General features: G+C 41.3%; 95 protein-coding genes (2 of these 95 cut by a window edge). 51 read left to right on the top strand and 44 right to left on the bottom strand.

Translation table 11 applies throughout. From position 1 onward, the window contains the following. Positions 1-870: the 5' portion of a sugar phosphate isomerase/epimerase gene (locus ACED20_RS07610; protein ID WP_294241722.1), read on the bottom strand. 9 nt of this gene lie to the left of the window's left edge; only the first 870 of its 879 coding nucleotides appear in the window; the start codon lies at positions 868-870; the stop codon falls past the left edge of the window. Between the two features lies 1 nt (position 871). Beyond that, positions 872-1,339 (bottom strand): acyl-CoA thioesterase, encoded by a 468-nt coding sequence (locus tag ACED20_RS07605; protein WP_294202375.1) that lies wholly within the window; start codon positions 1,337-1,339, stop codon positions 872-874. Between the two features lie 96 nt (positions 1,340-1,435). On the opposite strand from ACED20_RS07605, the gene ACED20_RS07600 reads away from it, so the two are divergent. Further along, positions 1,436-1,792, top strand: coding sequence for an arsenate reductase family protein (locus ACED20_RS07600; protein ID WP_294202374.1), 357 nt, complete (start codon positions 1,436-1,438; stop codon positions 1,790-1,792). A gap of 395 nt (positions 1,793-2,187) precedes the next feature. Here the strand turns inward: ACED20_RS07600 and ACED20_RS07595 are convergent, their stop codons facing one another. From ACED20_RS07595 to ACED20_RS07570, 6 genes are all read right to left on the bottom strand, one after another. Further along, entirely contained in the window at positions 2,188-2,556 is a 369-nt protein-coding gene (locus tag ACED20_RS07595) for a DUF3060 domain-containing protein (RefSeq protein ID WP_294241724.1), read from the bottom strand. A gap of 109 nt (positions 2,557-2,665) precedes the next feature. Continuing rightward, positions 2,666-3,742, bottom strand: a complete 1,077-nt coding sequence (gene gcvT / locus ACED20_RS07590; RefSeq protein ID WP_378104077.1) for a glycine cleavage system aminomethyltransferase GcvT — start codon at positions 3,740-3,742, stop codon at positions 2,666-2,668. 14 nt (positions 3,743-3,756) lie between these two features. After that, on the bottom strand, positions 3,757-4,233 hold the full coding sequence (locus ACED20_RS07585) for a hypothetical protein (RefSeq protein WP_294202369.1): 477 nt from the start codon (positions 4,231-4,233) through the stop codon (positions 3,757-3,759). Continuing rightward, positions 4,230-4,748 carry an isopentenyl-diphosphate Delta-isomerase gene (idi, locus tag ACED20_RS07580; RefSeq protein WP_294202367.1) on the bottom strand — a complete coding sequence of 173 codons (519 nt, stop codon included), beginning with the start codon at positions 4,746-4,748 and terminating at the stop codon, positions 4,230-4,232. The genes ACED20_RS07585 and idi overlap by 4 nt, the downstream gene beginning before the upstream one ends. Positions 4,749-4,910: 162 nt before the next feature. Then, positions 4,911-5,171, bottom strand: coding sequence for a hypothetical protein (locus tag ACED20_RS07575; protein ID WP_294241726.1), 261 nt, complete (start codon positions 5,169-5,171; stop codon positions 4,911-4,913). Then, complete coding sequence (locus ACED20_RS07570) at positions 5,168-5,518, bottom strand: hypothetical protein (RefSeq protein WP_294316629.1); 351 nt, start codon at positions 5,516-5,518, stop codon at positions 5,168-5,170. The genes ACED20_RS07575 and ACED20_RS07570 overlap by 4 nt, the downstream gene beginning before the upstream one ends. Positions 5,519-5,759: 241 nt before the next feature. Here ACED20_RS07570 and ACED20_RS07565 point away from each other — a divergent pair, with 241 nt between their 5' ends. Both ACED20_RS07565 and ACED20_RS07560 read left to right on the top strand, forming a co-directional pair. Further along, positions 5,760-6,170 (top strand): phosphoheptose isomerase, encoded by a 411-nt coding sequence (locus ACED20_RS07565; protein WP_294202384.1) that lies wholly within the window; start codon positions 5,760-5,762, stop codon positions 6,168-6,170. Positions 6,171-6,259: 89 nt separating this feature from the next. Next, complete coding sequence (locus ACED20_RS07560) at positions 6,260-7,219, top strand: D-2-hydroxyacid dehydrogenase (protein WP_294241732.1); 960 nt, start codon at positions 6,260-6,262, stop codon at positions 7,217-7,219. Between the two features lie 54 nt (positions 7,220-7,273). Here ACED20_RS07560 and mscL read toward each other — a convergent pair whose 3' ends face one another. Beyond that, positions 7,274-7,663 carry a large conductance mechanosensitive channel protein MscL gene (mscL, locus tag ACED20_RS07555; RefSeq protein ID WP_294202363.1) on the bottom strand — a complete coding sequence of 130 codons (390 nt, stop codon included), beginning with the start codon at positions 7,661-7,663 and terminating at the stop codon, positions 7,274-7,276. A gap of 190 nt (positions 7,664-7,853) precedes the next feature. Between mscL and ACED20_RS07550 the strand changes: the two genes are divergently transcribed. Then, a complete protein-coding gene (locus ACED20_RS07550; RefSeq protein WP_294294237.1) occupies positions 7,854-9,368 on the top strand; it encodes an NAD(P)H-hydrate dehydratase in 1,515 nt (504 codons plus the stop codon). A gap of 170 nt (positions 9,369-9,538) precedes the next feature. Here ACED20_RS07550 and lgt read toward each other — a convergent pair whose 3' ends face one another. Then, entirely contained in the window at positions 9,539-10,405 is an 867-nt protein-coding gene (gene lgt / locus ACED20_RS07545; RefSeq protein ID WP_345767813.1) for a prolipoprotein diacylglyceryl transferase, read from the bottom strand. Positions 10,406-10,841: 436 nt separating this feature from the next. Then, positions 10,842-11,084 (bottom strand): membrane protein insertion efficiency factor YidD, encoded by a 243-nt coding sequence (gene yidD / locus ACED20_RS07540; RefSeq protein WP_294202359.1) that lies wholly within the window; start codon positions 11,082-11,084, stop codon positions 10,842-10,844. A 191-nt stretch (positions 11,085-11,275) separates the two neighbouring features. Here yidD and ACED20_RS07535 point away from each other — a divergent pair, with 191 nt between their 5' ends. Next, on the top strand, positions 11,276-12,553 hold the full coding sequence (locus ACED20_RS07535) for a replication-associated recombination protein A (protein WP_294225743.1): 1,278 nt from the start codon (positions 11,276-11,278) through the stop codon (positions 12,551-12,553). A gap of 47 nt (positions 12,554-12,600) precedes the next feature. Here ACED20_RS07535 and ACED20_RS07530 read toward each other — a convergent pair whose 3' ends face one another. The 5 genes from ACED20_RS07530 to ACED20_RS07510 form a co-directional block, all read right to left on the bottom strand. Next, the gene (locus ACED20_RS07530) at positions 12,601-13,038 is read right to left on the bottom strand and encodes a hypothetical protein (protein ID WP_294202355.1); all 438 of its coding nucleotides are present in this window, start codon (positions 13,036-13,038) and stop codon (positions 12,601-12,603) included. Between the two features lie 109 nt (positions 13,039-13,147). After that, positions 13,148-15,364 carry a DUF2339 domain-containing protein gene (locus ACED20_RS07525; RefSeq protein ID WP_378104075.1) on the bottom strand — a complete coding sequence of 739 codons (2,217 nt, stop codon included), beginning with the start codon at positions 15,362-15,364 and terminating at the stop codon, positions 13,148-13,150. A 150-nt stretch (positions 15,365-15,514) separates the two neighbouring features. Next, complete coding sequence (locus tag ACED20_RS07520; RefSeq protein WP_294225749.1) at positions 15,515-16,258, bottom strand: hypothetical protein; 744 nt, start codon at positions 16,256-16,258, stop codon at positions 15,515-15,517. A gap of 341 nt (positions 16,259-16,599) precedes the next feature. Then, positions 16,600-17,448: a prephenate dehydratase gene (pheA, locus tag ACED20_RS07515; protein WP_378104074.1), complete on the bottom strand. Its 849-nt coding sequence runs from the start codon at positions 17,446-17,448 to the stop codon at positions 16,600-16,602. A 107-nt stretch (positions 17,449-17,555) separates the two neighbouring features. Further along, the gene (locus ACED20_RS07510; RefSeq protein ID WP_294202349.1) at positions 17,556-17,966 is read right to left on the bottom strand and encodes a thioesterase family protein; all 411 of its coding nucleotides are present in this window, start codon (positions 17,964-17,966) and stop codon (positions 17,556-17,558) included. Between the two features lie 137 nt (positions 17,967-18,103). Between ACED20_RS07510 and dnaA the strand changes: the two genes are divergently transcribed. The 3 genes from dnaA (at position 18,104) to ACED20_RS07495 (ending at position 20,827) form a co-directional block, all read left to right on the top strand. Next, on the top strand, positions 18,104-19,558 hold the full coding sequence (gene dnaA / locus ACED20_RS07505) for a chromosomal replication initiator protein DnaA (protein WP_294225752.1): 1,455 nt from the start codon (positions 18,104-18,106) through the stop codon (positions 19,556-19,558). Positions 19,559-19,641: 83 nt separating this feature from the next. Beyond that, complete coding sequence (locus ACED20_RS07500) at positions 19,642-20,091, top strand: low molecular weight protein-tyrosine-phosphatase (protein ID WP_294202346.1); 450 nt, start codon at positions 19,642-19,644, stop codon at positions 20,089-20,091. Between the two features lie 37 nt (positions 20,092-20,128). After that, positions 20,129-20,827: an SAM-dependent methyltransferase gene (locus ACED20_RS07495; RefSeq protein WP_294202345.1), complete on the top strand. Its 699-nt coding sequence runs from the start codon at positions 20,129-20,131 to the stop codon at positions 20,825-20,827. Between the two features lie 348 nt (positions 20,828-21,175). On the opposite strand, the gene ACED20_RS07490 is transcribed toward ACED20_RS07495, so the two are convergent. Further along, on the bottom strand, positions 21,176-22,072 hold the full coding sequence (locus ACED20_RS07490; protein ID WP_345767700.1) for a DUF4349 domain-containing protein: 897 nt from the start codon (positions 22,070-22,072) through the stop codon (positions 21,176-21,178). Positions 22,073-22,199: 127 nt separating this feature from the next. Between ACED20_RS07490 and ACED20_RS07485 the strand changes: the two genes are divergently transcribed. Further along, a complete protein-coding gene (locus ACED20_RS07485; RefSeq protein ID WP_378104072.1) occupies positions 22,200-23,267 on the top strand; it encodes a DUF2891 domain-containing protein in 1,068 nt (355 codons plus the stop codon). A 111-nt stretch (positions 23,268-23,378) separates the two neighbouring features. On the opposite strand, the gene ACED20_RS07480 is transcribed toward ACED20_RS07485, so the two are convergent. Continuing rightward, positions 23,379-23,852, bottom strand: a complete 474-nt coding sequence (locus tag ACED20_RS07480) for a DUF962 domain-containing protein (RefSeq protein WP_378104070.1) — start codon at positions 23,850-23,852, stop codon at positions 23,379-23,381. Positions 23,853-23,922: 70 nt separating this feature from the next. Here ACED20_RS07480 and ACED20_RS07475 point away from each other — a divergent pair, with 70 nt between their 5' ends. The 5 genes from ACED20_RS07475 (at position 23,923) to ACED20_RS07455 (ending at position 30,047) form a co-directional block, all read left to right on the top strand. Next, positions 23,923-24,768 (top strand): helix-turn-helix domain-containing protein, encoded by an 846-nt coding sequence (locus ACED20_RS07475; protein WP_378104069.1) that lies wholly within the window; start codon positions 23,923-23,925, stop codon positions 24,766-24,768. 89 nt (positions 24,769-24,857) lie between these two features. Beyond that, positions 24,858-26,168 (top strand): TolC family protein, encoded by a 1,311-nt coding sequence (locus ACED20_RS07470; RefSeq protein ID WP_378104068.1) that lies wholly within the window; start codon positions 24,858-24,860, stop codon positions 26,166-26,168. A 16-nt stretch (positions 26,169-26,184) separates the two neighbouring features. Continuing rightward, entirely contained in the window at positions 26,185-27,297 is a 1,113-nt protein-coding gene (locus ACED20_RS07465) for an HlyD family secretion protein (RefSeq protein ID WP_378104066.1), read from the top strand. A gap of 73 nt (positions 27,298-27,370) precedes the next feature. Beyond that, a complete protein-coding gene (locus ACED20_RS07460) occupies positions 27,371-28,963 on the top strand; it encodes an MFS transporter (RefSeq protein WP_345767705.1) in 1,593 nt (530 codons plus the stop codon). Positions 28,964-29,342: 379 nt separating this feature from the next. Further along, positions 29,343-30,047 (top strand): class I SAM-dependent methyltransferase, encoded by a 705-nt coding sequence (locus tag ACED20_RS07455; RefSeq protein ID WP_378104064.1) that lies wholly within the window; start codon positions 29,343-29,345, stop codon positions 30,045-30,047. Between the two features lie 31 nt (positions 30,048-30,078). On the opposite strand, the gene ACED20_RS07450 is transcribed toward ACED20_RS07455, so the two are convergent. Further along, complete coding sequence (locus ACED20_RS07450) at positions 30,079-30,705, bottom strand: hypothetical protein (RefSeq protein ID WP_378104062.1); 627 nt, start codon at positions 30,703-30,705, stop codon at positions 30,079-30,081. Positions 30,706-30,739: 34 nt separating this feature from the next. Next, complete coding sequence (metG, locus tag ACED20_RS07445; RefSeq protein WP_378104061.1) at positions 30,740-32,776, bottom strand: methionine--tRNA ligase; 2,037 nt, start codon at positions 32,774-32,776, stop codon at positions 30,740-30,742. Positions 32,777-33,109: 333 nt separating this feature from the next. Between metG and ACED20_RS07440 the strand changes: the two genes are divergently transcribed. The 20 genes from ACED20_RS07440 (at position 33,110) to ACED20_RS07345 (ending at position 60,958) form a co-directional block, all read left to right on the top strand. Continuing rightward, the gene (locus ACED20_RS07440; protein WP_378104060.1) at positions 33,110-35,968 is read left to right on the top strand and encodes a SusC/RagA family TonB-linked outer membrane protein; all 2,859 of its coding nucleotides are present in this window, start codon (positions 33,110-33,112) and stop codon (positions 35,966-35,968) included. Between the two features lie 11 nt (positions 35,969-35,979). Next, positions 35,980-37,539 carry a RagB/SusD family nutrient uptake outer membrane protein gene (locus ACED20_RS07435; RefSeq protein WP_378104059.1) on the top strand — a complete coding sequence of 520 codons (1,560 nt, stop codon included), beginning with the start codon at positions 35,980-35,982 and terminating at the stop codon, positions 37,537-37,539. Positions 37,540-37,559: 20 nt separating this feature from the next. Then, positions 37,560-38,669, top strand: coding sequence for a SusE domain-containing protein (locus ACED20_RS07430; RefSeq protein WP_378104057.1), 1,110 nt, complete (start codon positions 37,560-37,562; stop codon positions 38,667-38,669). Between the two features lie 78 nt (positions 38,670-38,747). Then, positions 38,748-40,904 carry a glycoside hydrolase family 97 protein gene (locus tag ACED20_RS07425; protein WP_378104056.1) on the top strand — a complete coding sequence of 719 codons (2,157 nt, stop codon included), beginning with the start codon at positions 38,748-38,750 and terminating at the stop codon, positions 40,902-40,904. A 233-nt stretch (positions 40,905-41,137) separates the two neighbouring features. Beyond that, positions 41,138-42,994: a glycoside hydrolase family 13 protein gene (locus ACED20_RS07420; protein ID WP_378104055.1), complete on the top strand. Its 1,857-nt coding sequence runs from the start codon at positions 41,138-41,140 to the stop codon at positions 42,992-42,994. Between the two features lie 62 nt (positions 42,995-43,056). Continuing rightward, positions 43,057-43,569, top strand: coding sequence for a nuclear transport factor 2 family protein (locus tag ACED20_RS07415; RefSeq protein ID WP_345767712.1), 513 nt, complete (start codon positions 43,057-43,059; stop codon positions 43,567-43,569). Continuing rightward, positions 43,569-44,984, top strand: a complete 1,416-nt coding sequence (locus ACED20_RS07410; protein ID WP_294223428.1) for an MFS transporter — start codon at positions 43,569-43,571, stop codon at positions 44,982-44,984. The genes ACED20_RS07415 and ACED20_RS07410 overlap by 1 nt, the downstream gene beginning before the upstream one ends. Positions 44,985-45,664: 680 nt before the next feature. Continuing rightward, positions 45,665-47,197, top strand: a complete 1,533-nt coding sequence (locus ACED20_RS07405; RefSeq protein WP_378104053.1) for a GMC oxidoreductase — start codon at positions 45,665-45,667, stop codon at positions 47,195-47,197. Next, positions 47,194-48,360 (top strand): MFS transporter, encoded by a 1,167-nt coding sequence (locus ACED20_RS07400; protein WP_378104052.1) that lies wholly within the window; start codon positions 47,194-47,196, stop codon positions 48,358-48,360. Before ACED20_RS07405 ends, ACED20_RS07400 begins: the two co-directional genes overlap by 4 nt. Positions 48,361-48,968: 608 nt before the next feature. Further along, the gene (locus tag ACED20_RS07395; RefSeq protein ID WP_295211442.1) at positions 48,969-49,697 is read left to right on the top strand and encodes a pirin family protein; all 729 of its coding nucleotides are present in this window, start codon (positions 48,969-48,971) and stop codon (positions 49,695-49,697) included. Positions 49,698-49,950: 253 nt separating this feature from the next. After that, positions 49,951-50,502, top strand: a complete 552-nt coding sequence (locus ACED20_RS07390; RefSeq protein ID WP_294200696.1) for an NADPH-dependent FMN reductase — start codon at positions 49,951-49,953, stop codon at positions 50,500-50,502. A gap of 279 nt (positions 50,503-50,781) precedes the next feature. After that, complete coding sequence (gene purM, locus ACED20_RS07385) at positions 50,782-51,774, top strand: phosphoribosylformylglycinamidine cyclo-ligase (protein WP_294240010.1); 993 nt, start codon at positions 50,782-50,784, stop codon at positions 51,772-51,774. An 82-nt stretch (positions 51,775-51,856) separates the two neighbouring features. After that, positions 51,857-52,423 carry a phosphoribosylglycinamide formyltransferase gene (gene purN, locus ACED20_RS07380; protein WP_294223414.1) on the top strand — a complete coding sequence of 189 codons (567 nt, stop codon included), beginning with the start codon at positions 51,857-51,859 and terminating at the stop codon, positions 52,421-52,423. A 198-nt stretch (positions 52,424-52,621) separates the two neighbouring features. Further along, positions 52,622-54,139 carry a bifunctional phosphoribosylaminoimidazolecarboxamide formyltransferase/IMP cyclohydrolase gene (gene purH / locus ACED20_RS07375; protein WP_295211439.1) on the top strand — a complete coding sequence of 506 codons (1,518 nt, stop codon included), beginning with the start codon at positions 52,622-52,624 and terminating at the stop codon, positions 54,137-54,139. 90 nt (positions 54,140-54,229) lie between these two features. Continuing rightward, positions 54,230-55,468, top strand: a complete 1,239-nt coding sequence (purD, locus tag ACED20_RS07370; protein WP_294200683.1) for a phosphoribosylamine--glycine ligase — start codon at positions 54,230-54,232, stop codon at positions 55,466-55,468. 218 nt (positions 55,469-55,686) lie between these two features. Then, the gene (guaA, locus tag ACED20_RS07365) at positions 55,687-57,216 is read left to right on the top strand and encodes a glutamine-hydrolyzing GMP synthase (protein ID WP_295211437.1); all 1,530 of its coding nucleotides are present in this window, start codon (positions 55,687-55,689) and stop codon (positions 57,214-57,216) included. Between the two features lie 576 nt (positions 57,217-57,792). After that, the gene (locus ACED20_RS07360; protein ID WP_294223344.1) at positions 57,793-58,437 is read left to right on the top strand and encodes an MgtC/SapB family protein; all 645 of its coding nucleotides are present in this window, start codon (positions 57,793-57,795) and stop codon (positions 58,435-58,437) included. An 11-nt stretch (positions 58,438-58,448) separates the two neighbouring features. Then, positions 58,449-58,832: a hypothetical protein gene (locus ACED20_RS07355; RefSeq protein WP_294266841.1), complete on the top strand. Its 384-nt coding sequence runs from the start codon at positions 58,449-58,451 to the stop codon at positions 58,830-58,832. A gap of 33 nt (positions 58,833-58,865) precedes the next feature. After that, a complete protein-coding gene (locus ACED20_RS07350) occupies positions 58,866-59,384 on the top strand; it encodes a hypothetical protein (RefSeq protein WP_378104050.1) in 519 nt (172 codons plus the stop codon). Positions 59,385-59,458: 74 nt separating this feature from the next. Continuing rightward, positions 59,459-60,958: a carbon-nitrogen hydrolase family protein gene (locus ACED20_RS07345; protein ID WP_295211430.1), complete on the top strand. Its 1,500-nt coding sequence runs from the start codon at positions 59,459-59,461 to the stop codon at positions 60,956-60,958. Positions 60,959-61,293: 335 nt separating this feature from the next. Here ACED20_RS07345 and ACED20_RS07340 read toward each other — a convergent pair whose 3' ends face one another. Continuing rightward, the gene (locus ACED20_RS07340) at positions 61,294-61,449 is read right to left on the bottom strand and encodes a hypothetical protein (RefSeq protein WP_294200674.1); all 156 of its coding nucleotides are present in this window, start codon (positions 61,447-61,449) and stop codon (positions 61,294-61,296) included. Between the two features lie 373 nt (positions 61,450-61,822). Here ACED20_RS07340 and ACED20_RS07335 point away from each other — a divergent pair, with 373 nt between their 5' ends. Together ACED20_RS07335 and ACED20_RS07330 are read left to right on the top strand one after the other, a co-directional pair. Then, positions 61,823-63,469, top strand: a complete 1,647-nt coding sequence (locus ACED20_RS07335) for an AarF/ABC1/UbiB kinase family protein (RefSeq protein WP_295211427.1) — start codon at positions 61,823-61,825, stop codon at positions 63,467-63,469. 588 nt (positions 63,470-64,057) lie between these two features. Continuing rightward, positions 64,058-65,410 carry a DEAD/DEAH box helicase gene (locus tag ACED20_RS07330; protein WP_294233155.1) on the top strand — a complete coding sequence of 451 codons (1,353 nt, stop codon included), beginning with the start codon at positions 64,058-64,060 and terminating at the stop codon, positions 65,408-65,410. Positions 65,411-65,444: 34 nt separating this feature from the next. On the opposite strand, the gene ACED20_RS07325 is transcribed toward ACED20_RS07330, so the two are convergent. The 8 genes from ACED20_RS07325 to ACED20_RS07290 form a co-directional block, all read right to left on the bottom strand. Continuing rightward, positions 65,445-65,879: a lipocalin family protein gene (locus ACED20_RS07325; protein WP_294239993.1), complete on the bottom strand. Its 435-nt coding sequence runs from the start codon at positions 65,877-65,879 to the stop codon at positions 65,445-65,447. 125 nt (positions 65,880-66,004) lie between these two features. Then, on the bottom strand, positions 66,005-66,481 hold the full coding sequence (locus tag ACED20_RS07320) for a hypothetical protein (RefSeq protein ID WP_294266830.1): 477 nt from the start codon (positions 66,479-66,481) through the stop codon (positions 66,005-66,007). Between the two features lies 1 nt (position 66,482). Further along, positions 66,483-67,136, bottom strand: coding sequence for a GDSL-type esterase/lipase family protein (locus ACED20_RS07315; protein ID WP_378104047.1), 654 nt, complete (start codon positions 67,134-67,136; stop codon positions 66,483-66,485). Between the two features lie 79 nt (positions 67,137-67,215). Next, the gene (locus ACED20_RS07310; RefSeq protein ID WP_294200662.1) at positions 67,216-67,677 is read right to left on the bottom strand and encodes a lipocalin family protein; all 462 of its coding nucleotides are present in this window, start codon (positions 67,675-67,677) and stop codon (positions 67,216-67,218) included. Between the two features lie 188 nt (positions 67,678-67,865). Next, entirely contained in the window at positions 67,866-69,029 is a 1,164-nt protein-coding gene (locus ACED20_RS07305; protein ID WP_294239987.1) for an iron-containing alcohol dehydrogenase, read from the bottom strand. A 308-nt stretch (positions 69,030-69,337) separates the two neighbouring features. After that, on the bottom strand, positions 69,338-69,913 hold the full coding sequence (locus tag ACED20_RS07300) for a hypothetical protein (protein WP_294200659.1): 576 nt from the start codon (positions 69,911-69,913) through the stop codon (positions 69,338-69,340). Positions 69,914-69,946: 33 nt separating this feature from the next. Then, the gene (locus ACED20_RS07295; protein ID WP_294239983.1) at positions 69,947-70,351 is read right to left on the bottom strand and encodes a hypothetical protein; all 405 of its coding nucleotides are present in this window, start codon (positions 70,349-70,351) and stop codon (positions 69,947-69,949) included. A 537-nt stretch (positions 70,352-70,888) separates the two neighbouring features. Further along, positions 70,889-71,557 (bottom strand): hypothetical protein, encoded by a 669-nt coding sequence (locus tag ACED20_RS07290; RefSeq protein WP_294239978.1) that lies wholly within the window; start codon positions 71,555-71,557, stop codon positions 70,889-70,891. A 159-nt stretch (positions 71,558-71,716) separates the two neighbouring features. Between ACED20_RS07290 and ACED20_RS07285 the strand changes: the two genes are divergently transcribed. The 3 genes from ACED20_RS07285 to ACED20_RS07275 all read left to right on the top strand — a co-directional run bounded on the left by ACED20_RS07285 (position 71,717) and on the right by ACED20_RS07275 (position 77,184). Continuing rightward, complete coding sequence (locus ACED20_RS07285) at positions 71,717-74,251, top strand: phosphoenolpyruvate carboxylase (RefSeq protein ID WP_378104045.1); 2,535 nt, start codon at positions 71,717-71,719, stop codon at positions 74,249-74,251. 83 nt (positions 74,252-74,334) lie between these two features. Next, positions 74,335-75,243 (top strand): hypothetical protein, encoded by a 909-nt coding sequence (locus ACED20_RS07280; protein ID WP_378104044.1) that lies wholly within the window; start codon positions 74,335-74,337, stop codon positions 75,241-75,243. Between the two features lie 294 nt (positions 75,244-75,537). Next, positions 75,538-77,184, top strand: a complete 1,647-nt coding sequence (locus ACED20_RS07275) for a T9SS type A sorting domain-containing protein (RefSeq protein WP_378104042.1) — start codon at positions 75,538-75,540, stop codon at positions 77,182-77,184. Positions 77,185-77,299: 115 nt separating this feature from the next. On the opposite strand, the gene ACED20_RS07270 is transcribed toward ACED20_RS07275, so the two are convergent. Next, positions 77,300-78,913, bottom strand: coding sequence for a S8 family peptidase (locus tag ACED20_RS07270; RefSeq protein ID WP_294220113.1), 1,614 nt, complete (start codon positions 78,911-78,913; stop codon positions 77,300-77,302). Between the two features lie 86 nt (positions 78,914-78,999). On the opposite strand from ACED20_RS07270, the gene ACED20_RS07265 reads away from it, so the two are divergent. The 3 genes from ACED20_RS07265 to ACED20_RS07255 all read left to right on the top strand — a co-directional run bounded on the left by ACED20_RS07265 (position 79,000) and on the right by ACED20_RS07255 (position 82,834). Then, entirely contained in the window at positions 79,000-80,124 is a 1,125-nt protein-coding gene (locus ACED20_RS07265; protein WP_294267062.1) for a DegT/DnrJ/EryC1/StrS aminotransferase family protein, read from the top strand. Between the two features lie 1,200 nt (positions 80,125-81,324). Continuing rightward, positions 81,325-82,347: a UDP-glucose 4-epimerase GalE gene (gene galE / locus ACED20_RS07260; RefSeq protein WP_378104040.1), complete on the top strand. Its 1,023-nt coding sequence runs from the start codon at positions 81,325-81,327 to the stop codon at positions 82,345-82,347. A gap of 25 nt (positions 82,348-82,372) precedes the next feature. Next, positions 82,373-82,834 carry an adenylyltransferase/cytidyltransferase family protein gene (locus tag ACED20_RS07255; protein ID WP_294198170.1) on the top strand — a complete coding sequence of 154 codons (462 nt, stop codon included), beginning with the start codon at positions 82,373-82,375 and terminating at the stop codon, positions 82,832-82,834. Positions 82,835-82,883: 49 nt separating this feature from the next. Here the strand turns inward: ACED20_RS07255 and ACED20_RS07250 are convergent, their stop codons facing one another. The 5 genes from ACED20_RS07250 to pnuC form a co-directional block, all read right to left on the bottom strand. After that, positions 82,884-85,403 (bottom strand): TonB-dependent receptor domain-containing protein, encoded by a 2,520-nt coding sequence (locus ACED20_RS07250; RefSeq protein ID WP_378104039.1) that lies wholly within the window; start codon positions 85,401-85,403, stop codon positions 82,884-82,886. A 166-nt stretch (positions 85,404-85,569) separates the two neighbouring features. Continuing rightward, a complete protein-coding gene (gene mltG / locus ACED20_RS07245) occupies positions 85,570-86,595 on the bottom strand; it encodes an endolytic transglycosylase MltG (protein ID WP_378104038.1) in 1,026 nt (341 codons plus the stop codon). Between the two features lie 28 nt (positions 86,596-86,623). Next, the gene (gene dapF / locus ACED20_RS07240) at positions 86,624-87,391 is read right to left on the bottom strand and encodes a diaminopimelate epimerase (protein ID WP_294198165.1); all 768 of its coding nucleotides are present in this window, start codon (positions 87,389-87,391) and stop codon (positions 86,624-86,626) included. Positions 87,392-87,554: 163 nt separating this feature from the next. Then, on the bottom strand, positions 87,555-88,160 hold the full coding sequence (locus ACED20_RS07235) for a hypothetical protein (protein WP_294322350.1): 606 nt from the start codon (positions 88,158-88,160) through the stop codon (positions 87,555-87,557). A 5-nt stretch (positions 88,161-88,165) separates the two neighbouring features. After that, positions 88,166-88,834 carry a nicotinamide riboside transporter PnuC gene (gene pnuC, locus ACED20_RS07230; RefSeq protein ID WP_294230938.1) on the bottom strand — a complete coding sequence of 223 codons (669 nt, stop codon included), beginning with the start codon at positions 88,832-88,834 and terminating at the stop codon, positions 88,166-88,168. Positions 88,835-89,000: 166 nt separating this feature from the next. On the opposite strand from pnuC, the gene ACED20_RS07225 reads away from it, so the two are divergent. The 4 genes from ACED20_RS07225 (at position 89,001) to ACED20_RS07210 (ending at position 94,442) form a co-directional block, all read left to right on the top strand. Beyond that, positions 89,001-90,521, top strand: coding sequence for an APC family permease (locus ACED20_RS07225; protein WP_378104037.1), 1,521 nt, complete (start codon positions 89,001-89,003; stop codon positions 90,519-90,521). Positions 90,522-90,579: 58 nt separating this feature from the next. Further along, a complete protein-coding gene (locus ACED20_RS07220; protein WP_378104035.1) occupies positions 90,580-91,620 on the top strand; it encodes a WD40/YVTN/BNR-like repeat-containing protein in 1,041 nt (346 codons plus the stop codon). Positions 91,621-91,868: 248 nt separating this feature from the next. After that, positions 91,869-93,227, top strand: a complete 1,359-nt coding sequence (gene hemN / locus ACED20_RS07215) for an oxygen-independent coproporphyrinogen III oxidase (protein WP_294322357.1) — start codon at positions 91,869-91,871, stop codon at positions 93,225-93,227. A gap of 3 nt (positions 93,228-93,230) precedes the next feature. Then, entirely contained in the window at positions 93,231-94,442 is a 1,212-nt protein-coding gene (locus tag ACED20_RS07210; RefSeq protein ID WP_294322359.1) for a hypothetical protein, read from the top strand. Between the two features lie 39 nt (positions 94,443-94,481). Here the strand turns inward: ACED20_RS07210 and ACED20_RS07205 are convergent, their stop codons facing one another. After that, complete coding sequence (locus tag ACED20_RS07205) at positions 94,482-95,849, bottom strand: PQQ-dependent sugar dehydrogenase (protein WP_294322362.1); 1,368 nt, start codon at positions 95,847-95,849, stop codon at positions 94,482-94,484. 214 nt (positions 95,850-96,063) lie between these two features. Here ACED20_RS07205 and secD point away from each other — a divergent pair, with 214 nt between their 5' ends. The 4 genes from secD (at position 96,064) to ACED20_RS07185 (ending at position 102,498) form a co-directional block, all read left to right on the top strand. Continuing rightward, positions 96,064-98,973, top strand: coding sequence for a protein translocase subunit SecD (gene secD, locus ACED20_RS07200; protein WP_294309807.1), 2,910 nt, complete (start codon positions 96,064-96,066; stop codon positions 98,971-98,973). A 1,229-nt stretch (positions 98,974-100,202) separates the two neighbouring features. Continuing rightward, entirely contained in the window at positions 100,203-101,438 is a 1,236-nt protein-coding gene (locus ACED20_RS07195) for a TCR/Tet family MFS transporter (protein WP_294233085.1), read from the top strand. Positions 101,439-101,590: 152 nt separating this feature from the next. Beyond that, the gene (locus tag ACED20_RS07190) at positions 101,591-101,926 is read left to right on the top strand and encodes a twin-arginine translocase TatA/TatE family subunit (RefSeq protein ID WP_294202546.1); all 336 of its coding nucleotides are present in this window, start codon (positions 101,591-101,593) and stop codon (positions 101,924-101,926) included. Positions 101,927-101,931: 5 nt separating this feature from the next. Further along, a complete protein-coding gene (locus ACED20_RS07185) occupies positions 101,932-102,498 on the top strand; it encodes a phosphatase PAP2 family protein (RefSeq protein WP_294224978.1) in 567 nt (188 codons plus the stop codon). Between the two features lie 73 nt (positions 102,499-102,571). Here ACED20_RS07185 and rlmH read toward each other — a convergent pair whose 3' ends face one another. Then, positions 102,572-103,045 (bottom strand): 23S rRNA (pseudouridine(1915)-N(3))-methyltransferase RlmH, encoded by a 474-nt coding sequence (rlmH, locus tag ACED20_RS07180; protein WP_294202543.1) that lies wholly within the window; start codon positions 103,043-103,045, stop codon positions 102,572-102,574. A 239-nt stretch (positions 103,046-103,284) separates the two neighbouring features. Between rlmH and ACED20_RS07175 the strand changes: the two genes are divergently transcribed. Next, the gene (locus ACED20_RS07175; protein ID WP_378104034.1) at positions 103,285-104,295 is read left to right on the top strand and encodes a YihY/virulence factor BrkB family protein; all 1,011 of its coding nucleotides are present in this window, start codon (positions 103,285-103,287) and stop codon (positions 104,293-104,295) included. Here the strand turns inward: ACED20_RS07175 and nhaA are convergent. The 7 genes from nhaA to ACED20_RS07140 form a co-directional block, all read right to left on the bottom strand. Then, complete coding sequence (gene nhaA, locus ACED20_RS07170) at positions 104,292-105,470, bottom strand: Na+/H+ antiporter NhaA (RefSeq protein WP_294239325.1); 1,179 nt, start codon at positions 105,468-105,470, stop codon at positions 104,292-104,294. The genes ACED20_RS07175 and nhaA overlap by 4 nt on opposite strands. 6 nt (positions 105,471-105,476) lie before the next feature. Then, entirely contained in the window at positions 105,477-107,681 is a 2,205-nt protein-coding gene (locus tag ACED20_RS07165) for a bifunctional (p)ppGpp synthetase/guanosine-3',5'-bis(diphosphate) 3'-pyrophosphohydrolase (RefSeq protein WP_294202539.1), read from the bottom strand. Positions 107,682-107,792: 111 nt separating this feature from the next. Further along, positions 107,793-108,158, bottom strand: a complete 366-nt coding sequence (locus ACED20_RS07160) for a hypothetical protein (RefSeq protein WP_378104032.1) — start codon at positions 108,156-108,158, stop codon at positions 107,793-107,795. A 388-nt stretch (positions 108,159-108,546) separates the two neighbouring features. Continuing rightward, the gene (gene acs / locus ACED20_RS07155) at positions 108,547-110,454 is read right to left on the bottom strand and encodes an acetate--CoA ligase (RefSeq protein WP_294202535.1); all 1,908 of its coding nucleotides are present in this window, start codon (positions 110,452-110,454) and stop codon (positions 108,547-108,549) included. Between the two features lie 45 nt (positions 110,455-110,499). Beyond that, a complete protein-coding gene (locus tag ACED20_RS07150) occupies positions 110,500-112,398 on the bottom strand; it encodes an AMP-binding protein (RefSeq protein ID WP_294239328.1) in 1,899 nt (632 codons plus the stop codon). A gap of 64 nt (positions 112,399-112,462) precedes the next feature. Continuing rightward, positions 112,463-112,831, bottom strand: coding sequence for a response regulator transcription factor (locus tag ACED20_RS07145; RefSeq protein WP_294222795.1), 369 nt, complete (start codon positions 112,829-112,831; stop codon positions 112,463-112,465). Positions 112,832-112,886: 55 nt separating this feature from the next. After that, a protein-coding gene (locus ACED20_RS07140; RefSeq protein WP_378104095.1) for an ATP-binding protein crosses the window boundary here: on the bottom strand, positions 112,887-115,343 show its 3' portion. It continues 207 nt past the right edge of the window; the window shows 2,457 of its 2,664 coding nt (coding positions 208-2,664); its start codon lies off the right edge, out of view; it ends in the stop codon at positions 112,887-112,889.

Genomic DNA, 115,343 nt, shown 5'->3' with positions numbered 1-115,343 from the left:
CCTCAGAAAAAAATCGTTTTTCAGAATATAATCCCGGCTTATCGTAATGCTTTCAAACATATCCTTATCACTGGTATCCTGTTCCAGAAACCAATATTTCAGCCCTGCTTTTTCTCGGGCTTTAAAAATGCGCTCAAAATCGATGCTTCCGTTTCCTATTTCTGCAAAATCCTTTGTCCCGGCTTTCATGTCTTTCACATGCCAGAGCGGAAAACGCTTCGGGTATTTTTCAAAATAGGTCAGCGGATCCATCCCTGCTTTTGCCATCCAGTAGAGGTCGAGCTCCATTTTAACAACATCCGGGGAAGAATTTTTTAAAATAAAATCATAAACCGTTTCCGTTTCATCAAGTTTTTCAAATTCAAAATCATGATTGTGGTAAGCGAACCGAATTCCTGCTTTACGGGCAGTTTCCCCCGACTTGTTCAGAAGTTCCGGAAGCTTCCGGTAGTTGTCCGCAGTACGTTCCTCCGGAAAAAGATAAGAGCAGACCATATATTCTGCACCGATGTCATAAAGGTCTTCCACCGATTTTTCCCATCCGTTCAGCAGGGTTCCGGGATCATGATGAAGGATTCCGGTAGTGTGGTGGGAGCTGATGACTTTCATTCCGGTATTTTTCAGGATCTCCTGAAATTCGTTTCGGGATTTCCCGAAAAAGGTTCTGTTATAACCGTAGATTTCCAGGCGGGTAAAACCTAATCCGGCGAGCTTTTCCAGTGTTTTTTCCAGGTCTTCGGAAAGAGCATCACGAACAGTGTATAATTGAATGGCCAATGTCTTTGTATTGCTTGAAAGGTTAGAAATTCCGCAGGCATATAAACCTAATAGTCCCAGCGACGAAAGTTGGATGAAATCTTTTCGCTGCATACTATAAAAACGGCTTCATTTCGTCTTCGATCTGTGTCCTGAGTTCCATCAGCCGGATGGCATATTGCTCCTTTTGTTTTTCCTCTTCAGTTTCCGGAATCCATTTGGGAACGGGAAGTTTCTTGCCGTTTTCGTCCACTGCTACAAAAACAATAATGCAGTGGGTTTTCTTATCGAACGTCGGTTGTTTCAGGTTTCTCGACGATACATTAATGGAAATATGCATGCTCGAAGAACCGGTATAAATTACCTGCGCTTCTACCTTTACCACTTCCCCGATCTTGATCGGCTCATAAAAACGGATTCCGCCAACGTAAACCGTTACGGAATAATTTCCGCTCCAGGTTGTGGCGCAGGCGTATCCTGCCTGATCGATCCATTTCATGACGCTTCCGCCATGGACGTTGCCTCCGTAATTCACGTCCGAAGGTTCTGAAATAAACTGAAAGGTAACCGGTTTGTTATCCATCCTGTAAAAATTTGATTAAAGGTATTTATAATTTTTAAAAGTTTGGATTAAATCTTACTTTTGAAAACCGAAATGTAAATAAATTCCTGAAAATAAATGAAAAAAGTATTTTACCTCAAAACCTGTGATACCTGCCGAAAGATCCTTGCTCAGTTCGACCTTACCGGATGGGAAATCCGGGAAATAAAGAAAGATCCGGTGACGGAAGATGAACTTGCCGAAATGTATGTGCAAACAAAGTCTTATGAAGCACTGTTCAGCAAAAAGTCTACTCAGATCAAGCAACGAGGGCTGGATGTAAAAACACTGACGGAAAATGATTTCAAAAATCTTTTGCTGGATCATTATTCCTTCCTGAAACGTCCGGTTTTTATCACGGAAGACCGGATTTTTGTCGGGAATGACAAAAAGAATCTGGAAGAATTGAGGGCATTTTTTGGAATGAAAGATTGATGACAGACTAAATATAAACCTCATAGGTTTTCGAAACCTATGAGGTTTTTTTAAGATCTGCGATTGCAGTTTCAATCAGAGAAAAATTTTGTAACGAAGGGGTGATTAACCTAACGGGTTTTCAAAACCCGTTGGGCTTTGCTGCACGAAACGAGCGTCTCCGGAGGCCTATAGTCTAAAGACAGGCTGGATCATCCTAGCCCGGATAGGAACGGCATCCTTTTTTGTTTTTTGGCCGGACCTTGATTATTAAAGTCCAAAAGCTGTAAAAACAAAAAAGATATAGAGGATAGCCGGATCAAGCTCCTGAAAATCAGTCGTGAAATCCCATGTTAAAATAAATAACTCCAGAGGTCAAGAAAACCGGAGCTATTTTATTAAAGATTGAAATTGTTTTATTTTTTACGGACGCTGTTGCCTACGCCGCTGGAAGATACGGAGGGTTTACCGTTTTTATTGGGCGCGGTCGTATAGAAGATTTTGTTGTTGGTTCCCTCCACGGAGATCCGGGAAATTTTGTCGGTATAGATTGTATTTCCGGAACCTGACACTTCCAGCCGTGAGACGTATCCATTGATGGTAATGATGTTCTTCACGCCTGAGATTACTGCCGTTCCTCCATCCGAAGAATAGGTTTTTGTCTGCCCTACACCGTCTACAGTGATGGTACCGGTGCTCTGGCTGTTGGTGCGTGCCTGGGCACTGGCGAAATGCATACCGAATAAAAGGATCCCGAAGGCTGCTGTTTTTTTCAGAATTTTCATACGATGATATTTGAGTAGAATATTGCACAAGAAAAATGCCAGTTGCTGAAAACAGCATAAAAAAACCGTCCTGCAATGATACAGAACGGCTGTTAGATTTAAATTTCCGTTATACAAAAGGTGCTTTTACTACTTTTGCCGGAATATTCTTGTTTCTTACCTGGATGAAGATTTCAGAACCCAGCTTGAAGTGTGGTTTGTCTACGTATGCAAGACCCAAGCCTACTTTTTTCATCGGCGACTGGGTACCGGAAGTTACTTTTCCGATCACGTTTCCTTCGGCATCTAACACAGGATAGTCGTGTCTTGGAACGCCTTTGTCAGTTAATTCAAAACCGACTAATTTTCGGGTAACGCCTTCTTCTTTTTGCTGGGCAAACGTTTCTTTGGAAACAAAATCTTTATCGAATTTCGTGATCCATCCTAAGCCGGCCTCGATCGGGGAAGTGGTGTCGTCGATATCGTTTCCGTACAGACAGAATCCTTTTTCGAGACGTAAGGTATCTCTGGCAGCCAGACCGCAAGGGATAATTCCTTCTTCAGCACCTGCTTCGATGATGGCATCCCAAAGGGTTGCGGCATCTTCATTCTTAAAGTAGATTTCAAAACCTCCGCTTCCGGTGTAGCCGGTGTTGGAAATGATGACATCGTTTACCCCAGCCACGGAACCTATGGTGAAGTTATAATAAGGAATTTCGGAAAGGTTGCTTTCCGTCAGTTTCTGAAGGATTTCCGTTGCTTTCGGACCCTGAACAGCTAGTAATGACATATCGTCTGAGGCGTTTGTCATTTTGGCCCCGAATGTGTTGTATTTGGAAATATGATTCCAGTCTTTATCTATATTTGAAGCATTGACAACCACGAAATATTTATCGTCTTCCATTTTGTATACGATCAGGTCATCTACAATACCTCCGTCTTCGTTCGGAAGGCAAGAGTACTGAGCTTTACCGTTTTCAAGCGCATTTACATTGTTGGTGGTCACATACTGCAAAAGTTCTTTGGAACCCGCTCCTTCAATGAAAAACTGTCCCATGTGGGAAACATCGAACAGGCCTGCTTTTTCTCTTACGGCAAAATGTTCTTCGGTAACTCCTGAGTATTGTACAGGCATTTCAAATCCTGCGAAAGGTACGATTTTAGCGCCTAAAGATACGTGCTTGTCGTACAATGCTGTTTTCTTCATGTTTAATTTTATATTTATTTCTTTATTTTAAAACTGTCGAAAGCTTCGTTGAAAAGCTTCATATAATTCCCGTTCCAGTATTTCTGTCCGCAGTTGATGGTAACCAGGAAGAGATCTTTATCCTTCTGCAGGACTTTGGTGGTCCAGACCAGCTTCTGTTTTTCGTCAAAATATGTATACAGGTACTCGGTGTATCCTTTCTTTCCGTTCTTGGTTTTGATCTTACTTTCTTCATCCGAAGATTTATACAAAGCAAGGATGAATTTTTTGGTTTCCGTTCTCGGGAGGTTCAGGTCGTGGTATTCCGAGATGGTAATCGCACCAACTTCATTGCCGGGAAAAATATTGATGATATTGCTGTCGTCCGTTACCTTCCAGCCTTCGGGGAGTGTGATGGAGTAGTTGTCGTTTTCATAGACTTTTGTCGGAACCGACTGGGAAAATACCCATGATCCGATAAAAATCAACATGGCTGCAGTTAATCTTTTCATCGGTCTGAAAAATGGTGTTTGTATTCTTCCAGGATAATCTTGAACCATTCCGTAAAATGTTCCGGGTTTTCAGTCATCTCTTTATCCAGGTTTTCCATGGAAATGTAACGTACTTCCTCCACTTCGTTGGTATTCAGTTGGAACTCATCTTCAAAAATACCGGTAAAAACGTGGTCGAGCTCATGTTCCCAAAGTCCGTTGCCGACGTCCGCTTTATAGATGAAATTGAATTTTTCCGTCAGTTCCGTATCGATACCGAGTTCTTCTTTCAGCCTTCTTTTAGCCCCTTCAAGATAGGTTTCTTCCTCCCTTGGATGCGAACAGACGGCGTTGGTCCATTTCAACGGAGAGTGGTACTTACCCGAAGCCCTTTTCTGCAGCAGCATTTCGCCGTTCCTGTTAAATAAGAATACGGAGAAAGCACGGTGCAACAGGCCATTAACATGGGCCTGCTGCTTTTCCATAAGGCCAAGAACTTTATCTTCGGGATTTACTAAAACTACGAATTCTTCCATTTCTACAAATGTAAGTGTAATAAATGTATTTTGGAAATTTTTGGTAAAACATCATATTTTTTGAATAATCGGGGTTTTGTCGATTACCAAAGATAACTGTTACGGATCGCTCCTTCTGCTTTAAAAAAAACCGTTTTCCAAAAGACAAACAACTTGTTGTGATTACTTTATGTCTTTCCAGATATTCCGGTGAAGGGTTTCTATCGTATTTCCTTTAATGACAAACTTGTCCGGCCCTTGGATATAGTCGATCTCTCCATGGCTGTAAGTCATTAAATTATAATTTACCGTTACCGTATCTCCTTTCTGTTCGAAAGTCAGGAACCGGAAATCCGAAAAATTGGAAGAAGAATTTGGCATCTGGTAAAAATCCTGCTTAATCAATTGTTCTGCTGCTGCATCTTTCCGAAACCATTTTTTCACCAGGTCTTTCTGTGGCTGCGAACCCTGTTTTCCAAGTCCCAAAGCCGTTGTAAGGCCGCAGTTCCCATCTTCACAACTGAACCTCCTAGACCACTGTATAAAGCAGCGATCGCCTTCAAGGGTTCAGAAAGTTTTGCAATATCATTACCCTCGATTATTCCGGGAGTCTCTTTGGATTCGGTGATTAAGCGGTAGGTTTCCGTTTTTGCCTGCTCTTTAATTTCTTCAACCGGAGTATGATCTTTTTCAGGCGGAGTACCTGCTATGGTATCAGAATTTTTCAAGACTGCTTCTTCCTTTTTATCGTTTTTGCTGCATGAAAAGAGAATAAGTGTACAAATTCCCATAGCTGGCGGGTGAATTTTCATAGGTAATTCTATATTTGAGTTCCGCAAAATACCATATTAAATGATTTCAAAAGCCTCAGTAATGGCGCAAAAACAAAAATTTCAGATAAAATATTTAAAACAGGATGATTGCCGATATTATTTATGAAATAAATGTTTTTTCAGGCAGAATTTAATATAAAGCAAGATTAACAAGCCTTTTTGCAGTAAAAACCCTAACTTTGTGATTCAAATTTTTATGATGGAATTAGAATACATAGATCACTTGAGTCCGATTCTGAAGGACGGCGTAAAAAATTATTTAATCGATATCGACGGAACCATTACTGAAGACGTTCCGAACGAGGAACCTGAAAGAATGGTTACCTGTGAGCCTTTTCCGGATGCCCTGGAAACCATCAACAAATGGTACGACGAAGGCCACCAGATCTGTTTCTTCACTTCAAGAACCGAAAATCTTAAGCAGATTACCATCGACTGGCTGGATAAGCATGGTTTCAAATACCATAGTGTATTGTGCGGAAAGCCGAGAGGCGGAAATTACCATTGGATAGACAACCATTTGGTACGCGCTACAAGATACAAAGGCAGATTTACCGATCTTGTGGAAAAGCAGGTTACGATTGAAGTATTCAGGGAAGAAGAGGAATAAAAAATTTACCGTAAAGATTAAACGATTAAATCTTGCAGCAGCAGGATTAACGTTCGTTTTTTTCAAATATTAAATCAATAAAAAGTTTTATGAAAGTTTTAGCAAACGACGGGCTGGATCAATCCGGCATTGATGCATTAAAAGAAAAAGGGTTTGAAGTAATAACCACAAAAGTTCCTCAGGAACAGCTGTTGGATTACATTAACGAACATAAGATCCGTACGATTTTGGTGCGTAGTGCCACCCAGGTGCGTAAAGACATCATCGATAACTGTCCTTCGATCGAAATTATTGGAAGAGGAGGTGTAGGAATGGATAATATCGATGTAGACTACGCCCGGGAAAAAGGAATTCATGTGATCAATACGCCTTCGGCTTCTTCGGAATCCGTTGCTGAGCTGGTGTTTGCCCATCTTTTTTCAGGTGCAAGATTTCTGCAGGACTCCAACAGAAAAATGCCGTTGGTAGGCGATACCGATTTTGCCGGCCTTAAAAAGGCCTATGCCGCAGGAATCGAGCTGAAAGGTAAAACCATCGGGATCGTCGGTATGGGAAGAATCGGGCAGGAGGTTGCTAAAATTGCTCTTGGTCTGGGAATGCGGGTAATCGCAGCAGACAGCAATGTAGGAAGAGCAAGCATCAAAGTGAAATTTTACAACAACCAGTTTATCAATGTAGATATTGAAACGGAACCGCTTCAGGACGTGCTGAAACATTCGGATTTTATTACGCTTCACGTTCCGGCCCAGAAGGAAGGTTACATGATCGGAAAAAAAGAATTTGAAATCATGAAAGACGGTGTGGCGGTGATAAACTGCTCAAGAGGAGGGATTATTGATGAAGCGGCCCTTATTGAAGCGCTGGATTCGGGTAAAGTGAAATTTGCAGGACTTGATGTTTTCATCAATGAGCCAACGCCTTCCAAGGAGATCCTTACCCATCCGAAGATTTCCATGACTCCTCATACGGGTGCTTCTACACTTGAAGCGCAGGACAGGATCGGATTATCGCTGGCAGAGCAGATTTCCAGTATTTTACAGATTCAATAAAGAAATTTTTCACCAGTATAATAATAAAGCACTTCAAAATGAAGTGCTTTATTATTATAGATTATTTTTGGCTTTCAGCAAATCTCTGATTTCCATTAATAATTTTTGGTCTTCGGTTGGTCCTGCCGGTACAGCCGGAGCTTCTTCAGGTTTTTTGCTAAGGCTGTTGATTCCTTTGATCAGCAAGAATAAGACAAAAGCTACGATCAGGAAACTGAGTATTGCCGAAAGAAAATTTCCATATTTAACGCCGTTCCAGGAAAGTTCTGCAATATTTTTTACGTTGGCTTTTTCAAGGGCCGGGTTCAGCAACAGGGGAGTAATAATATCATCCACAAATGATTTTACAATTGCACTGAATGCTGCACCGATAATCACTCCGACTGCCAGGTCGAGGACATTTCCTTTAAAGGCAAATTCTTTAAATTCTTTTACAAATCCCATAATTTATATTTTTTGTTTTTATTGTTTAAAATTAAAGGTTTAAGATACAAAAAAAATAATTTCTTTTGTTTTAAATAGAGATTTTCCGTTACATATTTTTTAAAATAATTATTTTATTCACTTCCCGATCCTTTTTATTTTAGCATTAGTTTTCGTAAATTGCTTGGGATACACTAATAGCATTTCACATATGAAAATCTTGACAGCAGAGCAAATTAAAAAGGGGGATCGATATACGATAGAGCATGAGCCTGTTTTTTCTATACAGCTTATGGAAAGGGCTGCAGAAGCGTGTGTAACATGGATTTCGGAAAATTGTAAGAACCACCGGAATTTTGCCATTTTCTGTGGCAACGGTAACAACGGCGGCGACGGTTTTGCCATTGCCAGGATGTTGTACCAGAAAGGTTTTGATATCGATGTATTTACCAATTCCAAGGCTAAATTTTCTTCCGATGCCCAAATTAATTTCCGCGAACTGAAAGAAATTTCAGGGATTTCCATAAAGGAATTCAAAGAAGTCCGGGACTACCGTTTCGACAGCAGGACAGTAATCATCGATGCACTTTTCGGAACCGGATTATCGCGCCCGCTGGAAGACGAGTTTAAAGAGCTGGTGGAATTTCTTAATAATACCCATAATATCAAAATCTCCATTGATCTTCCCTCGGGACTATTTGCAGATGCGGTCTCGCCGGAGGGTGCTGTTATTTTTAAAGCTGATTATACCCTGAGCTTTCAGCTTTGGAAAAAAACCTTTTTTCATCCGGAGACAGGAAAATATGCGGGGAAAGTAAGAATCCTGGATATTAATATCAGTGAAGAATATATTGCCGAAGCAGAAACGGAAAATTATGTTGTGAATGATAAGGCCGTAAAGCAGATTTTCAGGCCGAGAGAAGAGTTTTCCCACAAAGGTACCTACGGAAAAGTGATTATCGTCGGGGGGAGCATCGGTAAAATGGGTGCCGCCGTACTCGCTGCAAGGGCTGCACTTAAAACAGGAGCAGGACTTACCTTTGCCCTTGCCCCGAAGTGCGGCTGTGATATTTTGCAGATCTCCAATCCGGAAGCCATGTTTATCGAAGGCGGGACGGATGTGATCGATCATATTGAAGTTGATGAAAATGCGGTTTGCGGAATTGGGCCTGGTTTGGGAACCGATCCAAAAACTGCGAAAGCTTTTCTTGCTTTTCTAAAAGAATATTCCCAACCTTTGATTCTGGATGCCGATGCACTGAATATCATTTCTCAGGACCCAAAAAATATAAAGCTTATTCCGAAAGAATCTATCATTACGCCTCATCCGAAAGAATTTGAAAGGCTGTTCGGGCCTACCGGAAATTCCTTCAAAAGGGTGGAGCGTGCCATAACCAAAGCCCGGGAACATCATATTTATATCGTACTGAAAGACCATCGTACCCAGATCATCAGCCCTGCCGGAAAGGTATTCTATAATATTACAGGAAATTCCGGACTGGCAAAAGGCGGAAGCGGTGATATCCTAACCGGAATTATTGCATCATTTTCTGCACAAAATTACACGCCGGAAGAAGCTGCTGTTTTAGGGGTATGGTTTCATGGCCGGGCTGCAGATTCTGCGTCGGAGAAGTACTCCAAGGAATCGATGCTTCCGACTGATGTCATTCATGAATTCGGAAATGTTTTTGAGGAGCTAAACAGTTTGGCAGTAAAGGCTTTGTAATAATTTCCCACAGCGATATTCACGGAATCGTCAGGATACATAAGTTGTTTCCCAGTTTGCAAATAATGTCTTTTCCAGCAAACAGATAAGTATCTTGGCTAACCAAATTGAGTTCAAATAAAAAAGCAGATCTGCACCATACAGATCTGCTTTTTTTATGTTGGATTTACTTACTCCGGCTTCTCGTTTTCAGCCTGGGTGATCCTGAACTTTTTGGAAACAACCATGATGATGACTCCTGCAATCATAAATGGAATGGATAATACCTGTCCGGTATTAAGTCCGCCGAACTGGATGAATTCGTCACCCTGAGGCTCCTTCAGGAATTCCACAAAGAATCTGATCGCCCAGAGAATGATGAAGAACAATCCGAACAGCCATCCCTGCTGGTATTTTTTATTGGTTTTTCTATAGAGAATCCATAACAGGATAAAAAGACATACATATCCGAAAGCTTCAAACAACTGGGACGGATAACGCGGAACCGTCACCCCGTATTCACTGCTCTGCTGTGGGAAAAGTAAGGCAAAAGGAGAGTTCGGGTCGGCCGGTTTTCCGATGATCTCCGAGTTGAAGAAGTTTCCCAATCTCACAAATGCTCCGCCCAGGGAGACCACGATTCCCAAACGGTCGTATACCCATAACGGATTCTTCTTGATGATTTTAAATGAATAATACAAGGTTGTAAGGATCAGCGCAATCGTTGCTCCGTGGCTGGCCAGTCCGGAAAACCCGGTGAATTTCAGTCCGTTTTTTGTACTGATCGGCAGGAACACACTCCAGAAATCTTCTTTGAAAAGTTCCGGCTGGTAGAAAATAACGTGCCCCATTCTTGCACCGAGGATCGTTCCGATAAGGGTCCACGTAAAAAGCGGCTCCAGGTATTTCTGGTTCACGTTGTCGATCTTGAAAATTCTGCTCATCAGCACATAGCCGAAACCGAAAGCGAAAATGAACATAAGGCTGTAAAAATGCAGGGTAACCGGACCCAGCTGAATACCTTTTGAAGGATCCCAGATTTTGAAAGGCGTGTCCAGGCTTACCTGGTCAGCTTCTGCAATTGGCTTCTGCGTTTTAACGGCATATTTAAAGGAGCTGAGGTTTTCGCTGGTAGCAGGTGTGTCGATCAGTCTGAAATTCTTATCCAGGAACTGGTAATGTACCAATTTATATTTGGCTAGAGTCGCCGTACTGTAATTTATATATGCAGGTTCAAAATTGGATTCATTCAAAATAACCAGAACGTTTTCCTTGACAGGCTTATCGGCAAATTCATTAAGATCCTGGATTTCCGTAGTGGAATAGATCTTTACGGGGACATTCGCGGAATTCACGTGTAATGTTCCGTCGGACAGGCCGTCCGGATAGTTCTGCGCAAAAAGACACTGGGTAATCAGCGCGAAAACGACGAGATACATTCTGAAAAAAATATTACTCATTGCTATTTTTTTTAATAGTTTGTTTATTTAAATGTTACTTTTTAGGCGGCACAGGATCGTACCCGCTACCGCCCCAAGGATGGCATCTTGAAATTCTTTTTACACCCAGCCAGAATCCTTTGAAAATCCCGTGAACCTGCAGTGCCTTTACCATATAATGCGAACACGTCGGCTCATAACGGCAGTTTTTAGGAAGCAGCGGCGAGATAAACCATTGGTAAAGCCGTATGAAGATTACCAAAGGAAAAGTAATGATTTTATTGAATGTAAGTTTCAAAACAGTGCAAAAATAGGGTAAAAAATTGAAAATTAGTTTAAATTTGTTTGAAGTTTCAGTTCGGTAAAGGTCTGTTCGAAGGATCAATTCCGGTGTTTGTCGATTTACTGATCTCAACAGGATAAATCCGGGAAACCTCTGCCGTTTTGGATGTCTCTATTAAATTTATTGTACTTTAAATCTTAAACATTTTGAATCAAAATATACCATTAGCTGAAAAGCTGAGACCGAAAACCCTGGATGACGTGCTGGGGCAGGAACATCTTACGGGCGAAAAAGGAACAATCCGGAAAATGATGCAGAACAATTCCCTTAATTCCCTGATTTTCTGGGGGCCTCCGGGTACTGGCAAAACGACGCTTGCTGAGATCATTTCCGAAAATTCCGGACGGAAGTTTTATAAGCTTTCTGCCGTTTCCTCCGGTGTAAAGGATGTACGCGACGTAATCGAGGATGCGAAAAAGCAGAACCTATTTTCCGGGAAATCGCCGATCCTGTTTATCGATGAAATTCACCGTTTCAACAAATCCCAGCAGGATTCGCTGCTTCATGCCGTAGAAAAAGGCTGGATCGTCCTGATCGGGGCCACTACGGAAAACCCGAGCTTTGAAGTGGTTTCGGCCCTGCTGTCCAGAAGCCAGGTGTATATTTTAAGAGCACTGACGTACGAAAAGCTTGAAGAATTGATCGATATAGCCTCGGAAAGATTTAATCAGGATGAAAACACGGCTTTCAAGATTGCTGAAAAAGAAGCATTGATCCAGTATTCAGGAGGAGATGCCCGGAAGCTGATCAATTCGGTGGAGCTGGTGCTGAACCAGTTCAAGAATTCCGGTAAATCGGAGATAAGGAATGAAGATGTCCTGGAAGTACTGCAGGAGACGATGGCTCTTTATGATAAAAATGGCGAACAGCATTATGATATCATTTCGGCTTTCATCAAGTCAATGCGTGGGAGCGATCCCAACGGTGCGGTCTATTGGCTGGCCCGTATGCTGGCTGGTGGTGAGGATATTAAATTCATTGCCAGAAGAATGTTGATCCTGGCATCGGAAGACATTGGGCTGGCCAACCCGAACGCTCTGGTAATGGCCAACAGCTGTTTTCAGGCCGTCAATGTAATCGGAAATCCGGAAGCGAGAATTATTCTCAGTGAAACAGCAGTGTACCTGGCCGTTTCGCCGAAAAGCAATTCTACTTACATGGCGATCAATGAGGCATTAGCTTTGGTAAAGAAAACGGGAAATCTTCCGGTGCCGCTGCACCTGAGAAATGCACCTACCAAGCTGATGAAAGACCTGGATTACGGAAAGGAGTATAAATATGCGCATTCCTATGACGGTAATTTTGTAGACCAGGATTTTTTGCCGGAAGAAATAAAAGATGCCAGGCTTTATGAGCCGGGAAATAATGCGACCGAAAAGAAAATTTACGAAGAACTCAAAAAGAAATGGAACGGTAAATACTAAAGGATACCCCACAAGGGTATCCTTTTCATGTAAATATGATGTGAAAATTACTTTTGTGTGGATACGGAAACTGTTTTGCTTCCGTTATTGTCGACCACCTTAACGTTTCTCAGTATGTCGCCGTATACCAGTGTATCTGTATTGGCGAATTCATAACCGTCGATAAGAACAGGTGTGTTTTTTGCCAGGTTATACTGCGTATTAAGATCAGCCAGAGAAAGTCTGTCCAAAGTACCTAATCCGGATTTAAGTTTATATTCCACCAGGCCGTTGTCCGCAATGTTCCCGAATTTTTTCAGATTCTGAGGAAGCTCTGCTGAAGATCTAAATGTACGTGAGCTTTGCACGTAACCTTTAAGATTGTTACTGAACATATCCACCGTTCCAACAATATCATTGGCAACTGCAAATCGTGTTGATGTATTCTTCTGGGCAAATAATGTTGCCGAAGACAACAGTAAAAAAGAGTATAATAATTTTTTCATAATGGCTTAGGAATAGATAACTATTAAAAACGCTATAAATATAGTTATTTTTTATAAAATGTAAATAAATTTTTACAATAATATAATTATAAGCCAAAGATAATCTGTTTTATGATATTTCGGAATCGTTGCTTTCTTGCTTTTTTTCTACCATATTCTTGATGATCTTTTTTACCCGCTGAAACAGAAATGAACTCAGTAATAAGATAATGCCCAGCATAATAAAGGCGATGATTCTGGATACGTTATCCATTTTCCATACGTCATAAGCATACAGTTTGCATACGGTAACTGCAATAAGGGCAAAACCAACTTTGTTATATTCTGAAACTTCAGTTTTTAATCCTTTATAAAGGAAAAGGCTGGCCAGAACCGCCCAGATGATCGGAAGATAAAGAAGGCTGAAATGTTTAGTAAGAAAAGGGGTCTCCAAAATCGTATTGGCATTATAAAGTACATACATATTGTACAATTCGCCGCTTACAGCTGTGATGAATGCCAGGGAAACCCACCAGTACGAAAGTTTCATTTGTAAGAAATACGATTTCGGTACAATATTCACCAGAATGGTTATAAAGGGAATCCAATATAAAAGATAAGCCCAATATAAAGTAAAAGGAATTTTATTCTGTAAATATTGGGTCACAATTCCGGGACCGGAAATCAGAGTATTGAAGATAATTAGTGCGAAAAATACATAAAATAGTGCTGTCTTGAGAATTTTATCGATTTCAAGCTTCTTCCTAAATAACAGAATGAGGAAGATAAAAAACAGGCTGTAAAGCATTGCCGTACCGAAAATAATGATCCAAGGTTTTTCTGAAATATGGTAAACGACTTCCAGTAAAAGGGCAATGTAAATAATACCGTAGCTGACAACGGTAAAAAGATTTTCGAAGAAATTACTGTTTTGATCCTGACGATCTGAAAGTTTTCTCAGCAAAATTAAATTGACAAAAGTAGAGATCACCGTTACGGTACTTGTTAGGAATACCGGATTGAAAATTGCAGCAAGATCTTTTGCTTCAATATATTCGGTCCATGTAACAATCTGGGCGATAATCACCAAAGGAAAAAGAATATAAAAGCATATTCTGAAAATATTGAGGTTGGTTTTTTTCCAGATAAAAAGCAGCAGGGTTGCCTCAATTGCCCAGACACTTGTTATTAGGTGTGCCTTAAACTGTAAAGCAACGGCAGCGGTTATAAGGCTTACCGTAATACCAGCAAAAACGGAATAACTGGTACCGAATTTTTTTGCCGAATATTCCTTGTAAAGAAGGATGAGGTTAACCAACGCAAAAATCACAGGGAAAATAATTACCGGTTCATATTGCAGCGTCTCAAAAATATACACCAAACCGATGATGCATGTGAAATTAATGAGCACAAGCATTAGAATATCATAAGGAAGCAGGAGGTTTTTCTTAAAATAATTCTGCAGGGCAAAAAGATAGAAGATAATGTAAGTAATGATATAAAAATATACACTTAGCATTTCTGTTTTTTCTGCTGTCCAGGACGCAAGATAAATGCCGGTAAGGATAAAGGAGATCCAGCCTACGCTTTTCCAGCTTTTAAGAAATACGACGGCCAGCATGCCTATATTTAAGACCGTAAGATAGGCAAACAGAAAAAGATAATTGCTTTCCCCTGAACTGATCATTAAAGGGGCAAGGAATCCTCCGAACAGGGAAAAAATATTCAGAATTTCACTCTTATAATAATATGAAAGCAGGATACACAGCAGGGTAATACAACAGGTTACCGTAAAGGCCGCTCCCTGTGAAAACAGTTGATATTCCCGGAAGGCAATGGTAACTGTGAAATAGAGGACTGCAATCCCGCCTCCGGTAATAATGGATGCAAAAACAGCATAATTTCTTCTAAGGAAATGCCCGATCCCCATAATGACAGCGCCGGCCAGAAATCCGATTCCTACCCGTGGGGTTTCCCCAATCCAGTTTTTGTCGATGGCATATTTCACAAAATAGCCAATGCCTAACACCAGTGTAAAAATACCAACAATGGTAAGGGCATTCTGTTTTAAAAATTCGAACACAGGGGCGAGCTTGTCTTTTTCTTTTTTCACAGGAACTTCGTTCTTAGGAGACTCTGATAGTGGCAATACAGTAACTTGCTGTTCAATCCGATTCTCAGAAGAAGTATTTGTTTTTTTTGATATCAGGGAATGCTCAGTAAGGTCTTCTTCAGTCATTTTCAGTTTCAATTCTTCAAATTCCCGTTCCAGTTTCTTGAGTCTCTGATGATAGTTGTTGAGAATACAGAGTACTATTACAGCGATAAATATAATTGCATATGCCATTTTGAACGATTGGTTTATCAAATATAATCAAATGTTTACAGCCGAAAAAAATAATCCGCTACACTGCGTAGCGGATTAAAGTAAGATATAGTGATTAACACGGTTAGTAATCAGGTTGTAAAATTTTTCTTTTGATAAATAAATTGATTTTTAATTTGATACTTTATAAATATAAAAAGAACTCGTACTGCTACCCAGGATAGTGCCATCCAGCAACGAAGATCCTATAAGTCCGAAGGAAATCTTATCACCGGCCTGTAAAGGATATAATGAATTCAGGCTGGATTCCGAAATCGTAAGGCTGAGAAGTCCTAAATTCGCTCCGCTGAAAGATCTGCTGTCGATCAGTGTGGATACCCCGTTTCTGGTTCTTACAATCCCTGCACCGGGTGCGTTTGCCAGCAAGGCTGCCTGAATTCCCGTTCCGTAACGGAAACTGAACCCAATAGCGTAAACTCCAGTGCTCGGTACATTGTATGTGTTGTCGCTATCCGTAAAAACGGCGGTTGATCCTACTGTTCTTTCCGCATTTACAAAATTAACAGATTGGAAGCCTGATGGGAAAATTCCTAAAGCCACCAAAGTTAAACCGGATGTTTTTCTTGCTGCATATAACGAAGCGGCAACACCTGTAGTTCCTCCGGAAGTCGCAAGATCTGCAATAAGCTGAGGATTTAATTGAGACACTTCAAAATCACCACCGGTATTCTGGTTGACGGCAAGAATTTGATAACCCGTGGTGGATGCTGCAGTAGGAACTTGGCGAATCTTTAAATTTCCGTTTACATCAAGGGTTGCCTGCGGAGTGGTAGTATTAATACCTACTGCACCACTCTGGGCCGCAAAAGGGAGCGCCATTAGTGCTAAAATGGCACTGCAAATTTTAGTTTTCATGTTCATAAAAATTTAATTTTAATTAGAGGTTTACTCTCAGATAGTTTTTCATGAAAAATGCATCAAATATCATGCAAAATGCTATTTTAGATTAAAAATTTTTATCTTTTATATTGATTTGTGTGATATTATTAAATTTATAGTTATTTGTTGTTTAAATTTTTCTAAAAAATATTATAGATCTATAATTGGAGAAATATATATAAGAGATATACTCCTGATTCCCTGCTGAAAGAGAAATTAAGAGATCTGTTCATACATCAGAACAGCGATTGAAAATTTGAATTATTATAAATAGATCCTGTGAAGATGGGATTGGATTAGCGTGGAATGAAATTTTGTCAGCTTTTCAGAAGAAATTCTTTGTAATTTCCTAAAAATACGGTGTCAGCTCCTAAAGCTGCCAATTCTGCCAGTGCATTGTGATGTAAGGCCGATTCCCAGGTACCGGTCACATTAATGAAAAAGAAATAGTTGCCAAGTCCCGTTTTCAAGGTTCTGGATTCTATTTTGCTGAGGTTCATTTTCCGCCATGCAAAAACAGAAAGTACCTGATGAAGCCCTCCCGGATGATCTTCCGGAAGTGTGATCAGCAGTCCGGACTTTTCTCCTGATACTTCAAGTTCATTGTTAAGATATAGATTCTGCCGTTTGGAAATGATAATAAATCGGGTATGATTCTGCTCGATGTCCTGAATGTTCCGGCGGATGATCTTCAGTCCGTAAAGATCTGCAGCGAACTGATTGGCCACGGCGGCAAGGTTTCTGTCGGGATTTTCGGAAACGTGTTTCGCCGCCGCTGCGGTGGAAGAATATTCCTGCTTGGGAATCTCCTTAAATCCGGAGTCAAGAAAATGAAAGCTCTGTGCCAGTGCCTGCGGATGGGAATAAATTTTTTCCAGACTTTCTATATTGCAGTCCGGATGAACCATCAGGTGATGGGCAATCGGCATAACGGCTTCAGCTTCGATCCTGATGTCGGGAGTTTTATAAAGATAATCCAGTGTCATGGACACGGTACCTTCAATTGAGTTTTCCAGCGGAACGACTGCCTGGTCAACTTCCCCGCATTCAACGGCACTAAAGCAATCCAGTATATTGTTTTGAGGTAAAAGTTCTGCTTTTGGGAAAAGCTGGCTCGCGGCGAGTTGGGTAAAACTGGCCTGCGGGCCTAAATAGGCAATCTTCATGAATCTTTCTTTTAAATAGTACTTTGGCGAAGGATGCAAGATAATATATTATTTCTGTTTAGCTGTCTTTAAAAGCTAAAAACCTTCTTCCTGTTTCGGGTTCAAAATTATTTATTCCAGTTAGCCTTAATCAGCTCCATAAGATAATCCGGACATTTTACGATCTTTTTCGTTTGGGCATCGAGGAAAAAAAGGGTAGTTGAAGCTTCTGTAATTTTTACGTGATCTTCATTAAAAATTTCATACTCGAATTCGATCCTTACTCCCGGTATTTTTTTTATATAAGTGTGGATTTCCAGTTTTTCATCATAAAAAGCAGGTCTCAGATACTTGATTTTATACTCCGAAACGGGCAGCCAAATTCCTTGATTTTCAATTTCATTATAGGACATTCCTATGCTTCGGAAAAGCTCCACTCTTCCGATTTCAAGATACTCGGCATAGTTGCCGTAATAAACGTATTTCATTGGGTCTGTTTCTCCATAACGTACTCGTAATGAGTGTTTTGTGTGTATCATTTTTAATGCTTGATTATACATACAAATATATTTTTAAATAATCAATAAGTGCAAAATTTTTTTTTAAAATAAAAATTATGGACCTTTGTCATCCTTCTAAAAGAAGTACTAACAAAGAATTAATCAGGGCATATTTTATGGATGAAAATTTAATGATGATATGGCAGAGGTGCCTTCAGTTCATGCGCGATAATCTTAACGCAGCTGAAGATAGTTCTGACCTGAAAAAACTTGAAAAATCTTTCGACCTGCTGTTCGATAAGGTACAGCCGCTTTCTTTAGTGGATAATAACCTTACGCTCATCGTTCCGAGTGATTTTTACAAGGAATATATAGAGGATAATTACCTGTCCCTTCTTTCTGCTGCCCTGAAAAAAAATATCGGAAAAGGAGTGAAATTATGGTATTCCGTAATCGAAAACAAGCCTGCGGGTGTGGAGAAGCCGATTACCATGAATATGAAAGGCAAAAGCACGCCGACACCAAAAGTGCAGGAAACGATGCCGCAAGGTTTTTCATCCAATATCGTTAATCCTTTTGTCGTTCCGGGAATCAAGAAAGTGAATATCAATTCCAATCTGAAATCGGATTTTTCTTTTGACAATTATATAGAAGGGGAGAGCAACAAGTTTGCCGCTACCGTAGCGAGATCGATTGCCAAAAGACCGGGAGCTACGGCTTTCAACCCTTTATTTTTATACGGAGGTTACGGAGTAGGGAAAACCCACCTTGGCCAGGCGGTTGGTCTGGAAGTGAAAAACCAGTTTCCGGATAAGATCGTTCTGTATCTTTCTTCCGAAAAATTTATCCAGCAGTTCATTTCAGCAGCAAAAGCACATAAACAGACCGAATTTGCCAATTTCTACCAGATGGTGGATGTACTGATTATCGATGATATTCAGTTCCTTTCCGGAAAATCGGCCACGCAGGACAGTTTCTTCCATATCTTCGACCATTTGCACCAAAACGGAAAGCAGATCATCCTGACTTCCGATAAGGCGCCGGCCGATATTATGGACATCCAGGACCGGATCGTTTCCCGTTTCAAATGGGGACTTTCGGCCGAAATCAAATCTCCGGATATTTCCACCCGTAAGAAGATTATCGTAGATAAATTAAGCAGAGACGGGATCGTTCTGCCTGATGACATGCTCGATTTCCTTGCGGCGGAAGCAAAGACCAACGTAAGAGAACTGATCGGGATTATCAACTCCGTAATTGCTTATTCTACCGTATATAAAACGGATCTGAGCCTTGAATTACTTAAAGAGACTATCAGTAAAATTGCAGCTACCCAGAAAAAGGTCATCAATATTCCTTACATTCAGGATGTGGTATGCGATTATTTCGGAATCAAAAAAGAGCAGCTTCTTTCTAAAACCAGAAAAAGAGAAATTGCGCTTCCGAGACAGCTGGCGATGTATTTTTCCAAAGAACTTACCAATTCCACCTTCACTAAGATCGGTGCTGAAATGGGAGGGAAAGACCACTCAACGGTTATGTATGCCTGTGATACCATCAAGGATGTTTCGAAAATCGATAAAGAGATCAAAAAATATGTAAAAGAGTTGGGCGAAAGAATCAGACAGTAAGAATACATAATATAAATATAGAAAATGGAGAATAATTTTATTCTTCATTTTTTATTTAGTTTTGTAGCTTAATAATTTGAATAATGAACATACTCATGGTCTGCCTCGGAAACATCTGCAGAAGCCCGCTGGCAGAAGGAATTATGAAGACGAAAGTTCCTGCAGGTTTCCTGATTGATTCTGCCGGAACCATTTCTATGCACGAAGGCAAGCATCCCGATAAAAGAGCTGTCGAAACGGCTGCCCTTCATGGAATTGACATTTCAAAGCAGAGATCGAGACCTATTACAGCCGGGGATTTTGAAAAGTTTGATAAAATCTACTGTATGGACATCGATGTCATGGCGGATGTCGTATCGAAAGCCAGAACCGAAAAACAGAGACAGAAAGTTTCGCTTTTCCTGGAAGTTTTGGGAGACCACGAAAATGCTGAAGTTCCGGATCCGTACTGGGGCGGAGCGGATGAATTCGACCACGTCTTTCAGCTTTTGGAAGCGGGCTGCAACAAAATTGCCGAACAAATTTTACCTTAACAACAATCATTCGATCTTAAATAAAAAATACTCCAATATGCTTTTTTTACTTCCTGCCTATCTTTCGGACAATACTTCCATTACCCATTTTGCACCCGTCATTCAGGATTATATCATGCAGACGGATTATTTCTTTGTAGAAAATGATAAAACAGCAAGAAAGGTGGTGAAGTTTTTCGCGCCGGAGAAAAAACAATCCGACCTGAAGCTTTTTCTTCTGGATAAGTACACGGAAAATGCCGATATTAAAGAAGCGCAGGAGCTGATGCTGAAAGGGCAGGATTTCGGTTTGCTTTCCGAAGCCGGGCTTCCCTGTATTGCCGATCCTGGTAACCTGATGGTGAAGTGGTGCCACGAGAAAAACATCCGTGTCGTCCCGATCTCCGGTCCGTCATCTATCATTCTGGCTTTGATTTCGAGCGGTTTCAATGGGCAGGAATTTACCTTCCACGGTTACCTGCCGATTGATAAAGGAGAAAAGAAAAAACAGATCCTGCAACTGGAAAGCCAGGTTCAGAAGACCGGGTATTCCCAGATCTTTATGGAAACCCCTTACCGAAACAATGCGCTTTTCGAAGACCTGACGAAATTCCTTTCACCGAATACCAAGCTCTGCATCGCCGCAAACATCAATGATCCGGAGCACGAATTCATCAAAACAAAAACCATCAAAGAATGGCAAAAGCAAAAGCCGGAACTTCATAAGATCCCGGCGGTGTTTGTGCTGGGGAAATAGGTTTTCATAATCTCACGCCGATTTGCAGATGGCGCCGATTTTTTTTAAGGAATTTTTCGATGCAAAGATAGAGGTCTCATCCCGCTGGTTTTAGGTGGTTAAGGAAAATAAATTTGCTGCGCGAAGCGGATCCGTAATCTTTATCAACCAGCGTGCTGATTTCTTATTTGCTACCTTGGAATATGCATCCGAAAAGTAAAGACTTTGCGTTAAATAAATCTCACGCCGGTTTGTAATTTATCTTATTAAAGTATTTTTAATAGAGAGCTTATTTTGTTGGAATTAATCTGCAAAAACTGCGAGAAAAGCTCGCATCATCCGGCATCCCTCTTCAAGCCGTTTTATAAGTTATTTTTTCCTCCTGTTCCTCCATTTTCTCCACAGAAACACGACAACAGGAATCAGCAGGAAGAATGGCCACAACGAAATAATGCCTAATAGGAAAGACACAAAACTGTTCCAGCCTTTCGTTAAAGAATCTCCGAATCGGCTTCCGAAACCGATTCGTGATGTCGCTGAACTTCTTACTTTTTCTTTATACAGGCTCAGGTTGAGGGTGCTGTAGTTTACGCGGTCGTCGATAAAACGGAGCCGCCCTTCCGATACATCGATTTCGTCTTCCAAAGCGCGGATGTTTTCCTGGATTTCCAGCATGTCCTTTGTAGTTTTGGCGCTTTTCAGCATTTCCCTGTATTTTTCAAGGTAAATTTTCTTGTTGGCAAGCTTGATCGAAACATCGGTGTACTCCTCCGTGACATCATCAGACGATATGTTTTTGGACAGAACGGAGCCGATGCCGTTTGAAAATGAATTGATCAGGGCATCGAAATTTTGGTGCGGAACCCGGATCGTCAGATCCAGGTTTTCATCAATATCCGTATTGTGAAATTCTTCTTTCTGGAGGTATGCTTTGTTGCTTTTGAGAATGGTATTTATTTGTTCCCTGGCTTTTTGAACATCTCCCACCTGGATTTTCATATCCCCATTCTTAATAATCTTTTTTGAAACCGTTTGGGTATTTACAGGATGGTTTTGATCAGAATCGGAATTGTCTGCAACAGCATGGAGAGGCTCTTCTTCTCGTGGAGGAGGAGGTGGTGGTATCTCAGCATTTTGTGGTTTTGCAGACATCATTTTATCTTCCTCGACCACATCTACCAGGTTGGCGGCGTCAAAGGATTGGGATTCGTTTTTCCTGCAATGGATCAGGGTTAAAAAACAGAAGCACAGAAGTAATTTTTTCATGAATAAAAGTTTTCATCAGTTACATCAAAAATTGTGCTCGAAAAACTCTTATGGGGTAAACTTTTACGCATGATTAATATTCTTTCAGGCGAGCGTAAAGTTGACAATAATTTTATATTTTTAAAACATGAAAAAATGTCTTCTAGCCTTTGTGTTTTCCCCGTTTTTAGTGTTCGCCCAGGAAGGTCCGAAACTTACCGACGAGATGGCGGTAAAGCTTTCTGAGAAACCATTGCACTGCATCAATCAGGAATATCCGAACAAGACTGCCCATATTATCAATACGGCCAGTGAAGTTCCGCTGAGTCCGAAAGACCTGCATCCAAGTTTTTACGGCTGTTTCGACTGGCACAGCTCGGTTCACGGCCACTGGATGCTGGTGCGTCTGCTGAAGACGAAACCCAATTTGTCCGTGGCGAAAGAAATCGAAGCAATCCTTGATAATTCCTTTAAAAAAGAAAACTTGCAGATCGAGGCCGATTATTTCACCAAATATCAGTTAACCGGAACTTTTGAAAGGACCTACGGGTGGGCGTGGCTCTTAAAGCTAGATGAGGAACTGGCAACCTGGAACCATCCGAAAGCCAAAATATGGCATCAGAACCTGAAGCCGCTGACCGACAAGATCCTGAGTTCCTGGAAAACCTTTTTGCCGAAACAGACGTATCCCAACCGGACGGGCGTTCACCCGAACACGGCCTTTGCGATGGTTTTTGCACTGGATTGGGCACGGGCAACCGGTGATAAAGAGTTTGAACAACAACTGGTTGAGAAAGCCAAATATTTTTATCTGAACAATACCAAAACGCCTGCTTATCTGGAACCGGACGGATCGGATTTCTTTTCGCCCAGCCTGGAAATTGCCGATTTGATGCGTAGGGTGCTGCCACAAAAAGAGTTCGTGGCTTGGCTGAATAAATTTTATGAAAAAAGGAGCCTTGAAAACATTGAGAAGATTCCATTGGTAAGCGATCTGTCAGATTATCAGACCGTTCACCTGGTCGGGCTTTCTTTTTCAAAAGCGTGGTGCATGAAAGGAATCGCGAAATCGCTTCCGGATAAACATTCGTTAAAAAAAGAATTCCGAAAAACAGCTGATGTATTTTTAAGCAACGCCCTGCCTCTGCTTTTTCAGGGAAATTACGGTGGCGACCACTGGCTGGCTAGTTTTGCCGTTTATGCTTTGGAAGATTGATACAGTAAAGATGGGAGATATTTCAAAACTCATGGTTTGAAAATTATTATAAGACCTTATTCTCTGACCCTCAGTATTTAACTTCCAGCATCCTGCACCCATCTTCGGGCTCTAATACCTGATTCCCAGTTTCTTCAGAATAAAGCTCAGCAGCCAGATTGGTCCTACGAGAAGGAACTGCAGGTCTTTGATGAAGGATGGTTTTTTGCCTTCGATTTTATGACCGACAAACTGTAAAATCCAGGTAGCAATGAAAACCGACAGGTACACCATCCAGGAATCTCCTTTGAAACGGATATTGATTCCGTAAGCAAAGCTCTCCATTAAAATCATAACGAAGAACATCATCAGGCTGATCAGCACGGAAAGCCTCATGTAAAAAATCGTAACCAGCGCAATGGCTGCAAAACTCACATAGCTGATTTCGCCGATGTACCGGAACCCGATGGCCTTGGACGGGATAATGGAAATAAACCCGAGAATCGTCCAGAAAATCAGCGGTACACAGATCCAGTGGATCAGCTTGTTGGTGGCATTCCTATGGCTTTCGGCGTATTCTGCAAACAGTAAATCGATCTTTCTCATATCGGTCATTTGGAAAGCACTAAAATAATAAATTTTTGCAATCGCTGAAGAGATTGCTTACATTTGTCTTATGTCTGTCCTGGAAAAATTCGGCGTTGAGATTTTTACGCAACATAACATCTTCGACCGGATAGCGGTTGATAAGCCGTTCCGTCCTGATAACCCTGCATTTATCTTTGTGAAGACCGGAACCATTAAGCTCAAGCAGCATTTCCGTGATCTTGAGCTTTCCGCAAATATGTTTATGGTCACCGATCCGCAGACGGTATACGAAATGATTTCCGTCAGCGACGATTTCCAGTCGAGAATGGTCTCTTATAAACGGGAATTTATTTCAGCTTTGTCTTTGAAATTCAATCGTTTAATTACCTACCGCTATTTCAGGCAGCAGATGAATATCGGGGTTCCTTTTGAACCGGCTGAAATGGAAGTGGTATGGAAGAGCGTTAATTTCCTTAAATATATTCTGGATTCGGAGACGGAAATGACTTACAAAAAGGAAATTGTCGAGCACCTGTTTTCCGTTTTCTGTTATCAGATGGCCGGAATCATTTCTAAGGAAGACAGCAATTCCATGAGCCAGATGTCGAGACAGGAGGAGATTGTTTTTATTTTTCTGAACGATATTGCCAGATACCACCATTCGGAGCGCAGTGTGGAGTTTTATGCGCAACGTCAATCGATTACAACCAGACATCTGTCGGCCGTGGTAAAGGAAGTCACAGGCAAGTCTGCAAGCCAGGTGATTGCCCTGATCGTTATGAATGAAGCAAAGGTATTGCTGAATTCTTCTAATAAGCCTGTTTCGGAGATTTCTTCAATATTGGGATTCAGTGACCCATATTCGTTTTCCCATTTTTTTAAAAAACATCTGGGCGAAAGTCCTTCCCAGTACAGAAATCAGTTCGAAAGCTAAAATCTTACATTTGAACATCTTTTTCCAATTATTAAACATTTGTTTGAGCTTTTTGCCGCTTTACCTTTGTATCCGTAAAACAAGGTAAAATGGTTAAGAACATAAAAACAGCGCTATCCCTCGCGATAGCCCTATTTCCTGCGCTGTTTTTTGCACAGGAAATAAAACAGATGACTGCCGGTGAGGCAGCCGAACTCGCCGTACAGAATCATCAGCAATTAAAAGTTTCGGCACAGAACATCGACATTGCGAGACAGAGCAAAAACATTGTAAAGCTTCAGAAGCTTCCTACGATCACCGCTTCGACCAGTCAGTTTTATCTGGGTGATGCCGTAGCCATAGACAAAGATTTTTCCAATACGACAAATATCCCGATGCCGCATTACGGAAGTTCCTATGCAGTTCAGGCTACCCAGCTGATTTTTAAAGGAGGGTTGGTCAACAGGTCCATCGAATTGGCCGGACTTCGTGAGCTGCTTTCGGAGCTGGACCTGGAAAAGAACAAACAGGATGTAAAATTTCTGGTGATTTCCAACTATCTGGATGTCTATAAAATTCTGAACCAGCAGGAAGTTTTTCAGAACAATAAAAAGCTGGCACAGGAGCGGCTGAAAAACATTCAGAAATTCTATCAGCAGGGAATGGTGACGCGGAATGAAGTCATCCGTGGTGAACTGGCGATCAAAAATCTGGACCAGGGAATTTTAACCTTGGTCAATAACAGAAAGATCCTCAATTACAATTTAAATCTCGCGCTGGGATTGCCGGAAGATACCGAGATTGTTCCTGTGGAAAGCCTCGACATCAAAGAAGCGGGAATCGGAATGCCGTATTATATGAACCTTGCCCGTGAAAGCAACCCGCTCTTAAAATCAGCAAAAACCAATATTGAAGTCGCTGATAAGAACATCGACATCATCAAGACGGATAAAATGCCTACCGTAGCAGGTTTCGGGGGATATTCGGTCCAACGCCCCATCACTACGAGGAATCCGGTGCTGGATATGTATTCGGGAGGATGGCAGACCGGGATTTCCATCAGCTATAACATCGACAACCTGTATAAGACAAAAGAAAGGGTGAAACTCGGGGAAATCCAGAAGAACCAGGCCGGTGATGCCCTGACGCTGACCCAACAGAATGTGGACATGGCCGTAAATGCAGCTTATGTAAAATACCAGGAAGCCATCCAGCAGGCTGAAATTCTGGATGATGCCAGGAAACTGGCGAAGGAAAACTATAAAATTACCGAAGCCAAATACCTCAACCAACTGGCGGTGCAGGCGGAAATGACCGATGCCCAGAACCAGAAGCTTCAGTCGGAGCTTGATTATGCCAATGCGGAAATCAACGTACTGTATCAGTACTACAATCTTTTAAAATCTACCGGAACCCTTTAATTTAAAACTCAAAATAATGGAAAACAAGGAACAGAATACCCAACCCGCACCGCAAACTCCCGCTAACACCGGAGCTGCGGCCAACAAAAAAGAAAGAAAGAAAAATAAAATAAAAGCAGTCGTTTCCAACATCGTCGTTTTTGCCGTGATCGGTTTCGGACTTTACTGGCTGATTGCCCAATACTTCCATATCGGCGACAAAACCTATACGGAAGCAGCGCAGGTGGAGGAATTCATCAACCCGATCAACACCCGGGTTTCGGCTTACATCAAAGAAATTAAATTTATTGAGCACCAGAAGGTAAAAAAAGGCGATACGCTGTTAATCCTCGACGACCGTGAGATTCTGACGCAGATCGGGCAGGCAGAAGCGGCTTATCAGAACGCCCTGGCCCAGCGTGCGGCAACCAGTTCATCGGTAAACACCGTTTCCAATAATGTGAATGTCATGGAATCCAATATGGTCGGTGCCAAAGCCCGCCTCTGGAATGCTGAACAGAATTTAAACCGGTATAAAAATTTGCTGGCTTCCGAAGCGGTGACCCGACAGCAGTACGACCAGGTGAAAACCGAATACGATGCCCAGAAAGCAGCTTATGAGACGTTAATCAATCAAAAAAGATCAGCTAACCTTTCTACCACGGAAGTGAAGAGTAAATTCGGGATCATCGATGCAGAGATTAAAAGAACAAAATCTGCCCTGGATATGACGAAGATCAACCTTTCTTATACGGTGATTACCGCGCCTTATGACGGGGTGATGGGGCGAAGAACGATTTCGGAAGGGCAGCTGATCCAGCCGGGACAGCAGGTGGCTACCATCGTCCTCAACGGACAGAAATGGGTAACGGCCAATTTCCTGGAAAGCCAGATGCCGAATATAAAGATCGGTGAAAAAATGATGATGACGGCCGATGCATTGGGCGGAAAACCTTTTGAGGGCGTGGTAACGGCTATTTCTGCGGCTACCGGTTCAAGGTATTCCAGCGTTCCGACGGATAATTCCACCGGAAACTTTATCAAGGTCCAGCAACGGATCCCGGTGCGTATCGAATTTACCGCTGCCAATAAAAAAGAAGACATCAATAAGCTGAGCGCAGGGATGAACATTAACGTAAATATTAAATAATAGTCAATTGTCAATGGTGAATAGTCAATTTTAAATTCACAATTGACCATTGACCATTCACAACAAAAATATCATGTACAACAAAGGATTATACCACGATTGGGTACCAAAACCCGTTCAGCTTTTACTCATCGTCCTCCTGATGGCGGTGGTGATGCCGCTGGGCGGTGTGTATACGGGGAACATCAGCTACATGGTGGGCGGTACCGGTGCACTTTCGGAATATTATATCTGGGCGAATTACGCCACGACGATCGGGATGGGAGCCGCGATGCCCATTGTTTTAAGGCTGAAGATGCGGTTTAAAGTACGGGATAAGATCACGCTGGTCATGGTTTTGCTCGGCCTCCTGAATTACATCAATGCAACGACCACGGAACCTTCGGTAATCATCGCGAGTGCGCTGCTGATCGGCTTTTGTAAAATGATTGTTTCCATCGAATTATTTTTGCCGGTGATGGCCATGATTGGGAACCGGGGGATGTTCTACGGGGTATTTTATGGTTTTGTTCTTGTTATCAACCAGCTGGCAGGCTATTGGGCGGTTGAGGTTTCCGTTCTGTACAACTGGCAGCAGTTTTTTATCGTTGTGTCGGTTCTGTGCTTTGTCATGGCCTTGCTGCAGTGGATTTTTATGCACAACCAATATTTTGCGCTGAAAGTTCCGTTGCATTATATAGACTGGCTCAGCATCCTGCTCTTCGTATCGACTTTTATGTTTTCGGCCTATGTATTTGCCTTCGGGAAACAACAGGACTGGCTGAATTCAACAAAAATTATCAATGCAGGTATTGCCGCCTTCGTAAGCTTTGCCCTTCTGGTGATCCGGCAGACGCATTTGAAAAGACCGTATCTCTCTTTTAAGATTTTCTCCAGAAACAATGTGCTGCACGGCCTGTTTATGCTGCTCTGTCTGGGAATGTTCATGGCAACGGCATCGCTTCAGAATATTTTTGCGGTGGGTGTTCTCGGGTATGATCAGCTGACCAACGCCCGGCTGAACCTGCTGATGATCCCCGGGATTCTGCTGGCCGGAACCATTGCTGTCTTCTGGTTCAAAAAGGATAAGCCCTTGAAGATGTATATCTTTTCCGGATTTGCAGCCATGCTGGGCTATTCGGTCATTATGTATTTTTCGATGGTGCTGGAATTCAGTTATGATAACTGGTACCTGCCGTTGTTCTTAAAAGGATACGGCATGACGGCCCTGTTTATCTCGGTCTGGTTTTATACCCTGGATAAGCTGGAGCTGGACGATATGCTCGCGGCCATCGGCTTGGCTCTAGTCTGGAGAACCTTCCTGACGATCGGATTGTTTTCGGCCCTGTTCTCATGGTTCCAGTATCAGTTTCAGATCGTCAGCTTGGGAAATCTTGCAGTATACATGGACGGCATGACGGTAACTTCCCAGAATGTGGCCGCCAACCTGAAAATCATCCAGCTGAATGCGATGATCGCCGCCAATAAAAAGATTTTCGGATACATTGTTGTTGCAGGCTTTGTGATTCTGGTGTACGTTCTTACCCATCATTTCGGAAGGGAACGGTTTATTACGGGCAGGTTTGTAAGGCTGCTCAGCGGAAAATCGGTGATTGCCCGGAGAAGGCTCCGCGAAAGAAAAAGATTATCGGAAGAAATAAAAGATGCAGCGGGAACTGCATTGTAAAGAAACCTTGTTTTTCATTCAGCAAAGCTCCATCTTACATTGTAAAGTGGGGCTTTGCGTTTGTAATAATATAATTTTGCCCATTATTTATTACTCATTATTCGTCACCAATTGCTAATTACCATAATTGTCAGGAGCTGTTTCCCGCTATCCACTGTATCTTTTTTGTTACGGCCTGCGCTTTGCTCCATCCGCAACAAAAAAGGATGCCGTTTCTATTGGGGCTAGGAATCAGGTGATTTTGATAACCTTAGTCATTGCGGAAATATCAGATGGTCAAAGCGGGTTAAATAAAAGAATTGATTAAGGATAGATTGATCAGGTAAAATGGCCTTTCATAAAAATTCAACCTTTATCTTTGCCATTATAAATAAAACCTATGAAAGATCTAATGGGCAAGGCCATCCGGGACTATTACCACAAGGAAAATCCCGAGGACCTGCAGACCGAAACTTCCATTTCCGATTTGGATGAGCTCCCGGTAAACTACCTGTTCCGGGATTTTAATCAGATGAATAAGATTGAGCAAAAAGCCCTGAAGATGGCTGAAGGAAAAGTCCTGGATATCGGAGCAGGCGCCGGTTCACATGCATTGTATCTTCAGGATGAGCGGAATCTGGACGTCACGGCACTGGATATTTCTCCTAAATCCATCGAAGTCTGTAAACTGAGAGGCGTAAAGAAAGCGGTTGCCGAAAATATGCTTCATTATTCGGGCGAAACTTTCGACACCATCCTTTTGTTAATGAACGGAACTGGAATTTTCCAGAGCCTCCGCGTGATCGATATTTACCTGAAAAAGCTTTACGGTTTACTGAATCCCAAAGGACAGATTTTAATCGACAGCACCGATATCCTGTATATGTTTGATGCCGACGAAGACGGCGGAGTTTATATTCCGGCGGAAGGCTATTATGGGGAACTGGATTATATTGTCCATTACAAAGGCGAATCCGAAGACCCTATCAAATGGCTGTATCTTGATTTCAATACCCTGAAAAATGCGGCTGAAAATAACGGCTTTAAGATTGAAAAAGTTTTGCAGGAAGAGGATTCTTATCTGGCCAAAATAACGAAGAGATAAGATGGGGAGTATCCGTAATAGTTCAGGTAGCTCAAAAAACGGATAACAATCCGATAATAACCGGGACTAATAATGAATTCTTACGATAAGGCAGCTTTTTTAGGGTTTCCAGCCATAGGAAATAAAGCAGTAAAAATCCCGTAACGGCAAACAACAATTCAGGACTCCGGTTAAAAACCGTGGTTTTTCCGGAGGTTCCTGCTTCATACATTAATTGGATTCCGAAATACTGGATGATGGAATACGCAATACCCAGAAAAATAATGCCGGCACCTTCCCTGTACTTTTTCAGCTTAAAGAGATTCAGGCTCAGAATAATTGCACCGGAAATAAACCCCAGGCAAAGGCCGAAAAGCATAATCAGTTCTCTGGAGTGCAGCCGGATGGCTTCAGGATCCTCAGTAATGTGGTCTTTATGCAATTCTTCCTGCTCCAGTCTTTTACGATCTTCATCTTCATCTTTTGTCCTGATAAGTTCCCGGATACGGAATTTTTCATCATCTGTAAAAATCCGGCCTCTTTCTTCAAGAATTTCAGCGGCCAGCTTAATCGCCTCCGGCGTGAACCGGCTGTCTTCCCGTAAGTACCGCTCGAGTTCCGGATCGGTAAGCTTCTTTAAAACTTTTTTCTGTACCATCGCAGATAAAAAAATGGGCAATCTATGCCCATTTTTATAATATAATTATTAAAAATTACCCGATCTCAATTCCGTTTTCTACATTGCTGTCATCCGGTGTTACGAAAGACAGTTTCCCGTCCGGTTTGGTGGTCAGCAGCAACATTCCCTGGGATTCGATGCCTCTGATCTTTCTCGGCGCAAGGTTCAGTAAAATCATCACCTGCTTTCCGATCACTTCTTCCGGGGTAAAACTTTCTGCAATCCCTGAAACAACGGTTCTTACATCAACGCCTGTATCAACGGTCAGTTTTAACAATTTATCTGCTTTTTCCACTTTTTCAGCTTCTAAAATAGTTGCGGTTCTCAGGTCGATTTTCGTAAAATCATCAAAGGTGGTTTTGTCTTTCATAGGGTTCGCGTTAGGATTGGTTTTTTTATTGTTTTGCTTGGTATTTTCCAGCTTCTGGATTTGCGCTTCAATGACGTCGTCTGCAATTGGGGTAAATAAAAGCGGTGCATTTTCAATTTTATGTCCAGCTGCAATTTGTATTTCAGAATTTCGCAGGTCTTCCCAATTCTTTTTTTCGATATTAAAATATCCAAATAATTTCTCTGCTGAAAAAGGCATAAAAGGTTCGCATAATTGGGCGACTACAGCTGCAATTTGTGCTCCGACGAACATTGCTTGACCAGCAACATTAACATCCTCTTTTATTGTTTTCCACGGTGCAGCATTCTGAAGGTACAAGTTACCATAATCAACAAGCCTCATAAATGCACTTAAAGCATTTCTAAACTCATACTTTTCTAAGTAATTCCTAACTTCTTCAATACCGGTTTTGATGGCTACTTTGCTTTCTTCATCTAAGCTACCTTCCGGTACTTTACCTTCAAAATTTTTATTGGTGAAAGAAATTACTCTGTTAATGAAATTTCCAAATTTATTAACTAATTCAAAATTGTTTTTAGCTTGGAAATCCTTCCACGTAAAATTATTATCCTTGGTTTCCGGCGCGGAGGACAGAAGCGCGTATCGCAACACATCCTGCTGTCCAGGGAAATCCTCCACATACTCGTGAGCCCAGACCGCCCAGTTTCTGGAGGTTGAAATCTTGTCGTTTTCGAGGTTCAGGAATTCAAACGCCGGAACATTTTTCGGCATTACATAATCGCCGTGGGCCTTCATCATCGAAGGGAAGATGATGCAGTGGAATACGATGTTGTCTTTTCCGATGAAGTGGACCAGATCGGATTCTTCGCTCTGCCAGTAATCTTTCCAGTCTTTTCCGTTTTTCTCCGCCCATTCTTTGGTGAACGAAATATAACCGATCGGGGCATCAAACCATACATACAGTACTTTTCCTTCGGCACCCGGCAACGGAACCGGAACGCCCCAGTTCAGGTCTCTCGTCATGGCACGCGGCTTTAATCCGTCATTCAGCCATGATTTTACCTGTCCGTATACGTTGGGCTTCCAGTCGTCCTTGTGGCCTTCGATGATCCATTCGTTCAGGAAATCTTCATATTCATTTAATGGCAGGTACCAGTTTTTCGTTTCTTTTAAAATGGGAACGTTTCCGCTCAACATCGATTTCGGGTTGATCAGCTCGGACGGCGAAAGGGTAGAACCGCATTTTTCGCACTGGTCGCCGTAAGCATTCTCATTGCCGCAGTTCGGGCAGGTTCCTACGATGTAACGGTCGGCAAGAAATTCTCCGGCCTGCTCGTCAAAATACTGTTCCGACATTTCTTCGGTAAATTTCCCTTTTTCATACAGCACCTTAAAAAAGTCTTGGCTGGTTTCGTAATGGTTTTTGGAAGTCGTTCTGGAATATTCATCAAACGAAATTCCAAGATCCGAAAAAGACTTTTTTATGATATCATGATATTTATCCACGATGTCCTGAGGGGTAACGCCTTCTTTTTTAGCTCTTATGGTAATGGGAATTCCGTGTTCGTCCGAGCCGCAGATAAACGCTACATCTTTTCCCAATCTTCTCTGAAATCTTGCATATACATCCGCAGGAATATAAACACCTGCCAAATGCCCGATATGAACCGGTCCGTTTGCATAAGGCAAAGCCGCCGTAATCATCTTTCTGTTTGACATTTATAGTAAAGTTTTTTGATACACAAAGATAAGGATAATCATCGAAAGTAGAGAAGATAACGAGATTAAGGCTTTTGACGATAACCAAATTGATGAAAAGGTCATATTTAGTTAAACATTTGTTTAACTTTTTGTTAAAATTATATTAATATTATGTTTTGCATATTTTAATATAACATACTGATTAATAAAATACTAAATAAATTAACGCTTTTAATTTACATAAATTTATGTAATTTTTAATTAAAATTAAGTTAATTATATTTTTTTTATAAATTGCATCAGGCCTTCCGGCTAAAAATAACTTGAACGAAACTATATAAAAATAATATTGTGAAAAACTTTACAACGGTATTAAAAATTGCGCCTGCCTTTCTACTGGCCAGCGCAATGGTCCACGCACAAACGGACTCTACAACCAAGGAGAAAAAAATTGATGAGGTGGTTCTGGTAGGTTATGGCAGACAGAAAAAATCTGATTTAACCGGCGCCATTACTGCTGTTTCTGAAAAAGACTTTAATAAAGGAGCTATTGTTTCTGCGGATCAGCTGATTGCAGGAAAAGCTCCTGGGGTAAGAATTACAAGTTCGGGCGGTTCGCCTGATGCTGCTCCCAATATCCGGATCAGAGGCGGATCATCTTTTAGCGCCAATAATAATCCACTGATTGTTATTGACGGTGTTCCTCTTGATACCAACAATCCTGCTGGGGTAGCGAATCCCTTAAACTTAATCAACCCAAATGATATTGAATCGTTTTCCATTCTAAAAGATGCATCTGCCACAGCCATCTATGGTAACAGAGGTTCCAATGGGGTTATTATTATCAAAACAAAAAGAGGAGGAGGAAAGCTAAGGGTAAGCCTAAATACCAATGTTTCCGTAGGAACGGTAAGCAGATACATTGATGTGATGGATGCCGGTGAATTTACCAGCTTTATTAATCAAAATTACCCAAACTTCAATTATCTTTTAGGAGTTGGAGGAGATCCTAATAATAAAACAATACCCGGAAAAATATATGATACGGACTGGCAGAAGGTCATTTATAGAAACTCTGTTTCTTCAGATAATAATTTAAGTGTTTCCGGAAGTCTATTCAATAAAGTTCCTACCCGTTTATCGTTAGGATATAACAGAACGGAAGGAGTCGTAAGAACAAGTGATTATGAAAGGTTTTCTGCAGGATTAAATATCACCCCTACTTTTTTTGATAACCATTTAAAAATTGATTTCAGCTTAAAGGGTTTATTTTCAAAACTGAATGCCATCGACGATGGAGGAGCAATTGGAGGAGCTTTGAATATGAATCCTACCTTACCAGTTTATATTTCAGATGCTGGTTTAACCGGTCAGCCTTACGATAGATTTGGAGGATATTATCAGAATGTTGTATTAAAGGGGAATCAGTATCTTATTCAGGGGCAGAGCAATCCTTTAGCCATTCTTATGCAACGGCAATCGCCGCAGAGAATTTCCAAGTTTTTAGGTAATGCGGAAATTAATTATAAATTTCATTTTTTGCCTGATTTGAGAGCGGTTGTTAATTTAGGATTGGAAGCTTCCAGATCTAATTTGAAAACCGTTTATGATAATAATGCCATTGCAACATACAGAAATCCACAAAGTTCTGTGGTGCCAAATGATTATGTATTTAGTCCTGGAGTAGATTACGCTGAGCATCAGAGTATTGTAAATCAGACGATGGATGCCTATTTAGTTTATGAAAAAAAATACTCTGGGTTTCTCTCTCATTTCCTTGTTCAGGGAGGGTATTCTTACCAAAATTTCAAAAATGACGGATATAAGGATCAATATAGATATGATGATGCTTCCGGTTTAAGGGTTCCAAATCCGGGAACGATTTTAAATCCTAGTAACAGGTATTATAATGTACTGAATTTACAGTCATTCATCGGAAGAGCAAATATCGATTTTTATGATAAATACTTATTTACGTTAAACTTTAGAGCAGATGCCTCTTCACTGTTCCAAAAAGGTGAAAGATGGGGGTACTTCCCGGGTGTTGGGTTTGCGTGGAAAGTAAACAAAGATTTATTTAGAGAATCGGCCAATGTGAATGATCTTAAACTGCGTTTAGGATGGGGGAGAACAGGTAATGCTGACATTGTTGGTGTTGCAGGATTTTATCCTTCAAGCGCCTATTTTTCGATTGGAGGATCAAATTCACAGTATTTTCCGGGCGTAGGCACTTACAGCGCATTGCCTTTCAATCCTAATTTAACTTGGGAAACTGCAGAAACATGGAATGGAGGAATTGATTTCTCATTTTTCAGACAGGAAAGAATATCCGGTAGTGTTGATGTTTATCAGAGAAAAACAACCAATCTTCTGGCAAAAGTTACTTTGCCCCCAGGGCAAGGTTTAACCAATGAGTTTACAAAAAATATCGGTTCTCTGGAAAATAAAGGGATTGAGCTTAATTTAACGGTTGTTCCTGTAAAAACAGAGAATATTAATTGGTCTGTATCCGGAAACTTCGGATATAATGATTCCAAAATTCTGGACTTGGGAGATGTTAAAAACATTCAGGTTTTGGATAGCACCTTGCCGGTAGGAACAGGGGTAAAACTGGCTACCAATACGGTGGGTGGTCAGCCTTATTCTGCATGGGTGCTGCAACAGGTTTATGATGCTAACGGAAAACCACTTGATAATGTGTATGTAGATCGTAATAACGACGGTATAATCAATGAAAATGACAGGTATTTTAAACCGATAAGACCAAGATGGACGTATGGATTCAGTACAACATTCAATTATAAAAACTGGGATCTTAATGCGGCGTTCCGCGGACAGATCGGAGGTCTTATTTATAATACAAGAAAAATTGCACAAGGGTTAAAAAGTTATACCATCCCTTCAAATTCTTTGAATTTAAATAATACATTGGCTTCTACAGCAGATTCACCATTCACGATTTCAGATAATCTTTACCTTTCGGATTATTTCCTGGAAGATGCTACTTTTTTAAAGCTGGATAACGTTACACTGGGATATGTATTCAAAAATGTATTTAAAAGTACGAACGTAAGGGTATATGCTTCCGTAAATAATGTATACACCTGGACCAATTATACAGGACAGGATCCTGAAAACTTCACAGGGATTGATAATAATTTCTATCCGAGACCAAGAACATATACCGTCGGATTTAACTTTAATTTCTAAAAAATACTACAATGAAAAATACTAAATATAAAGTACTGACTCTTTTAACGTTTCTTGCCTTAAATACAGCTTGTATAAGTGATTTGGATACACAACCAAAAGTAGAACAGACTTTAGAAAATCTTTTGGCAGCAGATCCCAATGCTGTAGAGGGCCTGCTATCAAGATTATATGCTAGTTTTGCTCTTTCCAGTGTGGAGGGACCGGATAAATCGGATATTTCAGGAGCTGATCCCGGAGAATCACCGTTTGTAAGAGGATTGGTGAATTTACAGGATTTCACAGCCGATGATATGAAAAACAGATGGGGAGATAATGGACTGGATCAGTTAACGACAACGGCGAACTGGACTTCTAGTAATAAGTTTTTCAAATATGTATACGACCGGATTTATTATACCGTTCCACAGGCAACAAATTTGATCCTTATTATGAAAAGCGATCAGGTAAATTATGCAAATAAAAATCAGGTAATTGACGAATTGAGATTTCTCCGATCTTTATCTTATTATTATCTAATTGACTTATTTGGCAAAGGAGTATTGGTAAATGATCAGAATTTTAATACTTCCACACCATTACCTGAATCATCAAGAAAAGATTTATTCAACTTTGTAGAAAGTGAATTATTGGCTGTAGAAGCAACATTGCCGATAACTAACTCTTATGGCCGGGCAAATAAATCCTGTGCGAGAATGTTGTTAGCTAAATTATATTTAAATGCGGAAGTATACACCGGAACAGCCAGATATAATGATGCTGCTGTTTATATTAATAAAATTATAAATGAAGGAGGCTATCAGCTGGAATCCAATATAAGAAAGAATTTTTCATCGGATAACAATACTTCCAAAGAAATTATATTTCCTCTGATTGCAGATGCTGTATCCAGTCAGAGTTTCGGAAATACCACGTATCTGGTTAATGGGAGCATCAGTACCGACACCATGGTTCCTGCAGATTTCGGTGCTAAACAAGGTTGGGCTGGCCACAGGGCAACAAAAGCATGGTATGGTTTATTCGGAAACAGTATCGCTGATCTTCAGGCCAGTCCTGATAAAAGAGCAAAACTGTTCTGGACCCAGGGGCATAATTGGGAAATGAACGACTATAAAGCATGGACCGACGGATTGCCTTCAGATAAATTCTGGAATAAGGATTCTAATGGAACAGGCGGCGCAACAGACTATTCCTCAACGGATTTCCCATTATTCAGATTGGCAGATATTTATCTGATGTATGCTGAATGCGCACTAAGAGGAGCTTCCGGAACTACCGTTGCTCAAGGTCTGACTTATGTAAATCAGGTAAGGGCAAGATCTTCCGCATTACCATTAGGAACACTTACTCTTGACAATCTTTTGGATGAGAGAGCACGAGAACTGAACTTTGAAGGAATGAGAAGACAGGATTTGATCAGATTCGGAAAATTTACGGGAGGATCTTATCTGTGGCCATGGAAAGGGGGAGTGAAAAACGGAACTTCTATTTCGGATAACTACAAAGTATTTCCTATACCGAGTTCAGCACTTCAGTCGAATCCTAATTTGACTCAAAATCCTGGTTTTTAATTTTTAAATCAATCTAAAAAATGAAAAATATTTTAAAAATATTTCTGTTGGGAATTATAAGCTTTCTTATAGTTTCATGTAGGGAAGATGATGACAAAGTAACCCTTGATAACATGTCGGCAGGAACTCTGGCAGTAGATAAAACATCGGTAACGCTTAATGAAACGATTGCTGATCAGTCTGCCCTTACATTTACGTATAGTAATCCGACATTTAATCCAAATGTGAGTATTTCCAATACGGTTGAATTTGCCGTTGCAGGAACTAATTTTACTCCTCTTGCAAGCCAGCCTGTTTCAATGGATCAGAAAACATTTTCTCTGACGCATCTACAACTAAATGTAATTTTATCAACTTTAAATGTTGCACCCAATGTTGCTAAACCTATTGAAGTGAGATTAAAATCAAGTTTAAACTCAACAACGGCTTATTATTCCAATGTCCTTACGGTTAACATCACCGGCTATACGCCAAACCCTGATCTAATCTATCCAAAAATTAATGTTCCCGGAGGATATGCCGGAGCAGCAGGATATGCAGACTGGACGCCTAGTAACTCCCCAAACTTATTTTCACCTTCTAAAGATGATAAGTACAGAGGGTTTATTTACGTAACCAGCCCGAACAGCGAATACAAATTTGCTATCAACCAGGATTGGCCCGGAAATAAAGGAGATGATGGTACCAAAACCGGAAAGCTGAAAGCAGACGGCGATAACATTAAGGCTGCTGCGGCTGGAACGTATTACATAAAGGTGGATTGGGCCGCAAATACGTATTCTTCCGTAATCGCCAACTTTGGGGTTATCGGGGATGCAACACCTACCGGTTGGGGATCAGACACGGATTTTGTTTATAATTCAACAACAAAAACGTATGTCATCAATTCAATTGCACTAGCTGCTTCAGGGGTTTTCAAGTTCAGAGCCAATGACGACTGGGCGATGAAGTTCCAGCCGGAAAACGGTGATCAGACTCTAGTGTCAGGAACTGCAGTAAAATCTTTCATGAGTGCCGAAGGTACGGTGACAGGAGATCCTGCCTATAAGGTTTCACAGGCAGGAAATTATAAAATCGAATTGGATTTACACAATTCAGGTTATTATAAACTGACCGTTACAAAATTGTAATACATAACAAATTTAAAACAGCAAAGTGTTGCTTTTTGGCAGCACTTTCTTTATTTTTAAAGCGTATAAATAGTCATTATGAAGAAAATTACGATGGGAGCAGTCTTGTTCTCAATGATGTTTGCAGGAGTGAACGCACAGACTTTAGCGTCGCCGGACGGAAAATTCCGGATGGATTTCCAATTGAAGCAGGGCGTACCCTATTATAACCTGAAATACAAGGGGGCCGTAGTCGTGGAAGACTCAAAGCTGGGGCTTAGGTTATTTAAGGATACGGCCATTAAATTTGCCTCTGAAATCGCAAAGCCGGAAGATGCGAAGTTCGATCTGAATAACGGATTTTCAAAAAAAACGGAAACCAGGGATTCCAAAAACGAAACCTGGCAGCCGGTACTGGGCGAAAAGAAAAATTATATCAACCACTATAACGAGCTGGCAGTAACGCTGCATCAGGATGCCACCGACCGGGATATCGTCGTCAAATTCAGGCTCTTTAACGACGGACTTGGATTCCGTTACGAATTCCCGCAGCAGAAAAATCTGAACTATTTCGTGATCCGTGAAGAAGATTCAGAAATCGATTTCCCAACCGATATGAAAGCGTGGTGGATCGCTGCCGACTACGATTCCCAGGAATATCAGCCACAGACCACGAAAATTTCCGAAATCCCGGCGAGATGGCCAAGCTCTTTCGACAGCAACGCCTCCCAGCAGATGGTACCGAATGCCGTGCAGTCGCCTTTGATGCTGAAAAAGGAAGGCAAGGAACCGTTATATGTAAATGTGGGAGAGGCAGCCGTACTGGATTATCCGGCTTCCCACCTGGAAGTGGATGCGGTGAATTTCAAATTCAAAACCCATCTGACACCGGACCGGCAGGGAGCGAAAGGATATATGCAGACATCTGCCGTTTCGCCATGGAGAACCATCATCGTTTCCCCGAAAGCCGAAGAGGTGCTGGGTTCCAAAATGATGTTTAACCTTAACGAACCGACCAAATATACCGATACGTCCTACATTCATCCGACGAAATACATGGGCGTATGGTGGGAAATGATCATCGGAAAATCCCAGTGGGCGTATTCCACGGCAGAAAACGTTCACATTGGCGTAACGGATTTCTCCAAATTGACCCCGAACGGAAAACATGCGGCCAATACAACAAAAGTGAAAGAGTACATCGATTTCGCTGCTGAAAACGGGTTCAAAGGATTACTGATCGAAGGCTGGAACGTAGGCTGGGAAGACTGGTTCGGGCATTCCAAAGAATTCGTATTCGACTTTATTACACCATATCCGGATTTCGACATCAAAGCACTGAACGACTATGCCCATTCCAAAGGCATGAAGCTTATCATGCATCATGAAACTTCCGGTTCCGCTACCAATTACGAAAGATGGGCAGACAAAGCCTTCAAACTGATGAATGATTACGGGTATGATGCGGTAAAAACCGGTTACGTAGGCGATATCATTCCGAGAGGCGAGCACCATTATTCCCAGTGGACCATCAACCATTTTTACAGGATTGCGGAAAAGGCTAATGAATATAAAATTATGGTCAACTCCCATGAATCCGTTCGTCCGGGTGGAGAAAGCAGAACCTATCCGAACTGGATTTCCGCCGAAGCAGCAAGAGGAACCGAGTTTGAAGCCTTTGCCGGAAATAATCCCGATCACCAGACCATTCTTCCCTTTACGAGATGGATGGGCGGGCCGATGGATTACACGCCGGGAATCTTCCAGACCAAACTGGATTACTATTTCCCGGGCGACAAACGTTTCGTGAAAACGACCCTGACCAAACAGCTGGCCCTGTATGTCGTAATGTACATGCCGCTGCAGATGGCTGCCGATTTACCGGAGAACTACAAACGTCACATGGATGCTTTCCAGTTTATCAAAGACGTTGCCGCCGACTGGGACGATACGAAGATCTTATCCGCTGAACCGGGAGACTACATCATCACCGCCAGAAAAGCCAAAGGTACCGAAGACTGGTTCGTCGGCGGGATTACCGATGAAAACAAGCGCGAATACACCGTGGATTTCTCATTCCTCGACAAAGGAAGGAAATATGAGGTAACGGTATATGAAGACGGAAAAGATGCGGATTACGTCAACAATCCTCAAAGCTACAACATCTACAAAAAGACGGTCACCAGCAAGTCTAAAATCAAGATCAACATGGTGAGAAGCGGTGGTTTTGCCATCTCTGCAAAGCCGGTGAAATAAAAACGGAAGTCTCCTGAAGACCATAATTTTCAGGAGCTTTTTCCCGCTCTCCGCTCATACTCCTCGCGCCGCTGCATGGCCGTCCCCGCTGTGGGGTAACCGCTGCGATCGGGGCTATGGGAGGAGAGCCTTTTAAGAAACCATCGTAAAAATACATCCGGAGCACTTCCGGAACACTGAAAATAAAAAATCAGTAGTATTTCCAGATCAACGCTGATTCAACAATAGTAAATATGAAAAAAATATACCTCACCTTTGCCGTTTCCTTGGCGTCCCTGGTATTTTCCCAGAAAGCGCTGGACCGGGTAGAACCGGCATTCTGGTGGAAAGGGATGAAAAACCCGGAACTTCAGATCCTGGTTTATGGAAAAGATATCGCCAGTAAGAATATCGAACTTTCAGACGGCGTTCAGCCCAAAGAGATCCTCAAAGTAGAAAATCCGAACTACGTTTTTGTAACGGTCAATACCAACGAAATCAACGTTCCGAAATTCAGCATTACCGTTAAAGACGGCAGGAAAAAAACAGGTTCTTACACCTACGAACTGAAACAGAGAAACCTAAACTCTGCCAACCGGGAATCGTTCACCTCAAAAGATGTCATGTACCTCATCATGCCCGACCGTTTTGCCAACGGCGACGAAAAAAACGATTCCAGGCCGGATCTTACAGAAAAAGCCAACCGCAGCCTTCCCAACGGCCGCCACGGCGGAGACCTTAGGGGAATCATCAACAATCTTGATTACATCCAGAACTTAGGCGCCACCTCCGTCTGGCTTACTCCGGTGAATGAAGACAATGAAAAAGTCTATTCCTATCACGGCTACGCACAGACCGATCTCTATAAAATCGACGGCCGCTACGGCACCAACGAAGAATACGTTGAGCTTTCCCGTAAGCTGAACCAACGGAAGATGATGCTGGTCATGGATTACGTGACCAACCACTGGGGAATTTCCCACTGGATGATCAAAGACCTCCCAACCAAAGACTGGATCCATACCTTTAGTGATGGGGAAAACGGCTTTAAACGTTCCAATTACAAAACCACCACTCAATTTGATACCAACGCTTCCCAAATCGATAAGCAATCGGCACTCGACGGTTGGTTCGACACAACGATGCCGGACATCAACCAAAGCAATCCGCTCGTTCTGAAATACCTTACCCAAAACGCCATCTGGTGGATCGAATATGCCGAACTCGGCGGATTCAGAGTAGATACCTATCCGTACAACGACAAAGACGCCATGGCCAAATGGGCCAAAGCCATCACCGATGAATACCCGAAGTTTAACATTGTAGGAGAGACCTGGCTCAGCAGCCCTGCCTACATCTCCGCCTGGCAAAAGGATTCAAAAACAGGGGAAGCGGCGCATTATAATTCCAATCTTCCGTCCGTCATGGATTTTATGCTGTACGGAGATCTGCCCAAAGCCCTGAGGGAAAATGACGGCTGGGACAGCGGGATGAACCGGATCTACAACAGCCTCGCCAGCGATTTCCTGTATCCGGACATCAACAATGTATTGGTCTTCTTTGAAAACCACGATACCGAACGATGGAACGAAATCTTCAATGCCGATCCTAAAGCTTACAAGATGGCTTTAAGTGTAATTTCAACCGTCCGCGGAATTCCCCAGATCTACTACGGTTCCGAAGTAGGAATGCGCGGCGATAAAAATAAAGGCGGTGATGCCGACATCCGCAGGGATTTTCCGGGCGGATGGAAATCAGATATACAAAATGCTTTTAATCCTTCTTCACAGACCGCTAACCAGAAAGAATTCTATCAGTTTACCCAGAAATTACTGAACTGGAGAAAAGGAAAGGAGGTCATCCATACCGGGAAAACCAAAAATTTTGTTCCCCAGGAGAATGTCTTTGTCTATTTCAGATATAATGACAAAGAAAGCGTCATGGTGGTTCTCAATAACAATGACCGGGAAAAAAACGTTGACGTAAAACATTTTTCAGAATCGCTGAATCCATTTACAACAGGAAAAGATGTTATTTCAGGGAAAGAATTTTCCGTAAAAACCAACTTCCTTATTCCTGCCAGGACCTCAATGGTCATCGAACTGAAATAACAGATCTCTATAATCAAACCTCATAGGTTTTCAAAACCTATGAGGTTTATAAACAATCCAACATGAAAAAAACAACCATACTCTTTACTTTTATGCTGATGACGCTGGGCTTTTCAGCCGTTTCAGCCCAGACGAAATACGCCGGTGAAAAAACGGCCATCAGTACCATGCTTGATGGTTTCAATGTCGCAGCCGCAAAAGCCGACTTCAATACCTACTTTAATTATTTCGCCGACGAATCCACTTTCATCGGCACCGATGCTACGGAAATCTGGGACAAAAAAGCCTTTATGGTCTGGGCAAAACCGTATTTTGATAAAAAGAAGACCTGGAACTTCACTTCCCTGAAAAGGAATATCTATTTCAGCAAAGACGGGAAAATGGCCTGGTTTGATGAATTGTTGGATACCCAGATGAAAATCTGCCGCGGTTCGGGAGTGGTGGAAAAGATCGACGGAAGCTGGAAAGTAAGACAATATGTACTTTCCATGACCGTTCCGAACGAAGTGGTGGATAAAGTTGTCGCAGAAAAAGCATCCATTGAAGATACCTTAATTCAAAAACTGAAAAAATAATGGCGGAAATGACAGGAAAACAGGATTCCGGCATATTCGGAAAAGTGAAAAAACCGGAATTATCCATGCTTCAGATCATCAACATGAGCATGGGCTTTCTGGGAATTCAGATGGCTTTCGGGCTGCAGAATGGGAATGCCAGCCGTATTCTGGCGAATTTCGGGGCTGATGTCCATGAACTGTCATGGTTCTGGCTGGTCGCTCCGGTGACGGGACTGATCGTTCAGCCGATCATCGGACATATGGGCGATAACACCTGGAGCCCGCTCGGAAGAAGGAAACCTTACTTTCTGATCGGGGCCATTCTGTGCGCCATCGGTTTGGTCATGCTTCCGAATGCGGCATCGGCCACGCAGATGATGGCAGCCAATGTATTGCTTCTGGCCGTTATTTTCCTGGCAATGATGGATGCTTCCATCAATGTGGCAATGGAACCGTTCCGTGCGTTGGTAGGGGATATGCTGCCGAAACATCAGGGGACCATCGGCTTTTCGGTGCAGACCATCCTGATCGGAATCGGTGCCGTGATCGGCTCTTACCTACCGGATTGGCTTACACAATTGGGTGTTTCAAATGAAGCCGCAGCAGGGTTCGTAGCAAACAACGTCATCTATTCCTTTTACGTAGGAGCAGGATTTTTGCTCCTGACCATCATTTATACCATTGTTACCACTAAAGAATATTCCCCGGCAGAATTTGCTGCTTTCGAAGGAGGAAAAGAAATCACGCCATCTTCAAAGTTTAAGGATATCTTCAAAGATTTTTCCAATATTCCGCCTCAGATGAAAAGGCTCGGGATCGTGCAGTTCTTTTCGTGGTTTGCCCTGTTTACCATGTGGGTATTTACCACCAGTGCGCTGGCCACCCACCATTTCGGACTGTCACCGGAGGACACGCATTCAAAGGCTTTTAATGATGCGGGCGACCTTACCGGAAAACTCTTTGGGATGTACAACCTTTGGGCCATCCCATTCGCTTTTATCCTGACGCCGCTCGCTAAGTGGATTGGGAAAAAACAGACCCACGCCCTGGCACTGGCTTTTGGGGGAACCGGCCTCATCCTGATGTACTTCATTAAAGACACCGGGCTGCTTTGGATTTCCATGATCGGACTCGGTTTCGCCTGGGCCAGCATACTGGCCATGCCGTATGCCATGCTGATCGAAGTAATCCCGCAGAAAAAAATGGGCGTGTATATGGGAATTTTCAACTTCTTTATCGTGATCCCGCAGATTATCAATGGTTTATTCGGCGGACCGATTGTCAGTGGCGTATTCGGAAAAATGGCTATCGATTATGTTGTCGTAGGAGGAATTTGCATGCTGTTAGGTGCCATTCTAACCCTGGTTTTCATCAGATCCGAAGACGAAACCCCGGAAGAAATTGAGGAGGAAATCCAGCAGGTGCATTTTTAATACTATGCTAAATTAGACTCGAAGCAAAAATCGGATTATAGGCTGGAAGAAGTAAACTGGATGCTGGAAGTTTTCGTTGGTCTCTGACTAAAAAAAATTAAGAGCTTTCTAATTCACATTGTTTATGAAAGTCCCCAATCCTTCGATTCAAAATCTTTTTCAAAATAAAAACTGCTTCAGGCATTTGCTGAAGCAGTTTTTATTTTAATGCTATCTAAAATGTAATACCCGAATAATTTCGTATCAATAGGAATGGACTTTAGTCCATTCACATAAAAACCGGGTTTCATCAGGCTTCAGCCGAAGCTTAAAATATCTGACATGATCATGTGGCTTTGTCTCCGCTTAGCCACCGGATGAACCTTCATTTAAATAGAGGACGTGATGGACAAATCATCTCAATATTCAATAGGTTACCGAAAATCTCTGATTTTCCTTCTCGTGTGCTCTAAAATATTTTCAGAGATTTCATCTTCATCTCCTGTTACTCATATGTTACAACCGCCGTTAATGATTCAGTAACATCTTTTGCCTCTTTTGCGGTTAAAATAAAACTGCGGTTCATAAAAAAACATCCCTTCCTGTTTGGTTCCCGATTTGTATCATCTACCGGAAATTTAATCTTATTTTAAGCTAAAGAAGGCTTATAATCACTAACTTTAAGTAAAACAAACGGAAATATGTACGACATTATTATCATAGGAAGTGGAGCAGGAGGGGCTACCATGGCTTATCAATTGGCCGACAGCGGCAAAAAAATACTGGTTGTGGAGCGTGGAGATTATGTCCCTGTAGAAAAAGAAAACTGGGATTCGGTGGAGGTTTTCCAGAAGAACAGGTATACGACGACTGACGAATGGCTGGATAAACACAACAAACCCTTCCGTCCGGGAATGCATTACAACGTAGGCGGAAATACCAAATTTTACGGAGCGGCGCTATTCCGTTTGCGGGAAGAAGACTTTAAAGAAATAAAACATTACGGCGGAACTTCACCGGCATGGCCTATTCAGTATAGTGACCTGAAAGAATACTATCTTCAGGCGGAGAAGCTTTTTTATGTGCATGGAAAAAGAGGATCGGATCCTACCGAACCCTTCGATGAAGAACCGTATCCTTATTCTGCTCTGCCGCATGAACCGAGAATCCAGGAAGTGGTGGACGAATTGTCCGGCTACGGCTGGCATCCTTTTGAATTGCCGATCGGCGTGAATCTCAAACCCCATAAAACAGCCAATGCACCTTACACCTTAGACCGTTTTGACGGATTTCCTGATGCTGCGGAAAGAAAGGGTGATGCGCATTTGTGTTCACTCTCAAAAGCACTGGAACATCCGAATGTGCAACTCATGACCAATACTAAAGTCTTAAGGCTGAATACCAACGAAGCAGGGGACACCGTTACGGAAGTTGTAATAGAGCAGAACGGTGAAACCAAAACGCTGACGGCGGAGCTGGTGGTTCTTTCGGCAGGAGCCATCAATTCGGCGGCGGTTCTTCTGGAAAGTAAAAGTGAAAAATTCCCCAACGGACTGGCCAATTCATCGGATCAGGTGGGCCGGAACTATATGTTCCACCAGAATTCCGCTCTGGTAGCAATTTACACCGAACCGAACCCTACCAAATTCGGGAAAACTTTCGGAGTCAATGATTTTTACCATGCCAATAAAGGCTATGAATATCCGCTCGGGCACATCCAGATGCTGGGAAAATCAGATGAACACCAGATCAAGGCAGACAGCCCGGTTCCGGCACCCGGATTTACTTTCGAGCTGATGGCCAAACATGCCGTTGATTTCTGGCTGACCTCCGAAGATCTTCCGGATCCTGAAAACAGGGTAACCGTAGAAAACGGACAGATCAAAATCAGTTATACGCCGAACAATCAGGAGGGGCACGGTTACTTAAAAGAAGAACTGATCAAAGCCCTGAAAGCTTCCGGAAAATTTGACTCCTTTTTGTTTAAAGGGATCTATTTCAGCAAAGGAATGGACATTGCCTCGCCGGCACACCAGAACGGAACTACCAAAATGGGCACAGATCCGGCAACTTCAGTTGTTGATACCTATTGTAAAGCTCATGATCTTAATAACCTCTATATTGTCGATGGCGGCTTTTTCGTTTCCAGCGGAGCAGTAAATCCGGCACTGACCATTATTGCAATGGCACTGAGGGTTGGAGAGTATATCAAAAACAATGTGCTGAAATCATGAATTCACGCATAGCCAAAATTACCGTCGTCTATGTGCTGGCATTTTTCACGGGACTTAATTTCGTGATCTTTCCGGCGCTGAGCAGCGCTTTTACCGATACTTCCCTGTTCGGTCTTTCTTCTGCACAATTTGGAAATCTGTTTATCCCGCAAGTTATCTGCATCATTACTTCGTGCCTTGCGGCTCCGTTCCTGGTGAACAAAGCCGGGCCCAAACTCATTTTAGGGACAGGGTTGGTGCTGATGATGGCCGCTACGGCAGGTCTTTGGGGGTTACAGTTTTTCATGGGAGATCAATCGGTTTTGTTTCCGGCATTGATGGTACTGGTAGCCTGTACCGGAACCGGCTTCGGGCTTTCCATCACCACCCTGAATCCTTTGGCAGCAAGCCTATCCGGAAATAATAAATCCTCATCCATTCTCATCCTGCAGTTCCTGGTCGGATTGGGAACTTCAGCATCGCCACTGATGATCAATGCGGTCGGCAGCCTGCAGAACTGGATGGATGTTCCCGGAACGGTATTTATACTGGTCGCAGTCCTGTTTATTTTTTTCCTGAGTCTCCGGCTTGAAAAAGGATCACTCTTCCAGCTTCCCGGGCACTTTAAAATTCCTTCCCGGCTCTGGCTGTTTTTTTCGGCCATTGTTTTATATGGATTTATTGAAGGTACCTTCGGGAGCTTCGGAGCCGTGATCCTTAAAAACCAGGGACTCAGCAGTCAGCAGGCAAGTCTCGGGCTGTCCCTCTTTTGGGGCGGGATTGCAGTTAACCGGCTGCTTTTCGGGATTTTCTCAAAAAGGTTCAACCTTTCGTCGCTATTTCTAAGCTCGCCTCTGGCCGTAGCAGCATTGTTGACTGCACTCTGGATCTATCCCGATCCCGGAATATTGGTTGTCATGATGTTCCTGACCGGATTTTTCATGGGCACTTTGTTTCCCGGCTCCATCGGTTGGGGAACGGTTGAATTTCCATCAATATCAGTACTGGTTTCCGGATTTCTGATGGCGGCCAACCAGGCCGGAACAGGCATCATCACCAATACGCTGGGGCATTTCTCGGACCGGACCGCACTGATCCTCCGGTTTCTCACCGGATGTACGGTGGTTATTTTCATTCTCCTGATGATCCTGCGGAAAAACTCGAAGATTGAAGAAGCGTTTTAGCAGATTGTGAATGGTCAATGGTCAATTTTTGCTATGGAAGTGAATTTTAAAAGTAGGTTAAGGATTCAACATTGGAGAGAGGTGAATGGTCAATAGTCAATTTTGCCGTGCAAGTGAATTTTTGAAGTCGTTAACAATTCACTATTCAACCGTAGGAATTGACCATTGACAAATACGAATGGTGTTTTGTCTGGGAATATTTAGAGAAAACAATATTCCGTAGGAATGATATCTGTGTAGAAAAACAGGTTTCAACGTAAACAGCAAGCCAGAGGTGTGCTATCTGTAGTACGGTAAAAGATAAAACTCCTATCGAGTTCTGGTCAGGATTTATACATTTATACTACACAGATATTGCTCTCCGGAGCAAATCATATAAGCTTTTGACCTCCAACAAACCTTCAAGGTTTCCAAAACCTTGAAGGTTTATAACCGGATCATAATCAATCATAAAAGTATTAAAGTAAATCAATTCAATGAACCTTTAAACTTTGAACTTTAAACCTTAAACCTGAAAACTAGAATCTTGAACCCTTCCTCCTTTCTTACCCTACATCAACACTTTCCCACGTTTACCAAAGTACCTTTGTACTATAAATAATCACGATATGAAAACAGTATATCACAAAGCAGACACCAGAGGACATGCCAACCACGGATGGCTGAACAGTTACCATACCTTCAGCTTTGCAGGCTATCAGAATCAGGACCGGATGAACTTCGGCGTATTAAGGGTATTGAATGACGATACCGTAACCCAGGGAATGGGTTTTGGAACGCATCCGCACCGGGATATGGAGATTATTTCCATTCCATTGGAAGGCGACCTGGAGCATAAAGATTCAATGGGAACAACCGCGGTCATCAGGAAAGGGGAAATCCAGGTGATGAGTGCCGGAACCGGAGTAATGCACAGCGAGTACAACAAGAACAAAGACCAGGCAGTAAAATTCCTGCAGATTTGGGTATTTCCTAGAGAAGTAGGCGTAGAGCCGAGATATGACCAGAAAAGTATTAAAGAAGGAGAAAAGATTAACGGGTTTCAACAGATCCTGTCTCCAAATAAAAACGATGACGGGGTATGGATCCATCAGGATGCATGGTTCAGCCTGGCCAATTTCACCAAAGGAAACGGCAAAAACTACACGCTGAATAAAAAAGAGAACGGAGTATATGCTTTTGTTCTCAAAGGAAGCGCAAAAGTAGGAGACCGGATCCTGAATGAAAGAGACGGTTTGGGAATCTGGGATACCCAAAGCTTCAACATTGAAGCCGTGGAAGATACCGAAATCCTTCTGATGGAAGTTCCGATGGAATTACCGGACTATTTAAAGTAATAACTCAAGAGTAAAATCCTTAATCGGCCTTTGTTTTTAGAATAATGATTTAAAACTATTATGGTCTTTGTCCTTTGCGGACTTAAAAGGAGTTAGCAGTAATAAAGAATCTTTGCGGGCTTCGTTTTAAATTAATATCATGCAATCAATAAGAAGTTTAATAATAATCTATATCTGAAAACACTCCATTTCCCAAAAATCTTCCGATCTTTGCGGCAATAAAAACAAACAAACTTACCCAACAGATAAAACAATGAAAATATTAGCTATTGCAGGAAGCAATTCCGATACGTCCATCAATAAACTTTTAGTGACTTACGCTGCATCCTTAGTGCCGAATGCTGAGGTGGAAACCGTAGATATGAACTTATTTGAAATGCCGATCTACAAGCATCAGCGCGAAGTGGAAAGCGGAGTTCCGCAGGAAGCAAAAGATTTTGCTGCCAAAATAGATGCGGCGGATATTCTTCTGGTTTCTCTTTCCGAGCACAATGGAACCTATTCCACCGCTTTTAAAAATGTGTTCGACTGGACTTCCCGGATCAAGGACAGAGCGGTATGGAATGAAAAGCCGATGCTGCTGATGGCTACCGCTCCCGGAGGAAGAGGCGGATTGGGCGTTTTGGAGGCGGCGGCCAAGCGTTTCCCTTTGCATGGTGGAAATATCGTAGATACATTTACGCTTCCGTTTTTCAATGATAATTTTGATAAAACAGCTCAGAAAGTTTCCAATGAAGAGAAAGACAACGAGTTGAAAGAAAAATTGGAGAAGATTTCGACACTGGAATCGATCCTTGAAAAATAGGTTTGAAAATTAATATAAAATTAATATCTTTGCAAAAAGAAAAAAGATGAAAATTCAGACCACTTTTAAAGAATGTTTCTCCGAGAAAGGGAATATTGTGGGCTCTGAAATTCTGAGATAAAACAACGGCCGATAATCTACTAAGATTGTCGGCTTTTTTGTTTTCAAAATTTAAAATAAAATTTAGAAATAAAAGTATCGACTGATCAATATACCAGTTTGCCGGCCAGGCTTTTATTGTTACATCGGTTAGATTGATACATTGTTAAATTATTAAGCATGAGCAACACGTACAAATCAGCAGGCGTAGACAAAGAAGAAGGATACAAAACCGTTGACAAGATTAAAAAGGCGGTGGGCGAAACACACAATTCCAATGTACTGAACCATTTGGGAAGTTTCGGAGCTTTCTATGAAATCGGAGGGTATAAAAACCCGGTGTTGGTTTCAGGAACCGATGGTGTAGGAACAAAGCTTAAAGTAGCCTTGGATTCCAAAAAATACGACTCCATCGGGGTAGACTGTTTTGCAATGTGTGCCAATGATATCCTTTGCCACGGGGCAAAACCTTTATTCTTCCTCGATTACCTGGCTTGCGGAAAACTGGATTCCGAAATTGCTGCGGAAATCGTCCTGGGAATGGTAAATGCCTGTAAAGACAACAACTGTGCCCTGATCGGCGGTGAAACGGCTGAAATGCCGGGAATGTACCAGCCCGGAGATTACGATGTTGCCGGATTCTGCGTAGGGATTGTTGAAAAAGATGAAATCATTGATGGTTCCCAGATCAAAGCAGGAGATAAAATCATTGCTTTGCCAAGCTCAGGATTCCACTCCAACGGATTCTCCCTCGTAAGAAAAGTCTTCCCGGACTTCAATGAAGAATTTGAAGGCAAACCATTATACGAAACGCTTTTAGTACCTACTAAATTATATTACAAAGACATCCACAAAATCCTTGAAGAAGTGAAAGTAGCAGGAATTGCCCACATCACCGGCGGAGGATTGTACGAAAATATTCCTAGAATTATCGCCGACGGTTTATGTGCTTCCATCGATGCTTCAAAAATCAGAATTCCTGGCATCATGCTGGAACTTGAAAAAAGAGGCGGCGTAGCACGCGAAGAAATGTTCGGAACCTTCAACATGGGGGTAGGGATGATCTTGGTCGTAGATACGGAACATGCGGAAAAAGTCCTTCATCTTCTGGACGACGCCTATGAAATCGGGGAAATTACCGAAGGAAACGAAAAGATCAATCTTTCAATATAAATCTACCAATATAACAATGTAGCAATTTAACAATCTTAAACATTGTTACGTTGGTATACTGATATATGGTTACATTATAATTATGAAAAACATTGTTGTACTCGTTTCAGGTTCAGGAACCAATCTTCAGCGGATCATCGATACCATCGACAGCGGGGAAATCCCCAATGCAAAAGTATCTTTGGTAGTAGCTGACAGGGAATGTTTCGGACTGGAAAGGGCAAAAAGACATAATATAGAAAATGTTCTTATTCCGAGAGGAAAGAATTTCAGCAGCGAACTGGCAAAAGTTATTCCTGAAAGTACGGATCTCATCATATTGGCCGGCTTTTTATCCATTCTAAAGCCTGAATTCTGTGAAAACTGGACCGGAAAGATCATCAATATCCATCCTGCACTGCTTCCGAAATTCGGAGGAAAAGGAATGTGGGGGCACCATGTTCATGAAGCGGTGATTGAAGCAAAGGAAAAAGAAAGCGGTGCCACCGTACATTTTGTAACACCCGGAATCGATGAAGGGGAAGCCATCCTTCAGAAATCATTTCCGGTAACGGAAGAAGATACCGCGGAAACTGTTGCTCAGAAAGTCCACCAGGTAGAATACGAGATCTTCCCGCAAGCCATCAACAAAGTATTGGGCAACGGGTAATAAAGAAAATTCCCCTCCCTTGGAGGGGTGGCAAAAATTCAGAAAGAATTTTTGACGGGGTGGTTAGTGAGTGATCCCGGCAGTAGCATTTAACAAAGTGCTCAAACAAGTAAAAATCTAAGTAAAAATAAAGACCGGAGGTGAAAGAACCGGTCTACAGTTTGAAATAGCTGTAAAAAGTAAAAAATCGAAAGTAAAATGAGTAAAAAGAGAGTTTTAATCAGTGTTTCTGACAAAAGCGGATTAACCGAATTTGCACAGTTTCTCGAAGCCCGGAATTATGAATTGATTTCTACGGGAGGAACGTTCAAACATTTGAAAGACGCTGGTTTAAATCCCATTCAGATTGATGAAGTAACCGATTTCCCTGAAATGCTGGACGGAAGAGTGAAGACCCTTCACCCGAAAGTACACGGCGGGCTGTTGGCCGTGCGTTCCAACGAAGAACACATGAACACTGTTCAGGAACACGGAATCGGGCTGATCGACATGGTGATCGTAAATCTGTATCCTTTCTTTGAGAATGTAAACAAAGACATTTCTCTTCACGAAAAGGTAGAATTTATCGACATCGGCGGTCCTTCCATGCTTCGTTCTGCGGCGAAGAACTTTGATTCCGTAACGGTAATTACCGATGTGGAAGATTATGCTGCTGTACAGGCAGAAATGGAACAGAACGGCGATACCTACATCGAAACCCGTAAAAAGCTGGCAGGAAAAGTATTCAACCTTACTTCGGCTTATGACGCGGCGATCTCAAGAATGCTGCTTGATGAAGAATATCCTGCTTATCTGAATGCTTCCTACAAAAAAGTTTCCGATCTGAGATACGGTGAAAACCCGCATCAGACGGCTGCTTACTACATTTCTACTTTCGAGAACGGAGCGATGAAGGATTTTGAACAGCTAGGTGGTAAGGAATTGTCTTTTAATAATTTAAGAGATATGGACCTTTGCTGGAAAGTGGTTACGGAATTTAAAGAAGAAATGGCTTGTTGCGCCGTTAAGCATTCTACTCCTTGTGGAGTGGCGATCGGAACTTCAGCCCTTGAAACCTATCAGAAAACGTTCGAATGCGACCCGGTTTCCATCTTTGGCGGAATTGTTGCAATGAACTACAAAATCGATGCGGCAACAGCAGAAGAACTGAACAAAACGTTCCTTGAAATCGTAATGGCTCCCGAATTTGATGAGGAAGCCCTTGAAGTTTTAAGAAAGAAGAAAAACTTAAGAATCATTAAAATCGTTAACCCGGTTTCCGATAAGCAGACTTGGGTAAAGATCGATGGCGGAATCCTGGTTCAGGACAACGACAGCATTTTCTCAGACGATATCAAAGTAGTGACTGAAACCCAGCCTACTGAAGAGCAAAGAAAAGCATTGCTGTTTTCCCAGAGAGTGGTAAAATATGTAAAATCCAATGCGATCGTGGTATCCAACGGAATCCAGGCTTTCGGGATCGGTGGCGGACAGGTGAACCGGATTTGGGCGACCCAGCAGGCGATTGAAAGAGCGAAAGAGAAATTCTCAGGTGCCCTTGTTTTAGCTTCAGACGCTTTTTTCCCATTCCGTGATGTCGTGGATTTCTGCGCGCAGGAAGGAATCACGGCTATCATCCAGCCTGGAGGAAGCGTAAAAGATCAGGATAGCATCGATGCAGCCAATGAGCACAACATTCCTATGATGTTCACTGGAATAAGACACTTTTTACACTAATTAAAATAGAATTAAAAATAAGTCTGGATTGTATTTATACCGTCCAAAATGATATATTTGTAAATTATAGACGAGTTAATTAAATAAAGTATGAGAATATTAATCATAGGTGAAGGGGGAAGAGAATCTGCTTTGGCAGTAAAGCTTCAGAATGACCCGAGAATTACAAAAATGTTTTTTGCTAACGGAAATGCGACGACAGATGTTATAGGACAAAACGTTAACATACCCGATATTAAAGATCTCAGGGATTTTGCCATCAAGGAAAAAGTAGACCTTACCATCGTAGGTCCGGAAGCTCCTCTGGTTGCAGGGATCCGGGATGAATTTAAAAAGCACGACCTTAAAGTGTTCGGCCCGAACCAGAAAGTGGCCAGCCTCGAAGGAAGTAAGGCATTTTCCAAGAAATTCATGCAGACCTATGGTATCAAAACCGCTACGGCCAAAGTATTTGATTCATACAATGACGCCATTTCCTATGTGCAGGATCACGAATATCCGTTGGTGGTAAAAGCCAGCGGCCTTGCCGGAGGAAAGGGCGTGGTGATCTGCGATACCCGTGAGGAAGCGGAAGCAACCATCCACGATTTCATGATCAAGAGAATCTACGGAGACGCAGGAATCAGACTGGTAATCGAAGAATTCCTTGACGGTTTTGAAGCTTCCATTATTGCTTTCTCCAACGGAAATAAATTGTTCCCATGTATCGCTGCCAAAGATTACAAAAAAGCAGGTAACGGGGATACCGGCCACAACACCGGAGGAATGGGATGTGTAGCACCAAGCCCTGAATTCACCCAGGAACACTACGCGGATTTTGAAAAGAATATTCTGGAAACGACCGTTAACGGACTGAAAGCGGAAGGATTTAGCTTCAAAGGAATCATTTTCTTCGGACTGATGGTGACCAAAAAAGGAGCGTACCTTCTTGAATATAACATGAGATTCGGGGATCCTGAAACTCAGGTTCTGATGGCTTTGATGGAAAACAACCTATTGGATGTGATCCAGGATTGTATGGAAGGAAAAGACATCGAACTCAAATTCAAGGATGAAAAAGCCGTTTGTCTGGTAATGTGCTCAGGAGGTTACCCTAGAAATATTGAGACAGGCTTTGAAATCGTAGGTGAAGACCGTCTGAAATACAGCAAACTTTTATACGCAGGAGCCATCCGCAAAGGAGACAAAGTGGTTTCCAACGGCGGAAGGGTACTGAACATCGTGGCTACCGGAGCTACGTACGAAGATGCCCGCAAAAAAGTATACGAAGACGCTGGTCACGTACATTTCGATTACGGCTTCTACAGAGAAGACATCGGAAAGTTTTAAAAATAATGCCCTGATTTTTCGGGGCTTTTTTTTAAGGAGCCGGGAACCTGCTATCCGCTCATACTCCTCGCGCCCCGGCCTTGCCGGCCCGCTGTGGGGTAACCGCTCCTATCAGGGCTGGGGCAGTGGTCTTTGCAGAAACGGCAGTCATTTTTCATCAATAGGGGCTTTAGCCCGTTTAAACATTAATTATCAATCATTATTCATCAATTATAAAAATGAACAACGGTATTATCATATTGGATTTCGGATCCCAATACAACCAGCTGATCGGACGCAGAATCCGTGAAATGGGCGTATACTCCGAAATTTTACCATTCAACACCCCTCTGGAAACCATCCTTGAAAAACAGCCGAAAGGAATCATCCTTTCCGGAGGACCAAGCTCCGTAAACGCAGAAAATGCCCACCTTGTAGAAAAAGAGTTGTACGAACAGGGAATCCCGGTATTGGGAATCTGTTACGGGATGCAGCTTACCGCGCACCTTTTGGGCGGAAAAGTGCACAAAGGCGTAAAAGGGGAATACGGAAAAGCCCACCTGGAAATCGTAAAAGAATCTTCTTTATTAAAAGGCATAACCAATAATTCCGTAGTTTGGATGAGCCATTTCGACGAAGTGGGACAGCTGCCTGCAGGGTTTGATTTAAATGCAAAATCCGGTGTTATCGCTTCCATTTCCAACGAAGAAAAGAAAATCTATTGTGTACAGTTCCATCCGGAAGTTTCCCACACCGAAGAAGGCGGCAAAATGTTGGAAAACTTCGTTTTTGGAATCTGTGATGCAGAGAAAAACTGGAAACTGACCAACTATATCGACAAAACCGTAGCCGAAATCCGTGAAAGAGTAGGCGATCAGAAAGTGATCCTTGGTCTTTCCGGTGGAGTAGATTCCTCGGTAGCTGCTGTGTTAATACACAGAGCCATCGGAGATCAGCTGACGTGTATTTTCGTAGATACCGGGTTATTGAGAAAAGACGAAAGTAAAAAGGTAATGGATAATTACGGAGAGCATTTCCACATGAACATCAAGCTGGTAGATGCTTCCGAAAGATTTTTATCCAAGCTGGCCGGTGTTGACGATCCTGAAGCCAAAAGAAAGATCATCGGAAACGAATTCATCCATGTCTTCGACGAAGAATCCCATAAAATTGAAGGGGCTAAATTCCTTGCACAAGGGACCATTTACCCGGATGTGATCGAAAGCCAGTCGGTGAACGGGCCGTCTGCCGTAATCAAATCCCACCACAACGTAGGCGGTCTTCCGGAAGAAATGGAATTCGAGCTGCTGGAGCCTTTAAGAGAACTCTTCAAAGATGAAGTAAGAAAAGTAGGGGAAGAACTGGGTATTCCTCATCATCTGGTACATCGTCACCCTTTCCCGGGTCCCGGATTGGGTATCAGGATACTCGGAGCCGTAGACGCTGAAAAAGTAAGAATACTGCAGGAAGCCGATGATATTTTCATCGAAGAATTGTACAAAAACGATTTGTACGAGAAAGTTTCCCAGGCTTTCGTGGTATTGCTTCCGGTAAAATCCGTAGGCGTAATGGGAGACGAGAGAACGTACGAATATACGGCGGTTGTCCGTTCAGCAAATACTATCGATTTCATGACGGCGACCTGGAGCAGGCTTCCTTATGAATTTTTAGATACTGTTTCAAGCAGGATCATTAACGAGGTAAGAGGAATCAATAGAGTCGCCTATGACATTTCAAGTAAACCGCCTGCAACCATCGAGTGGGAGTAATTTAACGAGATTGATTATACTCATAAAAGAATAAATTTCTTCGGAATACCTTTGTACTTCGAAATAATTTTTTTTCATCATTTGTGTTTTTTTGGCCTCCCGGAAGGGAGGTTTTTTTTATTTTACAGACACCAATCCAACCTTACGGGTTTCCAAAAACCCGTCAGGTTTAATTCAACACCATAAATTTTCACAGATGCTCAAGAGTGTTACTTCTTAAAATACAAAACCTGATCGTCATTAATAGATTAAAGAACAGAGGAAAAGCGGCATTTTTACTGATAAAGCATATTGATTATGCATACGCTTCATCAGATCAGTTTACTGATCCTTTCTTTGCCAGCTGACATAATACAGTATGAAAAATAAACTTTGCGTTTGAAAATAGAAGCAGGTTTAAAAAATAATTGTTCGTATAAGACATACATAATGCTTTTGATTTGCATATGACTGTATTCGATTATAAAACTTCCAGCCTCCAGCACCCATCTTCCAGCCCGTTATATTTAATCAAATTTTAATAACGCAATTCAACTCCGTACCCCATTATTTTATATTTTTGATATTAATTACCTCATGAAAATAATCGGAACGTGGACTACCGGAAATGATCTGTTACTTATTGTTATCTCCGTTATCATCGGCCTCCTGATCGGAGCTGAAAGAGAATATCGCAACAAATCCGCAGGATTAAGAACGTTCATCCTGATCAGTTTCGGTTCCTGCCTTTTTACCATCCTTTCCCTGAAAATCGGTATTGCCAACCCGGACAGGCTGGCGGCGAATATCGTAACCGGAATCGGATTTCTTGGGGCCGGCGTTATCTTCAAGGATGATAATAAAATCGGCGGCATTACGACGGCAACCACCATCTGGGCAACCGCTTCTCTGGGAATGTGCATCGGTTCCGGACATATTTACCTGGCATTGTTGGGAGTAGCGCTTGTTTTGCTGATCCTCACTTTTCTTTCTTATTTTCAGGATTTCATCGACAACCGTCATAAGATCAGGGAATATTCGATTACCACCCTGGATCAGAACGATCTTGAATATTGTGAAACCCTTTTTAACCGTTACAGCCTGAAGTTCTCCCTGGTCCGCCAGCGTTATGATGCCAATGGCTTTTCTACCACCTGGAAAATCATGGGTAACATCAATAGCCATCAGCAACTTATCAACCAGATGATGAACGACACCAGAATCCACGCTTACCAATTTTAACACGGCATACGATGAATACCAAACAAAAAGCCGCTCAGTACAGTAACATCTGGCTGCCTGAGCCTGAAGACCACGACTTTCCCGCCGCTCAGGATTATCTTGAACTGATCTTTGAACCTGAAACCGCGGCCACATTCGTTCAGAAACTGCAGCAGGCAAAAACAATTCAAAAGAAATCGAAAGATATTTTCCGGGCGAGTAGTCTGCCTCTGCTCCCGAAAGACAACATCCATGTAAAGGAAAACCTTAAAAAAGTAAAGAACAGCAAGAAGCTTTCTCCTATTCTTCTGGTCCGTGGCAATCATGAAAAGCTGATTATCGCCGACGGCTACCACCGGTTATGCTGCAGCTATTATCTTACGGAAGACCTCGAAGTCCCATGCCGTCTGGTTTGAATTTCTTACATTTATGAAATTAAAAATTCATACATGAAAAATATCATTGCCGTTATAATCGTATTACTGTGGTTTGGCTGTCAGAAAGATCCTGAAATAAATGACATTGTCAGGAATAAGAAAATAACGGCACAGATTGATAAATTCGTTGAAGATCTGGGAAATGGAAACCCGGAAAAATTCATCATGGTTTCAGGAATATCAATTCCGAAAGAAAAAAAAGCGAAGATTTTATTTACCAATAATAAGCCTGTTGTTGTAAAAGAGAATTTTTTTAAAAGGGAAGATGATCTTGAAAATGGCAGATACGGGTATTTCAAATATAAGGGTTACGAATTTCTGGTATCTGAAAAGCTTAAAGATATTTTTCAGCTGGATTATAAGGATTTTAACCGGATGAAAGAACATTTTATAATTAAAGACCATTATCCGTCAATGGAAGAGGCAATGAAGCAGAAGTGGAAGATCATGTATGTAAAATACGATATGGCCAATGATTCTGTGGATCTTAGCCGTATTTCAGAGATGAGTATGCCCGGAAGTGCCAATTGATCCTATCCATTTTCGTATTCCTATCCATCTTTATTTACTTAAAAATTGCCTACATTTAAACAAAATTACATCAGATGCAAATAGAAACAAGAGCGCTCACCGTAGCCGATTATCCGGAACTGGTAGAGACCATGAAGAGGGCTTATCCGCAAATGTCGGAATACGTCTGGTCCAGGAGAAGCATTGAAAAGCTGACGACCATGTTCCAGAAAGGGCAAATCTGCATTACGGTAGACGGGAAACTGGCTGCCGTGGCCTTATCCATCATTGTCAACTACGATGAATTCGGTGATGACCATACGTACAGCGATATTACGGGAAATTACACCTTCAATACCCATATTTCTACGGGAAATGTCCTGTATGGAATTGAAGTTTTTGTAGATCCGGAGTTCAGGGAGCTGCGTTTGGGAAGAAGGCTGTATGATGCCCGGAAAGAACTTTGCGAACTGCTGAATCTGCGGTCGATTATCCTGGGAGGCAGAATACCGAATTATCATAAGCACACCGATCTTTCACCAAGGGAATACATCCGGAAAGTCCGTGATAAGGAAATTTATGATCCGGTACTTTCGTTCCAGCTTTCCAATAATTTCCTGCCGATCAAGGTGCTGAAAGGGTACCTTCCTGAAGATGAATCTTCCCGCGAAAATGCCGTACTCCTGCAGTGGAATAATATTTACTACAGCAAGAAGACAACAACAATGCAGGACAGCATCATCCGGCTCGGACTGGTGCAGTGGCAGATGCGGCATTTCAAGGACATCGATGCCTTTTATGAACAGGTAGAATTCTTCGTGAACGTGATGGGGGATTACAAAGCCGATTTCGTACTCTTCCCTGAATTATTCAACACTCCTTTACTGGCACCGTTTAATAAACTTTCAGAAAGGGACAGTATGATTGAGCTGGCCAAGCTTACAGAAGAAATCAGAATGAAAATCTCGGATCTGGCCATTAGTTATAACGTGAACATCATCTCCGGAAGCATGCCGGTTTTTGAAAACAACGACTTGTATAACGTCAGTTATCTCCTTCACCGTGACGGCAGGGTAGACGAGTACCGAAAGGTCCACATCACCCCGAACGAGAGGAAATATTACGGCATGAAAGGCGGAAACGAAATCCGTGTTTTTGATACGGATTGCGGAAAAATCGGCTTGGTAATCTGTTATGATGTGGAGTTTCCGGAACTTCCGAGAATCCTGGCCGACCAGGGCATGAAAATCCTGTTCGTACCTTACCTTACCGATACCCAGAATGCGTACACACGGGTACGCCACTGTGCGGCTGCGAGAGCAATCGAAAATGAATGTTATGTAGCCATAGCAGGCTGTGTCGGAAACCTTCCGGGGGTAAACAATATGGACATCCAATTTGGGCAGGCGGCCGTATTTACACCGTCTGATTTCGCCTTTCCATCGAATGCCGTCAAAGGAGAAGCTACCCCGAATACGGAAATGACCCTGATTGTTGATGTGGATTTGAACCTGCTGAAAGACCTTCACCATCACGGCTCTGTTCAGGTCATGAAAGACCGCCGGAAAGATTTATATGAAACCTACCTGAAATAATGCGTAAGTAGCAGATAGCCATTATGTTTTTGCTATTGGCTTTACATTCGGAATTTTAAAATTCAAAAAGGTATTATTTCAAGTAATTTCTGATCTTTTAGCTAAAAAGTAAACAGAATTAAAGCATGAACACATTAGAAACACTAGATCTGAAATCCAGACTATGAAAATACTTCAGAACACATAAGATTAAAAATCAAAGATTTTTAAATATTGGTGTACTCTTCTTTTCTAGGGGATGATTAACCTTACAAGAATCTACTATACCTGTGTTTTAGCTAATAAAAAACGGAACGCATATTTGCATTCCGTTTTTGTTTTAAGCTGCGTGGGGATTACAGTACCTGCGGACAAACTACGGCCGGGCAGATTAATCTCGGACATCTCGGTCTTCCGTCATCAGGACAGCATTTGTTTGAGCAGTTGACGAAAGGTCCGCCTCCTGAAATACTTTTCATCTCCGATCTTGATACTTTTTTTAAATTTTTCATTTTAATAATTTTATAGGTTAGTTTCACTGTTTGGTGAATGTAAAGTTAAAGAAAATCAGGACATAATCTCCATTGCAGAAAATAATTACATTTTATTTAACATTTGCTACAAAAATTTAAGAGCCTGTCTAAATTTTGATCCGACAAACTATCGATCACTTCCTCTTAATTTTCTGAATTAAATAAACTTTGTTTTTTCTTCATTTTAATACGATGATTTCGGTTGATTTAAGGTGAATATGGCCAGGCAACCTAGACATTGATTTAAAATACCTTAAATTCTTAATGTTAAAATATAAAAGGTAAATTTAAGCAGGCTCTAAGTTCAGCAGGGAATAATTTTTGAATTAAATTGCACCTATATTTCAGGAATATGTTTGATAAGCAGCAAAGAAAACTAAAAAGATCGGCCAGGCTCATTTCCGTATTAAGCAAATACGGCTTTAAAGATATGCTGGCAAGGATGAACAGCGGAAACAAAGCTGATATTCCCGTAAATCCGGATGAAGTTATTTCCAAAGGCACGGTCTACGAAAGAATTCGGCTGGTACTGGAAGAGCTGGGGCCTACCTTTGTAAAATTGGGGCAGACCTTCAGCAACCGGGAAGATCTGCTTCCTCCGGAACTTATCCAGGAACTGCAGAAACTTCAGGATAAAGTGGAAACGGTAGAAATGAATGTGGAAGAAATCCTGGAAAACGAATTCAATATCAGTGTTCAGAACCACTTTTCTGAAATAAAAAAAAAGCCGCTCGCAACAGCATCCATCGCACAGGTGTACAAAGCCGTCCTCGCTGATGGAACAGACGTTATTTTAAAAATTAAAAAACCCGATGTACAGACATTGATCGAAGATGATCTGCTGCTGATCAAGGATCTGGAAAAACTGGTATCCTCTTATTCAGAAATTGGTGAGAAGCTGAATCTGAAGCAGGCGATTTCCACTTTTGAGAAATCTTTACTGGAAGAAGTTTCTTTAATCAATGAAAAAGAAAATATCCTGCAGTTCAGAAGGAACTTTAAGAACAGCAAAGAGACGTACGTTCCGAAAGTCTATGAAGATTATTCCAACAACAATGTTCTTTGTATGGAATTTATCGACGGGATTAAAGTGACAGATACCAAGACGCTTTTAGAATATGACATTGATCCGGTGTATATTTCCGAAACCGGTTTAAGGCTTTTCGTTTCGCAGATCCTGGACTACGGGTTTTTCCATGCCGATCCGCATGCCGGGAATATTCTGGTAAAAAAAGACGGAAAAGTGGTGTTCATCGATTTTGGGGCTGTCGGAAAGATTCCGCCGAATGATAAGGAAATCCTGGAAAACCTCATTGTAAGTTTCGTTGCGAAAAACCCGCATAAAATTGTCCGCTATCTTAAGAAAATGGCAGTGAGCTATCAGATCCCGGATGAAAAGAGATTTGAGGCCGATGTTGAGGATATCCTGAACTTTGTTCACAGTACCTCATTAAAAGAGATCAACCCCCAGGCGATTATCAATAAAATGAAAGATGTCCTGAAAGACAACCGTTTGTACATGCCGGATTATTTTTACCTTTTGTTTAAAGGAATCGGCCTGATCGAAGGGGTAGGAAGAACGATTAATCCGGATCTTGATGTGGTTAAAAGCCTTCATCCTTACACCAGGAAAATATTTGTCAAAAAAATCAGTCCCAAAAACCTGATGAAAACGGGAATGGACCGGATGCTGATGTTTACCGATAATGTAGATGAAATCCCGAAAGAGCTGCGCTCCGTTTTGCAGAAGCTGGATGAAAATAAATTTACCGTTTCCAGCGAGATCAAAAATATTGAAAAAACCAACCAGCTGATCAAATCCAGCATTGTCAACCTGATATTGGCGATGGTTTTAGGTGCAAACATCATTGCCACCGCCATCGTTTTTGTCTCGGAAGCGGGCCCGAGGATTGGCGAACTGTCTTTGGTAGCGGTACTGGGTTTTATTTTTTCCGTATTTTTAATCATTGTGATTTTGCTGAGGATTACGAGGAAATAAATGACGCATCGGTTTGATTTGATTATGCATTGTTTAAAATGAAATGTTAACATCAATTTTAAAAGTCCATATTCCGTAGGAATACTATCTGTGTAGCAATTATAAAGGAAGCATGAGAAGCACGCCGTAGGTGTGTTATCTCAATATCGGCTATAAAAAAGATAGAACTCCGCTGGAGTTCTGTTATAACTTTAACTACACAGATATTGCTCCTCCGGAGCAAACCTGTTTTAACGGCAACGATGAATGACGGGAATGTGCTATTACTTATTTTTTAGAAGAGATGAATTAGTGATGATATTCTTAGCCTTCAAGATGAAATCTGCGCAATCTGCAAAATCTGCATGATTAATTTTAAATTTAAAGTTTAAACCCAATTTAAGATCAACCCTAAAAATCTATATTCCGTAGGAATACTATCTGTGTAGCAATAGTAACGGTGAATGAGATGCACGCCAAAGGTGTGCTATTTCGTAAATCTTTAATTTAAGCATCATCGAAAATCATAACTTTGGTCTAAATAAATCTGCACAGTCAGTGCAGTTTAGATTTTTAAACTTTAAAAAATTAAATGTCTATCTTTGCAGAATGGAACAACTCACTTTTGCAGACTTTGACCTGCCGGTTAAAATCCTTGATGTTTTAGCAGACCTGAATTTATTTGAACCTACTCCGATCCAGGAGAAGAGTATCGGGCCGATTCTTTCCGGACGCGACGTAATGGGTATTGCCCAAACCGGAACCGGAAAAACATTGGCTTATCTGTTACCGGTATTGAAAACCTGGAAATACAACAAATCCGGGAATCCCACGGTATTGGTGTTGGTTCCTACAAGGGAACTTGTGGTTCAGGTAACGGAAGTCGTAGAAAAGCTAACGGAAAATCTTACTGCAAGAGTGATCGGAATTTACGGAGGTAAAAACATCAATACCCAGAAGCTGCTTTTCGATAACGGATGCGATATCCTGATCGGAACACCGGGTAGGGTAATGGATCTTGCCATTGACAATGCCATTTCCCTGAAAGAAGTCCAGAAGCTGATCATCGATGAATTTGACGAAATGCTGAACCTTGGTTTCAGGCCGCAGCTGACCCACATTTTTGAAATGATGAAGGACAAAAGGCAGAATATCCTTTTTTCCGCAACCATGACCGATGCGGTAGACGAAATGCTGGATACGTATTTTGCCGGTCCTATTGAAATCTCCCTCGCCAAATCGGGAACGCCGCTTGAGAAAATCGAGCAGACGGCTTATAAAGTCGAGAATTTTAATACCAAGATCAATTTACTTGAACATCTGCTGAAAACGGACGCCGATATGTCCAAGGTGTTGATTTTTACCAATAATAAAAAAAATGCAGACCTGCTGTTTACGAAAATCGACGAGCTTTTCCCTGAACAGTTTGATGTCATCCACTCCAATAAATCCCAGAACTACAGGCTGAAGGCGATGAAACGTTTTGAGCAGGAAGAAATCAAAGGCCTGATTACAACGGATGTTATGGCCAGAGGTCTGGATATTTCGGATATTACCCATGTCATCAACTTTGAAACCCCTGATATTCCCGAGCAGTACATCCACAGGATCGGTAGAACGGGTAGGGCGGACAAAGATGGTAAGGCCATTACTTTCGTTACCAAAAAAGAAGAAACCCTGGCGCTGGATATAGAATTGCTGATGGATAAGGAACTCCAGTACATCGATTTCCCTTCAGAGGTGAAGATCAACCCTAAAAAGATCGCTTCTGAAGAAGAGCAGGTAGTTATGAAAAATCCTGCGATGGTAAAAATCGGCGAAGGAGGCGGCGCATTCCATGAGAAAAAAGCGAAAAATACCAAAGAAAACTGGGGCGGGCCTTCAAAAAGAAAAGCACCGAAAAAATTCGGAGCCAACAGGGCGCAGCAGAAAGCCATATCAAAATCGAAAAGAAAGAAATAAAAAGCAAACACCCGGAAATTTCCGGGTGTTTCTGTTATCTGGCCATTACCAGAATAATTTTATCATCAACGCCGTCACCGTTTACGTCATCATAATCACTCACAACATGCAGTTCTTTGCTGTTCAGGACTACCACTTCGCTGGTTTCACCATCAACGGTAAGTTGCTTGTTTCCCGGATCATAAGAATACGGAGACGTATCAGTTCCGTAATTTTCGCAGTTCCCGCTTGAGTTTTCATCGTAAATCGTACTGGATACGGTGTTGTTCGATTTAAAATTAAATGTACTCTTTTTGTAGCAGGAAGAGTGGGGATCGTTGTACAGGGTATTTCCGTTTTTTCCGGAAATGGCTTTTTCGCTTACAGGTCTCCAGGTACCTACGATCGAGTTGGAGTCTCCTTCATTGTCATTATTGCATGAAGTAAAAATGAAGCCGGCCGATACGGCGAGAAATAATAGCTTTTTCATGGATTTATATTAATTTTAAAGATGCAAAGAAATGAAAAAAAATAACTTCATCAAAATTAATTTTCCAATTATCTTTTAAATTGAAAAGGCCGTCTCATTACTCATGAAACAGCCTTTAGTTTTATCTATACCTCATCATCTTGGTCTTCATCCAAAAAATCAAGCTCATCGTCACGCTGGACATAATCAGTAGTGATACCGGGTGGATTGAATAGCCCCCAATCATCCACAATAAAATGCTTGGGATCGAATCCGGCTACCCAGTCTACGAATAAAACCCGGAATTCTTCAATGAGATTGCGGATCAGTTTATAATATTTTGCATCCGCAAAGCCGAACATTTCAAGATTATTTCCGCTGATCATAATATCCCTTGCCGCTTTACGGATAATAGCCGCATTTTCCATTTTGATATCATACAGCTTAACGGCCTCGGCCCCGGAAATTTTCGCCAGGATCACCATGCTGTCCTCAAGGATATGGGACTTGATGCTCTGCAGGTAATTGTTGTCTTCCGGAAACAGATCCGTAATAATGGTTACCGTTTTATAAATTTCTTCAGCCTTTTTGTAAATAGGCAGATTCCGGGCAGCTCTGTTCATCTTATTTCATATAAGGTTTCATTACTGAGGTCCAGAGCCTGTAGCCTTCCGGTGTCATGTGAAGCATATCTTCTACAAAGAGATCTTTTCTTACGTTTCCTTGGCCGTCCTGCATGACTTTCGTAATATCGATAAATGCTGAATGAGGCTGTTTTTTCATAAAGGCAGCGATCTTTTTATTGGCTTCTTTCATTTGCGGCCAAAGCTTTTCGCGGCTCGGGGAATATTTGATCGAAATATAATCCACTTCGATGTTAGGAAATTTAGACCTGATTTTTTTATAAAAAGTTTTAAACCGGTCCACAACTACATCTGCCTTTAATTGATCATTATCCGCAAAATCGTTTTCACCGCAGTAGATCATGATCTGTTTGGGCTGGTAAGGATTCAGGAGACCATTGGCATAATAGTTAAGATCCGTAAGTCTGGATCCGCCGAATCCTCTGTTGATGATGGTTTTATCCGGGAAGTAGCGGGCAACATCCGTCCATTTGGTAAACGAGGAACTACCCACTAAAAGGATGGCATTTTTTGCCGGTGGATTTTCCTGATCCAGTTGTTTAAAACGTTGGATGTCCTGCCAGAACATCGGCTTTTCCTGTGAAAAGAACAGGACAAAAGTAAGCAGTAAAAATGCTGAAAATATCTTCTTCATTGTTTAATAATTTTAGGATATATTAAATTCTCTGTTTCATTTATTAAAAAACTCCCGGAAAAATTCGGGAGTTTCTTTTTTATCTTTTGTAGGTAATGTATTCTGCATCTACGATTGTATCTCCGTTCTGATCGATATTGCCCGAGGTCTGCTTGATTCTCATTTCCGAGCTGGTAAGCACAACGATTCGGTAACTTACCGGGCTGTTGTTCTTGTAGGTAACCACAAGATCCTTTGTGTCGGAATTATAAGTGTAAGTTCCTTCAAGCTTCGTAGCCACCTGGCAGTCTGTTCCCGTTCCGCCATAAGTGGTAAATGAGGTATAATAGTCTGTCCTGAACTCCAGATTATTCTTAACACTGCATCCTGTAGGAACTTCAGTATTAAGTGCAGTCTTATCGTCTTTCCCGGATATTACTTCTTTTTTACTAATCTTCCAATCGCCTTTCATCATATCCATTTCATAAGCTTGGATATCATCATCTTTACAAGAAGTAAGCGCTAGCGCTGAAAAGGCAAATAAAAGTAATGTTTTTTTCATTTTTACAAATTTACAATATGCTAAAATATAAATAAATTTGAAATATATATAATGAAATCCATGTTTTTTAAACGAATGTTTGCAGAAAAGGTAAATTGGTTGGAAGCAGTGTGCCGGATACCGGAAGTTCATTACCGGAATTTTTATCCTTACAAACTTCCCGCACCCGGCTTCCCGCTTCCAACCTTCTAATAACTCATCTCCACAATCTTATAAGCATCCTGAGGCGTCAGCTTCTTATATTCTCCAAGGCCGAGCCAGTTTCTTTCGGTAAATGCTTTTTCTACGCGTTCTGCGGTACCATTGTACTCTTCGGTATATTCCGAAAGTCTGGTCTGGATATTCAGACTATGAAAAAATTCTTCCAGCTTTCTGATGCCGGCTTCCGCTTTTTCTTCCGTTGTTCCGTCTTTAATTCCCCAAACCCTTTCTGCGTATTGGGCCAGTTTTCCTTTCTTAGATTCGAAATTATATCGGTAGTGGGAAGGTGCAATAATTGCGAGGGTTCTTGCGTGATCGATCCCGAAGTAAGCAGTCAGCTCGTGGCCCATTGCATGCACGGCCCAGTCGGTGATCACGCCTTTCTGGATCAGTCCGTTAAGGGCCATCGTACAGCACCACATAAAATTTCCGGCGGCATCGTAATCGAAATCATCGGCCAGTACTTTCGGGGCGGTTTCCTGTAGGCTGATCAGGATACTTTCCGCAATTCTTTCCTGTAAATCTGCTGACGAAGGAGCCGTCATATATTGTTCCAGGACGTGGGTATAAGCATCCGTTAATCCATTGACGATCTGTCTCGGCGGAATTGACCTTACAACTTCCGGATCCAGCACCGAAAACTGCGGGAAAAGTCCCGGGCCTCCTGTCGACAATTTTTCGTTGGTTTCCCTTCTGGAAATTACGTATCCGGAGTTCATTTCGGAACCTGTGGCCGGAAGCGTCAGAACGGTTCCAAAAGGAAGTCCTTCCCCTTCAAAAGTCCTTACGGGCTTGGTCAGGATTTCCCACGGTTCACCCTCATAGTTTGCCGCTGCCGAAAGGAATTTTGTCCCGTCGATCACGGAACCGCCGCCTACCGAAAGAAGGAAAGTAATATTTTTTTCTTTGATAAGATTCAGGGCGTCAATTAAAACTTCGTATTCCGGATTTGCCGGTACTCCGCCGAATTCGTACACCTGATGGTTTTTCAAAGCCTCTTTTACCTGATCGTAAACACCGTTGTTTTTGATGCTTCCGCCGCCATAAATCATTAAAACGTTGGCATCTTCAGGAACCTCTTTGGAAATTTTAGCAATTTCCCCTTTTCCGAAAAGTATTTTGGTTGGATTTTTAAACTCGAAATTAAGCATTGTTCTTAAATTTAATGTAGCCCAAATTTACGCATTGTCTAAAGAAAATTCAATTAAAGAAGTTCTAAAATTCTAATGATTCCATTTTATGAAAACTATTGGAAATATTGCTGGAGGCTGGAAGCTGGGTGCGGCGTGCTGGAAGTTAGCAGGTGAAAGTTGTGAATGCAGGCTTAAGCCAAAGCTCTTCATTTTTCTAACACCTTATTTGAGTTTGATAATGGTTTTCTTGAGGTTGATATAGCCTTTTAGGCATAATATTGACCGGAAAAACATCCAGCATCCAGCTTTCCTCTTCCAGCCTAAAATCATCTCCCGATCTTCTTCGCTTCCAGTTTTCCGGTCTTCCGATAGATCTTAATGAGGAAAGGTTCTTTTATTGGCAGGTCGTTTTTCGGTTTTACCAGATACAGCAAAATATGTTGGTCTTCCATTTTGTAAGAGCTGCCCTGCGGGTTGCCGGTATCTACCATATAGCCGTAGGTGTTGGAAAGTAAAATAGCTTCCGGGAGATTATCGACAAACCCGATAAAATTCCGGAGCTGCTGTTCGTCTGAAAAGTACCTGGATCTGCCATTTTCACAGGCTAAAAGATAAGAGAAACAATCTTCGCCGAGGCATTTCTGGAAAAAGCCCTTTTCCGGTGCGGGATCATTTAACGTCATATGGTCCGGCATCTGGCTTTCGTAGATAATGGCTTTATCGGGATCAGGATTGTTGCGGAGCACCGACCAGTAGCCATATTTTTTATCCGGAACAACAAAAGGATAAAGGAGTTCGGTATTGTCTAAAATTTCCGGGATTCTTTTGAAATCGGCAGGGATATTTTTCTGTCCCCATAATACACCTGATAAAAACCACAAAGCCGGAAATATTGTTTTCATTCTCAAATTCTTGTAAATAATGACAGCTAAAACTTACTGAAATATAATTTTGTAATAGCCGTTCTCATCTTTCACATCAATTCCTACGCCAGTAAAAGTAAGCTTGTTGATCTGATATCCGTCGCATCCGCCTTTAAACTCCGACGACTGTATTGTAAAGGTAAAGTTTTTAACATTGGAAGAAAAGGTATAGTTTTTTGTACCGTTGTAAGCCCCTACATTTTCCAGGATCAGCAGGTTCTCATCGGTTTTGGTGAGCTGGATGGTCTTCTGGTTTTCCTCCTTCACAGAATAGTTCGTCAATGTCCCGTTAGTAATCAGGTTTTCTCCGTTGGTATTCACCAACTTAAAAGCGATCGGCTGCGGCGCGTTGTAGCAGTCTTCCCCGCAGGCAGTGAAAAGGAAGATTATGATGAGGAAAAGGAAAAGTTTTTTCATGGGATTGATTTTGTGTGATTTGTAAAATTACTTATTAAATGTAAAAAATGAATTTTTATTATCTTTATTTTTTCCCTTTAAGTCTTAAAATAATTCGTTGAAAGGCTGTAAAATCTATTCCGATGTTTTCAATTTTCATATTTTCTGTAAACTCCGGTATATTGGAATAATAATTTTCTTTCAAAACAAAAAGTTTTTTGTTATCCTGATCGTAAATGCTTATAAAGTTTTTTCCGTCATCACTTATACCTATTTTATAACCTTTAATTTTTGATATCCGAATAGAGGACTGGATGAATATAAAATTGTGATAGATAAGGTTTTGATCATTAATTTCAGCCCGTACCAATTCGAAGTAATTTCTGGTAAGCATAAAGACAATGGTGAAAATAAAAACACCATTAAAATATAAAAACCATAAATATTCCCCCTTTTTCAAAAAAGAAGTTGCATGATAAAAAAGAAAAGGCAGAGCGAGGCAAAAGAAGCTTACGACAAATAGAAAGACACTGATGACAGGATTCTTAAATTTTATTTTCATTTTAAATTAATTGATTGACTAAACCTGCTTCTGAATATCTTCAAAACCTGTGAAAGCTGATAATCCGTCATATAGAAATCGTCCATATTGATTTCTATTTTTTCACCTTTATGAAAAAAGTAAAGATAATTCATTTCCGGTCTGTAATCGTGTTTTGATTCCCGGCTCACCAGACGTTTAACTGTGATTTTTTCGAGTTGGATGTCATTCCACAAATATCTTGCATGTTCTTTTACCTGAATCCCTTTTCCATCAATAGAAATAATGACGGCTGATATTTTTTTGATTTCTGAAATTATTTTAACGATAAAATATACTGTAAAAGCCGTTAATAATACCAAGATAAGCACGGTTATAAAATTGAATTTTGGACGTATGCAGCATATAAAAAAGATGCCGAGAATTACAAAGATACTGTATGTTGCAATGGCGATAATCCTGCCCGGCAGCGAATATTTAATGATTACTTCATCAGTAAGCGTATGTTCATTATATTCAATTTTATCGCTTTTGTATATCTGATATTCTTGGTAAATAAAAACGCCGTTGATGAACGCGCCGATAAAAAATATAACGGAAAGGAATAAAAGATATTGAAGCAGATATACTCCGATGATTAACGCTAAAATTCCTAGTATTGAGTAGAAGATGATTCCGAATTTCATTTGTATTTAATTTTTTGCGAATATATGATTTAAAACTAATTTCTATGATTAATTTATAGATAACAAGTTTTGATATATTCAGACAAAACGATTTAATTTTTAAAATTAATTGATCGAATTCCATTTGAATTAAAACCAAAATCCCCTACATTTGTTATCATGAGACACGACCAACGCGCAGAAAAATTCAGGCAGATCGTGGAAAATAAGTTCCAGATCTACAATTCATTGTTTATGAGCCTGCCTTATGATAAAATGACGAACATCGGGATGCTGCTTCCGTTTCTTTGTGAAGAAAGCAAAACAGGCTATGAAGCCGGAAAAACCCCGGAAGAAATCGTCGAGGAATTCTTTAAAAACCATACCGATCTGCAGACCGAAGAGCAGAAGCTCGAACTGCTTTTCAAGATCATCCAGTATATTGAACGGCAGGTGGTTTTGTTCGATAGTATAGAAGATGCGGCCTTCCCGAACCTTCACTCGGAAAGCGATACCGGGACGGTAACGAATATGTACGAACGTTCTTACCAGGATCATAAGCTGGAGCAGATTCGTGAAAAACTGAAGGATTTTGCTGTGAAGATCGTATTTACCGCGCACCCCACCCAGTTTTACCCTAATTCGGTACAACGGATCCTGCACGATCTGAGAAACGCGATCACCACGGACTCCATTACCAATATCGATATGCTGTTGCAGCAGTTGGGCAAAACGCCTTTCGTCAACAAAGAAAAACCGACCCCGATCGATGAGGCGTTGAGTATTATTTATTACCTGAGATATGTGTATTACGACTCAATCGGCGAACTTTTTACCAAGATCAAATCGACTTTCGGAAACGGTCGTTTTCATCTGCACGAAGACCTGATTCAGCTGGGATTCTGGCCGGGCGGAGACCGCGACGGAAATCCGTTCGTAACGGCAGACGTGACTAAAAGAGTAGCGGAAGAACTGCGGACTGCCATTTTAAAAGCGTATTACAACCACCTGAAATCCGTCAGGAGAAGACTTAGTTTCAGAGGTGTGTCGGAAGTTTTGGGACAATTGAGCGCCGAACTCTACACCGCGATTTTCAGGAATGAAAAAATTGAGGCCGAAGATATCCTGAAAAGACTGGACGAAGCGGAAAAAATTCTGGTTGAACAACACGATTCCCTGTTTCTGGACGTGCTGGTGAACTTCAGGGACCGGGTGAAGATTTTCGGGACCCATTTTGCCACGCTGGATGTCCGCCAGGACAGCCGGATCCACCAGAAAGTGATTGATGAGGTATTTGCAAAAATATCCGGGAAAATGGAGGCTTCTTATGAAGGAAAGTTCAATACTTTAATTGAAGCAAAAGATAAAATAAATACCGGTGATTTCGAGGATATCGTAAGAGACACGTTGCTTACAGTATCACAGATTTCCGAAATCCAGGAGAAAAACGGTTTGCGGGGAATGAACCGTTATATCATTTCCAATTCCGATGCGGTGAAAGATGTGATGAATGTTTATGCGTTTTTCAAAATCTGCGGGTATAAGGAAGAAGAGATCAACATGGATATTGTTCCGTTGTTTGAGACGATGGAAGGCCTTGCCAATGCTGAAAATGTCATGCAGGAGCTTTACCAAAATCCGGTATATCAGCAACACCTGGAAAGAAGAGGAAACCAGCAGACGATTATGCTTGGGTTCTCAGACGGAACCAAAGACGGCGGTTACCTGAAAGCCAACTGGGAGATTTATAAGGCTAAAGAAGTCTTAACCCGGCTTTCCGAAGAGAAAGGGATCAAAGTCGTATTTTTTGACGGAAGAGGCGGCCCGCCGGCAAGAGGCGGCGGAAAAACCCACGATTTCTACGCTTCCCAGGGAAAAACCATTGCCAATAATAAGATTGAACTGACAATCCAGGGGCAGACGATCACCAGCATTTTCGGAAATAAAGAGCAGGCCAGATACAACTTCGAGCAGCTGCTGACGGCCGGCGTGGAAAACGATGTTTTCAAAAATTCAAAAAAAGAACTTTCGGAAAAAGAAAGGGCGCTTATTGCCGAACTTGCGGAAATCAGCTATCAAAAATATTCGGATCTGAAGGCGCATCCCATGTTTGTGCCATATCTCCAGGAAATGAGTACGCTGGAATATTACGGAAAAACCAATATTGGCAGCCGTCCGTCGAAGAGAGGTGCCGGAAACGAATTGAAGTTTGAAGACCTGCGGGCGATTCCTTTTGTGGGATCGTGGGCACAGCTGAAGCAGAACGTTCCCGGGTTTTTCGGTTTCGGATTTGCCATGAAGCAACTGAAAGAACAGGGAAGGTTTGAAGAAGTAAGGGAACTGTACAAAGGATCCGATTTCTTTAAAACACTGGTGCTAAATTCCATGATGAGCATGAACAAAACCTATTTCCCGTTAACCTATTACATTAAAAACAATCCGAAATTCGGTGCTTTCTGGAATATCCTGTTTGACGAGTACAACCTTTCCAAAAATATCATGCTGGAACTCACCGGTTTTAGCATGCTGCAGCAGGAAGACCCGCTGTCACGTAAATCTGTGAAAATCCGTGAAAGAATCGTTTTACCGCTCCTGAGTATTCAGCAGTACGCCCTGATGAAAATTCAGAAAGGAGAAGGCAATATAGAAGCCTATAAAAAGCTGGTAACGCGTTCACTGTTCGGAAATATTAATGCCAGCAGGAATTCAGCTTAAATAATTAATACCCACTCAATTTTATAGAAAAACTGCTCATGTCATGGGCAGTTTTTCTATAGATGGATTTCAAACCACAACCAATGACTATTAAATTTTTTATTTTTCTCTTTCTTACCTTATCCATCAGGATTTTTAGTCAGGAACCCGAAAAGGTTACTTTTAAGGACACTCAGAATTTTTATTATAAAATAGTGCCGGAAGGAAAGCCTGCCGGCCTGATCATGGTTTTGCCGGGCGGCGGGGAAACGCCGGAAAAGGTGATGAATCAGATTTACCTGGATGAACTTGCTGTTGCGAAAAATCTACTTGTTGTTTTTCCCGGTTTTGAAGACGGTGATTTCAAAATGGAAACCGAGCGGAAATTCCTGGACCGCATTGCAAAAGATATGGTGGAAAAATACAAGATATCCAAAGATCAAATTGTAATCGGAGGTTTATCCTACGGAGGAATGCTGGCTGTTAAGTATGCTGAAATGTCGGTGAGGGATAAACAGTCTTATTTTACCCCGAAGGCCATTTTTGCCCTGGACCCGCCGCTTGATTATGAAAAAATGTATTACCAGCTGAACCGGGATATCGACAGGAACTATTCTGAAGTTGCTGTTAATGAAGCTGAAAATTTGATAAAAGAAATGGTTGCGGCCATTGGCTATCCAGACCGGAACCGGGAAAATTACCTCAGGGAATCGATGTTTTTGTACAGTGATAAAGAAGGTGGAAATGCGATATACCTGATGACTATTCCGGTCCTTATCTACACGGAACCTGGCATCATGTGGCAAATGAATAACCGGGGAAGGGATCTTTATGACACCAATGCCGTGAGTATTACCGCAATGATGAATTTATTAAAATTAAAAGGCCACAAAAATGCAGAGCTGATTATCGTCAATGACCGGGGAGTGAGACCGGAAGGCTTCAGACATCCCCATTCATGGAGCATTATGGATACGGAGGAATGTTTGAACTGGATTTTAAAATATCTTTAATAAATAAAAAGTGCTGTTCATTTTTTAGTTGTGAGGCGGATTCATTTTTTCATATCGGCGGTTTTATCCCTCCGTATTAACATCTGTTTACAGGCATTACGACGTGAAATTGGCCGTTAATTGTAGAAAATATTCTACAATACCAGGTGGAATTATTCTATAAAAGTGATACCCCTTATTCAACCTTACATGAGTAATTTTGTACCAGAATTATTTGCTGGGTGACCGGTCATCATTTTTCCGGTAGCCGATGCCATATTTATGGTAAGCATTTTATTTAAAAATACATATTTTATGAAAAAAAATTATTTAATCATCCTGATCTTCATGATCCAGGGAGTCAGCGCACAACTGGTAAATATTCCGGATGCCCATCTGAAGTCGAAAGTTCTGTCATCGTCACCATCCAATACAGTTGCCAAAAATCTTTCCGGGAATTATTTTGCCGTAGATGCCAATGGTGACGGAGAAATCCAGCAGAGTGAAGCTTCGCAGGTGAAAAGTCTTAACGTAAGTGCTTCCTCAATTGCTTCTTTAACCGGTATCACGGCTTTTGATAAGCTTGAGAGTTTAGACTGCAGCCAGAATAACTTAGACAGCGCTTATGTGAATGCACTGGCTTCCCTTAAATGGCTGAATGCCTCGGCAAACCCATTGAATATGGGAATAAACACCGGAGCCGATATCGAATATCTGGATCTGCATAATTCATCTATTCCGCAAGATCTCAATCTAAGCAATAAAAATAAACTTTCTTATCTGAATTTACAGAATTGCAGTGCATTGTATAATCTGGATTGCAGTAACAGCAAGCTCTCCACACTTATCCTGAACGGTTGTTCAAACCTTCATGTCCTGAACTGTAGCAACAATCAGTTGACCACATTGGACTTGAGTAATTTAAATATAACAGGAGAGGCCTTTTACGCAGCCAATACCTATACTTTCAGAGGGGGTGTCGATTGCAGTCATAATAACCTGACCAGCCTTACGGTCAGCAACCTCACTACCAATTTCCTGAATTGCAGTTATAATAATCTTACCACGATAAATGCAGCCAGCCTGACCCTCTCTAAAATAACCAATGCTCCTGCGGGCCTGATCCTGCAGCCAAGTCTTTATTTCGACTGTAGCCACAACCAACTCTCATCATTATCTATTAATAACACACTGATCGTACAGTCATTCGACTGCAGTTACAATAATCTGACGTCGATGAACATCAATAAAATTGTAGCACAGGATTTTAATTGTTCCCATAATAATATTTCTGCCGTAAACATCAGTGATACCTCACAGATTGATAATCTGAACATAAGCTATAATGTCCTGACCTCATTTGTAAGCCCGGTTATGCCTTTTGTGGATGATCAGGATCTTAACCCTGTAGGCAACGCACCAAGTCAGTCCATTTACTGTAATGATAATTTACTGACCTTATTGAATCTGAATAAAACACAGGTGCTAAAAGTGTATGCGTATAATAATGATATTCATACGCTGCTGATAAAAAACGGGATTTTAAATGAGTTTCTGGATTTGCAGAATAATCCCAATATAACATTTATCTGTGCCGATGATTTTCCTCTCGATCCTTCGGATCCATACAGTGAGGTGGACTATTTTCAGAGCGCAGTGCCCGGTGCTACCATAAGCAGCAACTGCAGTAATTCTGTGTTGTCGGTCAGCGATAGAGGCATAGCCGAAAATAACGTTGCTATTTATCCTAATCCGGCTTTCGATACGGTCTATATTACCTCTACTTATGATGTAAAATCGATTGAAATATCTGATCTGCAAGGTCGTTTGGTTAAAACCGCACAAAATAAGATACATTCGGCTACTCTGAAAACATCGGTAAATGATCTTGTGGCCGGTACGTATGTTGTTAAAATAGACACCGGAAAAGGGATTTTTGTGAAAAAACTTATTAAAAAATAGAATTAAATCGCCATAGATTGATTAATATAGTATAGCTCCCATAAAAGAGCAATTGCGGCAATTTTTAGAATTAAAAATTGCCGTTTTTATTTGATGATTAAGAATTCCCGCTGTATCAGTCCTTAATAAATTTCTCATAATACACCTTATCCTCCGTCTGGATTTTCAGGTAATATACCCCTTTTGGAAAATCTTCTACTTTTACAGATTGCTGATTGCTGACTTTTATGATCAGTCTTCCGAGGTTGTCGTACACTTCCAATGAGAGAACTTCGTTTTCCGAAGCGACATTCAGGATTCTTTTTACCGGATTCGGAAAAATGCCCACCTTATTTTTCTTAACCAGATCGGATGTGCTTAATACATTGTTATAGAGTGTTCCGAAATTCAGGATCCCGAATCCCATCTGGTCGGTGTGGTTTGGATATAATGATGCGGTCTGACGCAGCCGGTTTCTCATCAGGTCCCGGTTCATGGCCGGGAAAGCCTGGAGCAGGCAGGCTACCCCTCCGGCGGCAATAGGCGTGGCAATAGATGTTCCGTTTACTGAAATGGTCGTATTGCTGGTGTTGGAAACACTCGTGGCGCCGGTTCCTCTTGCAGCAGCATCCGGTTTTGTAACACCCGCGGCATTGGGGCCAAAGGAAGAAAAAGCGGATGAAATTCCTGCAGAATCCACGCTGCCTATGGTAAAAACCTTTGCATTATCGGCAGGCGTTACGATATAATGCCATGGCTGAACGCCGGAATTCCCGGCCGCAATGATGGTAAAGATTCCTTTATTCACAGCTATTTCTGCTGCTCTTGCAATAAAGGAGGTTGTTCCGTTCATCTGTGCATACGTGTAATTGTATTTCGGGTCATCAAAAGTAGAGTAGCCCAGTGATGTGGTGATAATATCCACTCCTTTCCGGTCGGCTTCTTCCGCCGCTTCGATCCAGTAGAGCTCCTCTTCGGGGATTTCTACTGCAGCATTTTCACTGCGGTACAGATAGAAATCCGCATCAGGGGCAGATCCCACAAAAGTATCTTGGATATAACCGCCGATGGCACCCAGAACGGCAGTTCCGTGGGTATTGAGCAAAGGATTATAAATATCGGTGCTTTTGGCGACGAAATCATATCCGCCTTTGATGTGTCCGTTGGTCCACAACCTCGAATAGGCCGAGCCGGTATCTACATTCGGGAATCCGGCATCGATGACGGCAATTGTCACGCCTGTTCCTGTATAACCGGCCAGATGGAGCGGACGGAGATTGATCTGATCGATCTGTGCGGAACCGGAACCGTAATTGAATGTCGTGAGATTTTTGCTGTGAGGATTTTCCTGATTTTCCCATTTGCTGGAATGGGCAATCTTCGTTCCGCCGGATGAATTTCGGGCAAAACTTTCCACCGACAAGACATAGTTTTGAGCCTGCAGGGTTGTAATCTGAGCCGTCGTGGCATTTACGGCAACTCCGTTCAGCCATTTGGAATAATCCGTTACGGTAAATCCTAAGCTCTGAATATTATTGATATAAGTCTGTTCGATAGGCGCATCCTGGTCATTAAGCGGAATTCCCAGAGAAGTACGCCGGTTGAGCGATTTCTGAGACAGTTCCGACAGGGGATTGGCATAAAAAGCAGCCTTGTTTGGCTTGTCTTTAAAGAATACAAAAACGAGCGATGTCTGCGCAAAACTTACCGAATAACCTGCTAGAAGACAAAAGACTAAAGTTCTTTTCATGTATTTATTTTGTATAAAGATAAAACAAAATCAATAAAATTTTTGACGGGATTTTAAATTCCTTATTTTTACAGAAATATTTATTTATGAAAAAGATTCAAATGGTTGACTTGCAAAGTCAGTATTACAAGATAAAAAATGATGTGGACAATGCAGTGTTAAATGTAATGGATTCGGCGGCTTTCATCAATGGCCCCGAGGTAAAGTCATTCCAGAATGAATTGGAGTCTTATTTGGATGTAAAGCACGTAATTCCGTGCGGAAACGGTACCGATGCCTTACAGATCGCTCTTATGGCATTGGATCTTAAAGAAGGCGATGAGGTGATTACCGCAGATTTTACTTTTGCCGCAACGGTGGAAGTCATTCACCTGCTGAAGCTTAAATCTGTTTTGGTGGATGTGGATTATGATACCTACACGATCTCAACGGAGGCGATCAGAAAAGCGATTACTCCGAGAACAAAAGCGATTATTCCGGTACATATTTTCGGACAGTGTGCCAACATGGAAGAGATTTTAAAGATTGCCGAAGAGCATCATTTATATGTGATCGAAGATAACGCCCAGGCTATCGGTTCGGAATTTACCTTCTCCGACGGAACGGTAAAAAAAGCAGGAACCATGTCTACCGTAGGAACCACTTCTTTCTTCCCGTCTAAAAATTTAGGATGCTATGGAGACGGAGGAGCGATTTTTACGAACAATGATGATCTGGCGCACCGGTTAAGAGGAATCGTGAACCACGGGATGTATGAAAGATATTATCATGATGAAGTAGGGGTAAACTCCAGACTTGACAGTGTGCAGGCTGCTATTTTAAGAAAAAAGCTTCCTCATCTGGACAATTACAACGAAGCCCGGGGAAGAGCTGCGGATTACTACGACGAAGCTTTCGCAGGCCACGAACATATTTTAACGCCGAAAAGAGCTGAATATTCTACCCATGTTTTCCACCAGTATACTTTGAGAATTCTGAACGGTAGACGTAATGAATTACAGAAATTCCTGACTGAAAAAGATATTCCGGCCATGATCTATTATCCGGTAGCTTTAAGAAAACAAAAAGCCTACTATCAGGAAAGCAACGATGCCGATTTCGTAAATACCGATCAATTGCTGGATCAGGTAATTTCCCTTCCGATGCATACGGAACTCGATGACGAGCAGCTGAAGTATATAGCAGATGCGGTGCTGGAGTTTATGAAGTAATGAGCAGGATTCTTTTTAATAGTAAAAAGTTATATATTGCTAATGTTTTAATTAGCATCAGTTTTCTTTTAATTACGATTTTAAGCCTTTATTCTTTAGTGGTTGGAGGTAGTGATCGTATGGAAATGATATTGTATGTATGCTATTTGATTATTTATACAAGCGCATCACTTACACTTCTGTTAAAAATTAAAAAAGCTATTTTTTCTCTTCATGTAATCTATTTTTTTGCAATTGTTTTGAACCTTTTCGATTTTGGTGCTCACTACTCAAAATATGATGATCTCATCAATAGATGTCTTTTTATCATTATTATTACAGTTTATACTGTATTATTTTCTTCATTAATTTATTTAAATAATAAAAATAGGTTTCGTTTAAATGTATCCGAACTTGACGAAATCGGTAAGCTATAAATATCACTTTGTCAAAGTTGAAAATCTTTGACAAAGTTTTTTTTAAAACACAAACGATGAAAAGAAAAATATTTAAATATAGATTTGTATATTATATATCGATTATTACAAGTCTGCTGCTTTTTCTCATATCATCGTTCAATATTATACAGGTCTTTCAGGACTTTAGTTTTTTAAAATTAATATTGGTTTGTTGTTCCATTATTTTCAGTTCATTTGCATTTGTCAATCTGGTAGAAAAGTATAAAAAGGCTGTTTTATTTCTGAATCTGAGTCTTGCTTTTTATATGGTCGTTACAGGTCTTTACTCATTGGTAGGATTTGTAAATATCGGAACACATTCATTTACAAGTATTTATTTTAAACTTCTGATCGTACAGACTCTCATCATGATTATTGTAAATCTATATAAGATAAAACATTTTAAAGGGGACGATGAGATTGAAAGTATAGGCCAGACCTGAGAATGAATAATTCCCACTGAATAAGAATTCGATTAGCGAAGCGGCCGGTTTTTGAATCGCCTTTCAAAAGAATCCCTATTGATTCTGAAGAATATCTGAGAAATCTGATTATTTATATTCATCAAAATCCGGAAAATTTTCAGAATTATAAATTTTCATCTTATCTTGCAGCGATTTCTGAAACAAAGACAAATATTCAGCATAACGAGGTGATTGAACTGTTCGGAGATCATGAAAATTTTGTTGAATGTCACAAAATAGAGTTAAACGAAAACTTTGTCAAAGATTTTCAACTTTGACAAAGTCATAAAACATAACAAATGGCAATATTGGTAACAGGAGGTCTGGGGTACATCGGCTCACATACGGTAGTTGAACTTTTAAATAACAACTACGAAGTGGTGATTATAGATGATTTATCGCATTCCGAAAAATTTATTTTAAAAAACATCGAAGAAATTACAGGTAAGAAGCCTGTATTTTATCCTTTTGACCTGAAAAGAAAAGAACTGCTCGCTCAGGTTTTTGATGCCCATCAGATTGACGGCTGTATCAATTTCGCTGCTTCCAAAGCCGTAGGCGAAAGCCAGCTGAAACCCGTAGACTATTATGAGAATAATCTTTTTACTCTGATTAACATCCTGCAGGAATTTAAGGAAAGAGGTATCTCCAATTTTATTTTCAGTTCGTCGTGTACCGTTTACGGCCAGGCAGATCAGATGCCGATTGATGAAAATACACCTTTAAAAATGCCTGAAAGTGTGTATGGTAAGACAAAACAGATGGGTGAAGAGATCCTGATGGATTTTGCCAAAGCCTACCACAGAAAGGTTTCTTTGTTACGATATTTCAATCCTATAGGTGCGCATCCCTCAGCAAAAATCGGTGAATTACCCATCGGGATTCCAAATAATTTAGTACCTTACGTAATGCAAACGGCGGCAGGAGTGCGGGAAAAGCTCAGCATCTGGGGAAATGATTATCCTACGGAAGATGGGACGGCAGTGCGTGACTATATTTATGTGGTAGACCTTGCGAAAGCGCATGTGGCGGCTTTAAAGAAGCTGATGGAAGATGAATCCAATGTTGCGACAATTGATATTTTCAACCTCGGAACAGGTAGAGGATCTTCGGTTTTAGAAGTGGTAAAGGCTTTCGAAACGGCTAATGATGTAAAGGTGCCTTACCAGATCTGCGACAGGAGAGATGGGGATATTACCATTGCCTATGCCAACGTAGACAAAGCACAACGGGAGCTTCAGTGGAAATCGGAAACTCCTTTGGAAGAAGCTTTGAGAACGGTATGGGAATGGCAGAAATATTTAAATACGAGAACCATTTAAAATTTTAGATATAAAAAATTTAGATATGAAAACAGAAAGAATAGGTATTACGTTTTCTTCTTTCGATCTGCTTCATGCAGGGCATATTAAAATGCTGGAAGAGGCCAAAACAGTTTGTGATTACCTTATTGTAGGACTGCAGATTGATCCGTCACACGATCGTCCGACCAAGAATAAACCTACCCAAACCATTGTAGAAAGATATATCCAGCTGAAGGCAGTGGATGCCGTAGACGAAATCATTCCGTATTACACGGAAGAAGATCTTCTGGATATCCTGAAATCTTTTGTGATCGATGTAAGAATCATTGGAGACGATTATCTGGACAGGGACTTTACAGGGAAAAAATACTGTGAGGAGAAAGGAATAGAAATCTTTTACAATAAAAGAGATCACCGGTTTTCTTCCAGCGATCTGAGAAAAAGAATTTATGAAGCAGAATTGGCAAAGCTGGCAAAACTGGAAGCTGCAGAAGCTGAAAAATAAAAAATCCCGAAAGCAATTTCGGGATTTTTTGTTGTTAGGAGAAACCGTTTTACATAGGGCCACCTTGCTGATCATCTCCGGTTGCGTTGGAGTTGATGTCTTTTTTACGTTTAGGCTGATCTACCTTTTCATTGCCTTGTTTGAATCTATACGTCAGAGAAACAGCAAATTGCCTTGGCTGCCACTGCATATAAGAATCTCTTGTAAATCCAGGCCCGTAAGAAGTTGACTGCATTGCTCTCGTATTGAAAATATCCTGAATATTGAAAGATAGGGTTCCATCACCCTTCCAGATGGTTTTGGAAGCTCCGAAATTCAGAGCATACATATCTTTTCTGTCCACACTCTGTGTTTTCTGTCCTCCTCTGTAAAAGCCCTGAAGCTGAATATTAAAAGTTTTATCGATCTTAATCGTAGAAGTAAGTCTGGCTCTTACTGAAACACCGCTTCCTTCAAAGGAAAGAGGCTCACTTATAAGTGCAGGATCAAAGAAAGTACCTTTGGTATTGTATCCGAAAACATCTACATTTCCAAGGAACTTCAGCCACTTCGTTGTATCCCAGTTGAAGTTGAGGTCAAGACCGAATCGATCGTCACTTCCAATATTTACCGGCTTGGTATGGAAAACGGTAGTTGGTACATTATTGATGAGTTCCTGCTTGTTATAGGTTACAATTTTTACATCATCAGACTGATGTCTGAAATATAAAGTCGGATTAATGGTAAACTTACTCTTGGATATGCTGTATCCGAATTCGTAAGAATCTACATAAGAAGGGTTAAGGTCTATATTCCCGTCAAAAATATTCTGATTGTCGCTGTAGCTTGGATTAGGAATCAGGAAAAAGGACCTCGGTCTGTCGATTCTTCTTGAATAGTTCAGTAAGAACTGGTTGTCTTTCGCAATCTCATAACTTAAAAAGACACTTGGGAAGAGATTGTTGTAATTCTTTTTGGTTTTTTGCGCATCCCCCGCTAAGTTCATGTAATTAATATCAATAGTAGAATATTCATTTCTTAAACCTAACTGATATCCGATATTGCCGATTTTACTCTTAAACTGTACGTAACCGGCATTGAACATTTCTTCATATTTGGCATTGTACGTATAATCATCAAGATAAAGCATAAATGGCAGGGTAGATGTCTTTTGTCTTACCAGGTTCTGGTAATTATTGTTATTCACATCGATTCTGTAGCCTGCTTCCAACTTTGAATTCTCTCCGATAGGAAGCTCATAGTCGGCTTTACCGATTAAAGTTTTGTTTTTGGTTTTCTGATCGATAAGGTTCTGAAGATCAAAAAGATTATTTTGAGTCTGATTGATATCGCTTCCGTTGTTCGAACGGTTACTTTGTAAGCTTAATGAAAGGGATAGGTTTTGTCCTTTGTCATTAAATTTATGGTCAATACCAAAATCTCCCTGAAAAGCCAGATTGTTATTTGTGCCTAAACTTGTTCTGTTTCTTGTCGTGATGGCATTGTTGAAGGCATAGTTCGTATAATCGATATTTCCGGTATTGGTTCCGTCAAAAGTTCTTACGGTTCCTGATGCATTAATCGACGTTTTGTCTGTAAGATCTACAACAAGACCTCCGGTTGCATTATAGTTATCGTTTTTACTTTTGGAAATAGATTCATTATTTGTTTCTCTAAAATCTCCGGTAGATAAATATGCACTGTTTCTCTGGGTATTCTTAGATTCTCTGTATCCGCCGCCGCCGTTAAGAAACCACGTGAATTTTCCTTTTCTCCAGCTTAAGTTTGTATTTAAATTGGTTTGTGGCAAATAGCCTAAAGTACCCAAGACACTTCCGTTAAACCCTGTTTTCTTGCTCTTCTTTAAAATAATATTTAAAATACCGGCTGTTCCGCTTGCTTCAAATTTAGATGAAGGATTGGTAATCACTTCAATTCTCTCAATCTGGTCTGCAGGAATACTTTGTAAGGCATTCGCACCGTCGTCGATACCCAAGAGAGCGGACGGCTTACCATTAATTAAAAATTTCACATTGGAACTTCCCCTCATAGAAACCGTTCCGTCGGTCTCTACGGAAACCGAAGGTACATTTTGAAGTACATCCTGAAGGTTTCCTCCTTTGCTTACGATATCCTGCGATGGGTCATAGGTTCTTTTGTCCAGCTCCACTTTATAAGGCTTTGTGGAAGGGGCCGTGATTACAACACCTTGAATATCCGCTGTTTTCAGATTGGTAGCACTTTTTTCCGGATCGATGGAAAAGGCACCGATGTTTCCGGCTAATGTAATCTGCTTATTAATGACATTTTTCTGGTAATCAATAGCCTCAATGGTAATATCATAATTACCTGGAGCAAGATCAAGCTTATACTGTCCTTTCTCATCGGTAAGCGCAGCATCACTCAATAATTTGTTGGCTTTGTTACTGAATGTAACCGAAGCATAGGGAACCGGCTGATTGCTCTTGCTGACCACAGATCCAGAAATACCGACCTTCTCCTGTGCAAAAGCTAATGCTGCTGCCGAAAGTACAAAAGTAAGCCCTAAAGTCTTCTTTGTAAAAATGTTAATGATTTCCGTCTTATTCATAAGGGTATTTTTTGTGTAAAATCTTTAAAGATTTCTCTTTACATTGAGAAATTATCAATGCTATGAATTTCACAATATCAAGTATGATTTATTATTTGTAACAGATATGTCGCTAAAAACAAGTATTTGTTAATTATTAAATTGTTAAAAAAAAGTTAATATGATTTTATTTTATGTTTTTAGAATTCAGCCAATCCTGATATGTCTTCGCATTAATCGCGTGCTCTTCGGCGCTGGCTGTAAATTTATGGTATCCGAATCTCGCCGGATCTGCGCACATAAAAATATAATCGTTCTTTTCAGCATTCAATACCGCATCTACCGAATTTTTATCCACCACGCAGATCGGACCCGGGGGAATTCCTTTGTTGGCATAGGTATTATAAGGCGAAGGTGTAGACAAATGTTTATAGAAAACCCTTTTAATCTGCTGCTTGAAATTCGTCTGTTTGTTGATGGCATAAATAACCGTAGGGTCGGACTGCAGCCTCATTCCTTTCCGGTAACGGTTCAGGTAGAGGCCTGCGATCCTCCGCATTTCATCCTTCTTACCGCCCGACTCTTTGTAAACGATAGATGCCAGGGCATAGATCTGCTCTCTCGTTAAGCCGGATTGCTGTTCTTTAGCCTTTCTTTCACTGTTCCAGAAATCCTGGTACTGATTATCGAATTTTTCAAAGAAGTCCTGAGGAGTAACCGTCCAGAAGAAATTATAGGTATCTATAAAGAAATATTTTTTAAGATCTTCCGCGTCGCTATAGCCTTTTTCAGCCGCAATTTTATTAAGACCGTTTACAAACTGAAGAGAGTCCAGCTCCGTTTTTTTTGTTACTTTGCCGATCATCTGATATACATCCCCAAAATCGCCGATCCTGAAACTATTTTCGCTCTGATTGCCTGCTTTGATCATATTCACCAAACGCGCATTTCCCAAGCCTTTCTGAAAATGATAACGTCCGGGCTTAAAATTCAGGGCCAATCCTTTTTCGTTTGCCACTGCTTCAAAAGATTCTTTATTGCTCACGTATTTTGAAGCAGAATCAAGGATCTGTTTAAAGCCGGCGTTATGCGGAATCAGCACATAGCCGTCCTTTTCAATATTGTTACCGTAGTATTTTTTATAAAATCTAAATCCAAAAAATCCGCCTGCTGCCAGAACGAGCAGGATGACAATGAGAATAGCTTTTTTCATGTAATGCTGATTAATAAAAGTTGTTTGTTTAAATAAGGTCGATTTTTCCTTTGAAAACCTGTTTTGCAGGACCTTCAAGCCAGATATTCTTAAAGCTGTTACCATTTTTTTCGGCATACACCTTCAGATTTCCGCCTAAAGTTTTAACTTTTACAGAGATTAGATCATTATTCTGGAGAAAAGTTAAAGCCGAAGCCGTAACGCCGGTACCGCAACTGTAGGTTTCATCCTCAACGCCTCGTTCATAGGTTCTTACGAAGATCTCATCGTCAGTAATTTTTTCCACAAAGTTAACGTTGATCCCTTTTTCTTTATAATTTTCAGAATTCCGGATGCTGTTTCCTTCCGCAAAAACATTGTAGTTTACCAAATCTTCCACATATTTTACATAGTGCGGCGAACCGGTATCCGTTACTTTATCATCTCCGTCATTGGAAATCGTTTCCACATTGCCCATTTTTAATTTGACAATCCCGTTGTGGATTTCTGCTTCGTGTTCGCCATCGATGGCGGTGAAGCGGCATTTGCCTTCAAAGATATCCAGGAAAAAAGCGAAGGCTACAGAGCATCGGGCTCCGTTTCCACAGAAACTTTTCGATCCGTCTGAATTGTAATAATCCACTTCAAAGTCGTACCCTTCCGCAGTATTGATTTTAATAAGACCGTCGGCACCGATCCCGAAACGCCGGTCGCAGAGCTTCTGAACATTTTCAATGGAAAGGTCATCCCATTCTCCCGAACGATTGTCGATCATTACAAAATCGTTTCCCGTACCCTGATATTTATAAAATTCCATAATTTGAGTATGATATTGTATTTTAGATTAAAGCATCAGAAAATTGAGTTTTTAATATTCAATCCTGTATATGGTATAATTAAAAATTAAATACGCAAAATTACTATAATAAAAACAAAAACGAACAGTGTTAGCTGTCCGTTTCTGTTTTTAAATTGGTTTTTTATCTGAATCCGCCGCTGTTGCTGTTGCTGCTTCTTTCAGGCTGCGGTGAAGTCTGCTGAGGCTGAGGCTGGGGCGAACTGTTTCTGAATCCTCCGGTATTCGAATTATTATTATAATTGTTATTATTGTAATTACTGTTCGAGTTGTTTCTGAAACCTCCGTTGCTGTTGTTCTGCGGTCTTGGCGCGGTATTCTGCTGATTTCTGAATCCGTTATTCTGTCTTTGGCCGCTGTTCTGTCTAAAGTTTCCGTTGTTGGAAGTTCCGTCGTTTACGCCGCCTCTGAAACCATTGTTCGGCCTTGCAGAAGTAGTTCCGTTGGCTCCTGATCTTCTTTCGACATATACCTTTCTTCTCGAATTATTGTAATTCTGATAATAATAAGGCATACCATTGTCATAATAATAATTATAGTTGTTTCTGTAATAATAACCGTCGTCGCCCCAATATCCACCATTTCCATAGTACCCTTGAGGGGCGTAATAATATCCGTTATCATAATACGGATCTCCGTAATTATTTGCATACGGATCCGAATAAATGGAGCAGGATGCTAAACTTGAAAGTGTGATGACACTGAATGCTATTTTTAATAAATTTTTCATGACTTTTAAAAACTTTTTTTCTTATAACTTTTTTTCCAGACGGCGTATCCCTGGACCGCCATAATGGTAAATACCAAATATTGAACCGAAGTGATTCCTAGTTCCTTATAAATCATCATCGGGATACAAATGAAATCTCCGACGATCCAGAATATCCAGTTTTCAATGCGCCTTTTCGCCATAAACCACATCCCTAACAGAAATATGGAAGTGGTAAAAACGTCCAGCCAGTTGCCCCAGTCGAGATGATAAAGCCCCAACTGTGTTCCTTCCATCGAAAACCGGTTATCGATATAAGGCTTATAGTAATATACTCCTGTTACTAAGATTAAACTTAAGGCAAAAAGTAAAATCCCGTACAACCATTCTTTTTTTGAAGCCCACTGTACCTCTACGTGAATGTTGTCTTCAGAACTTTTTCCCCAAAGGATCCAGCCGTAAATACTCATCACCGTATAATACACGTTGATCATACAGTCTCCCAGCAATCCGAAATTGTAAAGGATATATACATAAAGTAAAGTGGAAATAATGCCGGTAGGGTAGACCCATATATTTTTTTTAATGGAAAAATAGACACTCAAGATTCCGAAGACGGTAGCGGTAGATTCGAGGACGATCTGCAGGGCCGTGTAGGTTTCATAAGGTTTTACGAAGAGATCGTATAGATTCATGAGGCCAAAATTAAGTAAAAAATCAGACAATCGGAAATGAAGTAAACAGGATGAAAATCAGAATTTTAAATTACAAATATTTAAAATTAACGTTGAAAGTTTATTAATAAACGTTAATGTTTATAAATTTTTTATATTTTCGTAAATCTTTAATAAATAATAAAATATGTCTAAAATTTGGACCAAAAAACCGATGAGTGCTTTTGAGAATGATATGAAAAGCAGTCAGCTCAAAAGAGTACTCGGTAAATGGAGCCTTACAGCTATCGGAATCGGGGCTATTATCGGAGGGGGAATTTTCGTGCTTACAGGTACCGGAGCGTATTATCACGCAGGGCCCGCACTTGCTCTTTCCTTCGTTATTGCCGGAATTGCCTGTGTATTTGCAGCATTATGTTACTCGGAATTTGCATCAATCCTTCCCGTAGAAGGTTCGGCGTATGCCTATGCTTACGGAACCGTAGGTGAGATCTTCGCCTGGATTATCGGATGGGGGCTTATACTCGAATATGCAATGGGTTCCATGACGGTAGCCGTTTCGTGGTCCGGATATTTCAATAAACTGCTCAAAATGTTCGGTCTTCATCTTCCGGATTACCTTACTTCAGACCCGGCAAGTTATGCCGGCGAAGGGTTTTCTATGAACTTACCGGCTTTCCTTATCGTACTTTTTGTAATTTCCATCCTTATTAAAGGAACAAAAGAAGCGGCAAAAGCAAACAACCTCATTGTAATTATGAAGGTTTCAGCCGTTCTTTTCGTGATTATTGCAGGAGTATTCTTCATCAATACAGACAACTGGCATCCTTTTATTCCGGTAGAGACCATGGTGAAAGAAGGTGAAAATATGAAAGAAGCCTATGGTATCCAGGGGATTATTTCCGGAGCCGCTGCGATTTTCTTCGCGTATGTAGGTTTTGATGCTGTTTCCACTCAGGCTGGTGAAGCCATCAACCCGAAAAAAGACGTTCCGTTTGCGATCATTGTTTCGCTTCTGGTATGTACCGGTTTATATATTTTGGTTTCTCTTGTATTAACAGGGATGATGCATTATTCGGACTTTAATCCGCAAGGTAAATATCCAGATGCGATCAAGGCACCTGTAGCGTATGCCTTTGAAATTGCAGGACAAGGATGGGCAGGATACATTATTACAATTGCTGCGACTGTAGGTCTGGTATCCGTATTAATGGTCATGATCATGGGACAGTCCAGGATTTTTCTGGGAATGTCCAAAGACGGACTTATTCCTAAGATGTTCAGCGACGTGCATCCTATAAGAAAAACACCGGCAAAAAGCTTAATGCTTCTTGGAATCGTTATTGCAACGGTGGCGGCTTTCACACCAATTAGTAAACTCGCGGATATGACGAGCTTCGGTACTTTATTCGCGTTTACCATGGTGTGTGTAGCGGTTTGGATCTTAAGAAAGAAAGAGCCGAACATGACGAGAACCTTTAAAGTTCCGGCTTTACCCGTAATCGCAACATTGGGAATATGCATCAACCTGTACCTGATCTGGAACCTGAGCCACGAAGCAAAATACCTTTCCATGGGCTGGCTGGTTTTGGGGGTAGTGATTTACTTTACCTACAGTCTCAGAAACAGTAAACTTCATAAGGTTGGCTACGGCGAAACGTTCAAAGCCGAACAGGAGCCTTTACAAAAGACCGACTTAGATTTATAATTAAAATATATATCAAATAAAATCCACAGAATTCTGTGGATTTTTTATTTTTGTGGGTATGAAAAAAGCATCAATATTTATACTGTTATTTCTCTGCTTTTCGGCATTCTCTCAAAAAATAGAAAGCTTTACAACTATTTTAAATGATAAAATAAGCATCAGGGCATTAGAAATCTATGACAACAAAGTCTGGTATAGCGGTACGGATTCGAAATTTGGCTTTGTGGACCTTAAAAACCCTGAAAATCAAAAGCAGATTAAATTATCTGAAAAGAAATTGCAATTCAGAACTTTAGCACAGGATAAAAAAGCTTTTTATGCTATAAATATAGAGAGTCCTGCTGAGTTTTTTAGAATAGATAAGAAGGATCTTAGTATAATTAATATTTATACGGATACTTTAAAGACAGCCTTTTACGATTCATTTGTTTATGCAGATGAAGAAATGGGGTTAGCATTAAGCGATCCGGACAAAGATCATCACATGCGGCTGGAAATGCTACTTATGTCCGCCCGACAAATTTACGATTTCAATGAAACCAAAACAAAAGATAAAAATAAATTCATAAAATTTAATGAAGGAGAAGCGGCTTTTGCTGCAAGCAATACGAATATTGCGACCTATAAAACTAAATTTTGGGTAGCAACAGGAGGAAAAGTGTCAAGGATCATAAAAGGTGATTTTGGATCTTTAGAGTCAGATGTATACAATACGCCTTTCATTCAGGGAGAATCTTCGCAGGGTATTTATTCCATCGATTTTTATGAAGATAAATTCGGAATTGCTGTTGGTGGTGATTATACCAAACCGGAAGCCAACGTCAACAATATCGCCACCACGAATGACGGAGGTAAAACCTGGCAGGTTCGGGCTTCAGGGAAAAATGCAGGCTACACGACGTGCGTGAAAATAAAACCGGGCTCCAAAGGAAAAGAGATGATCTCTGTCGGAGATAAGCACATCAGCTATTCTTCGGACTTCGGGAAGACCTGGACAAAAATCTCCGATGAAAAGAACCTGTACGTCTGTAAATGGGTAGATCAACATACCGTTGTTTTTGCCGGTAAAGACCGTATTGTGAAAATGAAAATTAAATAACGGTATTAAAAGTCTTTAGGATTTAATACCGGAAATTAAATTTTTAAATCTGATATATAGAAGATATCGTTTCTAGGATCATTATTTTCATTCTATCTTTGCAATTGGTCTTAATACAGAAAGTATTTAGACTCATTATAAATTTCGGAAAAATAGCCTAATATATTTCATGATTCAAAATCCATCAGATATATTTAATTTTGTATTGTGAACGCTGATAAAGCTCACGCTAACATTTAAGACAAGAAATGAATTCTTTAATCGATAAATATAATATTCCCGGCCCGCGTTATACGTCTTACCCTACCGTTCCTTATTGGGATGAAAATTCGTTCTCTCCCGAACTCTGGAAGCAAAGTGTGATCAGGACTTTCAGGGAATCTAATGCAGATGAAGGGATCTCTATCTATATTCACCTTCCTTTCTGTGAGGCTTTATGTACGTTCTGTGCCTGCCACAAACGGATCACGAAGCAACATAGCGTAGAAATTCCGTACCTGGAAAGTGTGCTGAAAGAATGGCAGCTGTATCTTCGGATGTTTAATGAAAAACCGAAGCTTAAAGAATTGCACCTTGGCGGAGGAACACCAACCTTCTTTTCACCGCAGAATTTAAAATCTCTTTTGCAGGGGATTTTTGAAACTGTTGAGATTGCCGAAGACCAGGAGTTTTCTTTTGAAGGCCACCCGAATAATACAACTAAAGAACATCTACAGACCCTGTACGACCTAGGGTTCAGAAGAGTGAGCTTTGGGGTTCAGGATTACGATCCGAAAGTGCAGAAGGCGATCAACCGGATCCAGACTTTCGAAAAAGTGAAAGAAGCGACCGAATGGGCCAAAGAAATCGGCTATCGGGGCATCAGTCATGACCTGGTATTCGGACTGCCGCATCAGACCTGGGAAGCGATGGAAAATACCATCCGTAAAACGATGGAGCTGAAACCGGACCGTCTGGCTTTTTATTCTTATGCGCACGTGCCCTGGATAAAAGGAGTAGGGCAGAGAGGTTTTGATGAAAACGACCTTCCAAGCGGTGAAGAAAAACGCCGGTTGTACGAAGACGGTAAAAAACTACTCGAAGAATTAGGATATATCGAAGTGGGGATGGATCATTTTTCGCTAGAGCATGATGATTTGTACCAGTCCCTGATCCACAAGAAATTGCATCGTAATTTTATGGGGTATACTTCAAGCAAGACCCAGCTGATGGTCGGTTTGGGAATGTCGGCCATTTCGGATTCATGGTATGCTTTTGCACAGAATGTAAAAACGGTGGAAGAATATCAGAAAATGGTGGAAGAAGGTGAAATCCCTGTTGTAAAAGGCCATATTTTAAATAACGAAGACCTTACGATGAGAAGGCATATCCTGAACCTGATGTGTCAGCTGGAAACTACTTTTGATATCGACAATTCTTTCCCCGAACTGCAGCATGCTTTTGAAATGCTGGAAGAAATGGAAAGGGATGAGCTGGTGGAAATCAATGGACATCACATCCAGATAACGGAAAAGGGCAGGGCATTTACCAGAAACGTTGCTATGGTTTTTGATCTCAGGATGATGAGAAATAAGCCGGAAACCCGTATTTTCTCCATGACCATCTAATCCATGGGCAGGAAGCTTCTTTTAATTGGCCTGTATCTGTACGCTCTGCTGTTCAGTGTTGGCAGAACATTGAGGCTTCCTAATAAATGGTCGGAATCACACTGGATGATGGATTACCGGTTCGGGTTTATCAAAAGAGGGCTGGCCGGTGAAATTTTTGGCTGGTTCTGCAAAAAAGATGAATTTTCCATTTTAATCCTTTCGGCCGTAATTCTGCTTCTGCTGTCTGTTTTTATGATCGGGATTGCTTTTAAAGAAACCATTAAGAGGGAAAACAGTTTTTACAGGATCTTGTTTTTCCTAATATTCTTTCTTTCTCAATACATCGTATTCTCGGCGCATCTCATCGGCTATCTGGATCATGTAGTTTTTCTGCTTACCCTGGCCGTTATTTATCTGATCAGAAAAAACAAAGTACTTCCGGCATCGCTTATTGCCACATTCAGTGTTTTTATTCATGAGATTTCACTTTTCCTGATGCTGCCCGTCAGTGTTTTTGCACTGTTTGTTTTTCAAAACGCTAGAGTGCCGTTTTTATTTAAAAGTATTTTTTCGAAAGAAATTATTCGGAAAATGACTTTGTTTTTAATCTTTCCTTTTCTGGCAATAGCTTTCATTTCGTTTTTTCATGAGCATGACGGAACAGATTATGCCGGTGTTGTATTTAATTATTTAAAAGGTCTTCCGTTTATACCTGAAAAAGTTGCGCAATCTGTGACTTCAGGTTATACCCAGAGTTTCAGCCTGTCTTTTCAGGAACAGCATGAATATTTTATCCAGCGGGTATTCATTTCAAAAGCGACTATATTTTATGGAATACCGATGCTTTTTTTATTATGGATGACTTTCAGAGAATTTAATCTAAAAGCAAATATCGGGGTATTCATTTTACTGGCCATTGTGGCATTTATCCCTTTATTGCTGCATTCCATTGCCTACGATACCTACAGGATCTGGACATTTCCTTTTATGATCCTGTTCTTAGGATTCTGGGTGTTGAGTTCAGCATATCAGATTAAAAATACAAAAGTGAAACGGCTGTCTGTTTGGGAAAAGGTATTTTTTATGATTTCCGTTCTATTGGTTACTTTGATTCCGAATGTCTTATTTGATAATGAAACCGAAAGATTTTCCTTACCGGTTAAAATTTCCCTGATTCTCCCTCTTTTCTTAATGCTTTACTTACTAAAAAAGCCCCGGTCAAAACAAGTTTGAATGAGGCCCTGAAAACTGTCTGAAAATAATTTGAAAAATTTATTTGATTATCAACTTTTTGCTATACGATTTAAGATTTCCCGAATTGATATTGATGAAATAGACACCCGCAGGAATTCCTGAAATATTGATGCTGTTGTCGCTGTCAATTTTTCCTTGATCCAGCACTTTTCTTCCTTCAAAATTATAGATTTCAACGGTTGCATTCTTGTCCTTTACGCCTTCAATGAAAACGGTTTTGGAAGCTGGGTTAGGATATACTTTTATGGATGTTGACAGGTCGTTTTCCTGGGTGCCCAAAACAGCGGAAGTCGTAACCCTGAAGATTTTTCCGCTGTTTACCGCGGCTACAAAAAGTTCATTTTGATTATTCACCCCGAAAGTAGAAAAATTATTCCCGGTGGAAGCGGCGCTCCAGGTGATGGAATCATCCGGATTCAGGCTTCCGATCTGGGTAGAACAGTAGTCGGCAAAGAAATACCTGCCCTGCAATGCCGGATATTGTGTTCCCCGGTATACATAGCCTCCGGTAATGGAACATTTTCCTCCCGAATGATCGTAAGCGGCTACCGGAAATGTCATGGTAGACTGAGCGGCACAACCTGTCGTGTTGTATGCATTATTGCCTTCATAGCATCTCCAGCCGTAATTGATTCCCGGCTGCGTCAGAGGCATCCGGTTGATCTCTTCGATCTGCCCCTGTCCGACATCTGCGATCATCACATTGCCGGAAACCGTATCGAAATTAAATTTCCAGGCATTTCTCAACCCGTAAGCCCAGACTTCATCCGCACCATCGATTCCAACAAAAGGATTTCCCGCCGGAATATTGTAAGCTCCGGTAGCATTGATGTCCAGCCTCAGCAGTTTTCCTAAGAGGGAATTTTTGTTCTGGGCATTGTTGTTCGGGTCCCCGCCGCTCCCGCCGTCTCCGGTTACTACCCAAAGATAACCGTCCGGTGCAAAATGAATGCTTCCTCCGTTGTGATTGTCAAATGGTTTCGGGACGTTCAGGATGATCTTTTCCGTGGAAGGATCGGCTACATCAGGATTTGTTGAGCTCCTGGTGTAACGGGCGACCGTAATATTCCCGCCCGTATCGTTGTAATAAACAAAAAAATACCCATTCGTCGGGTACTGCGGGTGAAATGCTAGTCCGAGAAGACCTCTTTCTCCTCCGTAAGTGATTTTTGAGCTGATGTTTAAAAAATTAGTAGAATTTACTGTTCCATTGGCCTGTAAAATTTTAATGATACCGTTCTGCTGTACGACGAACATCCGGGCGTCGTTCGCGTTTACCATTTCTACGGGTGCGGTTAACCCGGTCGCAAATTCTTCCAGGGTAATGCTTTGGGCATTAAACATAAAGGAAGAAAAAATACCTGCGCAAAAAAGTAGTTTTTTCATAATAATTTGATATTTAGTGTATTAAATCCGGATGAAAATTCCGTACCAACTAGGCTCTGAAAGTTTCTTAATTGTACCACAGACTCAGGATTGAACCTTATATAAAAATAAGACTGCCGATATGTCTGAAAATAAACGATTTCTGTACTTAAAATTCATAAAATTAAAGAAAATGATTATATTTGCCGACTTAATTTAACGTAGTTATAACAAAATGCAAGGAAAAGGACTTATTACAATTGTTGCTATTGTACTAGGGTTAATTTGCTTAAATGAGCTATTACCAACATGGTACGCCGGCAAAATTGAAAGGCAGGCAACTGCTGTTGCAGGAGACAATCCGGAAAAGTATCAGAAAGAAATCGCAAAACTTTCTAAGGATACGCTGAATCTGGGATTCACTAAACTTTATTACACCAAAGCCAAAGACAAGGAAATGAAGCTTGGTCTTGACCTTAAAGGTGGGATCAACGTTCTTTTGGAGATCAACCAAAGGGATCTTGTGAATGATTTAACCAATTATTCCACCAACCCGATCCTGATCGAGGCTTTAAACAAAACGGATGAAGTTCAGAAGAATTCCACTAAATCTTACATCGACAATTTCTTTGAGCAGTTCGATGCGATCAATAAGGCTAAAGGTACAAACCTGAAGTTGGCGGATCCGGAGCTTTTCGGGAACACTACGTTGACGGAAGTAAAGTACAACACACCGGATGAGCAGGTGAAAAGTATCGTAAAAAGAAAGATCGATGCTTCAGTAGGAACGGCTTTCGAAGTGATCAGAACCAGAATCGATAAGCTTGGGGCGATCCAGCCGAATGTTCAGAGAGTTCCGGGTACTGCGAGGATTTCTGTGGAAATGCCGGGGATGAAGGACATCGATAAAGTGAAAAAGATGCTTCAGACTTCCGCAAAACTGCAGTTCTGGGAAGTACAGCAGGTTCCTGAAGTAGCCCCATATTTCCAGGCGTTAACCTCTGCAATCGCTGCAAAAGGAGATTCTATGGGAGTGGCTAAAAACACCAACTTCATGAATCTTCTGCACCTTGACAAATTAAGAACCAATGGGGTAGCCAACGTAAAACTATCTGATACTGCCGCTGTAAATAAAATATTAAACAGCAAAGTAGCGCAGTCTTTACGTCCTGCCAACATCAAATATACCCAATTCATGTGGGGATACAAGCCGGAAGCTACCGATGCTGAAAGCCTTGTATTATATGCCATCAGAGGAAACATCAACCAGAAAGCCCCGGTAGACGGTGCGGTGGAAAGTGCAAATATCGGCTACGATGAATTAAGCAGAGTCGTAGTAGACATGCAGATGGATTCCAAAGGCGCAAAAGAGTGGAAAACCCTTACCGAGAAAAACGTCGGGAAGCCGGTAGCAGTTACCCTTGATAACCGGGTATACACAGCACCAAACGTTGTAAATGCGATCCCGAACGGTAGAACGCAGATCTCAGGAAACTTCTCCCAGGAAGAAGCAAAGGAACTGGTAGACGTTTTGGGAGCTGGTAAACTTCCTGCCGGTGCAAAAGTAGTTCAGGCTACGGTGGTAGGTCCGTCTTTAGGACAGGAAGCTATTGATTCCGGTTTAATGTCATTCATTATTGCATTTGCTATTATCATCGTGTACATCATTTTCTACTATGGTGGAGCGGGTGTGTATGCGGTAATTGCAATGGTCATCAACTTATTCTATATCTTCGGGATTATGGATTCGGGTGACTTTACGCTTACTCTTCCGGGTATAGCAGGTATCGTTCTGACGATGGCGGTTGCGGTCGACACAAACGTTATTATTTATGAAAGAACCAAAGAAGAATTATTTGCTGGAAAAAGCATTCTTGAAGCTTACAAAGACGGTTTCAAACATGCCTTGAATGCGATTATCGACGGTCACACGACGACTTTCTTAACAGCTGTTGTATTGTTCTTCTTCGGGACAGGACCTATCAAAGGTTTTGCATTAACGTTGATGATCGGTATTGCGATGACATTATTCACATCCGTACTGCTTTCCAGAGCCATGATCTTCTCAAGATTGAATAAAGGAAAAGGACTTTCCGTATGGACTCCGGCAACGAAGAACCTGTTCAGAAATACCTGGATCGATTTTATCGGAAAAAGAAAATATGCTTATATCTTCTCTGCAGTTTTAACGGTAGTTTGTATCATTTCTATCGCTACGCACGGCTTTAAATATGGTATCGATTTTACCGGAGGTAGAAACTACGTGGTACGATTCGATAAAAATGTAAAAGCAGAAGATATTGAAGAAAAATTAGTAGCTCTATTCAAAACGGAAGACGGTAAAAACTCTTCGGTTGAAGCTAAAACTTTCGGAAACGAAAAGCAACTAAAAATCTCTACGGATTACCTTATCGAAGACGAATCTTTGAAAGCTGATCAGATTATCGAGCAGAAATTATATGAAGGTTTAAAGTCAAACCTGCCTTCAGGAACTACACTGAAAGACTTCAAATCTGCAGATAAGGATCACGCCGGAATTGTTTCTTCCGAAAAAGTAGGACCTTCTGTTGCTGACGATATCCAGATCCACGGAATTTACGCCGTAGTCGCTGCATTGGCGATGATCTTTATCTACATTTTGGTACGATTCAGAAAATGGCAGTTCTCTTTAGGTGCGGTTGCAGCGTTATTCCATGATGCGGTAATTATCCTCGGAGCTTATTCATTGCTTCATAAATATATGCCATTCAACATGGAGATTAACCAGGATTTTGTTGCTGCGATTCTTACGGTATTGGGATACTCCATCAACGATACGGTAATTATCTTCGACAGAATCAGGGAGTACCTGAGAGAGAAGAAATCTTTAACATTGGCAGGGTTATTCGATGACTCTATTTCGAGCACATTGGGTAGAACATTCAACACCTCATTTACAACGATCCTGGTAATCCTGGCCATCTTCATCTTCGGTGGAGATAACCTGAGAGGATTTATGTTTGCGATGTTAATCGGTATCGGTTTCGGTACGTATTCATCCATCTTCGTGGCATCGGCGATTGCCTATGATTTCCTTAAAAAAGGAAAAGAAGACGAAGTGCATGGTAAAACCACCTCAGACAAAGAAGTACTTGCTTCAAAATAAAGTATACTACAATAAATAAGAAAAAAGCCTTTCAGCAATGAAGGGCTTTTTTTTGGTTCAAAGTTTACTATTTCTGATTGAAGGTTAAATGACAGCATTACTTCTCAGTTTATAAAGGTAGTCCTGGTTGTCATAAATATTGAATTGTTAACGGCTTTAAAAATTCACTTGCACAGCAAAATTGACCATTGATCATTCACATTGCGTCAATAGTCAGTTTATTAACTTATTACGAAAATTGCTTTGCTCCGAAGGAGCAATGTCTGTGTAGCTTATATAGAAGAAATATGGTCCGGAACTCCTTAGGAGTTCTATCCTTTAAACGTTTCGTCAGATAGTACACCTCCGGCGTGCTGTTCGTGTTGAACCCGGTTTTCCTATACAGATATTATTTCTACGGAATATTATTTTTCTAAATATTCTTTTATGAAGCTCATCAGTCGTATTGTCAATGTTGAATTTCTGCTGTGGATGCTGAATTGCTTAATCATCTCTGAAAGCTGATTTGCGCAACAAAACTGCCGATTCACGATTCACATTGTGTCAATGGCCAATTCCTTTGGGATGCATGGTTGATTGTTAATCGCTTTAAAAATTCACTTGCACGGCAAAATTGACCATTGATCATTCACATTGCGTCAATAGTCAGTTTATTAACTTATTATGAAAATTTCTTTGCTCCGGAGGAGCAATATCTGTGTAGCATATATAGGAGTAATATGGTCCGGAACTCCTTAGAAGTTCTATCTTTTAAACGTTTCGTCAGATAGCACACCTCGGGCGTGCTGTTCGTGTTGAACCCTGTTTTCCTACACAGATATTATTCCTACGGAATATTGCTTTTCTAAATATTCCTTATGAAACTCATCAGTCGTATTGTTAATGTTGAATTTCTGCTGTGGACGCTGAATTGCCTTAATCATCTCTGAAGCTGATTTGCGCAGCAAAACTGTCGATTCACGATTCGCATTGTGCCAATAGCCAATTCCTTCGGGATCAATGGTTAATTGTAAGCCGCTTTAAAAATTCACTTGCGCAGCAAAATTGACTATTGACCATTCACATTGAGTCCATGATGAATCTCTACGGACCAATGGTGAATGGTTAACCGCTTTAAAAATTCACTTGCGCAGCAAAATTGACCATTGACGATTCACTTCCAATATCCTTCTTCAAAATTACCAATTGACAATTCACCGTATCTCCGATTTCACTATTTTTGCATTACTATGGAAAATTCGAGAAAAAAGGCGGCCATCGGCTTTATATTTATTACCCTGCTGATTGATATTATCGGATTGGGAATCATAATTCCCGTGATCCCGAAACTCATTGAAGAGCTTATTCACGGAGACGTAAAGGAAGCGGCAAAGTATGGCGGCTGGCTGAGCTTTGCTTATGCGTTTACCCAATTCTTATTTTCCCCTGTCATCGGAAACCTGAGCGACAAGTTCGGAAGAAGACCGATTATCCTGATTTCCCTTTTCGGGTTTACCATAGATTATGTGTTTCTGGCGTTGGCCCCTACGATCTGGCTGCTTTTCGTAGGCCGGGTTATTGCCGGGATTACGGGTGCCAGTTTTACCACGGCAAGTGCTTATATCGCCGATATTTCTACCGATGAAGACCGGGCTAAGAATTTCGGGCTTATCGGGGCTGCATTTGGGCTGGGCTTTATCATCGGCCCCCTGATCGGCGGAGCTTTAGGGCATTTCGGGGCGAGAATACCTTTCTACGCGGCCGCAGGGCTATGCCTGCTGAATTTCCTGTATGGCTATTTTATCCTGCCGGAAAGTCTCGATAAGGATAAAAGGAGGGAGTTCGACTGGAAACGGGCCAACCCAATCGGTTCTCTGAAGTTTTTATTTAAACATCCCGAGCTTTCCGGATTGGTGGCAACGCTTTTCCTGGTGTATGTGGCCGGTCACGCGGTACAGAGCAACTGGAGCTTTTTTACGATGGGACAGTTTAAATGGACGGAATTCACGGTAGGAGTTTCCCTGGGAGTGGTCGGAATCCTGGTCGCATTGGTACAAGGTGTCCTGATCAGGTGGACGGCACCGAAGCTCGGGGAGTATAAAAGTATTTATATCGGCCTCGGCATGTATGCCATCGGGATGCTGTTGTTTTCCTTCGCTACGGAAGGATGGATGATGTTTGCCATTCTTATTCCTTATTGCCTGGGCGGAATCTGCGGGCCGTCTCTCCAATCGGTGATCACAAAAAATGTTGCGGCAAATGAGCAGGGGGAGCTTCAGGGAGCCTTAACCAGTTTAATGAGCATTACTTCTACCATAGGGCCACCGTTAATGGCCAGCCTTTATTACCAGTTCAGCAAGGATGATGCATCACTGAAATTCCCAGGTGCACCTTTCTTCCTGGCATTTATTTTAATGTCGGTAAGCGTGGTAATTACCTATTTTAATTTTAAAAAAAGGGATATTAAAAAAGCAGAGACTTTATAACGTAAACGTAACGATAAGTATTGATCCGGCTCATATTTAAATTACTATTTTCGTCGACCACTGGTTCAGCGAATAATCCGGCTAAAACTTAATATTTCATTAAAAATAAATATTTAACATCCAATTTCATATATCTTTCGTAATTTTACAGTATGGAATTAAGCATTGGAGAAATGGCACTCATTGCTGTTGCAATTGTTGTCTTATTCGGACCGGACAAGCTTCCTCAGATTGCACGTGACCTGGGATCAGGAGTACGTAAGATGCGGGGTGCTGTCGAGGATATTAAAACCGAAATCATGAAGGAAACGGATAACCCTGTTTCCGAAATAAAACGTGAAATTGAGAAGGTAAAAGATGCAGCGAAAGATTACAATCCGATGAATGATGCTCAGAAAGAGGTCATCGCTGATCCTTTGGCATCCAATGAACCTCCGAAACCAAAACCGTCAGATGACGAAGCGTATGAAGGACCTGTAAGCCGATAGGACCGATGGAGGAGATTATTCAGGAAGACAAAAAGATATTTTTGTTTCTCAATAATTTGGGAGACTCCCGTTTCGACCAGTTCTGGATGCTGATTTCCAGTACTTGGATCTGGGTGCCGCTGTATATTATTTTTTTCTACTTTTTATTTAAAAATTATAAGCTCCGGTCTTTGGTTTTTATCCTGATCTTCGTAGCAATAGGGGTTACGGTTTCCGATCAGCTGGCGGGCATTTTCAAGTATGGATTTGAAAGGCTTCGGCCGTGTCATGATCCTGGCCTGGAGCACGCTATGAGGATCGTGAAATGCGGCGGACAGTTCGGTTTTTATTCCTCGCATGCTTCCAATACTTTTTTCCTGGCCGCTTATTTAACTATTCTATTGGGGCGTAAACTCAGATGGTTTCCCTATGTACTCTTTCTCTGGGCAGTTATTGTTTCGTACAGCCGGATTTACTTAGGGGTACATTTTCCGGGTGATGTTCTGGTAGGGGCCTTTGCCGGTTCCGTTCTGGGAATTGTTTTTGGTATCCTTGCAAAAAAAGTGATTCAAAAGCAGTCGGCAATTTCATAGAAAATTTATTTAATTAAAATATTTTCAGGCTCAGGCCGGCACGCCGGCCTGAGCCTGAAATTTCATTCCTGGATCAGTCGTTGTGGTAAGGCTTTCCCTGTAGAATCTGATCGGCTCGGTATACCTGTTCCACAATGAACAGCCGGATCATCTGATGGGTGAAAGTCATTTTAGATAGCGACACTTTCTCGTTAGCCCGGGAATACATCTCCTCCGAAAATCCGTAAGCGCCCCCGATCAGCAGATGGATTTTTTTTACTGAGGAGTTCATCCAGCCGTCGATTTTCTGTGCAAATTCCCTGCTCGTGAACTGTTTTCCCTTTTCGTCCAGGATCATGACAAGATCCGTCCTGTCGATGTGGTTTAAAAATAATTTTCCTTCCTCTTTTTTCAGCAGGTCGGGCGAAAGATTTTTTGCATTTTTTACATCCGGGATTTCGGTAATTTCAAAATTCCAGTGCTTAGGAAGGCGTTTCAGATAATAATTTATTAAAGAAGTAATTTCCTTATCATCTGTTTTTCCGATACAAAGTAAGCTGATCTGCATTATTGGGGTGTATTTTAAGAGGCAAAGATATTCATAAATTAAAGAACGTCATAATTCCTCAATTTCATAGAAAATCTTAATTTTAAAAAAATCATTACTTTTGTAAGAACACCGGCCCGATGCAAAAACAAATTCCTTCCTGTATTTTTCCTTATTTACCATGAAGGCTTCTGATTTGGCGGGAGTATTGATGATACCTACCGGAACATCGGACCAAACAGATTATATTAGAGTAAAGAATGAGTGCAAAAATTCCTAAATTTATCTTGAAAATTCAAGAGTTTTTCGACGGTATCCATATTCCCGTACTGGGAATTTCCCTCTGGCAGATGTTCCAGATTTATATCCGCGGAATTTTTAAGGATAAGATAGGCCGTAAGGCAGCAGCCATTTCCTGGAGCTTTACAATCAGCCTCTTCCCTTTTATTCTTTTCCTCTTATCGGTTTTGCCGTACATGCCGCATTACGATAAGCTTCAGTTTTATATTTTCGAGGTATTGCTGCATAATATTTTCCCGTCGAATATCGAAGGCGATGTGCGGGATTATATCGAGAACAGCATTGTTCCGAACATGAAAGGGATCAGCAACCTGACCATCGTTTTTGCCCTGATATTTGCTACCAACGGAACCTTTTCCCTCATTAACGGATTTAACGAAAATACGGATGAAAAAATGACGGATGTGAAAGAATTTATACTTTCCTTCTTCATTACCATCGGCTTTATATCCATTGTATTTCTGTCGCTTTTCGGGGTTTATTATTCGGAATTTGTATTAAAGCTTTTTACGCCGGTAAAAGATATTTCATGGCTGGTTAAGAATCTTTCGAAAATTATCGGATTTGTCTCATTTCCCATTTTTTACTTTATTCTGCTCACTTTATTTTACTGGCTGGGAACGGTGCGGATCGCAAGGTTCCGGCAGGCAATTCCGGGGGCTATTCTTACGACGGTCTTATTTGTAGTAACCACTTATATTTTTGCGCTTTATGTAAAGAATATTGCCCGTTATAACGTTTTATACGGATCTATCGGGAGTATGATCCTGCTCATGATCTGGATTAATGTGAATGTATACCTATTGCTTTTCGGTAACGAACTCAATATGGCCATCCGTAAAGTAAGAATTGAAAAGCTCCTGTCGGATGAATTGAAACGGGAAAGTAAAAATAAAAATAAAAACATTGATGATAAGCATCTGAAAAACCGCCGCAAAATACTTAGAGATAAGGATCAGGCCAACGATTAATCCTCGTCATCGGTGATTGGGTTTTCAGAAGCTGTTTTCAAAACTAAAAATCCGGAAACGGCAGCAATAAGCGAAGCCATGAGAATCGCAAATTTAGCTTCGTTCTGAATTTGCAGCTCTCCTTTAAATGAAAGCAGGGCAATAAAAATCGACATGGTAAACCCGATTCCGGCCAAAAGCCCGACACCGAGCATGTGCTTCCATGAGCTGTTTTGAGGCAGCGAACTCAGTTTTAATTTAATGGCGATCAGTGAAAACAAATTGATTCCCATCAATTTTCCCAATACCAGTCCGCCGATAATTCCCAATCCGAGTGTACTGGTAAGTCCTGAAACCATATCCTGTGTAAAGGTGATGTTCGTATTGGTTAATGCAAAAACAGGCATAATAAGGAAGCTTACCGGGAAATGCAGGTTGTGTTCAAGCTTCTCCAGCGGTGAGATTTCGGTGGTTGAAACATTTGTCGGGATGGAAAATGCAAGGAGAACGCCGGCTATCGTAGCATGGATCCCCGAATGATGAAGGAAATACCATAAAAACAAGCCGGGAATCAGGTAAAAAACAATTTTGGTAATCTTTAACAAATTAAATAAAAAGAGTAGGGCAGTTACTCCAAAAGACAATAACAAATAGGTCCAGTGGATCTGTTCCGTGTAAAATATAGCGATCACCAAAATAGCTCCAAGATCGTCAACGATGGCGAGTGCTGCCAGAAATATTTTGATGGAATTCGGTATTTTTTTTCCCAGCATGGAAATAATCGCCAGTGAAAAGGCAATATCCGTAGCCATCGGAATACCCCAGCCGTTCCCATACTTTGTTCCGGAATTGAAAAACATAAAAATAACCGCCGGTACCAGCATTCCGCCGATGGCCGCAAAAATAGGGAGGGAAGCATTTTTAAAAGAAGAAAGTTCGCCTTCTATCATTTCCCGTTTGATCTCAAGACCTACCAACAGGAAAAAAACAGCCATTAAGCCATCGTTGATCCAGATGCTCACCGGATATTTCAGATGAAATATATCTGTTCCGATTTCTTTATCTAAAAAATTCTGAAGGCTTTCTGCAAAAGAAGAATTAGCCATCATCAAGGATGCTGTAACACAGAAAATCAGAATGATTCCCGAAGACTGGCTGCTTGTGAAAAACTTTTTAAAATATTGCGTGAGATTCATATGTCATTATATTCTCCTGATTCTGGAAACCCCATTGATATCATTCAGTTTTTTAAATGTCTGTTCCAGCTGGCTTTTATTTTTAACTTCCAGGATAATCGTTCCCGTAAAAATCCCGTCGTTAGATTCTATGGACATGCTTTTCATATCCATCCCCATCGAGCCGCTTATAACGGTGGTAATATCGTTGATCATTCCCATTCTGTCGAGACCTTCGATCTCTATTTTCACTCTGTTCTTAAAGCTTTCCGCATTTACCCATTTCGCAGGAATTACGCGGTAGTCGTATTGAGCTCTAAGGTTGATGGCATTAGGGCAGTTATCGCTGTGTACCTTGATCCCGTCTGAAATGGTAATAAATCCGAAAATTTTATCACCCGGGATTACCGTACAGCATTTAGCATAGCTGTAGTTCAGCTTTTCCTCATCTTTACCGAAGACGATCATATCGAGGTTCTGTTCCTTCGGTTCTACAAAAGCCGTATTTTTCGTCGGAGATTTTCTGAATCTTGAAAGAAGGTTATTAAATACGTTCTTACTCTCGATGTACTTTCTTAAACTGCTTGCGTCCAGTTCATTACTCTGGAATTTCAGAAAGAGCTCCTGTGAACTTTTAAGATTAAAGAATTTCTGAAGCTTATTGATCTCCTCATCATTAAAATTAATTTTTGCATGGCGGAGTTTTCTCTGAAGGATCTCTTTCCCGTCGTCTACCAACTGGTTTTTTTGTGAGTTCAGATAACTTTTGATCTTCGATTTGGCTTTTGACGTCACCACAAATTCCAGCCAGTCGGACTTTGGCTTCTGGTTCTGTGAAGATAAAATATCTACCTGATCTCCGTTTTGCAGAACATAAGAGATCGGAACCAGTTTGCCGTTGATTTTAGCACCTAAACATTTCATTCCCAGGTCGGAGTGAACTGAAAAGGCAAAGTCGAGTGCTGTGGCATTCGTAGGTAAAATTTTAATTTCCCCTTTAGGGGTAAAAACAAAAACCTCTTTGGAATATAAATTAAGCTTGATGTTATCCAGAAGCTCCGAAGTGGTAAGATTCTGCTGCTGTTCGAGCACTTCCCTTATTTCCGTTACCCAGTTTTCAAAGTTGCGGTCTTCCGAGCTTTGCTTGTAGCCTTCTTTGTATTTGTAGTGGGCAGCGACTCCTTTTTCGGCAATTTCGTCCATTCTCTCAGAACGGATCTGTACTTCGATCCACTTTTTATCCGGACCCAGAACCGTTAAATGCAAACTTTCGTATCCCGTAGAACGAGGCTGTGTAATCCAGTCCCGCATTCTCGAAGGATTGCTGTGGTAAACATCAGTAACGATCGAATAAATTTTCCACGCCAGGAACTTCTCATTCTTGGCATCGGATTTATAGATAATCCGGATGGCATAATTATCATAGACTTCCTCAAAGGAAACACCCTGCTTCAGCATTTTGCGGTAAATGGAGGAAATCGCTTTTGCCCGGCCCTTGATCTTGAAATGGAGACCTTCTTCGTGTAGTTTTTCGGAAACTTCCGTTTTAAATTCTTCAATATACCGTTCGCGGCTTTCCTTGGCAAGCTCAAGTTTTGAGGTGATCTCGTTGTAAACGTCGGGATTATTGTATTTCAGCGAAAGATCCTCCAGTTCGGATTTGATGTTGTACAAACCTAAACGGTGCGCCATCGGTGCATAAATGTATACCGTTTCGGAAGCAATCTTCTTCTGTTTGTCAGGTGCCATACTCTCCAGCGTTCTCATATTGTGGAGACGGTCGGCAATTTTGATCAGGATTACCCGGAAATCTTCAGAAAGGGTGAGCAGCAGCTTCCGGTAGTTTTCAGACTGTACGGAAATGTTCTGATGGTTCATGATGGATATCTTCGTCAGCCCATTTACAATATCCGCTATCTTTTGGCCGAATATTTTTTTGATATCTTCGTAAGTGTAGTCCGAATCCTCTATTACGTCGTGCAGAAGTGCACACGCAATGGAAGTGGCCCCCAAACCGATTTCCGTCGCTACGATTTTCGCAACGGCGATGGGATGGTAGATGTAAGGTTCACCCGATTTTCTGCGCTGGTCCTTGTGGGCATCCAGTGCAATGTCGAATGCTTTCCGGATGAGCTTGTTGTTTTCCTCATCAAGTGTCCGGTATGTATTTGAAATAAGATCCTTGTATCTTGCAAGGATTTCCTTGTTTTCCTGTTCTAAGTCGTAACTCATTTGTGCAAAAGCCTATATTTAAACGAAAATACGAAATTTTACTCACTTTTCAAAGCTAAAAAATCCGCAGGTTGTTCTGCGGATTCCGGTTATTAATTTTGTGGTTAAATTTTAGAATTTTACTTCAGAATCCATCCCTGCCGTTGATCCTTTGATTTTTACATCGGGCGCATTATGGATTTCCGCTTTGTTTCTGGCATCAATAAGTCTTTTGATGGTTGTATAATCGGATTGTTCAATACCCATATTATCGAAGATATAGGTCTTCAGCACACTATTCTCACGGAAGATGTCTTGAATCTGCTCGATTTGTTCATTGCTTTTTGCGGCAATAGTGACAAGATATTGAGAATGATTGTCTTCACCATTTAGGTATACGATATAATCTGAATTTTCAAAACCTGAACCCTCAAGGTCGGCTTCCAGTTTTTTATAATCGCTGTGATATCCGAATAATCCGGCTAGTAAATTTGACATAGATAATAGTTTTAAATGATACTTAAAGGTACGGCTATTTTAGTTGATAATTAAGGTATTTTCAATTAAATTTATTACTTAATGTTTTATCTGTAAACTGTTCGGTTCTGTTTGGGAATATCGGCGGGGCACTTCTATTTTAATAAATCTGAAATTATAATTAAATAAAAAAAGCAGACTTAAACAAGCCTGCTTTTACCTGGAACACATCAAATTTATCCAATAATTTCAATGAGCTTATACAAATAAACATTGTTTATCATTATTAATGATACATTTTTGAATTTGTTATTCAAACCAAAAAAAATATAAAATCAATAAACTATATAATAAGATTAGGCCTTGATTTCTTACTATTGAAATGGATCAAATCTGCAAAAAATTAAGTTTAAATCCTTTCATTTTTAATTTCCTCCACGATTTCAGGATTTAAAAGTGTACTGATATCCCCGAAATTACTGAAGTCTCCTTCTGCGATTTTTCTCAGGATTCTCCTCATGATCTTTCCGGAACGGGTTTTCGGCAACCCAGAAACAAACTGAATTTTATCCAGCTTGGCAATCGGGCCGATCTGATCCGCGATCAACTGATTGATTTCTTTTTTGAGATTTTCCCGCTGTCGGCTTTCTCCGGTTTCTTTCAATACCACATAACCGTACAAGGCATTTCCTTTGATGTCGTGAGGATAGCCCACAATGGCAGATTCCGCCACGGCAGGATGCTGGTTGATGCTGTCTTCGATAGGAGCGGTTCCCAGGTTATGCCCGGAAACAATGATCACGTCATCCACCCGTCCGGTAATCCTGTAATAACCGACCTCATCCCTCAAAGCGCCGTCACCGGTAAAATATTTTCCCGGAAAGGCTGTAAAATATGTTTCTTTATAGCGTTGATGATCGCCCCAGATGGTTCTCGCGATTCCCGGCCACGGAAAACGGATGCAAAGGTTTCCGGTTACCTGGTTGCCCATGATTTCATTGCGTTTGTCATCCATCAGAACGGGCTGTATTCCCGGTAACGGCAGGGTAGCATAAGTAGGCTTGGTAGGAGTAACAAAAGGCAGCGGGGAGATCATGATTCCTCCCGTTTCTGTCTGCCACCAGGTATCAACGATCGGGCATTTTTTCTTCCCGACATGATCGTTGAACCAGTGCCATGCTTCATCGTTAATAGGTTCTCCCACCGATCCAATTACTTTCAGGGTACTCAGGTCATGTTTGTCTACCCACTCGGCGCTTTCTTTGGCTAATGAACGGATGGCCGTAGGAGCAGTGTAGAACTGGGTGATCTTATGTTTCTCAATCACTTCCCAAAACCGGTCCGGTTCAGGATATGTCGGTACCCCTTCGAAAATAACGGTCGTAGCACCATTTAACAATGGCCCATACAGAATATAAGAGTGTCCGGTGATCCAGCCGATGTCTGCCGTACACCAGTAAATATCGTTTTCCTTATAATTGAATACATTTTTAAAAGTATACGCCGTGTATACCATATATCCGGCGCAGGTATGCAGCATTCCTTTCGGCTTTCCGGTGGAACCGGACGTATACAAAATGAAAAGCGGATCTTCGGCATCCATGATTATCGTTACGAAATCCGGAGATGCATTTTCATATAGTTCGGCCATCCAGAAATCGCGTCCTTCCTTCATTTTAATTTCGTTGTGCGTTCTTTTTACGACCAAAACTTTTTCTACGCTTGGTGTTTTCTCCAAAGCTTCATCCACAATGCTTTTTAAATCCAGGACTTTGCTTCCGCGGTAGCTTCCGTCGGAGGTAATAACCATCTTCGCCTCACAGTCATTGACCCTTGAAGCCACGGCAGAAGCTGAGAAGCCGGCAAAAATAACAGAGTGTACGGCTCCCAGTTTCGCACAGGCCAGCATGGTAACAGCCAGCTCGGGAATCATTGGAAGATAGATGCAGACCCTGTCTCCTTTTTCAATACCCATTTCTTTAAGGATATTGGCTGTTTTATTGACTCTCGTATATAATTCGTTGTAAGAGATATGCTGTGCTTCCTCTTTCGGGTCGTTCGGTTCCCAAATGATGGCGGTTTTGTCTCCTCTTACGGAAAGATGCCTGTCCAGACAGTTTTTAGTTATATTGAGCTTTGCATTTTTAAACCATGTGATTTTTGCCTCATTCATATCATATTTCACAACCTTGCTCCATCGCTGGTACCATACGAAGTTCTGATCTGCGATTTTATCCCAGAATTTCTTCGGGTTTTTAATGGATTTTTTATACTCTTCAAAATAGTATGGTAAATCTTCTATCAGGTAATTTCTCATATCCCTTTCGTTTTTTATTTGAATACTTGTTGTTTTAATTTATGTTTAATTTCTTGTTTGTGCCCTATATTCCTGGATTTTTTGCTGAATTTCCGCTATGATTTTTTCATCATCAATCGTCGACGGTACCTGGAATTCTTTGCCGTCCAGCAATGTCCGGATTAATTTCCTTAAAATTTTTCCTGAACGGGTTTTTGGAAGCCGTTTAACGGGCATTACATTTTTAAGGCAGGCTACGGCTCCGATTTTTTCCCGGACCATCTGTACAATTTCTTTTTGAATGTTTTCATCGGAAATTTCGGAACCGTTCTTTAAAACAACTGCTGCGAAAGGAACCTGTCCCTTCAGTTCATCGTCGATTCCCACTACGGCACATTCGGCAACGTCAGGATGCGAGGAAACGATCTCTTCCATTTCGGAAGTGGAAAGACGGTGGCCCGCCACATTGATCACATCATCGACCCTTCCTGTGATGAACAGGTAACCGTCTTCATCTTTTATGGCACCGTCACCCGAAAAATAATATCCTTCATATTGGGATAAATAGCTGTTTCTGAAACGCTCGTGGTCATTCCATATACCCAAAAGTGCCCCAGGCGGAAGAGGTAGTTTAATGGCCAGATATCCTTCGCGGTGGGCATCGAGTTCCAACCCGTTTTCATCAAAGATTTTAATATCATATCCGGGGATCGGCTTTCCGGCAGAAGCCCGTTTGATTCTGTAATTTTCGTCTGCCGTCATGAGACCCAGCATCGGCCATCCGGATTCCGTCTGCCACCAATGGTCAATGGCGGGAACGCCAATGTGTTTTTCAAACCAGTCGAGGGTGGCCACATCGCATCTTTCTCCGGCGAGAAACTGCTTTTTAAAGTGGGTTAAATCGTATTTTTTAACCAGTTTTCCGTCCGGATCTTCTTTTTTAATCGCGCGAATAGCGGTGGGCGCGGTAAACATCACAGAAACTTTATATTCGGAGATGATTCTCCAGAATGTTCCCGCATCGGGCGTCATCACCGGTTTTCCTTCAAAAATAATGGTCGTGTTCCGGTTGATCAGTGGTCCGTATACCGAAAAACTGTGTCCGACCGCCCATCCGAAATCGGAAGCAGCCCAGTAAGTTTCTCCCGGTTTTACGCCATAAATATAATTCATCGAAAATTTTAAAGCGGTGGCATAACCGCCGGTATCGCGGGTGATTCCCTTGGGTTTTCCTGTTGTTCCGGAGGTGTACAGCAGATAAAGCGGATGTGTGGATTCTACCGGTACGCAGTCTGCGGGTTCCGACTGTCGGACCAATTCTTCATAATCAATCAGTCCATCAAACATTTCATGCTGATTTTCTGCCAGTTTCCGGTTATACACAATAATGTTTTTCACTTTGTCCTGGGCAAGTTCAATCGCTTTCTCCACAAGAGGCAGATAAGGGATTCTCCGTGAGATTTCAACACCTGCCGTCGCGGTAATCAGGGCTTTCGGCTTGCAGTCATCAATCCGAACGACAAGCTCGTTTGGTGCAAATCCCCCGAAAACAACATTGTGGATGACACCAATCCTTGTACAGGCCAGCATTGCAAACAGAGTCTGCGGGATCATCGGCATATAAATAACCGCCGTATCTCCTTTCTGCAGCCCTAATGACACCAGCCCTCCTGCCAGCTTTGAGATTTCCTCTTTGGCCTGATGGAATGTATATTTTATTTTCTGACCGGTAACGGGGGAATCGTAAACAACAGCCGTCTGTTCCCCGAAGCCGTCTTCAATATGTTTGTCGATGCAGAGGTAGCACATATTCAGTTCCCCGTCGGAAAACCATTGGGGATAACCGTTTTCGTATTCCGAAAGAATTTGTTTGGGAAACTCAGACCACTGTATTTCATCAGCCTGTTCCTTCCAGAAATTCTCTTTGTCTTCTATGCTCCTTGTAAACAAATGTTCCGTATCCATATTATTTTTGTCTTTTAAAATTAATCCTGATACTCCGCAAGAATTTATCCGTTAAACCATTATATTATTCATTCACCATCATCTCCTCAATCATCTGCATCAGCTTTTTAATCGAATAAGGTTTGGTTATATAAGCATCTGCCCCCATTTCCAGTCCTTTCTCCATATCTTTGGGATTGTTTTTCGCACTTAGGAAAATAATTTTGGTATTTTTTAATTTCTCATCCTGTTTAATGATTTCTAGGGTACTGTACCCGTCAAGGTTCGGCATCATGATATCAAGTAAAATAATATCGGGGGTAATAGTCTTTAAAAATTCCACGACTTCCGTTCCGTCTCTGGCGATAAAGACGTCGTAGCCGTTTTTCCTGAAGCTGTATTCCAATGACATCAATATCTTATGTTCGTCATCTGCAATAATGATCCTTTTCATGTTTTCTTTTCTTTATTAAATGAGAACCCGAAGGGTTCAATTTTCTTCAATCATTTTAAGCAGGCAAAGTAACTGTAAAAGTTACCCCCAACCCGCTGTTTTCTGCTTTTATCGAGCCTCCCTGAGCCTTTACAATTTTCTTTGAAATGGCCAGTCCGAGTCCGCTTCCCGTCTGCTTCAGTAAATTTTGGTTTTTGGACTGGTAGAATTTATCGAAAATGAGTTCCAGATCTTCTTCAGGGATATGTTTTCCGGTATTAAATATTGTAATGACCAATCCGTTTTCTTTTTCAGTAAATTTGGTCTGGATGGTTCCCTGCTCGTCTGTAAATTTCAATGCATTTCCCAGAATATTCTGAAAAAGCTGGATCATCCGGGCTTCGTCATATGTAAATACTTCGTGATCGAGAAGGCTTACCTCGCTGATGTGGATATTTTTTTGCTGAATCAGATGTATCAGGGGATTCAGGGCTTTTTTATAGGTTTGCAGAATATTATTTTCTTTAATATGCAATGCAATCGCGCCATGTTCCAGCTTGTCCAGATACAGGATGTCGTTGATAATCTCGCTTAAACGGTCAGATTCAGTAATGATATTGTTCAGGAACTCTCTCTTGATGTCCGATGGGATGTCATCGTCTTCTGCCAGGATCTCTCCGGCGGAACGGATAGCGGTGATCGGCGTTCTGAGTTCATGGGCTACGGAATCCAGAAAATCATCTTTCTGCCGGTCTTTAATGATGAGGTTTTCATTGGCATTTCTCAGATCATTGGATAGTTTCTGCAATTCTTCAGACTGCTCGGTAAGTTTTTTATTCAGGATGATATTTTCTTTGGACTCCTCTAAAATATTCAGGACTTCTTTCAGCGAAATTTTATCTTCTTTGGTAACGCCTTCGATCAAAATTTTTGCCGAAGCGGTTCCAATCCTACCTGCCAGCAGGTTTTCCGAAAACTTGATGAATCTGGAGTCCGCCGTTTCCGCCTGGGAGTCGATATTATATTTTAAATTGAAAATTCGCATGGCCTGTTCGGTTTTCTTTCTGCCCAGAAACCGTTCCAGGATATTCTTGATATCCGAAACATAAGCGGTTCCGCGCCAGATGAAAGCATTTTCGTGGTTCTGAATGTATTTGTCGATATCAATGTAAAGCTCTGCAAAATTTCTTTCCCGATAATTGCCTTTGGTACTCACCGAAATGATGCTGAACAGCCCCGTATTTACCAGAAGCGACCAGAAAAAGATCTCCGGGATCCTGCTCAGATACGGAATGGTGAAAAATCCGAAAGCATCGTATAAGTCTCTTAGTACACCTTTGAACTCCTGGGTATAAGAGAAATAATACTGAGGGATGATTAACCCGAAATAACAGATGATGAGTCCGGCAATTAATCCGGCAAGAGCGCCTTTATAGCTTCCCCTGCGCCAGAAAATAGCCCCGAAAAACGCCGGTGCCAGTTGGGCAATGATTACAAACGAAATTAATCCTACCGAATCCAGCGAAGTTTTTAAAATAAAATATTTATAAAAGGCGAATGCCATAATGATCAGTGCAAAAATGCTGAACTTTCTGATGTTGGTAATGCTCCTGTTATTTTTAGCCTCATTTTCCGCTTTGAATTTACCCAACAACCCATAAGGGATGATCAGGTTGTTCGAAAGCATTATGGATAAAGTAATGGCCGAAATAATGATCATTGAAATAGACGAACTCAGGCCGCCCAGGAAGACACAGACTGTAATCCAGGTATTGTTGAAATGCTGCGGAATTAAGATAGAGTAAAATTCCGGATTGACGTTCTGCCCGTTGAAGATCAGCCTTCCCGCCCAGGCGATCGGAAAAATAAATACGGTGAAAATCAAAAGGTAAAGCGGAAAAAACCAGATGGCCGTTTTGATATGCTTTTCCTGTCGGTTCTCGACGATCCCGGTATGAAACTGGCGTGGCAGTATGCAGATGGCTGTTCCTGAGATCATACACAGCACCATCCAGTTCATGGCTCCTTCAATCCCGTTGAAGGTATTTTTTTGCTTAAAATCGGCAAACCGGCTGGCCTTTTCATAGATGTCCGAAAATCCGTCAAACACAAAATAAATAACGAATAGTCCCAGGATAATAATGAAGAACAGTTTTAAAAAGCTTTCGAAAGCAATGGCTGAAATAATACCCAGTCTTTTTTCAGAAGCATCGACATACCGGGTGCCATAATAGGATGAAAATAAAGCAATTAAAAGTACAACAAATGTAGCACTGTCGGTTAAAATATTCTTTGAAATTTCCGTTTCGGTAACCAGATGGAACGTTTCGGAAATCGCTTTAATCTGAAGTCCGATATAGGGCACAATGGCCAGAAGGCAGACGATGGTGATGATGGCACTGAGACTTCTGCTGTTGCCATATCGCAACGAAATGAAATCGGCCAGGCTGCTGATTTTATTAACCCTGGAAATCCGTACAATCCGGGTGTTGATGTAAATCCAGGCAGGAATAATCATAATGGGGCCAACGTA

The sequence above is a fragment of the Chryseobacterium sp. sg2396 genome, from assembly GCF_042610505.1.
Classification (GTDB): domain Bacteria; phylum Bacteroidota; class Bacteroidia; order Flavobacteriales; family Weeksellaceae; genus Chryseobacterium.
The sequence above is the reverse complement of the archived record's forward strand: the minus strand, read 5'-3'. Positions and strand labels throughout refer to the sequence as shown.

Excerpts from the sequence above, each read along its gene's own strand:
- ACED20_RS07605 (WP_294202375.1), bottom strand. The coding sequence starts at position 1,339 with ATGGATAACAAACCGGTTACCTTTCAGTTTATTTCAGAACCTTCGGAC.
- ACED20_RS07600 (WP_294202374.1), top strand. The coding sequence starts at position 1,436 with ATGAAAAAAGTATTTTACCTCAAAACCTGTGATACCTGCCGAAAGATC.
- ACED20_RS07595 (WP_294241724.1), bottom strand. The coding sequence starts at position 2,556 with ATGAAAATTCTGAAAAAAACAGCAGCCTTCGGGATCCTTTTATTCGGT.
- gcvT (WP_378104077.1), bottom strand. The coding sequence starts at position 3,742 with ATGAAGAAAACAGCATTGTACGACAAGCACGTATCTTTAGGCGCTAAA.
- ACED20_RS07585 (WP_294202369.1), bottom strand. The coding sequence starts at position 4,233 with ATGAAAAGATTAACTGCAGCCATGTTGATTTTTATCGGATCATGGGTA.
- idi (WP_294202367.1), bottom strand. The coding sequence starts at position 4,748 with ATGGAAGAATTCGTAGTTTTAGTAAATCCCGAAGATAAAGTTCTTGGC.
- ACED20_RS07570 (WP_294316629.1), bottom strand. The coding sequence starts at position 5,518 with ATGGGAATTTGTACACTTATTCTCTTTTCATGCAGCAAAAACGATAAA.
- ACED20_RS07565 (WP_294202384.1), top strand. The coding sequence starts at position 5,760 with ATGGAATTAGAATACATAGATCACTTGAGTCCGATTCTGAAGGACGGC.
- ACED20_RS07560 (WP_294241732.1), top strand. The coding sequence starts at position 6,260 with ATGAAAGTTTTAGCAAACGACGGGCTGGATCAATCCGGCATTGATGCA.
- mscL (WP_294202363.1), bottom strand. The coding sequence starts at position 7,663 with ATGGGATTTGTAAAAGAATTTAAAGAATTTGCCTTTAAAGGAAATGTC.
- ACED20_RS07550 (WP_294294237.1), top strand. The coding sequence starts at position 7,854 with ATGAAAATCTTGACAGCAGAGCAAATTAAAAAGGGGGATCGATATACG.
- ACED20_RS07530 (WP_294202355.1), bottom strand. The coding sequence starts at position 13,038 with ATGAAAAAATTATTATACTCTTTTTTACTGTTGTCTTCGGCAACATTA.
- ACED20_RS07525 (WP_378104075.1), bottom strand. The coding sequence starts at position 15,364 with ATGGCATATGCAATTATATTTATCGCTGTAATAGTACTCTGTATTCTC.
- ACED20_RS07520 (WP_294225749.1), bottom strand. The coding sequence starts at position 16,258 with ATGAAAACTAAAATTTGCAGTGCCATTTTAGCACTAATGGCGCTCCCT.
- pheA (WP_378104074.1), bottom strand. The coding sequence starts at position 17,448 with ATGAAGATTGCCTATTTAGGCCCGCAGGCCAGTTTTACCCAACTCGCC.
- ACED20_RS07510 (WP_294202349.1), bottom strand. The coding sequence starts at position 17,966 with ATGATACACACAAAACACTCATTACGAGTACGTTATGGAGAAACAGAC.
- dnaA (WP_294225752.1), top strand. The coding sequence starts at position 18,104 with ATGGATGAAAATTTAATGATGATATGGCAGAGGTGCCTTCAGTTCATG.
- ACED20_RS07500 (WP_294202346.1), top strand. The coding sequence starts at position 19,642 with ATGAACATACTCATGGTCTGCCTCGGAAACATCTGCAGAAGCCCGCTG.
- ACED20_RS07495 (WP_294202345.1), top strand. The coding sequence starts at position 20,129 with ATGCTTTTTTTACTTCCTGCCTATCTTTCGGACAATACTTCCATTACC.
- ACED20_RS07490 (WP_345767700.1), bottom strand. The coding sequence starts at position 22,072 with ATGAAAAAATTACTTCTGTGCTTCTGTTTTTTAACCCTGATCCATTGC.
- ACED20_RS07485 (WP_378104072.1), top strand. The coding sequence starts at position 22,200 with ATGAAAAAATGTCTTCTAGCCTTTGTGTTTTCCCCGTTTTTAGTGTTC.
- ACED20_RS07480 (WP_378104070.1), bottom strand. The coding sequence starts at position 23,852 with ATGAGAAAGATCGATTTACTGTTTGCAGAATACGCCGAAAGCCATAGG.
- ACED20_RS07475 (WP_378104069.1), top strand. The coding sequence starts at position 23,923 with ATGTCTGTCCTGGAAAAATTCGGCGTTGAGATTTTTACGCAACATAAC.
- ACED20_RS07470 (WP_378104068.1), top strand. The coding sequence starts at position 24,858 with ATGGTTAAGAACATAAAAACAGCGCTATCCCTCGCGATAGCCCTATTT.
- ACED20_RS07465 (WP_378104066.1), top strand. The coding sequence starts at position 26,185 with ATGGAAAACAAGGAACAGAATACCCAACCCGCACCGCAAACTCCCGCT.
- ACED20_RS07460 (WP_345767705.1), top strand. The coding sequence starts at position 27,371 with ATGTACAACAAAGGATTATACCACGATTGGGTACCAAAACCCGTTCAG.
- ACED20_RS07455 (WP_378104064.1), top strand. The coding sequence starts at position 29,343 with ATGAAAGATCTAATGGGCAAGGCCATCCGGGACTATTACCACAAGGAA.
- metG (WP_378104061.1), bottom strand. The coding sequence starts at position 32,776 with ATGTCAAACAGAAAGATGATTACGGCGGCTTTGCCTTATGCAAACGGA.
- ACED20_RS07435 (WP_378104059.1), top strand. The coding sequence starts at position 35,980 with ATGAAAAATACTAAATATAAAGTACTGACTCTTTTAACGTTTCTTGCC.
- ACED20_RS07430 (WP_378104057.1), top strand. The coding sequence starts at position 37,560 with ATGAAAAATATTTTAAAAATATTTCTGTTGGGAATTATAAGCTTTCTT.
- ACED20_RS07425 (WP_378104056.1), top strand. The coding sequence starts at position 38,748 with ATGAAGAAAATTACGATGGGAGCAGTCTTGTTCTCAATGATGTTTGCA.
- ACED20_RS07420 (WP_378104055.1), top strand. The coding sequence starts at position 41,138 with ATGAAAAAAATATACCTCACCTTTGCCGTTTCCTTGGCGTCCCTGGTA.
- ACED20_RS07415 (WP_345767712.1), top strand. The coding sequence starts at position 43,057 with ATGAAAAAAACAACCATACTCTTTACTTTTATGCTGATGACGCTGGGC.
- ACED20_RS07410 (WP_294223428.1), top strand. The coding sequence starts at position 43,569 with ATGGCGGAAATGACAGGAAAACAGGATTCCGGCATATTCGGAAAAGTG.
- ACED20_RS07405 (WP_378104053.1), top strand. The coding sequence starts at position 45,665 with ATGTACGACATTATTATCATAGGAAGTGGAGCAGGAGGGGCTACCATG.
- ACED20_RS07400 (WP_378104052.1), top strand. The coding sequence starts at position 47,194 with ATGAATTCACGCATAGCCAAAATTACCGTCGTCTATGTGCTGGCATTT.
- ACED20_RS07395 (WP_295211442.1), top strand. The coding sequence starts at position 48,969 with ATGAAAACAGTATATCACAAAGCAGACACCAGAGGACATGCCAACCAC.
- ACED20_RS07390 (WP_294200696.1), top strand. The coding sequence starts at position 49,951 with ATGAAAATATTAGCTATTGCAGGAAGCAATTCCGATACGTCCATCAAT.
- purM (WP_294240010.1), top strand. The coding sequence starts at position 50,782 with ATGAGCAACACGTACAAATCAGCAGGCGTAGACAAAGAAGAAGGATAC.
- purN (WP_294223414.1), top strand. The coding sequence starts at position 51,857 with ATGAAAAACATTGTTGTACTCGTTTCAGGTTCAGGAACCAATCTTCAG.
- purH (WP_295211439.1), top strand. The coding sequence starts at position 52,622 with ATGAGTAAAAAGAGAGTTTTAATCAGTGTTTCTGACAAAAGCGGATTA.
- purD (WP_294200683.1), top strand. The coding sequence starts at position 54,230 with ATGAGAATATTAATCATAGGTGAAGGGGGAAGAGAATCTGCTTTGGCA.
- guaA (WP_295211437.1), top strand. The coding sequence starts at position 55,687 with ATGAACAACGGTATTATCATATTGGATTTCGGATCCCAATACAACCAG.
- ACED20_RS07360 (WP_294223344.1), top strand. The coding sequence starts at position 57,793 with ATGAAAATAATCGGAACGTGGACTACCGGAAATGATCTGTTACTTATT.
- ACED20_RS07355 (WP_294266841.1), top strand. The coding sequence starts at position 58,449 with ATGAATACCAAACAAAAAGCCGCTCAGTACAGTAACATCTGGCTGCCT.
- ACED20_RS07350 (WP_378104050.1), top strand. The coding sequence starts at position 58,866 with ATGAAAAATATCATTGCCGTTATAATCGTATTACTGTGGTTTGGCTGT.
- ACED20_RS07345 (WP_295211430.1), top strand. The coding sequence starts at position 59,459 with ATGCAAATAGAAACAAGAGCGCTCACCGTAGCCGATTATCCGGAACTG.
- ACED20_RS07340 (WP_294200674.1), bottom strand. The coding sequence starts at position 61,449 with ATGAAAAATTTAAAAAAAGTATCAAGATCGGAGATGAAAAGTATTTCA.
- ACED20_RS07335 (WP_295211427.1), top strand. The coding sequence starts at position 61,823 with ATGTTTGATAAGCAGCAAAGAAAACTAAAAAGATCGGCCAGGCTCATT.
- ACED20_RS07330 (WP_294233155.1), top strand. The coding sequence starts at position 64,058 with ATGGAACAACTCACTTTTGCAGACTTTGACCTGCCGGTTAAAATCCTT.
- ACED20_RS07325 (WP_294239993.1), bottom strand. The coding sequence starts at position 65,879 with ATGAAAAAGCTATTATTTCTCGCCGTATCGGCCGGCTTCATTTTTACT.
- ACED20_RS07320 (WP_294266830.1), bottom strand. The coding sequence starts at position 66,481 with ATGAACAGAGCTGCCCGGAATCTGCCTATTTACAAAAAGGCTGAAGAA.
- ACED20_RS07315 (WP_378104047.1), bottom strand. The coding sequence starts at position 67,136 with ATGAAGAAGATATTTTCAGCATTTTTACTGCTTACTTTTGTCCTGTTC.
- ACED20_RS07310 (WP_294200662.1), bottom strand. The coding sequence starts at position 67,677 with ATGAAAAAAACATTACTTTTATTTGCCTTTTCAGCGCTAGCGCTTACT.
- ACED20_RS07305 (WP_294239987.1), bottom strand. The coding sequence starts at position 69,029 with ATGCTTAATTTCGAGTTTAAAAATCCAACCAAAATACTTTTCGGAAAA.
- ACED20_RS07300 (WP_294200659.1), bottom strand. The coding sequence starts at position 69,913 with ATGAAAACAATATTTCCGGCTTTGTGGTTTTTATCAGGTGTATTATGG.
- ACED20_RS07295 (WP_294239983.1), bottom strand. The coding sequence starts at position 70,351 with ATGAAAAAACTTTTCCTTTTCCTCATCATAATCTTCCTTTTCACTGCC.
- ACED20_RS07290 (WP_294239978.1), bottom strand. The coding sequence starts at position 71,557 with ATGAAATTCGGAATCATCTTCTACTCAATACTAGGAATTTTAGCGTTA.
- ACED20_RS07285 (WP_378104045.1), top strand. The coding sequence starts at position 71,717 with ATGAGACACGACCAACGCGCAGAAAAATTCAGGCAGATCGTGGAAAAT.
- ACED20_RS07280 (WP_378104044.1), top strand. The coding sequence starts at position 74,335 with ATGACTATTAAATTTTTTATTTTTCTCTTTCTTACCTTATCCATCAGG.
- ACED20_RS07275 (WP_378104042.1), top strand. The coding sequence starts at position 75,538 with ATGAAAAAAAATTATTTAATCATCCTGATCTTCATGATCCAGGGAGTC.
- ACED20_RS07270 (WP_294220113.1), bottom strand. The coding sequence starts at position 78,913 with ATGAAAAGAACTTTAGTCTTTTGTCTTCTAGCAGGTTATTCGGTAAGT.
- ACED20_RS07265 (WP_294267062.1), top strand. The coding sequence starts at position 79,000 with ATGAAAAAGATTCAAATGGTTGACTTGCAAAGTCAGTATTACAAGATA.
- galE (WP_378104040.1), top strand. The coding sequence starts at position 81,325 with ATGGCAATATTGGTAACAGGAGGTCTGGGGTACATCGGCTCACATACG.
- ACED20_RS07255 (WP_294198170.1), top strand. The coding sequence starts at position 82,373 with ATGAAAACAGAAAGAATAGGTATTACGTTTTCTTCTTTCGATCTGCTT.
- ACED20_RS07250 (WP_378104039.1), bottom strand. The coding sequence starts at position 85,403 with ATGAATAAGACGGAAATCATTAACATTTTTACAAAGAAGACTTTAGGG.
- mltG (WP_378104038.1), bottom strand. The coding sequence starts at position 86,595 with ATGAAAAAAGCTATTCTCATTGTCATCCTGCTCGTTCTGGCAGCAGGC.
- dapF (WP_294198165.1), bottom strand. The coding sequence starts at position 87,391 with ATGGAATTTTATAAATATCAGGGTACGGGAAACGATTTTGTAATGATC.
- ACED20_RS07235 (WP_294322350.1), bottom strand. The coding sequence starts at position 88,160 with ATGAAAAATTTATTAAAAATAGCATTCAGTGTCATCACACTTTCAAGT.
- pnuC (WP_294230938.1), bottom strand. The coding sequence starts at position 88,834 with ATGAATCTATACGATCTCTTCGTAAAACCTTATGAAACCTACACGGCC.
- ACED20_RS07225 (WP_378104037.1), top strand. The coding sequence starts at position 89,001 with ATGTCTAAAATTTGGACCAAAAAACCGATGAGTGCTTTTGAGAATGAT.
- ACED20_RS07220 (WP_378104035.1), top strand. The coding sequence starts at position 90,580 with ATGAAAAAAGCATCAATATTTATACTGTTATTTCTCTGCTTTTCGGCA.
- hemN (WP_294322357.1), top strand. The coding sequence starts at position 91,869 with ATGAATTCTTTAATCGATAAATATAATATTCCCGGCCCGCGTTATACG.
- ACED20_RS07210 (WP_294322359.1), top strand. The coding sequence starts at position 93,231 with ATGGGCAGGAAGCTTCTTTTAATTGGCCTGTATCTGTACGCTCTGCTG.
- ACED20_RS07205 (WP_294322362.1), bottom strand. The coding sequence starts at position 95,849 with ATGAAAAAACTACTTTTTTGCGCAGGTATTTTTTCTTCCTTTATGTTT.
- secD (WP_294309807.1), top strand. The coding sequence starts at position 96,064 with ATGCAAGGAAAAGGACTTATTACAATTGTTGCTATTGTACTAGGGTTA.
- ACED20_RS07195 (WP_294233085.1), top strand. The coding sequence starts at position 100,203 with ATGGAAAATTCGAGAAAAAAGGCGGCCATCGGCTTTATATTTATTACC.
- ACED20_RS07190 (WP_294202546.1), top strand. The coding sequence starts at position 101,591 with ATGGAATTAAGCATTGGAGAAATGGCACTCATTGCTGTTGCAATTGTT.
- ACED20_RS07185 (WP_294224978.1), top strand. The coding sequence starts at position 101,932 with ATGGAGGAGATTATTCAGGAAGACAAAAAGATATTTTTGTTTCTCAAT.
- rlmH (WP_294202543.1), bottom strand. The coding sequence starts at position 103,045 with ATGCAGATCAGCTTACTTTGTATCGGAAAAACAGATGATAAGGAAATT.
- ACED20_RS07175 (WP_378104034.1), top strand. The coding sequence starts at position 103,285 with ATGAGTGCAAAAATTCCTAAATTTATCTTGAAAATTCAAGAGTTTTTC.
- nhaA (WP_294239325.1), bottom strand. The coding sequence starts at position 105,470 with ATGAATCTCACGCAATATTTTAAAAAGTTTTTCACAAGCAGCCAGTCT.
- ACED20_RS07165 (WP_294202539.1), bottom strand. The coding sequence starts at position 107,681 with ATGAGTTACGACTTAGAACAGGAAAACAAGGAAATCCTTGCAAGATAC.
- ACED20_RS07160 (WP_378104032.1), bottom strand. The coding sequence starts at position 108,158 with ATGTCAAATTTACTAGCCGGATTATTCGGATATCACAGCGATTATAAA.
- acs (WP_294202535.1), bottom strand. The coding sequence starts at position 110,454 with ATGAGAAATTACCTGATAGAAGATTTACCATACTATTTTGAAGAGTAT.
- ACED20_RS07150 (WP_294239328.1), bottom strand. The coding sequence starts at position 112,398 with ATGGATACGGAACATTTGTTTACAAGGAGCATAGAAGACAAAGAGAAT.
- ACED20_RS07145 (WP_294222795.1), bottom strand. The coding sequence starts at position 112,831 with ATGAAAAGGATCATTATTGCAGATGACGAACATAAGATATTGATGTCA.